Genomic DNA, 111,081 nt, shown 5'->3' on the forward strand with positions numbered 1-111,081 from the left:
CCCCCGAGGGGGCCGCAGGCCGCCTTGGGGCGGCCCGGCGCCGGCCTGGGCCGGCCCCCACGCTCCCTCACTGCGTGTGGTCGCTGCCCCCCGAGGGGGGCCGCAGGCCGCCTCGGGGCGGCCCGGCGCCGGCCTGGCCAGCCCCGGTCTTCCACCGGCGCGCAGCGCCAAGTCCTTGATTCAAAAGAGATTTCGCGCGTGTTCCCACGCAGCGGAATAGTCTGCGGCCCGGCGCTGCGGCGGGATCCAATGGCACATCTTTTCCGAAGTGCCGCCCCGCCAACCCCTCTCATCCCTCCAGGAGTCTTCATGCTGTTTCACCCGCGCCTCAAATCCATTGCCACGGTCGCTGTGGCAGTGATGCTCGCGCTGCCCRCTTCCCACGCACAAGACAGGATCAAGCTGAAAGCCGTCGGCCAGCCGCTGGCCACCGGGCTGATCCAGAAGAACAAGGAGCAGCCGTTCTTCGAGAACTTCGCAAGCAGGACCGGACTGCCGATCGACGTCGACTACAAGCCCATCGACACGCTGGGCATCAAGGACACCGAGCAGCTGCGCGTGATGAAGGCGGGGCTGTTCGACATCGTGTCGCTGCGCGTGTCGCAGAACTCCCGCGACGAGCCCACCATCCTGGGGCTCGACCTGGTGGGCGCGGCGCCGGACTACGCCACGGGCCGCAAGGTGGCCAAGGCCTACTTCGATACCGCGGATGCGCGCCTGCAGGCGCAGTTCGGCGTCAAGCTGCTCGGGGTCTGGCCTTTCGGTCCGCAGATCCTCTTCTGCAAGAAGCCGGTTGCCAAGCTGGCCGACATCAAGGGCATGAAGGTGCGCGTGTACGACCAGAACCTGGCCAAGTTCATCGAGATGGTGGGCGGCACGCCGGTGCCGGTGTCGTTCGCCGATACGCACCAGTCGCTGTCGCTCGGCGTGGTCGATTGCGCGATCACCGGACCGAGCTCGGCCAACTCGGCAGGTTGGCCGGAAGTGACGACGCATCAGATGGCGATCGGCTTCCAGATGGCGCTCAACGGCTACGGCATGACCTTGAAGTCATGGAACGCGCTGGCGCCCGACCAGCAGGCGAAGCTCAAGAAGGCCTTCGACGCCCTGACCGACGACGTCTGGAAGTACTCCGAAGAGCTTTTCCAGGACGCCCTGAACTGCAATGCGGGCAAGGACCCGTGCACCACCGGCAAGAAGTTCAACCTCGTCAACGTGCCGGTCACGCCGGCTGACATCGAGCTGGTGCGCAGCGCCGTGACCAAGGTGTCGTTGCCGGTGTGGGCCGAGGTGTGCGACAAGTCCAACCCCACCTGCTCGAAGACCTGGCAGGCGACGGTGGCACCGGTGCTGGGGCTGAAATGAACAGCCGCGCCATGACGAGCGACCGGCGGCCCATCGCAGCGCCCACCGGGAAGGTGGCGCCCGCCGGGCATGTCGACTTCAAGGCGCGCATGGAGACGGTGCTGGCCACCGCCTTCGGCGCGATCTTCCTGGGCCTGGCGGTGATCGTCACCATCGAGACCCTTTCGCGAAAGTTGTTCAACGTTTCGCTGCAAGGGGCCGACGAGCTGGGCGGCTATGCGCTGGCCGTGGGTTCGACGATCGCCTTCAGCCTGGCCCTGCTGGGGCGCAACCACATCCGCGTCGACGTCTTCCACGAGAAGTTCCCGTCGCGCGTGCAGGCGCTGCTGAACTGGATCTCGATCGTCTCGCTGGCTGCCTTCGCCCTGTTCATCGCCTGGGTGGCGTTCAAGGTGATCCAGGACACGATGGCCTACCGCAGCACCGCGCAGACGCCCTGGGCGACGCCGCTCATCATCCCGCAGGGCGTCTGGTACGCCGGGCTGGTGATCTTCGCGCTGGTGGCCTGCGCCCTGGCATGGCGTGCGACGCTGCTGCTGCTGCGCGGCGACATCGCCACGCTCAACAGCGACTTCCATCCGAAAAGCGCGAAGGAAGAGCTGAAGGAGGAACTCGACGACCTCAAGGTGCGCCAGGCGGCCGAAGGAGCGGCAGCATGAACATCGCACTGGTCGGACTCGCGTTCTTCTCGATGCTCGCCCTGATGCTGGCGGGCATGCCGATCGCCGTCTCGATGGCGGCGGTCGGGATCATCGGCGGCATCGCCGCCTATGGCGTCCCCTTCATGGACTCGATCGCACCGGTGGTGTGGGGCGTGCAGAACGAAGCCCTGCTGACCTCCGTGCCGCTGTTCGTGCTGCTCGGCGAACTGCTGCTGCGCTCCGGTATCGCGGACCGCATGTACATCGCGTTGTCGGCCTGGCTCGGCCGCCTGCCGGGCGGGCTGCTGCACACCAACATCGGCAGTTGCGCGCTGTTCGCGGCAACCTCCGGCTCGTCGGTCGCCACCGCTGCCACGGTCGGGACGGTGGCATTGCCCTCGCTGCAGAAGCGCGGCTACCCGATGCGCGCCTCGCTCGGCAGCCTGGCGGCCGGCGGAACGCTCGGCATCCTGATTCCGCCGAGCGTGAACATGATCGTCTACGGGTCGCTCACCAACAACTCGATCGGCAAGCTGTTCATCGCCGGCATCATCCCGGGCCTTCTGCTCACGCTGTGCTTCATGCTCTGGATCGCCGTCTCGAGCCTGGCCAGCGGCAAGGCGATGCGCGAGCCGAAGGTGCCGCTCGACGAACGGCTGCGCGTGCTCGTGCACCTGATCCCGCCGATGGTGGTGTTCGGCATCGTGATGGGCAGCCTGTACTTCGGGATTGCCACCGCGGCGGAGAGCGCCGCGCTGGGCGTGATGGCGGCGCTCGGCTTCGTCTGGCAGTCGGGCAAGCTGAACCGGGAGCTGCTGCGCAACTGCTGTGTCTCGACGGCGCGCGTGAGCGGCATGATCCTGCTGATCGTCGCGGCGGCCTTCATCCTGAACCTGACGGTGAGTCTCACCGGCGTCGCCGAGGCGATGACGAAGTGGGTCGCGGGACTGGGCCTGTCGGCCACCGGCCTGATCCTCGCGCTGATCGTCTTCTACCTGATCCTCGGCATGTTCATGGACGTGCTGTCGATGCAGGTCGCGACGATCCCGATCACCTACCCGATCGCGACCGCGATCGGCGTCGACCCGATCTGGTTCGGCATCTTCATCGTGCTGATGTGCGAGCTGGGACTGATCACGCCGCCAGTGGGCATGAACCTGTTCGTCGTCCACGGCATCCGCCCGGACAAGGGCGGCATCGAGGACGCGATCTACGGGGCCTTGCCCTATGCGCTGATCATGATCCTGTTCACGCTGCTGCTGATGGCCGTGCCGCAGCTGGTGACCTGGCTGCCGGCGCACATGTGAGGCCACGATGAACAGTCCGCTCTGGCAACTCACGGCGACGCAGCTCGTGGCCGGCTTTCGCGATGCGTCGTTCACGCCGACCCAGGCGCTTCGGGCCTGCATGGCGCGCAGCGCCGAAGTCAACCCGCGGCTGAATGCGCTCATCACGCTCGACGGCGAAGGTGCGGCGCATGCCGCCGAGCAAAGCAGCGCGCGCTGGCGCCAAGGCCGGGCGCTCGGCGCGCTCGACGGAGTGCCCGTCACCATCAAGGACAACCTGCAGGTGCGGGGCCTGCCGACCCACTGGGGCAGTCGTGCCCTCGGCGGACTCACCGCCGAGCAGGACGAGCTTCCGGTCGCCAGGCTGCGCGAAGGCGGCGCGGTGATCTTCGGCAAGACCAACGTGCCCGAGTTCACGATGCAGGGCTACACCGACAACCCGGTGTTCGGCCCCACGGGCAATCCGTGGAACCCGGCGCTCACGCCGGGCGGCTCATCGGGTGGGGCGGTGGCGCTGGTGGCCGCCGGCGGATGTCCGATCGCCCTGGGCACCGACGGCGGTGGCTCGATCCGAAGGCCCGCCTCGCACACCAACCTGGTCGGCTTCAAGCCTTCCCGGGGGCGGGTGCCGCGCGGCGGCGGATTGCCGCCGATCTTTCTCGACTTCGAGGTGGCGGGGCCGATTGCGCGCAGCGTGGCCGACGTCGAGGCGATGATGCGGGTGATCGGCCGCGGCGCGATGGAGGAGGGCCGTTCGCCGGGTGCGCGCATTCTCTTCATACCGCGCTTCGGCGATCACCCCGTCGATCCGCAGATCGCGGCGTTGACCGCGGCGGCGGCTCGGCGGCTCGCCGCGCTGGGCCACGCGCTCACGACGGCGCAGGACTTCGATATGGTCGAGGCGGTCAATGAACGCTGGCCGCTGCTGGCCCAGGTGGGCCTGGCATGGCTCGTTGCGCACCCGCAGGCGCTCTCTGGCCGGCCCTTCGATGCTTCGCTGTTCGGCCCGGTGATGCAGGCGAATGCCGAAGCCGGCCGCAAGGCCGCCGCTTCCGATCTGTTCGACCTGCTGTTCGAAGCGGAGCGGCTGCGCAATGCGCTGTCGCGCCTGTTCGACCGATACGACTTCCTGTTGACGCCGGCGGCGGCTGCGCTGCCGTGGCCGGCGAATCAAACGCATCCGTCGCGCATCGACGGGCGCGAGGTCGGGCCGCGCGGGCATGCGGTGTTCGCGGGCTTCGCGAATGCAGTCGGCCTGCCGGCCATTGCGCTGCCCTGCGGCTTCGCGGACGGCATGCCGGTCGGCATGCAGCTGGTGGCCCGCGAAGGCGCGGACGACGCGCTGCTCGCGCTGGCCCGCTCGATCGAGGAAGCCCATCCATGGCAGCGCTTCCCCGTGCTTTGACGGCGTCGGCAGGCGTGCCGGCCGAGTTCACGCCGGTCGCGGCGGCGCAGGCACTGTGCCTTGCGCGGCGCGATGGCCGGCGTGTGCCGTCGACGCTGCTGAAATCGCGAGATCGCGACGAGGCCTATGCGATCCAGGATGCGACGCTGGCGGCGATCGGCCCGATCGGGGGATGGAAGGTCGGCGCCAGCGGCCCCGGCCAGGAGCCGGTCTGCGCGCCGCTGCCGGCCGAGGGGCTGCTGCCCAACGGGGCGCTGCTCCAGGGCTCGGCGTGGCGTCTGCGCGGTGCCGCAGCCGAGGTCGCCTTCCGGTTGGGCTCCGACCTGCCGCCGCGCGCCAGGCCCTACACGCGCGACGAGGTCGCGCAGGCGATCGCTTCGGTGCTGCCCGCGATCGAGGTGGCGGAAACCCGCCTGGCCGATTGGCTCGATGCGGACCCCGCGGCGCTGCTCGCCGATCTGCAGTGCCATGGCGGACTCGTGCTCGGCGAGCCCGAGGCTTTCGAGCCCGCGTGGTTCGACCTGGGGCGGACCGAGGTCGTGATGCGCTTCGACGAACAGGTCGTCGCGCACACGGTCGGCGAGCACGCCCACCCCGACGTCGGCGGGCTGCTCGTGTGGCTTGCCAACCATTGCATGGCGCGCGGCGCGGGTCTCAAGGCCGGCCAGGTGGTGACGACCGGCTCGTGTACCGGCATGCTGTTCGCATCGCAAGGTACCGCCGTGCATATGGAAGTGGCCGACCTGGCGCCGCTGAGCGCCTTCTTCTGAGCTTTCCGAAACCGAACAGGAAATCGATATGTCCCTTTCAACGATCGATGCAGTCGCCGAAGCGTTGATTCGTGCGCGCCGCGACAACGGCTTGCGTCTTGCCGCCCCGCTGGCCGATGCGCTGGGCAACGCTGGCGACGCCTATGCGGTACAGCAGCGGGTGGCCGCCGAGTGCGGCTGGTTCGCGAACTCGCAGCCGCAGTACTGGAAGGCGGGCGGGCCGTCGCGCGACGCGCTGCTGACCTGCGCGCCGCTGCCGCCGGGCGGTGTCTGGACCAGCCCGGCGCGCGCCGCTCACTGGCCGTTCCACCTGCGCGGCATCGAGGCTGAAGTGGCCTTGCGGCTCGGACGCGAGGTCGATGAATCGCTCGCATCGACGCTCGATGTCGACAGTGCGCGTGCCCTGGTCGATGCGATGGCGGTCTCGATCGAGATCGTCGATTCGCGTTGGCAGGAAGGCATGGATGCGCCGGCGCTGTGCAAGCTGGCCGACCTGCAATCGCACGGTGCGCTGGTGCTGGGCGACTGGGTTCCGTTCGCCGGGCGGGACTGGAGCGCGCAGACCTGCGAGGTGCACATCGGCATGCAGGCGCCGGTCGAACGCCGCGGCACCCACTCGCTCGGCGACCCTGCGCAGGTGTTGCCGGCGTGGCTGCGTCACGCCACGCGCCATGGCGAGCGCGTCGCGGCCGGCACGGTGGTGACCACCGGCACGTGGGCGGGCGTTCTGACTGCGGCCGAGGGCGACCTCGTCAGCGTTGAATTTCCGGGCATCGGCCGTGCGTCGGTGCAGTTGTAGACCCTTGAACAAGACAAAGGACAGAGACAGACATGATCGCACTCGACAACCATCCCAGCGGCCGGCACTTCCTGCAGATTCCGGGCCCGAGCCCCGTGCCCGACCGCATTCTTCGGGCGATCAGCCTGCCGACCATCGACCATCGCGGGCCCGAGTTCGCAACCCTCGGCAAGAAGGTGATCGGCGGGCTGCAGCAGGTGTTCCAGACGCGGCATCCGGTGGTCGTCTACCCGGCGTCGGGCACCGGCGCGTGGGAGGCCGCGCTGGTCAACGTGATGAGTCCCGGCGACAGCGTGCTGATGTTCGAGACCGGCCACTTCGCGTCGCTGTGGCAGAAGATGGCGCAAAGGCTGGGCCTGGAGCCCGAGTTCCTGGCCTTGCCGGGCATCGACGAGACCGGCCTGCCGCGGAGCTGGCGCCATGGCGTGCAGGCCGACCTGATCGAGGAGCGCCTGCGCAAGGACAGCGCGCATCGCATCAAGGCCGTGTGCGTCGTGCACAACGAGACCTCCACGGGCGTCACCTCCGACATCGCCGCCGTGCGCCGCGCGATCGACGCGGCGGGCCATCCGGCGCTGCTGATGGTCGACACCATCTCCGGCCTGGCCAGTGCCGACTACCGCCACGACGCGTGGGGTGTCGACGTCACCATCAGCGGCTCGCAAAAGGGGCTGATGCTGCCGCCGGGCATCAGCTTCAACGCGCTGTCGCCCAAGGCGATCGAGGTCGGCAGGACGGCGCGCCTGCCCAAGGCCTTCTGGGCCTGGGACGAGATCGTCGAGATGAACAAGGGCGGCTACTGGCCCTACACGCCCAGCACGAACCTGCTCTACGGACTCAGCGAAGCGCTCGACATGCTGCTCGAGCAAGGCCTGCCGGCGGTGTTCGAGCGCCACCAGCGCTGGGGCGAGGGCGTTCGCACCGCGGTGCGGGCCTGGGGGCTGCCGACGCAATGCGCGGACGAGCGGGTTCATTCGCCGGTGCTGACCGGCGTCATCACACCGCAAGGGGTCGATGCCGATGCGCTGCGCAAGCTGATCCACGAGCGCTTCGATCTCTCGCTCGGCGCCGGGCTGGGCAAGCTGAAGGGCCGCATGTTCCGCATCGGGCACCTGGGCGACTGCAACGACCTGACGCTGATGGCCGCCCTGACGGGGGTCGAGATGGGCCTGAAGCTGGCAGGGGTGCCGCTGGCCGGCAGTGGCGTGCTGGCCGCCATGGCGTACTTTGCGGAAACGCCTGCCGCGAAGGCGGGGTGAGTCCGGTGGGGCAGGCGGACTTCCTAGGTGTTTTCACTAACGTCGACAGTAATTGTCAACATCGTTGTTGACATGAAATTCGACAAAATCTAAAGTCCGCCCACAGCCTCGGTGGTGCATTGGTCAGACCCGCCCCGACTCGCGGCTGCAAGCTCGCCAGCATGCCGGGTGCGTCCCTGCAGGCTGGCACCCCGCCACGCAAGGAGACAAACCGATGCAACCCACCATGACGGCCGGCGCGACAGCGATCGCCGCAGCGCCCGACACCGCCCTCCAGCCCTCGAAGGTTCGCTGGAAGATCTTCCTGATGATGTTGTTCCTCATCTCGATCAACTACATCGATCGGGCGTCGCTGTCCGTGGCCATGCCGCTGATCGCCAAGGAGTTCGACATCGGACCGGCCGTGCAGGGCCTGCTGCTCAGTTCATTCTTCTGGACCTATGCGCTGATGCAGATTCCGGGCGGCATGCTGGCCGACCGTTTCGGTCCGCGCGTCGTCATCGCCGGCGCGACGCTCGGCTGGGGCTTCTTCCAGGCCATCGCCGCCTTCTGCACCGGCTGGGTCCCCCTGCTGCTGACCCGCCTGGGCCTGGGGGCCGCGGAGGCGCCGATCTATCCGGCGGGCGGCAAGCTCAACGGCATCTGGATGACGCAGAACGAGCGCGGCCGGGGCGCGACCCTGCTCGACGGCGGCGCGCCACTGGGCGCCGCACTGGGCGCGATCCTGATCTCGGGCCTCATCGCAGTGCTCGGCTCGTGGCGCCTGTCCTTCGTGATCGCAGGTATCGGCACCGTCGTCGCCGGCCTGTTCGCCTGGAGCTACATCCGCAACCATCCGCGCGAGCATCGCGGCGTCAACGAGGCGGAAGCCCGGTACATCGAGGCCAGCCATGCCCAGGACGCCGCCAGCGAGCCGCAAGGCGCCAGCGGCCGCCTGCTCGACTTCCTGCGCTTCCGTTCGGTCTGGGGCATGTTCTTCGGCTGGATGTGTTTCAACGCGCTCTTCTACGGCCTGCTCACGTGGATGCCGAACTACCTGTCCAAGGTCCATGGCTTCGACATCAAGCAGATGGGCGGCGCCGTGTTCATCATGTTCTTCTCGGGCTTCGTCGGCGAGATGTTCGGCGGCTGGCTGGCCGACAAGTGGAAGGCCGCGGGCGCCTCGACCAGCAAGGTGCTGCGCACGCTGTTCGGCATCTCTTCGGTGATCGCCACCGTTGCGATCTACATGGTGTCGCAGATCACGAGCCCGGTCCTGGTCGTCATCCTGCTGTCGATCACGCTGTTCTTCCTGCGCTGGTGCGGCCTGTTCTGGTGCGTGCCGTCGATCCTCGGTCGCCGGGCGCACGTCGGCTTCCTGGGCGGCACGATGAACCTGGGCGGCAACGTCGCGGGCATCGGCGTGCCGATCGTGGTCGGTCTGATCGTGCAGGCGACCGGCTCCTACTTCATGGCGCTGATGCTCTTCGCCGCGGCGGGTGCAGGCTTGTTCGTCTGCTCCACGCTGTTGATCGACTACAGCAAGAAGCTGCCCGTCTAGTTCACTTTCCAGGCCCGCGAAATGTCCCAGCAAAAACGCATCGGCGTCTTGACGCCTTCCTCCAACACGGCGCTCGAGCCGCTGACCAGCGCCATGGTCGCCGGCCTGCCGGGCGTCTCGGCGCACTTCTCGCGATTCCGGGTCACCGAGATCTCGATGGGCGAGAAGTCGCAGGGCCAGTTCGACGAGCGCGCGATCCTGGACGCGGCCGGCCTGCTCGCCGATGCGAAGGTCGACGTGATCTGCTGGAGCGGCACCTCGGCGAGCTGGCTCGGCTTCGAGCGCGACCGCGCACTGTGCGCACGCATCGCCGAGGCGACGGGCATTCCCGCCACCACCTCGGTGCTGGCGCTCAATGACCTGCTGGCTGCGCAGGGCGCACGCACGCTGGGCCTGGTGTCGCCCTACGTCGAGGACGTTCAACGGCGCATCGTCGCCAACTACGCGGCACTCGACATCGAGTGCATCGCCGAACGGCACCTTGACCTGACGGTGAATTTCTCCTTCGCCGAAGTCGCGCCCGATACCTTGCGCAGGATGATTCGCGAGGTGGCGCAGGCGAAGCCCGACGCCATCACCCTGATGTGCACCAACCTGCACGGTGCGCCGCTGGTCGAGGAGCTGGAGCGCGAGCTGGGTATCCCGATCTACGACTCGGTGGCGACCGTGGTCTGGAAGGCGCTGAAGATCACCGGCGTCGACACGCGCGGCGTCAAGGGCTGGGGAGGCCTGTTCTCATGAGCGCCAAGGGTCTCGATCTCGTGGTGCGCAATGCGCGCGTGGCCACGGCCAGCGACACCTTCGACGCCGACATCGGCATCGTCGACGGCCGCATCGTGCAACTCGGCATGGGCCTGCCTGCCGGCGGCCGCGAGATCGATGCGGCCGGCGCCTTCGTCACGCCGGGCGGCGTCGATGCGCACTGCCATCTCGACCAGCCCATGCAGGCACCGGTGCGGATGGCCGACGATTTCGACACCGGCACGCGCGCCGCCGCATGCGGCGGAACGACCACCGTGATCCCGTTCGCCGCGCAGGAAAAAGGCCAGTCGCTGCGCGCCGCGGTGCGCGACTACCACGAGCGCGCCGAAGGCCGCGCGCACGTCGACCACGCCTTTCACCTGATCGTCAGCGATCCGACCGAAGAGGTGCTGAAGCACGAGTTGCCGCAGCTGATCGCCGAGGGCTACACCTCGTTCAAGATCTACATGACCTACGACGATCTCAAGCTCGACGACGGCCAGATCCTGGACGTGCTCGAAGTGGCGCGGCGCCACGACGCGATGGCGATGATCCACGCCGAGAACGCCGACTGCATCGAATGGCTGACCCGGCGCCTGGAGGCCAGTGGCCGCACGGCGCCGCGCTTCCACGCGCATTCGCGGCCGATGCTGGTCGAGCGCGAGGCGACGCATCGCGCCATCGCGCTGTCGGAACTCGTCGACGTCCCGATCATGATCGTCCACGTGTCGGGCAAGGAAGCCGTCGAGCAGATCCGCTGGGCGCGCGCGCACGGGCTGCACGTGTTCGCGGAGACTTGTCCGCAGTACCTGTTCCTGACCGCCGAGGACCTCGGCATCGACGACAGCTATGGCGGCGCACGCTGCGTGTGCAGCCCGCCGCCGCGCAACAAGGACAACCAGCAAGTCATCTGGAACGGCCTGGCCGACGGCTTGTTCACGATCTTCTCGTCCGACCACGCGCCGTTCCGCTACGACGCGCCGGAAGGCAAGAAGCCGGGCGGCCAGGAGGTCGGGTTCCGCCACATTCCCAACGGCATCCCGGGCATCGAGACACGGCTGCCGCTGCTGTTCTCGCACGGCGTGCTCGACGGCCGCATCACCATCAACCGCTTCGTCGAGCTGACGTCGACCAACCCTGCCAAGGCCTACGGCCTGCATCCGCGCAAGGGCACCATCGCGATCGGTGCCGACGCCGACCTCGTGGTCTGGGGCGCGACGCCGCGCGAAATACGCAATGCCGATCTTCACCACGCGGTGGACTACACCCCCTACGAGGGCATCGAGGTGAAGGCATGGCCGGCGCTGACGATCGCGCGCGGCGAGGTGGTGTGGGACGGCCACACCTTCCATCCGCGCGCCGGCCGCGGCCAGTTCCTGAAGCGCGGCAGGCCGAGCCTGCTGCCGGCCGCGCGACCCGTCCCCTGACACCACGCAGTCACCGAGGCCTGCCATGAACCTGCTGCTGATCAACCCCAACACCTCCCAGAGCGTTTCCGACCTGATCGAGGCAGAGGCGCGCCGCGCCGCTGCGCCGGACACCCGCATCCGCGTACTCACCGCGCCCTTCGGCGTCGCCTACATCGAGACCCGCTTCGAATCGCTGATCGGCGCCTATGCCACCGCCACGCTGGCGGCCGAGCACTGCGACCAGCACGACGCCATCGTCGTCGCCGCCTTCGGCGACCCGGGCATCGACGGGCTGCGCGAAGTGCTCGACATTCCGGTGGTCGGGCTGACCGAGGCGGCGTTGATGAGTGCCTGCCTGCTCGGCAAGCGCTTCTCGATCGTGGCGATCTCGCACCGGATCACCGCGTGGTATCGCGAATGCGTTCGTGCCAACGGCCTGAGCGATCGGCTGGCCAGCATCCGCAACCTGGACAACCCGTTGAAGGATATCGGGCGCGTCCAGGAAGACCACAGCGCGCGCCTGGAAGCGCTGTGCCTGTCGGCCGTGCAGGACGACGGTGCGGACGTGATCATCATTGCCGGCGCACCGCTGGCGGGCCTGGCGCGGGCCATCCGGGACCGGATCCCCGTGCCCGTGGTCGATGGCGTGTCGAGTGCCGTGTGCCATGCGCAGACGCTGGTGTCGCTGGGGACGTTGCCCGCGCGCCAGGGCAGCTTCGCGCCGCCGCCGATCAAGCCGAACCATGGATTGCCCGAGGGCATCGCACGGCTGCTCGCGCGAGACCGCACACAGAGATGAACATTCGCCGACATGACGGCTTCCTGATGTCCGAGCTCCGTCGTTAAGATCGCAAGGCATGCCAAAGAAACAGATTTCTCCCAAGGAAGCGAGCGGGCCGGGCCGCGAGCAGAGCGTCGAGGCCATCGCCGAGAAGATCTCCACGGCGATCCTCGAACATCGGCTGGCGCCGGGCACCAAGCTCGGTGAAGACCGGCTGGCCACCATCTTCGGCACCAGCCGCGCCAAGGTGCGCGAGGTGCTGGCCCGCCTGGCCCACGAGCAGATCGTCGAACTGGTGCCGCAGCGCGGTGCGCATGTCGCCAAGCCGTCCATCGAGCAGGCGCGGGATGTCTTCGAGGCGCGCCGCCTGATCGAGCCCGGCGTGCTGCGCCGGCTTGTCGGCGTGATGGACGACTTCAAGATGCAGCGCCTGCGCCGGCATCTCGAACTCGAGGCCGACGCGCGTCAGCGCAACGATGCGCGGGCCGTGGTGCGCTTGTCCGGCGAATTCCACCTGCTGCTGGCCGAACTTGCGGGCAACTCGGCGCTGGCGCGCACCATGCGCGAGCTGTCGACCCTGACCTGCCTGATCATCTCGCTGTACGACGCGCCCACCGCCACCAGCTGCCGCGCCGACGAGCATGAGGAGATCGTCGAGGCCATCAAGCGCAACGACGCCCGGCGGGCCGAGACGCTCATGCTTCACCACCTCGATCACATCCAGGAAAGCCTCAAGCTCGACGCCGGCAGCGACGAGGCCGACCTCGAGAGCATTCTGGGATAGGGGGCGGCCTGGGCGGCCGCTTTCGGGCCGTCGCCGCCGTGTTCAGCCCGGCCGGCTCTCAACCGGACTGCCGAAGCACAAGACGCGGCTCGGCCAGAAAGGTTTGACGCGCGCGGTCGGGTGTCTGAATGCGATCCAGGAGGATCGCCGCCGCGTGCTCGCCCAACTCGCCGGGACGAATGTCGATCGTGCTGAGCGGAGGGTTGGAATGCGCCGCATCCTGGACATTGTCAAAACCCATCAAGCCGAAATCCTCGCCGGCGTGCATACCCTTCTCACCGAGTGCAGACATGGCGCCAAAGGCAACCACGTCGTTGTAGCAGATGGCTGCGGTCGGTCGCGGCTTCTTGTCCAGCAGGGTGTTCATGGATTCATACCCGCCTTGCCGCGTCGGATGCGCCGGGACCAGCAGTTCCTCGTCGAACGCAAGCTTGCGTTCGGCCAGCGCCGCCCTGAATCCCTTCAGCCGCTGTTCGAGCACAACGCCGGTGCGACCTCCGAGGAATCCGATACGGGTGTGCCCCGAATCGAGGAGGTGCCTGGTGGCCGCGTAGATGCCTCTTTCATTGTCGGCACCCGCGAAATCGTAGGCGCCGGGACCCAAGGTGCGGACCATCACGACCATCGGCATGCCCCACGACGCCACTTCTTTCGTCAAGCTGCGCGGCGTTCCGTAGGCCGGGCACAGCACAAGGCCGGCAGCCCCTTGCTCCCTCATCGTGCGCAAGACCTGGTTCTGCCGGACCACGTCCTCGCTGGTGTGGGCCATCAACACGATGTATCCCGCCTCGACCAGCTTTCGCTCGACACCGATCAGGATCTCGGCGAAGAAGGGATTGGTGAGGTCGTTGACGATCACGCCGATCGTCTTGGAGGCGCCGCCACGCAATTCGCCGGCTCGGCTGTTGTACACATAGCCGAGCTTGCGCGCTGCTTCGCGAACCCGTCCAGCCGTCTCGGCCGGAATGAGGGGGCTGTGTTTGAGGACCAGTGATACGGTTGACTTGGAAACGTTTGCCTCTGCCGCGACATCGAGGATCGTGACCGAACGGGGCATGGATGGTTTGCGCATGGTTGATTGACTGTTTCCCCGACTCTACGACGAGACCTTGCCGCCCGCCGCCCGCCGCAGCCGGGCTCTTCCAAGGCATGGGTGTTTTCCCTAGAACCCGTTGACGCTGCTATTGGAACGATCCAATAATCCATTCAACCGTTCCAATGAAGCAATCGGAGGCGTCTATCGTGAGGGGTATCTCAATTTCAGTGACATCGCTGGCCGTGACCTCCAGCCGGTCGAGGCGCTCGCCGTGACATACAACTTCGAGTTCGCCACTGTCGTGGCTGCATGGCCGCTGCTTCTGAAGGGGACCTGGATGACGATCCAGCTGTCGCTGATCGCCACCGTCCTGGGGCTGGTCGTGGCCATCGTCTGCGCCTGGGCCAAGACCTCCGGACCGACCCCGGTTCGCATCGTGGTCAATGTCTACATCGAGCTGATCCGCAACACGCCCTTTCTGGTTCAACTCTTCTTTTTCTTCTTCGCGCTTCCGGCGATCGGGTTGCGCTGGTCGCCGCATACGGCGGCGCTGACCGCGATGGTCGTGAACCTGGGCGCCTATGCGACCGAGATCATCCGCGCCGGCATCGAGTCGATTCCCAAGGGACAAATCGAAGCAGGGCTCGCCCTCAATCTGAAGCCGCATCAGATATTCCGGCTCGTCGTGCTGAAGCCCGCCTTGCGTGCCATTTTTCCGGCGCTGTCGAGCCAGTTCATCCTGCTGATGCTCACTTCGAGTGTGGTCTCCGTGATTTCCGCCGACGACCTCACGTCGGTCGCCGCGAACCTGCAGTCGCAGACATTTCGAAGTTTCGAGATCTACATCGTCGTGACGGCGATCTATCTGACGCTCGCACTGGCGTTCTCGATGATGTTCCGGATGATCCAGCGCCACTCGCTGTCCTATCCCGATCGACGCTGAACGGGGAAATCGACATGCGTACATTTGGTGGTGGTGATGTCTTGTTCATCCTGCAGGCAGCGCAGTGGACGGTGCTGCTCTCGCTGATTGCCTTCGTGGGTGGCGCCATCGGCGGCCTGATCGTTGCGCTGGCAAGGACTTCCGGCAATGCCACGCTGCAACTCGCCGCCACCGCGTTCACGCAGGTGTTCCAGGGGACACCGCTGCTGATGCAATTGTTCCTGGTGTTCTTCGGCGCTCCGATACTTGGCCTCGAGGTCAGCCCTTGGTTTGCGGCCGGCGTCGCCCTTGTCCTGAACACGAGCGCCTTCCTCGGCGAGATCTGGCGCGGCTGTATCCAGGCCATTCCCAGAGGCCAATGGGAAGCCGCCGAGGCACTCGGCCTGCACTATGTCGCGCGCATGCGTCTGGTGGTGCTGCCGCAGGCATGGAAGATCGCGCTGCCGCCTACGGTCGGCTATCTCGTCCAGGTCCTCAAGGGGACTTCTCTCGCCGCGATCATCGGCTTCGCCGAAATCACGCGCGCCGGACAAATCATCAACAACGCCACCTTCCAGCCGCTGATCGTCTTCAGCATGGTGGGGGCGGTCTATTTCGCCTTGTGCTGGCCGCTCTCGTTGCTGGCAGGACGAATGGAGCAGCGCCTGAAACGCGCAGCCGCTCGGTAGTCCCACGTCAATCCGCTTTCATCGAACCACAGACCAGGAGACATCATGTTCCATTCCCATGCACGCCGCCGCTTCATGACCTTCGCCACCGCCGCACTGTGCGGGGGTCTGCTGGGTTCCCTCGCCATGAATGCGACTGCGCAGACCGTGGATGAAATCAAGAAGAAGGGGACGGTGACGATCGGCATCCTGGTTGATTTCCCTCCTTACGGCACCGTGGACAGTTCGAATCAGCCGGACGGATACGACGCCGACGTGGCCAAGCTGCTGGCGAAGGACTGGGGCGTCAAGCTCAATCTCGTCCCGGTAACCGGACCGAACCGGATTCCGTTCCTGCTGACCAACAAGGTCGATCTGCTCATCGCGTCGTTCTCGCCGACGCCCGAGCGCGCCAAGCAGGTTCAGTTCTCCCGGCCGCATAGCGCTGCGACGATCGTGCTGTATGGCCAGAAGAAACTCTCGATCAAGACGCCGGCCGACCTGAAGGGTGTGCGCGTGGCCGTTGCACGAGCGAGCACGCAAGACACGGCGCTGACCGCTGTCGCGCCCGAAGGCACCGAGATCCGTCGCTTCGATGACGATGCGTCGGCGATGCAGGCGCTGCTCTCGGGGCAAGTCGATGCGCTGGGCTGCGCGACGACCATCGCGCAGCAAGTCGCCAAGCGGGTCGGGGACGTCTACGAGACCAAGCTGGTGCTGCGGCAACAGTACATGGCGCCGGCGATGCGCCTGGGGCAGCCCGACCTGCTCCATGGCGTCGATGCCTTCGTGGGCAAGTATGTGGACAACGGCGAACTGAACAAGCTCTACAAGAAATGGCTGCAGACGGACTTGCCRACGCTGYCGACCACGCCGATGCCGGCGGCAAACTGAAGCGGCCGGAACCCACGATCGAATGGCAACCCCATGAGCACCGAACCCATCATCCGGATCGAGAAGGCCAACAAGTGGTTTGGGCAGTTCCAGGTCCTGACCGAAGTCGACCTGGAGGTCCGCGCGGGCGAGCGGATCGTCGTTTGCGGGCCCTCGGGGTCGGGCAAGTCCACACTCATTCGCTGCATCAATCACCTGGAAAAGATCGAGGAGGGCCGCATCGTGGTGGACGGCATCGAACTCACCGGACATCGGCGGAGGAATGTGGATGCGGTTCGCCGTGAAGTTGGCATGGTGTTCCAGCAGTTCAACCTGTTCCCCCATCTGACCGTGCTGCAGAACTGCACGCTGTCACCGATGCATTCGCGCGGCGTTTCGCGCGACGAGGCCGAGGCGACGGCAATGAAGTACCTGGAACGGGTGCGGATTCCCGATCAGGCGCACAAGCATCCAAGCCAGCTTTCCGGGGGGCAACAACAGCGCGTGGCGATCGCGCGGGCGCTGTGCATGAATCCGAAGATCATGCTGTTCGACGAGCCGACCTCCGCGCTGGATCCGGAGATGGTGAAGGAAGTGCTCGACACGATGATCGGCCTGGCGGACGACGGCATGACGATGATTTGTGTGACCCACGAAATGGGCTTCGCGCGTCAAGTCGCAGACCGGGTCATCTTCATGGCCGAAGGCCGCGTGCTGGAAGAGGCACCCCCACAGGCCTTCTTCGGCCGCCCTGAGCACCCGAAGCTGAAGGCCTTTCTCGGACAGATTCTCAGTTCGGCCGAGCAGCAGCCGGCACTGCACTGACGGCGCCTCCGTCGTCAACTCCCCAACCCCTGGAGAAATCATGAAAATCCGACTTCCGCAATCCGATGGCGCTCTGATGAACTACACGGTCATCGGCGAGCCCGTTGCACCACAGGGCACCGCGCCGGCATTCAACCGCACTGTCTATGCTGCCGCCCACGTCGTCGTCGATCCGATCGCCACGGTGGATCCATGGGACGCGTCGCCGCGCGTCGACTGGGACACCACGCTTGCGTTTCGAGAGCACTTGTACCGCTTGGGCTTCAAGGTCGCTGAAGCAATGGACACGGCCCAGCGCGGCATGGGGGTCGATTGGCCTGTCGCTCGCGAACTGATTCAGCGCAGTTTGCGTCATGCCCGCACGATCCCTGGGGCCGACCTGGCGTGCGGGGTGGGCACCGACCAACTCGCCATCGGCGCCGAGATCACGCTCGCCGACGTCGAGGCGGCCTACAGGGAGCAACTGTCGGTGGTCGAAGCCGAGGGCGGGCGCGCCATCCTCATGTGCAGCCGTGCGCTGGCCCGCTGCGCCAAGGGGCCGGAGGACTACCTGTCGCTTTATGGGCGCCTTCTGCGCGACACGTCGCAGCCCGTCATCCTCCACTGGCTCGGCGAGATGTTCGACCCGGCGCTGCGCGGCTATTGGGGCAGCGCAGATCTGGCCAGCGCGCTGGACACGGTGGCGGCGTTGATTCGTGACAACGCGAAACATGTCGAGGGCATCAAGGTCTCGTTGCTGGACGCAAAGTGGGAGCTCGAGCTTCGTCGCCGGCTGCCCGAAGGCGTGAAGATGTATACCGGCGACGACTTCAATTACGCCGAATTGATCGCGGGCGATGCCTCCGGCCATTCGCATGGGCTGCTCGGAATCTTCGATCCCATTGCGCCGGTCGCGGCCGTTGCGCTCGGTGAACTCGGCAAGGGCAAACCCGAACGTTTCCGTGCCCTCCTTGATCCCACCGTGGCGCTGTCGCGCGAGATCTTCCGCGCGCCAACGCGACACTACAAGGCGGGCGTCGTGTTCCTGGCCTGGCTCAACGGCCATCAGCAGCACTTCTCGATGGCCGGTGGTGCGCAATCCGCGCGCGGTGCCGTGCACTTTGCCAAGGTCTTCGAGTTGGCCGACCAGAGCGGCGTGCTGGCCGACCCCGAGTTGGCCTGCCAGCGCATGAAGTCCTACCTTGAGGTCGCATGTGGCGTGAACTGACGCGGCGCCGTCGGGCCCCAGGCGCCTAGCCGGACTGCCTCAGCACCAATTGGGGTCGCGCCAGGAATGTCTGGCGGGCCCGACCCGGGACCCGGATGCGCTCGAGGAGGATCTCCGCAGCGTGAGCGCCCAGTTCCGCGGGGCGGACGTCGACCGTACTCAGGGGAGGATTCGAGTGCGCCGCGTCCTGGACGTTGTCGAATCCCATCAGGGCGAAGTCGACGCCGGCCCGCATGCCTCGTTCGCCCAGTGCCGAGAGCGCCCCGAAGGCGACGACGTCGTTGTAGCAAATCGCTGCGGTCGGCCGCGGCGTCCTGTCGAGCAAGGCATTCATCGTCTCGTAGCCGCCTTGCCGGGTGGGCTTCGTCGCCACGAGCCAGTTGTCGTTGAACAGGACATCGCGCTCGGCCAATGCCGCCCGGAAGCCCCTCAGTCGCTGCTCGAGCACCACGCCCGTCAGGCCGCCGAGGAACCCGATGCGTCGGTGCCCCGCATCCAGCAGGTGCCTGGTGGCCGCGTAGACGCCCCGCTCGTTGTCGGCGCCGGCGAAATCGTATCGACCGGGACCCAGCGTGCGAATCATGACAACCAGGGGAATCGACCAGGACTGCACTTCCTTGGGGAATGTGCGAGGGGTCCCGTAGGCCGGGCACAGCACCAGGCCGGCGGCCCCTTGTTCGCGCATCGTGCGCATGACCTGTGTCTGCCGATCCAGGTCTTCGTTGGTGTGCGCCATCAGCACGACATGGCCGGCCTCGACCAGCGTGCGCTCGACGGCGACGAGGATCTCCGCGAAGAAGGGGTTGGCGAGATCGTTGACGACGACGCCGATGGTCCTGGACGAGCGGCCGCGCAGTTCTCCGGCGCGTCGGTTGTAGACATAGCCAAGCTGGCGCGCCGCTGCCCGGACACGCTCGGCCGTCTCGACGGGAATCAGCGGGCTCGCCTTGAGAACCAACGAAACGGTCGATTTGGAGACCTTCGCGACTGCCGCGACGTCGAGGATCGTGATCGCCCTGGATGACTCTGATCTGTCCATGATTTAGGTGTTTTCCCTAGCTCGGCACGCAATGGCTTGATCTTTTACTGGAACGTTCCAATAATTCATTCAACCGTTCCAATGAATGTACCGCAATGGAGACAAAAGTGGACAACAAGACGCAGACTGGCTGGGGCTTGATCGGTGCCAGCACCATCGCCGCCGAGCACATGATCGATGCGATTCGCGCGCAGCCCGGGCATGAGGTCGTCGCCGTGATGAGCAGCAGCGCCGAGCGTGCGAGGACATTCGCGACCCGGCACGGAATTGCGGGCGCCCACGATGCCGTGGCGTCATTGCTTGCGGATCCGGCCGTGCAAGTCGTGTATGTCAGCACGACCAACGAACTGCATGCCGAGCAGGTCATTGCGGCTGCCGCGGCGGGCAAGCATGTGCTGTGCGAGAAGCCGCTTGCGCTGAAGCTCGACGATGCGCTGCGAATGGTCCGGGCCTGCGCCGCGGCGGGCGTGGTCATGGCGACCAACCATCACCTGAGAAACGCGGCCACTCACCGCAAGCTGCGGGAGCTGGTCCAGGGAGGCGCCATTGGCCGACCGCTGTTCGCGCGGGTCTTCCATGCGGTCTACCTGCCCGTGCACCTGCAGGGATGGCGCATCGAAAAACCGTCCGCAGGCGGTGGGGTCATCCTCGACATCGCGGTGCATGACGCAGACACCTTGAGATTCATCCTCGACGCCGAACCGACCGAAGCCGTCGGCATGTCGCAATCCGCCGCCCTGGCGCGCGAAGGCCTCGAAGACGGCGCGATGGCTGTTCTGCGTTTCGACAACGGCGTGCTGGCGCAACTGCACGATGCCTTCACCACGCCCTTTGCCGGAACAGGCATCGAGATCCACGGCGACAAGGGCTCCGTCTTCGGGCGCAACGTGATGACGCAGCGCGCGGTGGGCGAAGTGCTGCTGCGCGACGCGCAAGGCGAGCGCGCCATCGAAGTCCGGCACGAAAACCTGTACGCCCGCGGGGTCGCTCGCTTCTGCGACGCGCTCCGTGGCGAGGGAGCGCCGGCCGCCACCGCCGTCGACGGGCTTCGTTCCCTTGCCACCGCCCTGGCGATCGCCGAGGCCTGCCACACCGGGGGGACGGTTCGCGTCGCCACCACTCAAGTCTAGGAGTTCCCATGAAGAAAGTGATCACCGCCGAACAGGCGGCCGCCCTGATTCGCACCGGAGACGTGGTCAGCATCAGTTCGTCGAGCGGCCTCGGCTGCCCCGACAAGGTATTGGCGGCGCTCGGCGCACGGTTCGACAAGGAAGGTCAACCGCGCGATCTGACAACGTTGAATCCGATCGCCGCCGGCGACATGTACGGCATCAAGGGCATCGACCACATCGCCAAGCCGGGGCTGCTGTCCCGCGTGCTGGCGGGGTCCTACCCCAGCGGTCCGTCCTCGTTGCCGATGCCGGCCATCTGGCGCATGGTGGTCGACAACCAGATCGAGGCCTACAACATCCCGAGCGGCATCCTTTACGACATGCACCGCGACGCCGCAGCCAGGCGCCCCGGCGTGCTGACCAAGGTCGGGCTCGGAACCTTCGTCGATCCGGATCAGCAAGGCTGCGCGATGAACGCAGCGGCGGCGGCACATCCTGTTGTCCGCAAGGAGAGCTTCGACGGTCAGGAGTGGCTCTACTTTCCCGCCATTGCGCCGCAGGTTGCCATCATCCGTGCCACCACCGCCGACGAGCATGGCAACCTGAGCTACGAGCACGAGGGGGCCCTGCTGGGGGGCCTGGACCAGGCGCTCGCTGCGCGGAACAATGGCGGCATCGTGATCGCCCAGGTCAAGCGCGTCGTGAAGGAGGGCAGCCTGCGCCCGCACGATGTGCACGTGCCGCGCAACCTGGTGGACTACATCGTGGTCGACCCGGACCAGTGGCAGACCACCCAGACGCCCTACGATCCGGCCATCAGTGGCGAGATCGCCCAGCCGCTCGCGACCTTCGAGCCGCAGGCCTGGGGGGCCGAGAAGGTGATTTCGCGCCGCGCGGCCATGGAGCTGGCGCACGGCCACGCAGTGAATCTCGGCTTCGGCATCTCCGCCAATGTGCCGCGTGTCCTTCTCGAAGAAGGGCTGCACGGCGAGGTGACCTGGGCGATCGAGCAGGGCGCGATCGGCGGCATGCCTCTGCTCGGCTTCGCCTTCGGATGCGCATCGAACGCCGACGCGATCATGGCCTCGCCGAACCAGTTCACCTATTTCCAGGGCGGTGGCTTCGACGTGACCTTGCTGTCGTTCCTCCAGGTCGATCGCAATGGGAGCGTGAATGTCTCCAAGCTGGGATCGAAGCCCTACCTGACCGCCGGTTGCGGCGGCTTGGTCGACATCACCTCCCACGCCAGGCGCATCGTGTTTTCTGGCTTCTTCACAGCCGGTGCCAAGCTCGAGGTGGGCGACGGCAAGCTGACGATCCTCCAGGAGGGCAAGACGCGGAAGTTCGTGGAGTCTGCCGAGCACATCACCTACAGCGGCGTGATCGGCCGCCAACGCGGACAACGCGTGACCTACGTGACGGAGCGCTGCGTGATCGACCTGGAGGATGACGCCCTGGTGGTGCGGGAGATCGCGCCCGGCATCGACCTCCAGCGCGACGTGCTGGACCAGGCAGACATCCCGTTGCGCGTCGCCGACGACCTTCGACGGATGGACGCCGCTCTGTTTCGCGATGCGCCCTTCGGTCTGAAGCTCAAGGCAGAGGAGCTGCGTCGTGGCTGATTCCCTGGTCCTTCTCGAGCGCGAGGGGTCCGTGGCGACGGTCACGTTGAACCGGCCGGCGAAACTGAATTCATTGACGCCTTCGATGCTCGACGCGCTCGAGAGCGCGGCGCGGGAGCTCGATGCCGATGCTGGCGTGCGGGTCGTGATCCTCGTGGGCGGAGGCGAGAAGGCGTTCTGCGTGGGTGCCGACATCAACGAGTGGGCGGCACTCCAGCCTTTGGACATGTGGCGCCGATGGGTGCGTCGCGGCCATCAGGTCTTCGACCAGTGGGCGCGCTTGCGCCAGCCCGTCATCTGCGCGATCAACGGACACGCGTTTGGCGGCGGCCTCGAGCTCGCCATCACGGCTGACATTCGCATCGCTGCGGCGCAGGCGCAGTTCGCGCTGCCCGAGGCGTCGATCGCCACCTGCCCTGGCTGGTCGGGTACGCAGCGACTGGTGCAGTTGGTGGGCGCCAGCCGCGCCAAGTACCTGGCGCTGAGCGGGATCCGGCAGTCGTCCGCCGACGCCTTGGCTGCAGGGCTCGTTCACGAGGTGCTGCCGGTGGCCGAGCTCAGGCGCCGCGCGAGCGCACTGGCACGTGAGATGGCGGCCAAGGCGCCTGTTTCGCTGCAGCTGACAAAGCAACTGATCAACGCCGCCGCCGGCGAAGACGCTGCCGCCACGCTGGAGGCCATGGCCGGCGCGCTGGCCGCATCCACCGAGGACGCCGCAGAGGGCATCCGCAGCTTCAAAGAAAAACGCTCACCCAGCTACCTGGGCCGCTGATCTTCCATCCACCGGAAACACCCATGCGTACTTCCACAGTCTCCCCCCAAGCCGATGCGCTGAGCCGCGCGCCATTCCAGGGCAAACTCCTCATCGACGGTGCCTGGGTCGATGCCGCAGATGGCGCCACGCTGGAGCGCAACTCGCCCGCCCATGACACGCTGGTGGCTGTCTACGCGCAGGCTGGCGTCGTCGATGCCGAACGGGCCATCGGCGCCGCACGCAAGGCGTTCGACCAAGGTCCGTGGCCGCACATGAAGGGCGCCGAGCGCGCCCGCGTGCTGCGCGCCGTGGCCGACGGCATCCTTGCTCGCAAGCACGACCTGGCGCTGATGGAAACGCTCGAGAACGGCAAGCCGATTGCCCAGTCGCTCGCCGAGATCGAAGGCGCAGCCGACCTCTGGCACTACGCGGCGACACTGGCGCGCAACCTGCACGGCGACAGCTACAACACGCTCGGCGAGAAGACGCTCGGCATCGTACTGCGCGAACCGATCGGCGTGGTCAGCGTCATCACGCCCTGGAACTTCCCGTTTCTGATCGTCAGCCAGAAGCTGCCGTTTGCCCTGGCGGCCGGCTGCACGGCCGTCGTGAAGCCGGCCGAGGTGACCTCCGGCACGACCGTGATGCTCGGCGAGATCCTGCAGGCCGCCGGCCTGCCGGACGGGGTCGTGAACATCCTGGTCGGCCGTGGCAGCGTGGTGGGCGAGGTGCTGGTGACCCATCCGGATGTCGACATGCTGTCTTTCACCGGGTCCACCGCCATCGGCAAGCAGGCCGTTGCGAAGTCCGCCCAGACCTTGAAGAAGGTCTCGATGGAGCTGGGCGGCAAGAACCCGCAGATCATCTTTCCAGACTGCGATTGGGACGCAGCCGTCGACGCGGCCGTGTTCGGCATCTACTTCAACGCCGGCCAGTGCTGCAACAGCGGAAGCCGCATCCTGGTGCACGAAGCGATTGCCGAGCGTTTCACGGCTGCGGTGGTCGAGCGCTCCAAGCGCGTCAAAGTGGGTGACCCGCTGACACCCGGCATGCAGGTCGGCGCGATCACGACAGACAAGCAGCTCGAGACGATCCTGTCGCACGTCGAGGGCGCTCGCCGCGGCGGCGCCACCATTGCCCTCGGTGGCGCACGGATGGACATGACCGGCATGTACGTGGAACCGACTGTCGTGACCGGCGTCACCCGCGACATGGCCATCGCCAAGGAGGAAGTCTTCGGCCCGGTGCTGGCGGTCCTGAGCTTCAAGAACCTGGACCAGGCCGTCGAGTTGGCCAACAGCACGCTCTATGGCCTGTCGGCTGCCGTCTGGAGCCAGGACTTCAGCACCTGCCTCAGTGCGGCGCGCCGCATCAAGGCCGGCACGGTCTGGGTCAACACCTTCCTCGAGGGCCACGCCGAGCTGCCCTTCGGCGGCTACCGCGAGAGCGGAATCGGCCGCGAACTCGGCCGCTTTGCGACCGAGGATTACACCGAAACCAAGACCCTGCACATGCATCTCGGTGAACGCACCGACTGGTACCTGTCCCGTTAATCACCACAAAGGAGACTTCCATGAAAAAGCAGCTCATCAGCATTGCGATCGTTGCAGCCGCGGCAATGCCGGCATTCGCCCAGAAGGAAAGCGTCGAGGTCCTCCATTGGTGGACCTCCGGCGGCGAAGCCTCGGCGCTCAACGTGCTCAAGACCAACCTCGAGAAGCAAGGCGTCACCTGGAACGACATGCCTGTCGCTGGCGGAGGCGGCGAAGCGGCCATGACTGCCGTGCGGGCACGCGTCACGGCCGGCAACCCGCCCACCGCTGTGCAGTTGCTCGGTTTCGACGTCCAGGATTGGGCGAAGCAGGGCGTGCTCGCCGACCTGAACGACCTGGCGGCCAAAGGCAATTGGGACAAGATCGTCCCGCCGCAACTGCAGAAGTTCGCCAAGTACAACGGCAAGTGGATCGCCGTCCCGGTCAACCTCCACACGACCAACTGGATCTGGGCCAACAAGGAGGTTCTTGCAAAGGCGGGCGTGACCACCGAACCCAAGGATTTCGACGAATTCATCGCCAGCGCCGAGAAGGTGCAGAAGGCCGGCTTCATTGCGATCGCTCACGGCGGCCAGCCGTGGCAGGACGCGACCGTCTTCGACAGCGTCGTCTTGTCGACGGGCGGTGTCGACTACTACAGGAAGGCGTTCATCGACCTGGATCCGAAGGCGCTGAACTCGCCGACCACGCTGAAGGTGTTCCAGCGCATGACGCAGATCCGCAAGCTGGTCGACAAGGACTTCTCGGGACGCGACTGGAACGTCGCTTCGGGCCTGGTCATCAGCGGCAAGGCCGGCTTCCAGATCATGGGTGACTGGGCCAAGGGCGAGTTCGTCAACGCCAAGAAGGTGCCAGGCAAGGACTTCGCGTGCTACCGCTTCCCGGGGACTCAGGGCTCCGCGTCGTTCAACACCGACAACTTCGCGATGTTCAAGTTGAGCGATCCGGCAAAGACCGCGGCACAGATGAAGATGGCCGCGGACGTCATGGACCCCTCGTTCCAGTCGTCGTTCAATGTCATCAAGGGCGCGGCGCCGGCGCGCAACGATGTGTCGGACGCCGCGTTCGACGAGTGCGGCAAGAAGGCGATCAAGGACGCGGCCGAAGCCAGCAAGAACAACACGCTGGTCGGCTCCATCGCGCACGGCCATGCGGTTCCGGCTTCGATGAAGAGTTCCTTCTACGATGTCATCACGCGTCATTTCAACGGCCAGATCGACGACAAGAAGGCCGTCGCGGAACTGCTGTCGGCCGCCAGGAACTGAGCGATCCGATCAACCCTTGACCTTCGGGTGATCTCCATCACCCGGCTATCGGAGCACTGCCATGAAAGCCGGTTACCTGCCGAAGTTGTTGTTCAGCCCCAGCGCGTTTCTCGTGCTGGTGTGCGTGTACGGCTACATCATGTTCACGATGTACCTGTCCTTCACCACGTCGACGATGATGCCGTCGTTCGAATGGGCGGGCACGGCCAACTACACGCGATTGCTCGGACTGGAGAACTGGCAGGTCTCCCTCGTCAACCTGGCGACCTTCGCGAGTCTCTACATCGTGATCGCCATGGCCTTGGGTCTCGGGCTGGCGATCCTGATCGACCAGAAGATCCGCTCCGAAAGCGTCTTCCGGTCCATCTTCCTCTACCCGATGGCACTGTCGTTCATCGTCACCGGTACGGCCTGGAAGTGGTTGCTGGACCCGGGCGTCGGGTTGGAGCGCTCGATCCATCTGCTGGGCTGGGAAAGCTTCTCCTTCACCTGGATCAAGGACAGCGAGATGGCGATCTACTGCGTGGTGATCGCCGCCGTGTGGCAGACCAGCGGATTCGTGATGGCGATGTTCCTCGCGGGACTGCGCGGCGTGGACACCGAGCAGGTCAACGCGGCCAAGGTGGACGGCGCGAAGACCTGGCAGATCTACCTGCGAATCATCCTGCCGCAGCTGGGCCCGGTGTTCGTCTCGGCCTTCGTGATCCTCGCGCACATGGCCATCAAGTCCTATGACCTGGTCATCGCCTTGACCAACGGCGGCCCGGGCCGCTCGACGTGGCTCCCGTCGGTGTTCATGTATCAGTACACGTTCACCCGCAACGAGATGGCCGTCGGTGCCGCGAGTTCGGTGCTGATGCTGGTGGCCATCGGTGCAGTGGTGCTTCCCTACCTCTTGAGCGAAATGCGGAAGGTCAAAAATGGCTAATGCAGCTACCCATGCCGCCGTGCATGTACACGGGGCCAGCGGGGTCCAGCCCAGGCTGGACATCGCGCGCATCGTCCTCTACGTCGTGCTGTTCCTGTGCGCCGTGGTCTTCCTGATGCCTGTCTATGTGATGGCGGTGAACTCGTTCAAGCCGCTCGACGAGATCCGAACCGGCAACATGATGTCCTTGCCTGTAGCCTGGACGATCGCGCCCTGGCTGAGCGCCTGGAGCACGGCGCAGATCGGGGTGCAACCGACCGGTCTGCGGCCCTTCTTCATCAATTCGTTTCTGCTCGTCATTCCCGCGGTGGTGCTGTCCACGCTGATCGGTGCCCTGAACGGCTACATCCTCACGCAGTTCAAGTTCCGCGGCGCGAACCTGATGTTTGCCGCCATGCTTTTCTCGGTCTTCATTCCGTTCCAGATCGTGCTGATCCCGATGGCGAAGACGCTCGGCTTCCTGGGGCTCGCGGGGACGGTCAAGGGCCTGATCTTCGTGAACACCGTGTACGGCATCGGCTTCACGACCCTTTTCTTCCGCAACTACTACGCGGCATTCCCGTCCGAGCTGATCCGCTCGGCCCGCATGGACGGTGCCGGCTTCTTTGGGGTGATGGGTCGGATCCTTCTGCCCAACAGCACGCCGATCATTGTGGTGACCGTGATCTGGCAGTTCACCAACATCTGGAACGAGTTCCTGTTCGGTGCGTCGTTCAGCGACTTCAGCTCTTATCCGCTCACGGTGGCATTGAACAACCTGGTGAACAGCAGCACCGGGGTCAAGGAATACAACGTTCACTTCGCCGGCGCGTTCATCGCGGCGATTCCCACGCTGGTGGTGTACCTCGTGTCCGGCAAGTACTTCGTCCGCGGCTTGATGGCCGGCTCGGTCAAGGGCTGAACGCCCACCCTCTTCAGGAGACATCCATGGCATCCCTCGATCTCGTCAACGTGCAGAAGAGCTTCGGCCCCGTCAAGATCCTGCACGACATCTCCATCGGCTTGCTCGACGGCGAGTTCCTCGTGCTCGTCGGCCCCTCCGGCTGCGGCAAGAGCACGCTGATGAACATCATCGCGGGGCTCGAAGAACCGACGAGCGGATCATTGAGCCTCCAGGGCCGCGACATCACGAATGTCGCGCCGGCGGAGCGAAACATCTCGATGGTGTTCCAGTCGTACGCGCTGTACCCGAACATGACCGTTGCGAAGAATATCGAGTTTCCGCTGGAGATGCGGAAGGTAGAGAAATCGGCGCGGGCCGAGCGTGTCAAGTCGGTTTCGAAGCTTCTTCAGATCGAGCATCTGCTCGATCGCAAACCACGCCAGCTCTCGGGCGGCCAGCGACAGCGCGTCGCCATCGGGCGCGCGCTCGCCCGGGAGCCGCAGTTGTACCTTTTCGACGAACCACTCTCGAATCTCGATGCGCAGCTTCGCGTGGACATGCGCACCGAGATCAAGAAACTGCATCAGCGACTGAAGGCGACGATCGTCTACGTGACCCACGACCAGATCGAGGCAATGACGCTGGCGACGAGGATCGCCGTGATGAAAGGCGGTGTGCTGCAGCAGCTCGGCACGCCGTACGAGGTCTACAACCGCCCGGCCAATACCTTCGTCGCCAGCTTCATGGGCTCTCCGCGCATGAATCTCGTCAAGGCGCGCATGGCCGTTGCGGACGGTGCCTCGAGCCTGATGATCCAGTCGGGCCAAAGTCCGCGTGTGAACATTCCGCTGCCGCCGCCCGTGAACTTGGCCGCGCTGCAGGCTTACGCTGGCCAGGAAGTCATCGCCGGGATTCGCGCCGAAGCCGTGAGCCTCGCGCGGGACGGCATGGTCGCCGGGCCGTTGCAGTGCTTTGTCGATGCCAGGGTGGAAGTCATCGAGCCGACCGGCGCGGATACGCTGGTGGTCCTGAACCTGGGGGGCAGCGAGTTCACCGTGCGCCTGGAGCCCGATGCACCGTTGAAGCCGGAGCAGAACGCGCGCTTCCTCATCGATCTGTCGAAGCTGGTGTGCTTCGACGCCAAGACCGAGATGCTGATTGCGTGACGGCCATGACAGCGCGCGATTACGACGTGGTGATCATCGGCTCCGGGGTCGGCGGCGGGGCCGTTGCCCGGCAATTGGCCGGCACCCGCGCGCGCGTCCTGATCCTGGAGCGTGGCCCTGTGCTGCCGCGCGAACCCGAGAACTGGAGCGCCGAGTCGGTGTTCGTCGACCTGCGCTACCGCAGCACGGAAACGTGGACGAGCGGCGCGCGTCGTTTCAGGCCGGGGCAATACTATTTCGTCGGCGGCCATACCAAGTTTTACGGCACCGCCATGTTCCGCTTCCGGGAGCGCGACTTTCTTGCGCACGATCTCGAAGATGGAGCCACACCAGCGTGGCCCATTGGCTATGAGGAGCTGGAGGCCTGGTATGGCCAGGCCGAGAATCTGTTCGGAGTGCGTGGACAGGCGGGAATCGACCCGACCGAGGCGCCACGCAGCGCGCCGTACGCGCATGCGCCCATTCCGCACGAGCCGATCCTGGCCGACATCGAGCGACGATTGAAGGCGCAGGGCCTGCATCCGTTCCCGATGCCGGCAGCAGTGGACTTGGGCCCCGGCGGTCGATGCCAGCGCTGCGGCACTTGCGATGCGTTCCCCTGCCGGATCGATGCCAAGGGGGATGCCGAGATGTGCCTGGTGCGCCCGGCGCTGTTGCAGCCGAACGTCGAGTTGCGCAGCGAGACGATGGTCGAGCGATTGATCACGGATCAGACCGGCCGGCGCATCGTGGCGGCGGAGATCCAGGAGCGGGGCCTGAGGTCGCGCATTCGTGCCGGCCTGTTCGTGCTCAGTGCGGGCGCAGTCAACTCCGCGGCCCTGTTGCAACGGTCTGCCAACGATCGCCATCCTCGCGGGCTGGCGAACTCCAGCGACGTGGTGGGTCGGCATTTCATGAACCACAACTGCACCGGCTTGATGGCCCTTCATCCGACCCGGCGCAACGACACCCGGTTTCCGAAGACGCTGTCGCTGAACGACTACTACTTCGGCGACGCCGACGAAGGTGGGAGCGGGCCGCCGCTCGGGAACCTGCAGCTGCTCGGCAAGTTGAGCGAGCCCATCCTGCGCGGGGCCATGCCCGCCTGGACGCCGCGCGCCGTGCGCCGGTGGTTGGCCTCGCACAGCGTCGATTGGTACGTGATGTCCGAAGATCTCCCGCACCGTGACAGCGCGGTGCGTGTCAACGCGGACGGCAGCGTCGACCTGCGCTGGCATCGGACCAACATGGGCGCGCATCGCAAGTGGGTGCGCAAGGCCGCCGGAATCATCCGGCGCACCGGCTATCCGATCGTGTTGACCAAGCCCTTCACGATGGACACGCCTTCGCACCAGTGCGGCACCGTGCGCTTCGGCCATGACCCGGCGACCTCGGCGCTCGATCCCTGGTGCAAGGCCTGGGATCACGACAACCTGTATGTGGTCGACGCGAGCTTCTTCCCCTCGTCGGCCGCGGTCAATCCGGCCCTGACCATCGCGGCCCAGGCGCTGCGGGTCGGCCACCATCTGCGTACGGAGGTTTTGCAATGAACACCCCAAGGCCTCTGGCCGTTGTGACCGGCGCCCGACGCGGCATTGGCGCGGGCATTGCGATCGAACTCGCCTCTCGCGGCTTCGACATCGCCCTGACGGACATCGATGCGAGCGGTGCCGAGCCCACGCTGGCCGGAATCGTCGAGCAAGGCGGGGAGGCCCGGATGTTCGAGTCGGACCTCGGCCGTGTCGAGGATCACGCGAGCGTGATAGCTCGCATCGTCGACTGGCGCGGCCCCATCTCTTGCCTCGTCAACAACGCCGGGATCCCCGCACCGAGCCGTGGCGACCTTCTGGACGTGACGACCGCGTCGTTCGACCGGGTGCTCGACGTCAACCTGCGCGGCACCTTCTTCTTCACGCAGGCCGTCGCACGCCACATGGTGGATACGCCGTCGCCGGGACCCCGCGCGATCGTCACCGTCTCTTCGGTCAGTGTCGAGATGGCCTCGGTCGAACGCGGCGAGTATTGCCTGTCGAAATCCGGCCTCGGCATGCTGACAAAGCTGTTCGCGCTGCGGCTGGCGCCCCTGGGCATCGGTGTCTTCGAGGTCCGCCCCGGCGTGATCCGAACGCCAATGACCGAGGGCGTGGCCGGCGCCTATGACCAACGGATCGCGGAGGGTCTCGTTCCCATGGGACGCTGGGGGTATCCAGAGGATGTGGCGCGCGCCGTGTCGGCGTTGGCCGGCGGACGGCTGGGCTTTTCAACCGGCAGCGTCGTGCATGTCGACGGCGCCCTTTCGATTCCAAGACTATGAGCACCGAGAGCTACGACTACATCATCACCGGCGGCGGTTCCGCGGGGTGCGTCTTGGCGAGCCGGCTGAGCGCCGACCCCTCCATCAGGGTGCTGCTGCTCGAGGCCGGCGGCTCCGACCGGCATCCTTTCTTCCATATGCCTGCCGGCTTTGCGAAGATGACCCGTGGCATCGGATCCTGGGGCTGGCACACCGTGCCTCAGAAGCACCTGAAGGACCGTGTGCTGCGCTTCACTCAGGCGAAGGTGATCGGCGGCGGTTCATCGATCAATGCGCAGCTGTATACGCGTGGCGCTGCGGCGGATTACGACGAGTGGGTGAGCGAGGAGGGCGCCAGAGGCTGGTCCTATCGCGACGTCCTGCCCTACTTCAAGCGGTCCGAGAACAACCAGCGATTCGCGAACGAATTCCACGCCTACGGCGGGCCTCTGGGCGTCTCCAACCCCATCAGCCCGTTGCCGATTTGCGAGGCCTTCTTTCAGGCAGGGCAGGAGCTCGGCATCCCCTTCAACCCCGACTTCAATGGTGCCAGGCAGGACGGGCTCGGCTACTACCAGCTCACGCAACTGAACGCGCGCCGTTCGTCGACATCGACGGGATTCCTCGACAAGCAGGTTCGGGCACGATCGAACCTCCGCGTGATGATGAACACGCGCGCGCTGCGCATCGTCACCGAGCGCGGTCGCGCCATTGGCGTCGAGATCGTGAGCGCCGACAACGCGAGGCCGCGCCTGATTCGGGCCGACCGGGAAGTCGTCGTTTCGTCCGGCGCCATCGGCTCTCCGAAGCTCCTGATGCAATCGGGGATCGGACCCGCCGACCACCTGCGTGCGGTCGGCGTGCCGGTGGTGCATGACCTGCCGGGTGTGGGGGGCAACCTGCAGGATCATCTGGACCTGTTCGTCATCGCGGAGTGCACCGGCGATCACACCTATGACAAGTTCAACAAGCCCCAGCATGCCGCGTTGGCGGGCCTGCAGTACTTGCTGCTCAAGACGGGGCCGGTCGCGTCGAGTCTCTTCGAGACCGGAGGCTTCTGGTACGTCGATCCGAACGGCAACGCGCGATCGCCCGACATCCAGTTTCACCTGGGCCTGGGGTCGGGTATCGAGGCGGGAATGGCGAAACTGCAGAATGCCGGAGTCACGCTCAATACGGCATACCTCCGGCCGCGTTCTCGCGGCACGGTGCGGCTCGCGAGCCAGGATCCCGCGGCTGCGCCGCTTCTGGATCCGAACTATTGGTCGGATCCCCACGACCGGGAGATGTCGATCAAGGGGCTGCGGCTGGCGCGCGAGATCCTGTCGCAGGCGGCAATGCACCGCTACGTTCAAACCGAGATCCTTCCAGGCACGCGCCTCTCGAGCGACCAGGACCTCTTCGACTATGCGTGTGCCAATGCGAAGACGGATCATCACCCCGTCGGTACCTGCCGGATAGGGCCCGAGAGCGACCCGGCAAGCGTCGTGTCCCCCGACTTGCGCGTGATAGGCATGCAAGGGCTGCGGGTCGTCGATGCTTCCGTCATGCCACGTGTTCCTTCGTGCAATACGAACGCGCCGACCATCATGGTCGCCGAGAAAGCCGTCGACCATATCCTCGGGCGCATTTCCTAGCGACATCCACTTCAACGAACGGCGCAGGATCGGGGGTGTCAGCAGTCCTGGTCGAGCAGTCAGCAAGGCGTATCGAATGAATATCGATCAAGATCTGGAGCGCATGGCTCAACAGGAACGGCGCCTTTGTCTCACCCACTTCGACAACGCCGTGGCTTGGGAACTGGGGACAAGGCTCCGGGCCCGTTGCGAAGCGGTCGGCGTGAACCTGACCATCGAGATTCGCCACGCGGGCGAGACGGTCTTTTTCTTTGCGATGCCGGGCACCCAGCCAGAGAACGCCGATTGGGCTCGACGCAAGCGCAACACGGTCGAGTTGCTCCAAAGAAGTTCTTACGCGGTCGGAAGATCACTCGAGAAGGAAGGTTTCTCGCTCGAGCAAGACAGTCGACTGCCGGTGCGCGACTATGCCGTTCACGGCGGCGGATTCCCAATTCGAGTGATCCATGGCAATTGCGTGGGTGCCGTCGCGGTTTCCGGCGCGCCGCAACGCCGGGACCATGCCATCGTTGTCGAGGTATTGGCCGAGATGTGCGGCGTTCCGCTCGGGGATGTCGCGCTCGATTGAAGAATATCCGCCCCGCGCCCGGGCAAGCGCTACTCGACCGCCTTGGCCATGTCCTCGACGACCTTCTTGGCGTCGCCGAAGACCATCAGGGTCTTGTCCATGTAGAAGAGTTCGTTGTCCAGGCCGGCGTAGCCCGCGGCCATGCTGCGCTTGTTCACGATCACGGTCTTGGCCTTGTAGGCCTCCAGGATCGGCATGCCGTAGATCGGCGTGCCCTTCTGCAGCGCCGCCGGGTTCACCACGTCGTTGGCCCCCAGGATGATCGCCACGTCGGCCTGGCCGAACTCGCCGTTGATGTCCTCCATCTCGAACACCTGGTCGTAGGGCACCTCGGCCTCGGCCAAGAGCACGTTCATGTGGCCCGGCATGCGCCCGGCCACCGGGTGGATCGCGTACTTGACCGTCACGCCGTGCTCGGTGAGCTTGGCGGCRAGCTCCTTCACCGCGTGCTGGGCCCGGGCCACCGCCAGGCCGTAGCCCGGCACGATGATCACGGTCTCGGCATTGGAGAGCACGAAGGCCGCGTCGTCGGCGCTGCCGCTCTTGACCGGGCGCTGCTCCTTGGCGCCGGTGGCCGCACTGGCCGCCTCGCCGCCGAAGCCGCCCAGGATCACGTTGAAGAACGAGCGGTTCATCGCCTTGCACATGATGTAGCTCAGGATCGCRCCCGAGCTGCCCACCAGCGAACCGGCCACGATCAGCATCGCGTTGTTCAGGCTGAAGCCGATGCCCGCGGCCGCCCAGCCCGAGTAGCTGTTGAGCATCGAGACCACCACCGGCATGTCGGCGCCGCCGATCGGGATGATGATCARGACGCCCATCACGAAGGCCAGCACCACCATCGCGAGGAAGGCGGCCCAGCTCTCGGTGGCCATGTACAGCAGGCCGAGCGCGATGGTCAGCAGGCCCAGSACSAGGTTSAGCATGTGCTGGCCCTTGAACTGCACCGGCGCGCCCTGGAACAGGCGGAACTTGTACTTGCCCGAGAGCTTGCCGAAGGCGATCACCGAGCCGCTGAAGGTGATCGCGCCGATGGCCGCGCCCAGGAAGAGTTCCAGCCGGTTGCCCGCTGGAATCGCATAGCGCAGGAAGCCGTCGATGATGGCGGCCCCCTCGGGCGTGTTGACGCCGACGGCAGCGGCCACCGGCGGCGGCGTGATGCCGAAGGCCCAGGGCTCGACCACCGCAGCGACCGCGATGAACACGGCCGCCAGGCCGATCATGCTGTGGAAGAAGGCCACCAGYTCGGGCATCTGCGTCATCTCGACGGTCTTGGCGCGGTAGGCGCCGTAGCCGCCGCCGACCACCACGCCCAGCAGCACCCAGGCCATGCCGATCGCCTTGCCGCCCGAGAGCTGGACGATCAGCGCCGCGGTGGTCAGCATGGCGATCGCCATGCCGACCATGCCGAAGATGTTGCCGCGGATSGAGGTGGTGGGGTGACTCAGGCCTTTCAGGGCCTGGATGAAGCAGACCGAGGCGATCAGGTACAGCAGCGTGACGACATTCATGCTCATGCTGCATTCCCCTTGTCACCGGCAGGCGCGGCCTTYTTGTCCTTCTTCTTGAACATCTCGAGCATGCGCCGGGTGACCAGGAAGCCGCCGAAGACGTTGACCGCGGCCAGCGCCACGGCCAGCACGCCCATGGTCTTGCCGAGACCCGTCTCGGTCAGCGCGGCCGCGAGCATGGCGCCCACGATCACGATCGCCGAGATCGCGTTGGTGACCGCCATCAGCGGCGTGTGCAGCGCCGGCGTGACGGTCCACACCACGTGGTAGCCGACGTAGATCGCCAGCACGAAGATGATCAGGTTGATGACGGTGTGGGATACGGGGTCCATGGCTTCTCCTCGGCGATTCGCGGGTTCTTAGTTCTTGGTGACCTGGCCGTCCTGCGCCATGCGGCAGGCCGCGACGATGTCGTCCTCGAGGTCGATCTTGAGCGTGCCCTCCTTGGCCACGATCAGCTTGAGGAAGTCGAGCACGTTGCGCGCATAGAGCGAGGACGCATCGGCCGCCACCAGCGCCGCCAGGTTGGTCTCGCCRACGATCGTCACGCCGTGCTTGACCACCGTCTTGTCGGCTTCGGACAGCGGGCAGTTGCCGCCCTTCATCTCYCCGTTCRMATCSGGSCCCTTGCCGGCGGCGATGTCSACGATCACCGARCCCGGCTTCATCGACTTGACCATSTCCTCGGTGATCAGCGTGGGCGCCGCGCGCCCCGGGATCAGCGCGGTGCTGATCACGACRTCGGCCAGCGCCACGCGCTTGGCGACCTCGACCTGCTGGCGCGCCAGCCAGCTCGCGGGCATCGGCCTGGCGTAGCCGCCGACGCCGACCGCGGCTTCGCGCTCCTCGTCGGTGTCGTAGGACACCTCGATGAACTTGCCGCCCAGCGACTCGATCTGCTCCTTGACCGAAGGTCGCACRTCSGAGGCCTCGATCACCGCGCCCAGGCGCTTGGCGGTGGCGATGGCCTGCAGGCCGGCCACGCCGACGCCCAGGATCACCACCCGGGCCGCCTTCACGGTGCCGGCGGCGGTCATCAGCATCGGGAAGAAGCGCTGGTAGCGGTCGGCGGCGATCATCACRGCCTTGTAGCCGGCGATGTTGGCCTGCGAGCTCAGCACGTCCATGCTCTGGGCGCGGGTGGTGCGCGGGGCGGCCTCGAGCGCGAAGGCGGTCAGGCCGGCCGCGGCCAGGCGCTGCAGGCCGGCGGCGTCGAAGGGGTTGAGCATGCCGATGAGCACCGCGCCGGGCTTCATCAGCGCGCACTCGCGATCGTCGGGGCTGCGCACCTTGAGCACGATATCGCAGCCGAAGGCGCCCGCGGCATCGGCGATCTCGGCACCGGCGGCCTGGTAGGCCGCGTCGGTGACGCTGGCGGCCACGCCCGCGCCCGATTGCACCCGCACCACATGGCCTTGGGCCACCAGCTTCTTCGCGGTTTCCGGGGTCACGGCGACCCGGGTCTCGCCTGGCAATGTTTCAGCCGGCACGCCTATCAGCATGGACTTCTCCTCAGGGCATCGTTGGAATTCGCGCGAGCTTACCCGAAGACGCAAGCCGGAAGTTGTCCCCCAGGTGCCGACGCCATCACTGCCCTTCGAGCATCCGGTTTGCCCGCCTTGCTATCAAATCAATAGCATGCCGATTCGGGGTAGCTGGGTACACTGTCACCCTGATGAGCGGCGCAAAGACGCCGGCATCGACACGAAGAGACACAGGGGGATGGAATGCGTATAGCGGCGCTCGATGACGAGGCGCATCAGCTCGAGCTGATCCGCCACACCGTGGAGGTCATTGGCCACGAGTGCCATGGCTATGGCGACGGCAAATCGCTGCTGCGCGACCTGCACCACGAAACCTACGATCTGCTGATCCTCGATTGGGGATTGCCCGACATCGAAGGCCCGCGCGTGGTTCGATGGATCCGTGAGGACCTGGGCAACGCGCTTCCCGTTCTTTTCGTCACCCACCGGAGCGAGGAGAAGGACCTGGTCGAAGGGCTGGCCGCCGGCGCAGACGACTTCATGACCAAGCCGATCCGGGTGTCCGAACTGCAGGCCCGCGTCCGCGCGCTGCTGCGCCGCGCCTACCCCGCGCACCACGGCGGCGAGATCAGCTTCCGCAACTACCGCTTCTATCCCTCGACACGCACCTTGCGGATCGCCGGCAAACTGGTCGAACTCAGCCGGCGCGAGTACGAACTGGCCCTGTTCCTGTTCCAGAACCTGGGCCGCCTGCTGTCGCGCGAGCACCTGCGCGAAGCGGTCTGGGGCATCGGCGTCGAAGCGCCGTCGCGCTCGCTCGATACGCACATCTCGCGGCTTCGGCAAAAGCTCGACCTGCAGCCTTCGAACGGCTTCCTGCTGTCCGCCATCTACGGCCTCGGCTACCGTCTGGAACCGATCGAAGGCGACACGCTCTCACCGCTGCACCCGGACACGGGGCGATGAGCGCCGCCCGGCCGCCCGAAGGCGCTCGCACCGCAGTGCGAAGCACGGAGCTTGGCTTGTGAGCGCGGCAGGCGATGCGCTGCCGGCCCTCGGGGCCCGACTCGCCGATGGGCCCGATGCCGTGCTGGTCCTCGATGCCCTCGGCCGGGTGCTGACAGCCAACCCGGCTGCACGGCGCCATTGGCACGACGCGAGCGACCCGCTTCCCGGCCGCCGGATCGACCAGCTGCTGCGCGGGCTGTGCTGGCACGGCCATGCCGCACCCTGGCTGCCCAGCAGCGCACCGGCCGACGCCCTCGAGCCCCTGGCCGGCGAGGGCGAGGACATGGCCGGCCGCAACCTGCTACTGCGCGGCTGGCCGCAGTTCGAGGCCGACCGGCACAGCGGCTGGCTGCTGCTGCTGATCGACATCACGCCGATGCGGCGGGCGCAGCGGCAGCGCGACGACGCGCTGCGCTTCATGTCGCACGATGCGCGCACGGCCTGTGCCTCGATCCTTGGCATGGTGGACCTGGCGCGCGCGCGGCCCGCGGCGGTCGACAACGACGCGCTGCTGGCGGGCATCGAACGCGAGGCGCAGGCCGGCCTCGACCGCACCGACGCCTTCCTGGCGCTGGCACGCGCGCAGCGGCAGCCCTTGCGCCTCGAAGCGCTCGACCTGGGGCTGCTGCTGCAGCAGGCGGTCGACATGGCATGGTCGCGGGCCCGCCAGCGACAGGCCCGCATTCGGCTCCCGAGCACGCTGGCGGCAGCGCCCTGCCTGGCCGACAGAGGCCTGCTGGCGCGCGCGCTGCAGGCTTTGCTCGAGCACGCGCTCGATCGCTGTTCGCCGAGCTCGGACTTGCACTGCGGCATCACGGCGGAAGGCGATCGATGGTGCGTCTTCGTGCAAGACCCGAGCCCCGGGCCGGTGGCCGAGCTACATTGCCGGCTGGCCCGCACCGTGGCACAGCGCCACGGCGGATCGATCGAGGTCGAGCGGCCGGCCGGCGGCGGCTGCAGCGTCAGGCTGCTGCTCCCGAGGGCGGCCGCGGCACCGGAATCGCACGAGGATGCGTGAGGACGCAATGCGTGCAGCGCCGGGCCGCCCCAAGCAAGCGCGCACCGCAGTGCGAAGCACGAAGGTACTCTCATGACCATGGAAACGCGCTGGAAACCCAATGTCACGGTGGCGGCCGTGATCGAGCGCCAAGGCCGCTATCTGCTGGTCGAGGAAGAGACTCCGGACGGCCTGCGCCTGAACACGCCGGCCGGCCACCTCGACCCCGGCGAATCGCCCGCCGAGGGCTGCGTGCGCGAGACCCTGGAAGAAACCGCCCACCACTTCACGCCCACCGCCCTGGTCGGCATCTACCTGGCGCGCAGCCGGTGGCCCGAGGACATCACCTACCTGCGCTTCGCGTTCGCCGGCACGCTGGGTGCCTTCGAGCCGGCGCGGGCGCTCGACCAGGGCATCGTGCGCACGCTGTGGTTGACGGTCGAAGAGATCCGCGCCAGCACGGCGCGGCATCGCAGCCCGCTGCTGCTGCAGGGCGTGGAAGACCACCTGGCCGGGAAGCGCTATCCGCTGGAGCTGGTGCGGGTCGATCCGTCGCTCAAGCGCTGACGCTGGCGATCACGCCGCCGCCGAGGCAGACCTCGCCGTCGTACAGCACGGCCGACTGCCCGGGCGTCACCGCCCACTGGGGCTCGTCGAAATCGAGGCGGAAGGCGCCGTTGGCCCCCTCGCCCAGCCGGCAGGCCGCATCCGCCTGGCGGTAGCGCGACTTGGCGGCCAGCGGACCGGCGGCCGGGGCATCGCCCGCCACCCAGCTCGCATCGTCGGCCTCGAGCGTCGGCGACAGCAGCCACGGATGGTCGTGGCCCTGCACCACCCACAGCGTGTTGCTGGCGACGTCCTTGCGCGCCACGAACCACGGCGCATGGTCGCCGGCGCCGCGCTGCGCGCCCTTGGCCTTGATGCCGCCGATGCCGAGCCCCTGGCGCTGGCCCAGCGTGTAGAAGCTCAGGCCCTGGTGCTCGCCGATCTTGCGGCCGCGCTCGTCGCGGATCGGGCCCGGCTCCTTCGAGATGTAGCGGTTGAGGAACTCGCGGAAGGGCCGCTCGCCGATGAAGCAGATGCCGGTGGAGTCCTTCTTCTTCGCGTTCGGCAGGCCGATCTCGTCGGCGATGCGCCGCACCTCGGTCTTGTGCAGCTCGCCGACCGGAAACAGCGTCTTCGACAACTGCTGCTGGTTGAGCCGATGCAGGAAGTAGCTCTGGTCCTTGGCCGGGTCCAGGCCCTTGAGCAGCTCGTAGCGCCATCCCACGTCGCGGGCGCCATCGCACGCGGTCGCGTGCGATTCATGTGGATGCCGGCTCGGCATTGCGTCCGGGGCCGCCGGGATACGGCGGACCCGGGCGTAATGGCCGGTGGCGATCTTCTCGGCGCCGAGCCGCATCGCGTGATCGAGGAAGGCCTTGAACTTGATCTCGGCGTTGCACAGCACGTCCGGGTTGGGCGTGCGGCCGGCCTGGTACTCGCGCAGGAACTCGGCGAACACGCGGTCCTTGTAGTCGGCCGCGAAGTTGACATGCTCGATCTCGATGCCCAGCACGTCGGCCACGCTGGCGGCGTCGACGAAATCGATGTTCGACGAGCAGTATTCGCTGTCGTCGTCGTCTTCCCAGTTCTTCATGAAGATGCCGACCACCTCGTGGCCCCGCTGCTTCAGCAGGTGCGCCGTGACCGCGGAGTCGACTCCGCCGCTCAGGCCCACCACGATGCGCTGCTTTTTCATAAGGCTGGGATTGTCCCAGGACCGGCAAGCCGGTGCCCGGGGACGGGAATCAGCGGGGCGAAGGCCGGTCGCGGAGTTCGGCCAGGATCTCGTAGGAGCGCAGCCGCGCCTCGTGATCGAAGACCTGCGAGGTGATCATCAGTTCGTCGGCACCGGTGCGCTCGACGAAGGCCTCGATGCCGGCGCGCACCGTGTCGCGCGAGCCCACGGCGGAACACGACAACACCGATTCGAGCAGGGCGTTCTCGGCCGGCCCGACCTTCTGCCGGTAGCCCGCGACCGGCGGCGGCAAACGGCCGGGCCGGCCGCTGCGCAGGTTCACGAAGGCCTGCTGCCAGGAGGTGGCGCGGAACGCGGCTTCCTCGTCGGTCTCGGCCGCGAAGACGTTGAAGCCCAGCATCACATAGGGCTTGGCCAGCTGCGCCGAAGGCTTGAAGGTCTCGCGGTAGATGCGGATCGCCTGCATCAGCTGCTGCGGCGCGAAGTGCGAGGCGAACGCATAGGGCAGGCCCAGGTGGGCCGCGAGCTGGGCCCCGAAGGTGCTGGAGCCGAGGATCCACACCGGCACCTCGAGCCCCTTGCCGGGCACCGCGAGCACCGGCTGGCGCGGCTCCTTCGACATGAAGTCCATCAGCTCGACCACGTCCTGCGGGAACTGGTCGGCGTCGGATTGGAGGTCGCGCCGCAGCGCCTGCGCGGTGCGCTGGTCGGAGCCCGGCGCGCGGCCCAGGCCGAGGTCGATGCGGCCCGGGTACAAGGACTCCAGGGTGCCGAACTGCTCGGCGATCACCAATGGCGAGTGGTTCGGCAGCATCACGCCGCCGGCGCCGATGCGGATGGTCGAGGTACCGGCGCCGATGTGGGCCAGCAGCACGGCGGTGGCCGCGCTTGCGATGCCCGGCATGCCGTGGTGCTCGGCCAGCCAGTAGCGCCGGTAGCCCAGCTTCTCGCCGTGCCGCGCCAGCGACAGCGAATTGCGGAAGGACTGCGCGGGGTCGCTGCCTTCGGTGACGGGGGAGAGATCGAGGATGGAAAACGCAATCATGCCGCTATCTTGGCCCGGATCGGGCGCGTTCAAGCCGCGAAGGGCTATTGGCCCGACTCCGGATAGGCTTGCGGCCATGAGATGGCATCTTTTCGCTTCCCGCATGCTTGCTTTGGCCCTGGCGCTGGCCTTGGGCGCCTGCGGCTCGCTGCCGACGAATGTCGAGCGCCCCGTGTCGACGAGCCTGCCCGCCGCGCCCGAGCAGAGCCCGCTGGCGCGGCTGGCCGCGAGCGAGCTGCCGGCCGGCGCCCAGTCGGGCTTCCGGCTGCTGCCGCTGGGCGCCTACGGGCTCGATGCCCGGCTGGCACTGATCGGCCGCGCCACGCGCACGCTCGACCTGCAGGTCTACATCATGGAGAACGACGAGTCCGGCCGGGCGGTGTTCGCGGCGTTGCGGGATGCGGCCCTGCGCGGCGTGCGCGTGCGGCTCCTGCTCGACGATTTCAACAGCGCCGGGGCCGAGCCCCTGCTGCAGGCGCTGGTCGGCGTGCCGAATTTCGAGATCCGGCTGTTCAACCCGTTCTGCTGCGCCCGCCAGAGCCTGGCCAGCCGCATCGCCAGCTCGCTCGGCGATCTGACGCGGCTCGACCACCGGATGCACAACAAGCTGATGATCGCCGATGGCGCACTGGCGATCGTCGGCGGCCGCAACATCGCCGACGCGTACTTCGGCCGCAATGCAGTGGCGAACTTCATCGACCTCGACGCCGTCGCCGCCGGGCGCGTGGTGCCGCAGCTGGGCGTGCTCTTCGATCGCTACTGGAACAGCGAGGAGTCCTTTCCGGCCGAGGCGCTGGTCCGCCCGCCGGCCGCGGGACCCGAGCGCTCGGCCACGCTGGCCCGGCTGCTGCCCCCGGAGGCGAGCCGGATCGACCTCGCGCTGCCGCCCGCCGACCTGCTGGGCCGCGAGCCGGTCGGCAAGGAACTGGCGGCCAATCGCCTGAGCCTGCTGTCCGGCCTCGCCTATGCCGTCGCGGACCTGCCGTCCAAGCGGCTGCAGATCGGGGACGAGCTCGAGGCCAACAGCCTGATGACCGGCGCGGTCAGCCAGATGCTCGGCACCCGCAGCGAACTGGTGGTGAGCTCGCCCTACCTGGTGCCGGGCACGCGCGGCATGGCGGTGCTGCACAGCCTGCAGCGCAAGGGCGTCGACATGACGCTGGTGACCAATTCGCTGTCGGCCAACGACTCGGCCCTGGTCTACATCGGCTATGCGCGCTATCGGCTGCCGATCTTGCGCGCCAGCGTCAAGCTGTACGAGGTCAGTGCCCAGCCCTCGGCGAGCGCGAGCCGCCCCTTCTTCAGCGGCTCGTCACGCGGACGCCTGCATGCCAAGCTGGTGGTGATCGACCAGCAGGTGGTGCTGCTCGGGTCGCTGAATCTCGACCCGCGCTCGGCCCGCCGCAACACCGAGCTCGGGGTCGCCATCGACAGCCCGGCGCTCGCCAGGGAGGCGCTGCGCCTGCTCGAGGCCATGAAGAGCGAGGCCTACGGCGTGCGGCTCGAGTCGGAAGGCAACGCGCTGTCCTGGGTGTCGTCCGGCGAGGACGACGCGCAGGTCGTCGACACCGAGCCGGGGGTTTCGCCATGGAACGCGCTGCAGCGGATGCTGCTGCAGCCGCTGGTGCCCGAGGACCTGCTGTAGGGACTGGCCCCGTCAGGCCTCGAGAGGCTGGCTCAGGCCAGGGCCTTGGCCTTGAGGCGCTCGAACTCTTCCTGCGTGATGGTGCCGGCGTCGAGCAGCGCCTTGGCGTCCGCGATGTGCTCGGCCGGCGATTTGCCCGCCACTTCGCGGATGTAGGCGTCGGTGTCGGACTTGGCGCGCTGCAGGCTGGCGCGCTGGCGCTCCGCCATGCCGCGGCCGCGGGTAATGATGTAGATGATGGCCGTCAGGCCCGGGATGATCACGAGCCCGATGATCCACAGCACCTTGGACCCGCCGCCCAGCTCCGAATCACGGAACAGGTCGCCGATGATCTGGAACAGGATGAGCAGATAGACGATGAGGACGAAGGTCGACAGCAGGAGTTGGATCAGGTCCCAAAAATTGCTCATACAGGTCTTTCTAGCTTGTTGAAAAAACGAGGAATGGGGCTCGGCGCTCAGGGCCGGCGCGTCGCGCCGTGCGCCATCGAGCGCAGCAGGCTCAACACGAAACCGCCGGTGAACATGCCCAGCACGTAGATCAGCAGCACCAGCACCGAGATCGGCAGCGTGATGCTCATCGAGAACAGCGAGACGGTCGCCGACTCCAGGTTCTGGACCTTGAACAGCACGACGATGCCGGCCAGGATCACGATCAGCGCGATGTAGACGTAGCGATGCATGAGGCTCTCTCCTTTCGTGAAATGACTGCGTGACGATGGCTCATCCGGCGGGCCCTCGCTGGCGGCTTCGGCCCGCGGCGACGTCGCACCAGCGCCGGCAGTGGCAGCAACAGCGAAAGTGCAAGAAGCCATCGGCATGAAAAGCGGGTCGGCATGGGGGTCCTCGTCTAGACCGTGATGACACCGGAAACCAGGGCCCACAGGGCCATCAGCGCAGCGAGCACGTGCACGCCCCAGAGGATCACCGACGCGGAGACGATCGCTACAGCGGTCGAGCCATCGCCGAAGACCGGGAAGAACTGCCCCAGCGTGGCCTTGATCAGCACCAGGCAGGCCACGTCGGCCAGGCAGCAGCCGATCCAGTAGCCCACCGCGGAGGCGAAGCCCAGGTAGTTGCCGAAGCCGGCCTTGGCATAGGCGTAGATGCCGGTGTCGAGGTCGGGCCGGCGCCGCGACAGGGTCTGGAACACCAGCGCGAGCATCAGCATCCCGGTGCCTGCGATGGCCCAGGCGACCAGCGCGCCGAGGCCGCCGGTCGAGCGGCCGAAGGCCGAGGGCAGCGCGAAGATGCCCGAGCCGATCATGGATCCGACCACCAGCGCAATGAGGGCGCCGCGGGAGAGCTTCTGGTCTTGCGATGTGGTCATGCAGGATCAGCGAAAGAGGGCCAAGGCGTCCGTGCACCCCCCGGAATTCTTGTTCTCATGTGTCCTTGTCGACGGTTCTCGCGCATCGGCCGTGTCCATGGAGCGCCTGGTGCGGACGAGCATCAGTGGCTCGCGATTCTTTGTCAAGGGCGACTTCTAGCGCCGCGCGCGGCACTGGTTTTTCGGATTTGGTGGCCGCATGATCGTTCGCTCGCGGGTCTCGCCACAGGGCGAGGACCGCCCTTGCAAGGTTCATCCGACGAAAGGACTGCCATGACATCGATCCACGGTTGCTGTGCTGCCGACGATGGCGAAACTTCGACAAGCCGCAGCGGGCGGCGCGCCTGGCTGAAGTTCGGGGCGGGAACCGGCGCCGCCGTGCTGATGGCCGGCATCGGCCTTCGCACGGAAGACGCCGAAGCGGCATCGCTGAGCCAGGCCCGGCGCGATGCGATGACCCCCGACGCGGTCATCGAGATGATGAAGAAGGGGAACCAGCGCTTTCGCGCCGGCAAGCTGCAGACGCACGACTACCTGGCGCAGAAACGCGCCAGCGCCTCGGGCCAATATCCGGCCGCGGTGATCCTGAGCTGCATCGACTCGCGCGCGCCGGCCGAGATCCTGCTCGACATGGGCATTGGCGACACCTTCAATGCGCGCATCGCCGGCAACATCGCCAACAAGGACCTGATGGGCAGCCTGGAGTTCGCGTGCGCGGCCGCCGGCGCCAAGGTGGTGCTGGTGATGGGGCACACCGCCTGCGGCGCGGTCAAGGGCGCCATCGACAACGTGCAGCTCGGCAACCTGACCGGACTGCTCGACACCATCAAGCCGGCCATCGCCGCGACCACCTATGCGGGCGAGCGATCCAGCAAGAACCCGGCCTTCGTCGATGCCGTGGCGCGGGCCAACGTGCAATTGACGATCGATACGCTGCGCAGCGGCAGTCCGATCCTCGCCGATCTCGAGAAGAAGGGGCAGATCAAGATCGTCGGGTCGATGTACGACCTGTCGAACGGGGTCGTGACCTTCCTGGGCTAGCGCGCCTAGCGCGCCTGGCAGCGGCCGCGGGCGCTCGCTCCGCGTCCGAAATGTCAAAGCACGTCGAGTTCGCAACTCGACGCGCGCTCTTGTCCTGCGTGCTCATCTCCCGCGCCGTCCCCGGCGGCCCCGCCGACCACCCTTTCCGACGATTCTCGGCAGCCACGGGTGAACCCTGCGGCCCACCTTCTTGCGCAATCTCAAAATTGAGACTAGTATCTAAATACGCACTGAAGCACAGTGTTTCGCGATGGCCTCAAGCCATCGATCCCGTTAGCCATCACGGCGCAGGACCGCGCCGGACAGGAGAGATCGACGTGGAAGCAACAGCGACCCCCGCGGCAGGCGCCGCACGGAACATCGAGCACGAGGACAAGGTCACCGGCTACGGCTGGAAGGCCCTGGCCGGCTCGGCCATCGGCTACGCCATGGACGGCTTCGACCTGCTGATCCTCGGCTTCATGCTGCCGGCGATCTCTGCGGAGCTTCATCTGACCCCGGGCCAGGCAGGCTCCCTGGTCACCTGGACGCTGATCGGCGCGGTGGCCGGCGGCATCCTCTTCGGCTCGCTCAGCGATCACTACGGACGCATTCGCGTACTGACCTGGACCATCGTCCTGTTCGCGCTCTTCACCGGCCTGTGCGCCTTTGCCCAAGGCTATTGGGACCTGCTCGCCTATCGAACCATCGCCGGCATCGGCCTCGGCGGCGAATTCGGCATTGGCATGGCGCTGGCAGCGGAAGCCTGGCCCGCCAGGCATCGGGCGCGCGTCTCTTCCTATGTCGCGCTCGGCTGGCAGACCGGGGTCCTGGGCGCCGCCCTGCTGACGCCGCTGCTGCTGCCGACGATCGGCTGGCGAGGGATGTTCCTCGTCGGCGTTCTCCCCGCCATCGTGGCCTGGGTGATCCGCAACCGGCTGCACGAACCCGAAGTGTTCGTCCGCAAGGCCAAGACCAGGGGCTCGAAGTCGAAGGCCTTCAAGCTGCTCGTCAAGGACGCCCGCACGACCCGCACCAGTCTCGGCATCGTGATCCTGTGCGCGGTCCAGAACTTCGGCTACTACGGGATTATGATCTGGATGCCCAGCTTCCTCGCGAACAAGTTCGGCTTCAACCTGACGAAGTCCGCGATGTGGACGTCGGTGACCATCCTCGGGATGATGGCCGGCATCTTCGTCTTCGGCCAGTTGGCCGATCGCATCGGCCGCAAGCCGAGCTTCCTGCTGTTCCAGGCCGGCGCCGTCGTGATGGTGCTGCTCTACGCCCAGTTGTCGGACCCGGTCTCGATGTTGTGGGCCGGCGCACTGCTCGGCATGTTCGTGAACGGCATGCTCGGCGGCTATGGCGCCCTGATGTCGGAGGCCTACCCGACCGAGGCTCGTGCCACGGCGCAGAACGTCCTGTTCAACATCGGCCGCGGGATCGGCGGCTTCGGACCCGTGGTGGTCGGCGCACTGGCCGCCGCCTACTCCTTCCAGGTCGCCATTGCGCTCCTGGCCGCGATCTACGTCCTGGACATGCTCGCCACGGTGTTCCTGATTCCCGAGCTCAGGGGCAAGGAGCTCGAGTAATGACACACGCAGCAGCGACCGCACAAGCGATCTCTTTCGAATCGGAGAACGTCATGAGCGCCACATCATGTTTCCAGCGCAACGCCGCGAGCGTGGCCTCGCATCGATGCGAGGTCGCCGAGCACCGGTGGGTCAACGACCGCTACAGGTACCTGCGGCTCAGCGCCCGGGCGGACCTTGCGGGAAGCACCAGGCCCGGGCAGTTCTACCAGCTCAAATGCCCGTCGACCGATGCGCTGCACCCCTTCCTGCTGCGCCCGATGAGCGTCTACGGTGTCGGCCCCGAGGCCGGCACCATCGAGTTCCTCTACAACGTGACCGGCGTCGGGACCCGCGCCCTCTGCGCGCTCGAGGCCGGTGACCGCATGGACATCGTGGGTCCGCTCGGCAACACCTTCGTCCTCGATCCCGGAATCCAGCGAATTCTCGTGGTCGCTCGAGGTGTCGGCCTGGCCACCATGGCGCCCCTGCTCCAGCACGCCGCCCAGTCCGGCATCGAAATCACGGCGATCATGTCCGCAAGGGCTCCCAAGGACCTCATGCGCAACGAGTTCCTTCGCGGCGTCGAAGCCGACGTGCACTGCGTCTACGACAGCGACGGCAGTTCTTCGGTCGAAGGTGTGGAAGCCCTGGTGCGCCGGCTGCTGAACGCGCAGGACCATGACGTCGTCTACACCTGCGGCTCGCACCGCATCCTGATGCTGCTTCAGCAGCTGCTGCGGGACTATCCCCGGACCCGCGGCGAGGTCGCCATGGAGCAACGCATGGCATGCGGCATGGGCGTCTGTCTTTCCTGCGTGCGCCTGTTCGACAAGGACGGCGACAAGCAATTCCTTCGCGTCTGCCGCGAAGGCCCCGTGTTTCCAATCTGCGACGTCGTCGGGGAGGTGGAATTTGGCTGATCTGAACGTCAGGGTCGGAGAACTGGAGCTGCGCAACCCGGTGATGCCCGCCTCGGGGTGCTTCGCCATCGAATACAGCGAGGCCCTGGATTTCAACAAGCTGGGTGCCCTCGTGATCAAGAGCGTGTCGCCGAAAAGCCGGGCCGGCAACCCGACGCCGAGGGTGACCGAAGCCTGCAGCGGGATGCTGAATTCGATCGGCATTCCCAGCAAGGGCCTGGACCACTACCGCCGCGAGGTGCTGCCGCCCTACACCTGCTTCGACACGCCGGTGGTGGTATCGATCTCGGCCGACACGGTGGGCGAATTCGCCGATGCGGTGGCGCAGATGTCGCTGCCCGAAGTGGCGGTGATCGAGGCCAACATCTCGTGCCCCAATCTCGAGGCCGACGGCATGGCCTTCGCCATGACGCCGGAGACCACGTACCAGGTGCTGAGCGCGATCCGCAGGCGCACCGCGCATGCGCTCTGGGCCAAGCTCACACCCAACGCCTCGCACATCGCCGCCGTCGCGAAGGCCGCGGAAGAAGCCGGCGCCGATGCGCTCGTCATGGGGAACACCGTTCTGGGCATGTCGATCGACGTGCGCACCCGCAAGCCCAAACTGGGCAATGTCATGGGCGGCCTGTCGGGGCCGGCGATCAAGCCGATCGCGCTGCGCATGGTGCACCAGTGCTATCGCAGCGTCCGGATTCCGATCATCGGCTGCGGCGGCATCTGCAGCGCAGACGATGCGGTGGAGTACATGCTCGCCGGCGCCAGCGCCGTGCAGGTCGGCACGGCGTCCTTCCTCGACCCGGGCGCGATGCAGAAGATCATCGACGGACTGGCTGCCTACTGCCGGGAGATGGGGGTCGCGCACATCCGCGATCTCACGGGCCAGGTCAAGCTCGACCGCCAACTGTCGGATCGCTGGCTGCGGTTTGCGCAACAGTCGGGCTGAAGCCATGGACCTGTGCGCACTCAGGCCACTGGCCGAGAAGCTCTTCGCCGATGTTCGCGCGCTTTCGTTCGACGGCGTCGGCGTCACCCGCGAGAGCTATGGCCGCGGCGAAACGGCGGCGGCCGACTACCTGCGGCAGTTCGCCCTGGCCGAAGGCCTGGGCGTGGCGGCCGACAAGGCCGCCAACCTCGTGTTCCGGCTGGCGGAAACACCGCCCGATGCGCCGGTCGCATGGACGGGTTCCCACATCGATTCCGTGCCGCAGGGAGGGAACTTCGATGGGTTGGCGGGCGTGGTCGCCGGATTGCTGTGCCTGCTTGCGCAAAAGCAAGAGGCCCATCGGCCCAGGCTGCCGCTCGAAGTGATTGCCTTCCGTGGCGAGGAAAGCGCCTGGTTCGGCAAGGCCTACATGGGCTCCGGCGCCCTGTTCGGCAAGGTGAGCGAAGCCGACCTCGAATTGAGGCAGCGCAGCACCGGCGAAACGATGGCCGAATGCATGCGCAAGGCAGGCGCCGATGTCGAGGCGATCCGGGCTCAGCAGATCCTCTTCGACAAGGCGCGAGTCAAGGCCTACATCGAACTGCACATCGAGCAAGGGCCGGTGATGATCGCCCGCCAGCTGCCGCTCGCGGTTGTCTCCGGCATCCGGGGCAATGTCCGGCACAACCACATCGTCTGCCATGGCGATGCGCAGCATTCAGGCGTGGTGCCGCGTTGGCTGCGACATGATGCGATGTTCGCGGTGGCCGACCTCATCATGCGCATCGACGCGCACTGGCGGGTCCTGCTGGAGCGCGGTACGGATCTGGTCGTGACGGCCGGCATCGTCAACACCGATCCGGCCGAACACTCCATCTCCCGCATCCCGGGCCGGGTGAGCTTCAGTCTCGAGGCGCGCAGCAAGAGCAACGACACCCTCGAGGCGTTCTACCAGTTGATGCGCGCCGAATGTGCGGCGATCGGCCGCGAGCGCGGCGTGGGCTTCGAATTCGACCGCCGGCTTCTCAGCGATCCCGCCACGATGGACGACCGGATCTGCGGCCTGCTGTCGAAGGCTTGCGCGGACCAGAACGCAGCGTTCGAAGTGATTCCCAGTGGTGCAGGGCACGACGCGTCGCTGTTCGCCAATGCGGGCATTCCGAGCGGCATGCTGTTCGTGCGCAATCAGAACGGTTCCCACAACCCCCGCGAAGCGATGGAGATCGACGATTTCATGCTCGGCGTCCAGGCCATGAACCATGCATTCAACCAGTTGAGCTGAGCTTGCGCACATGATCCAGAGCATCACATTGCGACGCCCCGACGACTGGCACCTTCACCTGCGCGATGGCGAAGTGCTCAAGACCGTGCTGAGGCACACGAGCGCGCAGTTCGCGCGCGCCATCGTGATGCCCAACCTGAAGCCCCCGGTCACGACGACCGCCATGGCGCGTGCCTACCGCGAACGCATCCTCGCCGCCTTGGACCCCGGCGTTCGGTTCACGCCGTTGATGACGGCCTATCTTTGCGACGACACTCCGGCCGACGAACTGCGGCGCGACTTCGACGAAGGCGTCTTCACCGCGGCCAAGCTGTACCCGGCGGGCGCCACCACGCACGCCGAGTTCGGCGTCACGTCCACGGCCAAGGTGGTCAAGGCCCTGGAAGCCATGCAGGCGATCGGAATGCCTGTGCTCGTTCATGGCGAAAGCACCGACCCCGAGGTGGATGTGTTCGATCGCGAAGCGGTCTTCATCGACACGACGCTGCGGCCCTTGCTGAGGGACTTCCCTGCCCTGCCGCCCAACGAAGGCACCGTCACCCTGCAGAGGTCCGGCTTCCAGGTGCCGGCGGACATCGCCCTGCCCGGTAGGGGGGGCACGATCCACCCCTTCCTGGGCGCAGCAGGCTTGCCATGGACGATCGTGCGACACCGCGCAGCATAGGACACCTCGCATGCTGTTCGATTCACTGGTTTCGCCTATAGTCTCTTTTTCGATCCAAAATGTGGAAAACGAGATGAAAGCCGCGAGCCAGACATTCAAATCATCGATCGACTACGTGGCCCTGGGCAACCGCCTGCGCGCTTACCGGATTGGCGCCTCGCTGCTCGCGGAAGACGTGGCCGAGCGGCTCGGCGTCTCGCGCGCGGTGATCTATCGCCTCGAAAAGGGCGAGATCGTCAAGATCGAAACCCTGGAGCGGCTCGCGCATCTGCTCAACACCTCCGTCGCCTCGCTGCTGGGCGTGGAGGTCGAGTACTACCCGACGGCATTGGGGCTCTTCGAACGCATGCGCCAACTCGAAGAATCATCCGATCGCATCCTGGCGCATTTCGAGCCCATCTCGCTGCTCCTGACATCCGACGCGTACCTGCCGCTGCTGCGTGAAATGCTGGCAGAGGCGTCGCCCAAAGGCGCGGGAAAAGGCCCGAGTTCGGCCGACATCGACAAGATGCTCGAGATCATGCAGGAGCGACGCGCATTCTTCCAGCGCCGGCGACCCCACATCGTCAGCCTCATTGGCCTGCGTGAACTGGAGCGGTTCGTGGACACGGGTCTGGTCGGACGCGTCGATCTTCCCGAGACGCTTCGGGCCGCTCGGCGACTGGCGGCACGCCGCGAGGTCGAGCGGATTGCCAGCCTCATGGAAAGCGAGCCGATCGACGTCCAGATCGGCCTGATCGATGACGCCATGCCCGCATCGACGTTCCAGGTGTTCTCGGGACGTGAAAGCACCGTTCTGGCCGTCAGCCCCTTCCGGCTCGGCGAGCTTCCCAACGTCAGGAACGGCATTGCCACCGTGACCGCATCGCCGGAAGCCGTGCGGATGTACGAAACCATGATCGGCAGGCTCTGGAAGGCTGCCTACAAGGGCAAGTCGGGCGCCCAGCATCTGCGCAAGCTGCTCGAACGAATTCACTAGATCTCATTGGAGCGATGTTGACCCCCCGAATTCCAAACAAGCTGGCCCGAAGCGTCGCCGGGAAACTGATCGACGCCGGGTGTGTCAGCGTCCGCACCGACGAGCCCTTCCGGCTCCCCTCCGGCTGGGCCAGCCCGGTCTACATGGACTGTCGCCGACTGATTTCCTTTCCTGCGTTTCGACGCGAATTGGTCGGCCACGCTGTCGAACTGCTGAAGGCTCGCGGCTGCCTCGAGGGCCTGGCCTCGGTGGTCGGCGCGGAGTCGAGCGGGATTGCCCTGGCGGCGTGGATCGCCGAGGCTTTGGACCTGCCGCTCGCGTACGTCCGCAAGCGGCCGGCAGGCAAGAGCCAGATCGAGGGCGTGATCCGTCCCGGCGACAAGGTGCTGCTGATCGACGACCTGATGGCGGCCGGACATTCGAAGACGGGGTTCTGCAGTGCGCTGGCCTCGGTCGGGGCGCAGGTGGCGGATGTCTTCGTGATCTTCGACTATGGGTGCTTTCCGACCGGGCCCTTGCTGGCGTCGTTCGGCATCGAGGTCCATGCCTTGGCCACCTGGCGCGACGTGCTGCGCGCCGCCGAAGAACGAGGAAATCTTGAATTGATCCGTGAGCTGCAGGAATTTCTCAACAATCCGCCGGCGTGGTCGCAAGCGCATGGCGGTCGGGGCGCAGATTCACGAGCTCAGAACGCGTTGAAGGAGAGCAAGCAATGAATTTCAAGGATATCGCCGAGCGTTTCGAGCGCGCAGAGTCGGGCACCGACGCCTTCAAGGTCTTCTACAAGGACGCCTTCGAGCTGATGAAGAGCGACCCCGAGAACGCAGCGCTGTATTTCGTCGTGGCCGTGGCCGGGCAATCGTACGTGCGAACCTACGAGGACCAGGGCGTGACGGCCGAATTCGCCGACGAGGCCAAGKCCACGCTCGCGGCCTTCAATGCCAAGCTGATCCGCGCCCTGGCGTCGGAGCCGGCCATTCGACTGCGCCTGCTGGGCGAGGTCGCGACCGACTACGAGTGGAACATCGCCAGCTACTAGCTGCCGATGGCCGCGACGGACCGGATTGCCGGCTCTCGCAAGGACGCGCGCGCACAGGCCAGGAACGGGTCGATCAGCGGACTGTCCCAATCGCTGCGCCAGCATGCCGCGATGTCCATCCTTGCATCGACGTCGCGCAAGGGCCTGAACACCACGCCGGGAGGCCGGCCGATCTGGGCGCAGGCGGGCAGGATCGCCACGCCCTTGCCTGCCAGGACAAGCGCCAAGGCCGAGACCATCGTCTCGACCCGTTGCGCGATCGGCATGCTGACATCGTGCCGCCGCAGCATCGACGCGACGACCGATTTGTCGACATCGCCCTCGGGCACGGGCAGCCCGATGCGCGCGAGACCCGACAGGCGCGCCAACGGAATGCTGGCCAGTCGCGCCAGCGGTGAATCGGTGCGCACCGCAAGCATCAACGGCTGGCTGCCGATGCGCTCGACCGCAATGCCCTCCTGCGCGATGGGAGGAATGCAGATCGCCACCGACACGTCCGAGTCGACGAGGGCCGAGACATTGTTGACGGCGTTCAGCTCCACATACTGGATCTCCACCTCCGGCAACCGGAGCCGCAGCTCGTTTTCCAGCCGCGGCAACACCAGGTAGGACAGCACGATCATCGTGCCGACGGTGAGCCGGCCCCGGCGGCCCGAGCCGACGGCGCGCGCCGCGTCGAAGCCTTCGTTGGCCAGAAGCAATGCCTCTTTCGCGCGGCGGAACAGCGCGTTGCCCGCATCGGTGATTTCCATGCCGTGCGCCGCCCTGCGAAACAGCGGCGTGCCCACCGCCGCCTCCAGGTTCTTGATGTGAACCGACAGCGGCGGCTGTGCCATGTTGAGCCGGCGCGCGGCCTTGCCGACGCTGCGCTCCTCGGCGACGGCCACGAAATAGCGAAGGGTTCGGAGGTCGGGTGTAGCCATACGCTGTGCATATGCCTTTTCAAGAAAACAGTATTGGACGCCATGTTGCGGGGCATCAATCATTTGCGCATGAAAGAATTTCCCGTCCTTCCCAGGTCCGAGATCTGCGAGATGCCTGCAACGACCCTGCGCATGCGGGTCGCGCAACGCGAGCTCTCGCCGGTGGAGATCGTGGAAGAGGTGCTGCGCCGCGCCGATGCGCTGCAGCCGCACCTGAACTGCTTCATCACGCTGTGCCATGAGCAGGCCCTGCAACAGGCCAGGGAAGCCGAACAGGCGCTGATGCGCGGCGAGGCCCCGGGCCTGCTGCATGGCCTGCCCTTCACGGTGAAGGACATCGTCGACACCGCCAACGTGCGGACCACCTACGGCTCCCTGCTGCACCGCGACCACGTGCCCACGAAGGACGCGTTGGCCGTGGCGCGCATGCGCGAGGCCGGCGCCATCCTCATCGGCAAGACCACCTCGTCCGAATTCGGCGCCAAGTGCATGACCGATGCGCCGCTGTTCGGAAGCACCCGCAACGCGTGGAGCGCGTCGCGCACGAGCGGCGGCTCCAGCGGCGGTGCGGCATCGTCCATGGCGGCGGGCATCGCGCCGCTTGCCATTGCGACCGACGGTGGCGGCTCGACGCGAATTCCCGCCGCGTGCAACGGCGTGGTCGGCCTGAAGCAGAGCCTGGGCGTGGTGCCCCACAGCCAGGTGCAGGATGCGTTCGGCAACTACACCTACGTGACGCCCACCACGCGCAACGTGGCCGACACGGCACTGATGCTGCAGGCCATGACCGGCGCGCATGGGTCGGACCCCTGGTCGCTGGGTGTGCCGGCCCAGCGCTACTTCGACGACCTGCAAGCCGGCGGCGACCTCCGCGGCAAGCGCATCCTCTTCCGCGCCGCGCCCGCAGGGCGGCCGATCGCCGCGGACGTTGCATCCGCCTTCGCGGCCGCTCTCGCAACCCTGGCGTCGATGGGTGCCGAGCTGCAGCCGATGTCCGGCGAAGGCTTCGACGTCGAGCCCGTGTGGCGCGTGATCAACCACACCAGCTGGCGCGGCCGCTTCGCCCCCTTGGCCGCGGCGCACGGCGACCAGATGAGCCCGTCGCTGCTGCAGCAGCTGGCGCTGGCCGAGCATGTGGACGGCGTTGCATTCCAGCAAGCCATGTTCGCGCGGACCGTGTTGTTTCGCGACATCCAGGCGCGGCTGGAGACGCACGACTTCATCTTCACGCCCACCCTTTCGCGCACGGCCCTGCCGATCGACCAGGACCTGTTCGGCAGCATCGAGATCGACGGCAGGGAATATGCCGAAGTGCGCGCGAACTGGTTCCCCTGGACCATGCCGTTCAACCTCACCGGCCACCCCGCCATCAGCCTGCCCTGCGGCGCGGACCGCGACGGCCTGCCCATCGGCATGCAGCTCGTCGGCCGCTTCCGCGAAGACGCGCAACTGCTGCAGGCCGCCGCTTCATTCGAAGCCGCGCACCGGCCGGCGAACCCGCTGCCCGTCGTGGCCTTCTGAGTTCGTCGCCTTCTTCTCTTTCAATTCTTTCAACTCCCAGGGAGCCTCCATGACCTCGTTCCTGAAGACACTCGTGCTCGGCGCGTCGATCGCGCTGGCCGGCGCCGCCGCGCACGCCGACAACGCGCCGATCCGCCTCGTCATCGGTTTTCCGGCGGGCGGCGCGCTCGACAACCTGGCGCGTTCAATGGCCGAAGAACTGCGCGGCTCGCTCAAGGAGCCCGTTCTGGTGGAGAACCGCCCCGGTGCATCCACGCGCATCGCCATCGAGGCCGTGAAGACCGCGCGGCCCGACGGCCGCACCATCCTCATCGGCGCGACGCCGCCCTTCGTGCTGTTTCCGATGACCTATGCGCGGCTGAACTACGACGTCGACAAGGACTTCATTGCCGTCGCGCACCTGGCCAGCGTGCCCAGCGTCGTCTCCGCCGGCGCGGACCAGCCGTACAAGACGATTCCCGAATACGTGGCGTGGATCAGGAAGAACCCCGCTCGAGGCAGCGTGGGCATGACCAACCTCGGCGGCGGCCTGCACTTCAGCGTGCTGCAACTGTCGAAGGCCATCGGCGTGCCGCTCACGGCCGTCACCTACCGAGGCGGCGCGCCGCTGGCGACGGACATCATCGGCGACCACGTGCCGATCGGCACCGACGCACTGGCCAGTCAGCTGGAGCTGCACCGCTCGGGCAAGCTGCGCATCCTGGGCGTCGCAGGGACGAAGCGGCTGAGTTGGCTGCCCGATGTTCCGACCCTCAAGGAGGCCGGCTACGACGCCTTCGACCGCGCCAACGCGTCCTATGCCGCCTTCGTGCCGGCGGGCACGCCGAAGGACGTTGTCGCGAAGCTGGAGACAGCCTTCCTGGCCGCGGCGCGCAGCCCGCAAGTGCGCGGCCAGCTCGACCGCGTGGGGCTCGATGCGACCGGGCTGCCCGGCGCCGAAGTGACGCGCATCATGAATGAAGACCGCGAGTATTGGCGCCCCATCGTCAAGGCTTCGGGCTTCAAGAGCGAAGATTGAAGCGGTGACGGGGGACGAAGAAAGGGCCGGATGGGCGGTGCTCGTTGTCGCCAGCCTGGGTGCGGCGCTGTGCTTCCTGAACCTCAGCGCGCTCAATGTGGCGCTGCCCGCGGTTGCGCGCAGCTTGCAGGCTTCGCCATCGCAGGCGAGCTGGATCCTGCTGTCCTACATGCTGGTCAGTACCGTCTGCATCCTGAGCTTCGGAAGGCTGGCCGATCTGTGGGGGCGGCGGCAACTCTTCCTCGCGGGCTTGGGCCTCTTCGTGATCGCATGCGCGGCCTGTGCGGTCGCGACCAGCGTCGGCGCGATGCTGGTCTTTCGCGTCTGCCAGGCCGTGGGTGCGGCCGGCATCATGGCCAACTCGAGCGCATTGGTCGGCGATGCGTTCGGCCGCCACAGGGTGGGCCTCGCGCTCGGCGTGCTCGCCATGGTGGCCGCCCTGGCGCAGGTCGCGGGGCCGCTGGCCGGCGGCTTCGTCGTGTCGTGGTGGGGCTGGCGCGTTCTCTTCATGCTGAACGTCCCGATCGGGCTTTGCGTGCTCGCTGGCTCGTGGCTGCTGCTGCCGAAGAGCGCGGCGGCCAAGGCCGAGTGTTTCGACCTGGCCGGCGCCGTGCTGTCGCTCGCCGGGATCGGCGGCGTGACCTATGCGCTCACGATGGCGGGGACACGCGGCTGGACCAGCACCCCCGTGTGGGCCTTCATGCTCGCCGGTCTTTGCGCCATCCTCGTGTTCGCCGGCGTGCAACAGCGCGTGGCGAGCCCCTTGGTCGACCCGGCGCTGTTCAGGGATCCGAGGCGTCGCATCGCCTACGCAGGCATCCTGCTGCTGTCGATGTCGCAGGCCGCGCCCCTGCTGCTCGTGGCGCTGTATCTCCAGGCCTGCGCGGGCCTGGCACCCTCGGAGGCAGGCCTGCGCATCGCGCCGGTCGCGCTGGGAATGTTGATGGCCGCTCCGGCGGCCGGCAGCCTGATGCGGCGCGTCGCGCCCGACGTCATCTGTGTCGGAGGCATGCTGCTCGCCGGCGGCGCGCTGGCGCTGTTGGCGGCCGTGCTGCAACCGGCCATCGGTGCCGGGCAACTGGCCCTCTGCCTGTGGATGCTGGGCCTGGGCATCGGGAGCTTCGTGACACCGAACAACGCGTCGATTCTCCAGAGCGTGGTGCCCCAACGCCGGGGTATTGCGAACGGCGTCCGCTCGACGCTGCAGAACACCGGGATCATGGCGGGAACGGCGCTCACTTTGAGCGTGGCGCTGGCCAATCTGCCCTACAGCTCGCAGCGCATGATTCTTGGAAATGGCGGTTCAGGCCTCTCGGGCTTCGATGTCGCCGCATTCACTCAGGGTGCAAGAGCTGCTTTCGCAATGCTCGCTTCCCTTTGCTTTGTGGGTGCGGCCCTGATTGCGAAGAACTGCCGCACGCCCGAGGTGGGACAACCCGTCTGAGGCGGGCGGCTTTCGAACGGGTCAGAACGGAATGTCGTCGTCCATGTCGTCGAAGCCCGACGACGACTTGGCCGGTGCCTGGCGCGGAGCCGGTGCCGGCGCGCGGGGCGCCGCGGCGGGCGGACGCGAATAGCCACCGCCGCCACCACCACCCTGCGAGTAGCCGCCGTCGTCGTCCCCGCCCGACGGACCGCCCTGGCCCTGGCGGCTGCCGAGCATCTGCATCTGGTCGACGCGGATGTCGGTGGCGTATTTCTCGACGCCGTCCTTGTCGTTGTACTTGCGGGTGCGGATCTGGCCTTCGACGTAGATCTGCGAGCCCTTGCGCAGGTACTGCGCGGCGATTTCGGCCAGCCGGCCGTTGAACACCAGGCGATGCCACTCGGTGGCCTCGCGCATCTCGCCGCTCTGCTTGTCCTTCCACTTGTCGGTGGTGGCCAGGGTCACGTTGCAGACCTGGTCGCCGCTGGGAAAGGTGCGGGTTTCGGGATCGCGTCCCAGATTGCCGACGAGGATGACTTTGTTGACCGATGCCATATGCACTGCCCCTGATGAATGGATGAAGGAGAAGGAAAACCGGAGATTGTGCCGCATGAGCGAGGCCGGAGGCCCGCCCCGGAACCATCCGCACCGGAAACGGGAGGAAACCGCCCCCAGGCTCGGAAACTGCCCAGGACTTATCATGTCCGGTTGTCCAAAATCGACTGCCCCGTGAAATTCCCCCCCGAAGACGTCTACCTCGGCGCCGTGCTGGCGCAGCAGCGCATCAGCATCCGCGGCGCACGCACGCACAACCTCAAGAACGTCGATCTGGACATCCCGCGGAACAAGCTGGTGGTGATCACCGGCCTGTCGGGCTCGGGCAAGTCGAGCCTGGCCTTCGACACGCTCTATGCCGAGGGCCAGCGCCGCTACGTCGAGAGCCTGTCGGCCTATGCGCGGCAGTTCCTGCAGCTGATGGACAAGCCGGACGTCGACATGATCGAGGGCCTGTCGCCGGCGATCAGCATCGAACAGAAGGCGACCAGCCACAACCCGCGCTCCACCGTGGGCACGGTGACCGAGATCCACGACTACCTGCGCCTGCTGTACGCCCGCGCCGGCACGCCCTACTGCCCCGAACACCACCTGCCGCTGCAGGCGCAGACCGTGTCGCAGATGGTGGATGCCGTACTGGCGATTCCGGACGAGCCGCGCCTGATGATCCTGGCGCCGGTGGCGCGCGAGAAGAAGGGCGAGTTCCTGGAGCTGTTCGCCGAGATGCAGGCCCAGGGCTACATCCGCTTCCGGGTCGACGGCCAGACCTATGAGTACAACGACCTGCCCAAGCTCAAGAAGACCGAGAAGCACGACATCGACGTCGTGATCGACCGCCTGCGCGCGCGCCCCGACATGCAGCAGCGCCTGGCCGAGAGCTTCGAGGCCGCGCTGCGGCTGGCCGACGGCCGCGCGATCGCGCTCGAGATGGAGGCGCCCGCGGCCGAAGGCAGCGCGCCCGCCGCGCTGCAGGAACACCTGTTCAACGCCAAGTTCGCCTGCCCGATCTGCCACTACTCGCTGGCCGAGCTCGAGCCGCGGCTGTTCTCGTTCAATTCGCCCGTCGGCGCCTGCCCGAGCTGCGATGGCCTCGGGCACCGCGAGTTCTTCGATCCGGCGCGGGTGGTCGCCTTCCCGTCGCTGAGCCTCGCGAGCGGCGCCGTCAAGGGCTGGGACCGGCGCAACGGCTACTACTTCAGCATGCTGGAGAGCGTGGCCAAGCACTACAAGTTCGACGTCGACAAGCCCTTCGAGGAACTGCCCGCCTCGGTCCAGCAGACCGTGCTGCACGGCTCGGCGCAGGAAGAGATCAAGTTCAGCTACGTGATGGACAGCGGCCAGCAGGCCGGCAAGAAGCTGGTGCGCAAGCACCCCTTCGAAGGAATCATCCCGAACATGGCGCGGCGCTACCGCGAGACCGACTCGACGATGGTGCGCGAGGACCTCTCGCGCTTTCGCAACATGCAGCCCTGCCCCGACTGCGAAGGCTCGCGCCTGCGGCCCGAGGCGCGCAACGTGTTCCTGGTCGACGAATCCGGGCCCGAGCCGAAGCGCATGGCGATCTACGAGGTCAGCCGCGCCACGCTGCGCGACAGCCTGGCCTACTTCCAGCAGCTGCAGCTGCGCGGCGCCAAGGCCGAGATCGCCGACAAGGTGGTGCGCGAGATCGGCCTCAGGCTCAAGTTCCTCAACGACGTCGGCCTCAACTACCTGAGCCTGGACCGCAGCGCCGAGACGCTGTCGGGCGGCGAGGCGCAGCGCATCCGGCTGGCCTCGCAGATCGGCTCCGGCCTGACGGGCGTGATGTACGTGCTCGACGAGCCCAGCATCGGCCTGCACCAGCGCGACAACGACCGCCTGATCGGCACGCTGCGCCACCTGCGCGACATCGGCAACAGCGTGATCGTGGTCGAGCACGACGAGGACATGATCCACGCGGCCGACCACGTGATCGACATGGGGCCGGGCGCCGGCGTCCACGGCGGCCGAGTGATGGCGCAGGGCAGCTACGCCGACGTCGCGGCCCACCCGGACTCGCTGACCGGCCAGTACCTGTCAGGCGCCAGGAAGATCGCCGTGCCCCAGCGCCGTACGCCGTGGCTGCCGGTGGTGGCGACCGCGGCCTTCCACGGAGGCAAGAAGCCCCCGCGCTTTCCGCCCAGCCCGGCGGCCGAGCGGCGCGCCGCGCGCGAGGCCGCGCACCTGGCCTCGCAGAGCGACCTGCAGGAAATCCGCGTCATCGGCGCCACCGGCAACAACCTCCAGGAAGTGAGCGTGGCCTTCCCGGTCGGCCTGCTGACCTGCGTGACCGGCGTCTCGGGCTCGGGCAAATCGACGCTGGTCAACGACACGCTCTACAGCGCGGTCGCGCGCACGCTCTACCGCGCCCATGAAGAGCCGGCCGCGCACGTGGGCGTAGAGGGCATCGAATATTTCGACAAGGTGATCAACGTCGACCAGTCGCCGATCGGCCGCACACCGCGCAGCAACCCGGCCACCTACACGGGTCTCTTCACGCCGATCCGCGAGCTGATGGCCGAGACCAACACCGCGCGCGAGCGCGGCTACGGACCGGGCCGCTTCAGCTTCAACGTCGCGGGCGGCCGCTGCGAGGCCTGCCAGGGCGACGGCGTGGTCAAGGTCGAGATGCACTTCCTGCCCGACGTCTACGTGCCCTGCGAGGTCTGCCACGGCCAGCGCTACAACCGCGAGACGCTCGAGGTGCTCTACAAGGGCCGCAACATCGCGCAGATCCTCGACATGACGGTCGAGACCGCGCACGACTTCCTGAAGGCGGTGCCGACCATCGAGCGCAAGCTGCGCACCCTGCTCGACGTCGGCCTCTCCTACATCAAGCTGGGCCAGTCGGCGACCACACTGTCGGGCGGTGAAGCGCAAAGAGTCAAGCTCGCGCTCGAGCTCAGCAAGCGCGACACCGGCCGCACGCTCTACATCCTCGACGAGCCGACCACCGGGCTGCACTTCGCCGACATCGAACTGCTGCTCAAGGTGCTGCACCAGCTGCGCGATGCCGGCAACACGATCGTGGTGATCGAGCACAACCTCGACGTCATCAAGACCGCCGACTGGGTGATCGACATGGGCCCCGAGGGGGGCGCCGGCGGCGGCACCGTGGTGGGCGTGGGCACGCCGGAGAACATCGCCGCCAACGAGGCCAGCCACACCGGGCGCTACCTCAAGCGCTTGCTGGGCTGAGGCTCGCGCCCAAGCAGCGCCGCGCCGGGTCGGCGACGCGTGCGGCGCCGGCGCCATGACCTGCAAGGTCATCGACGCCGCGCAGGCGCCGCGCGACATTGGAGGCCAGCCGGAACCAGGGTGGTGCCGGCAGCCACCAGGCCGACCCTCCAAGGCCAACGAAAGCGCATCATGACCGGCTTCGACATTCTCCCCCTCGCAGTGGCCCTCCTCATCGGCATCGCCGCCGTGGGTTCGTGCATCGGCATCGGCATCGTGGGTGCGAAGCTGCTGGAGGGCACGGCGCGGCAACCCGAGCTCAAGGACACGCTGCAGACGCTGTTCTTCCTGATCGCCGGCGTCACCGACAGCGCCTTCATCATCGCCACCGGCATCGGCCTCTGGTTCGCGACCGCCAACCCGTTCAGGTAGCGGCTGCGGCGCAGTCAGCGCTGTCCGATGCGGGCGTCCCCGAACAAGGCCTTCAGCTCGCGCGGCTGCGAGCGCCAGTACTGCGGCGGGGCCTCGACCTGGGCCCCGAGCTCGGCGGCGGCGCGCCAGGGCCAGTGGGGCTCGAACAGGATCGCGCGGGCCAGCGCCACCAGATCGGACTGGCCGGCCGCGACGATCGCTTCGGCCTGTTGCGGCTCGGTGACCAGTCCGACCGCGACGGTCGGCATGCCGACGGCGCGCTTGATCTGCTCGGCCAGCGGCACCTGGTAGCCGGGGCCGACCGGGATCTTCTGCTGCGGCGAGACGCCGCCCGACGAGACATGGATGAAGCTGCAGCCGCGCTGCTCGAGCCCCCGGGCGAAGGCGATGCTCTGGTCGACGTCCCAGCCGCCCTCGACCCAGTCGGTGGCCGAGATGCGGACCCCGACCGGCATGCGCTGCGGCACGGCGGCGCGCACGGCCTCGAAGACCTCGAGCGGAAAGCGCATGCGCTGGTCGAGGGAGCCGCCGAAATCGTCCTCGCGGCGATTCGCGATCGGCGACAGGAACTGGTGCAGCAGGTAGCCGTGCGCCGCGTGCAGCTCGATGGCATCGAGCCCGAGCGCATCGGCGCGCTGCGCCGCCCGCACGAAAGCCGCCTTGACGCGCGCCAGGCCGTCGGCATCGAGCGCCATGGGCGGGGGCTCGCCGGGCGCGTGCGGCAGGGCCGAAGGCGCGACCGTCTGCCAGGCGCCCTGCGCCGGCGCCAGGCACTGGCCGCCGTCCCACGGCACATGGCTGGACGCCTTGCGCCCCGCGTGGCCGAGCTGGATCGCGACCGGGATGCGCGAATGCCGCCGGATGGCCGCCAGCACCCGCGCCAGCGCCGCCTGGTTGTCGTCGCTGTAGAGGCCGAGGTCGCCGAGCGTGATGCGCCCGAGGGCCTCGACCGCGGTCGCCTCGATGATCAGCAGCCCGGCGCCCGACAGCGCGAGCTGCCCCAGATGGATCAGGTGCCAGTCGAGCGCATTGCCGTCCGCGGCCGAGTACTGGCACATCGGCGCGATCACGATGCGGTTGCGCAGCGCCAGCGGGCCGAGCGCGAAGGGCGAGAACAGAGAACTCATGCGCTTTCAGGGCGCCGCACCCGCAGCATGCCCTCCTGGGCGGTCGAAGCGACCAGCCGGCCGTCGCGCGCGAAGATGCTGCCACGGCACAAGCCGCGGGCGCCGCTCGCGCTCGGCGAATCGAGGCTGTAGAGCAGCCAGTCGTCGAGCCGGAAGTCGCGATGGAACCACATCGCATGGTCGAGGCTGGCGGGACGCACCTGGCCGCTCATGAAGCTCAGGCCGTGAGGCCGCATCGCGGCGCCGAGCAGGCCGTGGTCGGAGGCATAGGCCAGCAGCGCGCGATGCACGTTGGGGTCGTCGGGCAGCGCGGCGATGGCGCGCATCCAGAGCGTGCTCTCGGCCGGCCTCGCCTCGGGCGCCAGCAGGTCGTCGGGGTCGACCCGGCGGTACTCCAGGCCGTGCGGCGCCAGGCCCTTGACGCGCCAGCGCGCGGGCAGGCGCTCGCCCATCGCGAGCCGCTGGTCGAGTTCGCTCGCCAGGCCCTGCGGGCCGGCCGCGGCGGGCATCGGCAGCTGGTGCTCGATGCCGTCGTCGACGGTCTGGAACGAGGCCGACATCTCGAAGATGATGCGCTCGCCCTGGCGCGCCACCACATGGCGGGTGGTGAAGCTGCGGCCGTCGCGCACGCGGTCGACCGCATACTCGATCGGCGCATGCTCGCCGGGCAGCAGGAAGTAGGCGTGCATCGAATGGGCCGGCCGGTCGGCTTCGACCGTGCGGCTGGCGGCCATCAGGGCCTGGCCGAGCACCTGGCCGCCGAAGACGGCGGGGGTGCCGATGTCCTCGCTCTGGGCCAGGAAGCGGTCGTTGCCCAGGGGTTCGAGGCGCATCAGCTCGACCAGGTCGGCGACGACGCGGGCGGCGGTGGAAGGATCAATCATCGGGGAGGCCGGAAAATGGGAGCCTGCCACGATAGCAAAGACCCGGCCGCCGCGCTGTCCCGCGACTGTCAGCCGATGTTCAGCGGTCCAGGTCGGCGCCGTCGGCCGCCAGCTTGCGCTGCAGCGCCGGCACCTCGACCTCGGCGAAGCGGCCGGCGCCCAATGCCGCCGCGGCCGTGCCCGCGGCCTGCCCCATCACGAAGCAGCCGCCGCTGGCGCGCGCGGCCGACTGGCCCTCGTGGGTCATCGAGGCGCAGCGGCCGGCCACCAGCAGGTTGTCGACCGCGCGCGGCACCAGCATGCGCCAGGGCAGCTGGTTGAAGGTGCGCCGCTGGTCGCGCGGAAAGGCCCACTCGATCCGGCCGGCCGCGTGCATCTCCATCGGCCAGGCGTTGATGCCGATGCTGTCGTCGAAGCGCGCCGACGACAGGATGTCTTCGCCGGACAGGGCGTACAGCCCCTCGATGCGCCGGGTCTCGCGGATCCCGACCTGGGGCGCGATCTCGACGATGGCCGACTGCTCGAAGCCCGGCACCTCGGCCTTGAGAAAACGGAAGAACTCGCCGATCTGGCGCCGACCCTCGACCTCGCCGTCGCTGAGCTGGCGGGCATCGACGCCGTTCATCGCGCCGCCTTCGGCATTGCGGATCTGCGTCACGTTGGCGCGCCATTCGCGCGGGTCGATCTGCGGGCGCAGGATGGCGCCCTCGCGCGGAAAGCGGTAGGCGTTCGGGTCGCGTTCGCGCGCCTGCTGCATCAGGTCGTTGATGGCCTYGAATTCGCCGACCGCCGCCAGCGCGCGCGCCGCCTCGACATGGCCGACGCGGAACATGGTCGAGGGAAACAGACCGCTGCCCTGGCCATCGCCGACCGCGAAGGGCACGCCGGCGAAGGCCGCGACATCGGCATCGCCGCTGCCGTCGACGAAGGCATTGGCGCGGATCGCCTGGCGGCCCGACTTGGTCTCGACCACCAGCGCCGCGATCCGATCGCCCTCCATCACGACGGCCGCGGCCAGCGCATGGAACAAGAGGTGCACGCCGGCGTCCAGCAGCAGCTGGTCGGCCGCGCACTTGTAGATCGAGGTGTCGTAGGAGCGCACGCGGATGCGGCCCTGCAGGCCATCCTGCGGCTGGTTGAGGCCGCCCAGGGCATCGATGCGCGCCAGCAGTTCGTCGGCCACGCCATGCACCAGCTGCGTCATCTGGCCGTCGCGCTTGCCGTAGAGGCCGGCGAAATTGGTCACGCCGCCGGCGGTGCCCATGCCGCCGAGGAAGCCGTAGCGCTCCACCAGCAGCGTGCGGGCGCCGTGGCGCGCCGCGCTCACCGCGGCCGCGATGCCGGCCGGCCCGCCGCCGACCACCACGACGTCGTAGTCGCCGAAGACCGGCAGGTCGCGCGCAGGTTCGCGAAGGACGTCGTTCATTTTGCTGGGGGGTTACTGAAGCTTGATTCCGTTGGTGGAAATGATCTTGGTCATGATCGCGGCTTCTTCCTTCACCCGCGTGCGCATGCCGTCGGGCGAGGTGCCGACCGCCTGCCAGCCCTGCTCGAACAGCTTCTGGCGCACCTCGGCCGACTTCATGATGATCGCCAGCTCCTTCGTGATGCGGTCCTGCGCCGTCTTCGACAGGTTGGCCGGGCCGACCAGCGCGGTCCATACCTCGAGGTTGAAATCGCGCACGCCGGCATCCGACAGCGCCGGCACATCGGGCGCCAGCGTGCTGCGGCCGCTGGTCAAGCCGACCGCCTTGACCTTGCCGGCCTTGACCTGGGGCAGCGCCACGCCGGGCGGGATCAGCGCCATCTGGATCTGGTTGCCAATCAGGTCGGTCATGACCTGCGGATTGCCCTGGTAGGGCACGTGCTCGGCCTTCAGGCCCGGCACCCGGCTCTTGAGCAGTTCCATGCCCAGGTGGCCGACCGAGCCGACACCGACCGATCCGTAGCTCCACTTGTCGCCGCCCTTGCGCGCGGCGTCGAAGAAGGCGGCGCCGGTGGGCAGGCTGCTCTGGCTCACCAGCACCAGCGGCGCAGTGGCGATCAGCGACAGGTAAGTGAAGTCCTTGCCCGGGTCGTAGGGCAGCTTCGGGTACAGCATCTTCGACGAGGTCAGGTTGCCGTTGATGACGATGCCCAGCGTGTGGTCGTCGGTCGCCTTGGCCACCTGGTCGGCCGCGATGTTGCCCGAGGCGCCCGGCTTGTTGTCGACCACCACCGGCTGGCCGAGGGCCTTGGCCAATGGCTCGGCGATGGTGCGCGCCGCGATGTCGGGGGTCGAGCCGCCCGGGAAACCGACGATCAGCCGGATCGGCTTGGTCGGCCAGGCCGCGCCCTGCGCCGAGGCGGCGAACGGCAGGGCTCCGGCGGCGAAACCGCAGGCGGCAGCGATCAGGAGGGCTCTCTTGGAGGGATGCATGGAAACTCGGTTGGGGGAAATTGGGAAACGAAGGATAGCCCCCTCTTGTAGCCAGACGTCATCAGACCTCATTCGAGGCTGATGTTCCCGCGCTTCACGAGCTCGCCGTAGATCCTCGACTTCGCCTCGGCGTTGCGCTCGATCTCTTCCGGCGACCAGGCCAGCGGCTCGAAGGCGAAGGTGTCGAAGCGGGCCCGGATCTCGGGGTCGGCGATGACCTTGGCGACGTCCACATTGATCTTCATGCGGATCGCCGCCGGCACGCCCTTCGGCGTCAGCAGCGAAACGAAGGAGTTGACGTCCAGCCCGGCCGGCCCGCCGGCCTCGGCCATGGTCGGCACGTCGGGCATCTGCGGGATGCGCTTCGGCGCCGCGATCGCGATGTAGCGCAGCTTGCCGGCCTTGTAGATGCCCTGGCTCGACGGCAGGCTGGCGAAGCTCCAGGCCACCTCGCCCGAGCCGACGTTGGCGAACAGCTGCGAGACCTCGCGGTAGGGCACGTGCTGCATGTGGGTGCCGGTCAGCGCCTCGAGTTGCTGGGCGCCCAGGTGGCCGGGGCTGCCGACGCCCCACGAGCCATAGCTGACCTGGCCGGGCTTGTCCTTGGCGGCGGCGACCAGGTCGCTCATGGTCTTCCACTTGGAGTCGGTCGGCACGGCGACGAAGAAGGGGGTGCGGAACAGCGAGGCCACCGGGTCGAAATGCTGCAGCGTCACGAAATTGCGCGACTTGTAGAGGTGCGGCAGCGCGGCGATGTGCTCGCTGTCGAGCTGCAGCAGCGTGTAGCCGTCGGGCGCGGCGCGGCGCGCCTGCTCGATCGCGATGAAGCCGCCGCCGCCGGGCTTGTTGTCGACCAGCACGCGCTGGTTCCAGAGCCGGCCGAGCTTGTCCGAGATCAGCCGCAGCACCGCGTCGGGGCCGCTGCCGGCCGCGAAGGGCGTGACGATGGTCACGGGCTTGCTCGGGAAGTCCGCGGCCGGCGCCTGGGCCGCCGCGGTGGTGGAAAGCAGGGCCGTGGCGCTGGCGGCGAGCAGCGAGAGGAGGGACTTCATGCGGCTTGTCTCTGGTTGGGAATGAAAGGTCGGGATTTGTATCAGGTTGCTGCGGCGCGCGCGTCGTCCAGGCAGTGCGCCGGGTTCCAGCCATAGAGCCACTCGACCGCATCGTAGAAGCGCTCGGGCGTGCGGCCGACCCAGAGGCTGTTGCGCACCAGGCGCTCGACGCCGCTGGCGTGGTAGAGGCGGCCCATCTCGCGCACCGACAGCACCACGCGCGCGGTGCGCGCGACCCGGGCCGCGGCATAGAGCCGGAAGGCAGCGGCCAGGTCGAAGTCGCAGGCCTCGACCGCGGCGCCGAGCGTCACCGCATCCTCGAGCGCCATGCAGGCGCCCTGCGCCAGGTACTGCATCATCGGATGGGCGGCGTCGCCGAGCAGCGTGGCCCGGCCCTCGCTCCAGGTCGCGACCGGCTCGCGGTCGGCGGTGCTCCAGCGGCGCCAGGAGGTGGGCCGGTCGAGCAGTTGCCGCGGGCGCGCATGCACGCCCTCGAAATAGGACATCACCTCTTCCTTGCTGCCTTCGCCGACGCCCCACGCCTCGCGTTCTCGGCTGTGGAAGGTGACGACCAGGTTGTATTGCTCGCCCTGGCGCAGCGGGTAGTGGACCAGGTGGCAGTTGGGACCGGCCCAGACCACGGGCGCGTTCCAGCGCAGGTCCTCCGGCATGTCGGCCGCCGGCACCACGGCGCGGTAGACCACGTGGCCCGAGACCCGCGGCGCGTCGCCGATGAGCCGGGCGCGCACCACCGACTTGACGCCGTCGCAGCCGACGATGCCGTCGGCGCTGAAGCGCCGGCCGTCGCGCGTCACGGCGGTCACGCCGCGCTCGCCCAGCTCCAGCGCCTCGACCTGCGCCGAGGTGTGGAAGCGGATCAGCGGCTGCTGCTTCACGGCGTCGTGGATGGCGCCGTGCAGGTCGGCCCGATGGCTGACCGCGTACGGGTTGCCGAAGCGCGCCCGGAAGGCCTCGCCGACCGGCACCGAGGCGACCTCGCGGCAATCGACCGCGTCCATCATCACCAGCCGGTCGGTGAAGACCGAGCCGCCCCGCACCGCCTCGCCGACGCCGAGCGCATCGAGCGCCGCGAAGGCGTTGGGCCCCAGCTGCAGGCCGGCGCCGATCTCGCCGATGGTGGCGCTCTGCTCCAGCAGGTCGACGCCGATGCCCAGCCGCGCCAGCGCCAGCGCCGTGGCCAGGCCGCCGATGCCGCCGCCGACCAGCAGCACGGAGGGTTTGCTTCCGGATGTCAGGCTCATGAGGGTCCCCTTCGAGAAAAGTCAGTCGACGCGCACCGAGATCGGCTCCAGGCCGTCGATGCGCACGTTCAGGGTCTGCCCGCGCTGCACCGCGCCGACGCCCTCGGGCGTGCCGGTGAAGATCAGGTCGCCGGGCTGCAGCGCGAACAAGGTCGACAGATTGGCGATGACCTCGCTGACCGACCAGATCAGGTTGCGGATGTCGCTCTTCTGGCGCACTTCGCCGTCGACCTCGAGCGTGATCGCCCCGGCCGTCATCTCGCCCATTGCGGCGCGCGGGCGCAGCACGCCCACCGGGGCCGAGAAGTCGAAGGCCTTGCCGATCTCCCACGGCCGGCCCTGCTCGCGCATCTTCATCTGCAGGTCGCGGCGCGTCATGTCGAGGCCGGCCGCGTAGCCGTAGATGTGGCGCACCGCGTCCTCGACCGCGATGTCGCGGCCACCCTCGCCGATCGCCACCACCAGCTCGGCCTCGTAGTGGTAGTTGACGGTCTGGGCCGGATAGGGAATGGCCACGGCACGGCCGGCGGGCACCGGCACCACCGAGGCGTCGTCGTTCGGCTTGCAGAAGAAGAAGGGCGGCTCGCGGTCGGGGTCGAAGCCCATCTCGCGCGCATGCGCCGCGTAGTTGCGGCCGACGCAGTAGACGCGGCGCACCGGGAACAGCTCGGCGGTGCCGGCGACGGGAAGCCCGACGATGGCCGGGGGAGGAAGGACGAAGGACATGGAGGCTCCTGCCGCGCGCTGCGGCCATGGGGATCGAGAAACGGCTGCGCGCGGCAGCCGGAGGAAATCAGGCGTTGTCGAGGAAGGCTTCGCGCAGCACGCCCATCGCCTGCTGCACCGGCCGGTCGGAGAAGCTGAACAGCACCACTTCGTCGGAGGCTGCGAGGCGCAGCGGCGCCCAGGAGGGCACGACGAAGGTGTCGCGCGGCCCGAAGGCGAAGCGCTGGCCGCCGATCTCGGCGCTGCCATGGCCCTCGACCACGCTGTAGACCGCGCCGTCGGTGGCGCGGTGCGTCTTGCCGGCAAAGCCTGCGGGCAGCAGCTGCAGGTTCGTCGCGATGGTCGGCATCGGCGAGCCGCCGGTCAGCGGGTTGATGTAGCGCAGCTTGTGGCCCAGCCAGGCGTCGGGCGCCTCCTGCTTCTGCAGCTGTGCCAGGGCCTCGCGGCTGCGCGCATAGGGGTAGTTGAAGATCGGCGAGGTCGGCGCGGTGTGGTCGTGGCGCACCGGCACCATGTTGTGGCCGAAGCGGGCCAGGCTGTGGCCTTCGGGCCGCACCACCTGCTGCATGCGGGCGTCGTCGTTCTCGGCGAAGCCGGCGTCGAAGAAGCGGATCATCGGGATGTCGAGGCCGTCGAGCCAGACCACCGGCTCGCTCACGCCCGCGATGCCCTCGTTGCCGTGGTCGTGCCAGGCCCACGAGGGCGTGATGATGAAGTCGCCCGGGTACATCGTGGTTCGCTCGCCGGCGACCGTGGTGTAGGCCCCCTTGCCGTCGACGATGAAGCGCAGCGCCGACTGCACGTGGCGGTGCGAGGGCGCCACCTCGCCCGGCATGATCAGCTGCAGCCCGGCATAAAGCGACTGCGTGATCGACGAGCGGCCCGGGATCGCCGGGTTCTCGAGCACCAGCACGCGGCGCACGGCCTCCTCGGCGGTGATCAGCTCGGCCGATTCCATCAGCAGCGGCCGGATCTCGTCGTAGCGCCAGAGCGCCGGCACGCAGGGCGTCTGCGGCTCGCGCGGCACCAATGCGTGCAGCGACTCCCACAGCGGGGTCAGGTTCAGCGGGCGGATGCGCTCGTAGTAGGCGCGGCGTTCGTTCATGGGGCGTTGTCTCCTGGCGTCGGGCGCCGAGGCACGGATTGTTGGGCGCGACCACTATTTGTTCAAGACTTCTACTCAATACTTGGAATACTGTTTTTGGATAATGGTGGCTTTCCACCGACCCGAATCCCCATGTCCAAGCTCGACCTCGAATGGCTCTCGGTCTTCGACGAGGTCTACAAGACCGGCAGCGTCTCGAAGGCGGCCGACCGCCTGGGCATGGCGCAGGCGGCGGCCAGCACCATGCTCAACAAGCTGCGCGCGCATTTCGACGACCGGCTTTTCGTGCGCACCGCCCAGGGCATGCAGCCCACGCCCTACGCGCAGCGGCTCAGCGGCCATGTGCGCGAGGTGCTGGCCCAGCTCGACCAGGCGCGCGGCAGCCGCGCCGGCTTCGCGCCGTCCGAGGCGCGGCGCAGCTTCCGCATCTGCATGACCGACATCAGCGAAGTGGTGCTGCTGCCGGGCCTGCTCGACCACCTGCGGCGCGAGGCGCCGGGCGTGCACCTCGAGACCGAGATCATCTCGACCGACAGCGGCCGCCGGCTGGAGGATGGCGAGGTCGACCTGGCGGTCGGCTTCATGCCGCAGCTGGACGCCGGCTTCTACCAGCAGACGCTCTTCTTGCAGAACTTCGTCTGCCTGGCGGCGCAGAACCATCCGCGCATCGGCGCCCGGCTCACGCGCCGCCGCTTCGAGGCCGAGGCGCACGCCGTGATCTCCTCCTCGGGCACCGGCCACGCGATCGTCGACAAGACCATCGCCCGCCTCGGGCTGGAGCGCAACGTGGTGGTTCGGCTGTCCAGCTTCCTGAGCGTGGCGCGGATCGTGGCCCACACCGAGCTGATCGTGATCGTGCCGCGGATCCTCGGCGAGGTGCTGGCGACGCAGGAGCGGGTGAGGCTGCTGGAGCCGCCCTTCGCGCTGCCCTCGTACGCGGTCAAGCAGCACTGGCACGAGCGCTTCCACGCCGACGCCGGCAACATGTGGCTGCGGCGCACCGTGGCGCAGCTGTTCGCCCCACGAAACGCCGCGGCGCTCGCATAATCGGCGCGGGCGCCCCCTCGATCCACTCCTCGCCCAGGCCCCCTATGTCGTCTATCACCCTGCGCTTCCTGGCCGAACCCAGCACCGTCAACTTCGGCGGCAAGGTCCACGGCGGCACCGTCATGAAATGGATCGACGAAGCCGGCTACGCCTGCGCGACCAGCTGGTCCAAGCGCTACTGCGTCACGGTCTTCATCGGCAGCATCCGCTTCCATCGCCCGATCATGATCGGCGACCTGGTCGAGGTCGAGGCCCGCCTCGCCTACACCGGCAACAGCAGCATGAACATCTCGGTCGAGGTGCGCAGCGGCGACATGAAGGGCGGAGAGATGCACAAGACCACCGAGTGCCTGGTGGTCTTCGTCTCGGTCGATTCGCACGGCCGGACGCTGCCGGTCGACAGCTTCACGCCCGGCACGCCGGGCGAGATGGCGCTGGCCGAGCGGGCCCGGGCGCATCTCGAGGCGGCCCGGGCGGCGGCGGCCGCAAGCTAGCGCTCACCGAGCCGCAGGCTCCTGCGCGATGCGCCGCGCCAGCTCGATGTCCCGCCCGAGGAAGAAGCCGAGCACCGTGCGGATCGCGGCAATGGCGCCGAGCTTGCCGATGTCGTCCCAGTTGGGCGACACCGCGGTGGCGATCAGGTCGGCCGCCAGCATGAACTCAAGCCCCAGCAGCAACCAGCGCGAGAGCCCCTGCCAGACCTCGAGCGTGACGGCGGACACCGGCCGCCGCGCGAACAGGCCTGTGCCCAAGCCCCAGAGCGCCGCCACGGTGCCGAAGGCGAGCAGCAGCAAGGTGATGAACTGGAGCGTCTGCGACAGACGTTCGGCAAGGAGCTGAAGCGCTTGTTCCATGAGAGGGCCTTCGGTTTCGGCCCATGGTGCCTGCTGCGCGGCGCAGTTCGCAATTGCCCTTTGGTGAGGGGTCGGGCCGGATCAGCCCGCCGCGAGCACCGTCCCGCTGACCTCGCCCAGCCCGATCCGCACAGCACCCGGGCGCTCGCAATACCCGCGCAGGCTCAGCGTGTCGCCGTCCTCGAGGAAGGTGCGGCGCTCGCCGTTGGGCAGCGTGATCGGGTTTTTGCCGCCCAGCGTCAGTTCGAGCAGCGAGCCGGCTTCGTCGGGCTTCGGGCCCGACAGCGTGCCGGAGCCGAGCAGATCGCCGGGCTGCAGATTGCAGCCGTTCACCGTGTGGTGCGTGAGCAGCTGCGCCGCGGTCCAGTAGGCGGCCTCGGCGGTGTTGCCGCGCGTGAGCCGCACCGCGGGCTCGCCGGCTTCGCGCATCTTCGCGGTCTGGAGCCAGACCTCGAGCGTGATGTCGAGCGCGCCGCGCTCGCGGTTGGCCGGCGAGTCCAGGTAGGGCAGCGGCTGCGGATCGCCGGCGGGGCGCTCGAACTTCGCGCGGAACGGCGCCAGCGCCTCCATGGTGACGATCCACGGCGACAGCGTGGAGGCGAAGTTCTTCGCCAGGAACGGGCCGAGCGGCTGGTATTCCCAGGCCTGCAGGTCGCGCGCCGACCAGTCGTTGAGCAGCGTGACGCCGAACAGGTGCGACTCGGCGTCGGCGATCGCGATCGGCTCGCCGAGCGCGTTGCCCCGGCCGATGAGGAAACCGAGTTCCAGCTCGTAGTCCAGCCGCTTCGAGGGCCCGAAGCTGGGCGCCTCGGCCGGATCGGAGCCCGGCGCCTTCGTCTGCCCCTGCGGCCGCTTGAAGCGCTGGCCGCTGACCGCGATCGAGGAGGCCCGGCCGTGGTAGCCGATCGGCACCCACTTGTAGTTGGGCATCAGCGGCTGGTCGGGACGGAACAGCTTGCCGACCGTGGTCGCATGGTGGATGCCGGTGTAGAAGTCGGTGTAGTCGCCGATGCGGCAAGGCACCGCCAGTTCGACCGCCGACTGCGGGCTCAGGGCCTTGGCCCATGCGGCCTGCTTCGGGCTACCTTCGCGCAGGCCTTCGGAAAGCATGCGGCGCAGCGCCTGCCTCTCGGCCACGCCCTGGGCCATCAGCAGGTTCATGTCGTCCGTGTCGACCAGCCCAGCCGCCTTCAGGTCGAGCACCTGGTCGCCGATCGCGACGCCGATGCGGAAGGCCTCGCTGCTGCCGGCCGCACGGAAGCGGCCGAACGGCAGGTTCTGGATCGGGAAGTCGCAGCCGGCCGCGTTGGCCGAGGCGACCCAGCTGCGCAGCTTTGGATCGTGGGTGGCGTCGAGTGTGTGGGTCATGGCTTGAATTGGTCCTTGAGGCCGGCCCAGCAGTCGGCGTAGTTGTCGTCGAGCGCGGGACTTTGCAGCGCGTACCCGGTCGGGACGAACCGGAAGCGGCTCTCGAACATGAAGGCCAGCGTGTTGTCGAGCTTCTGCGGCGCCAGGTTCGCATGGCTCGCCTTGTCGAAGGCTTCCTCGTCGGGGCCGTGCGGCACCATGCAGTTGTGCAGGCTGGCGCCGCCCGGCTTGAAGCCGCCGGGCTTGGCGTCGTATTCGCCGTAGACCAGGCCCATGAATTCGCTCATGAGATTGCGGTGGTACCACGGCGGCCTGAAGGTGTCCTCCATCACCAGCCAGCGCGGCGGGAAGATCACGAAGTCGCAGTTGGCGGTGCCGGGCGTGTCCGAGGGCGAGGTCAGCACCGTGAAGATCGACGGATCGGGATGGTCGAAGCTGATCGAGCCGATGGTCATGAAGTGGGCGGTGTCGTACTTCACCGGCGCCAGGTTGCCGTGCCAGGCGACCACGTTGAAGGGCGAATGCCGGGTCGGCGCCGACCAGAAGCGGCCGCCCGACTTCTTGACCAGCTCGTAGGCCACGCTGGCGTCCTGGAAAGCCGCCACCGGGGCCTGGAAGTCGCGCGCGTTGGCCAGGCCGTTAGAGCCGATCGGGCCCAGCTCGGGCAACCGGAACTGGGCGCCGTAGTTCTCGCAGACATAGCCGCGCGAGGGCCCCGCGCCAGCCTCCGAATCCGGCAGCTCGACCTTGAACACCACGCCGCGCGGCAACAAGGCGATCTCGCCGGGCCTGACGTCGAGCACGCCCATCTCGGTGGTGATCACCAGGCGGCCCTGCTGCGGCACCACCAGCATCTCGCCGTCGGCATTGACGAAGGCGCGGCGCTCCATCGAGCGGCTCGCGAGGTAGACCAGGGCGCCGATGCCGGTCTGCGCCTCGGCGTCGCCGTTGGCCGCCAGCGTGTGCATGCCGTCGATGAAATCGACCTCGTCGCCGCCGAAGGGGATCGGCGCCCAGCGCAGGGGCTCGGGCGGCAGCGCGATCTCGCGGTCGGCGCCGGTCGTCCAGTGCGCCTGGGGATAGGCCTGGTAGCGGCCGGCCACCACCGAAGGCTGGCGACGGTACAGCCAGCTGCGCCGGTTCTGGTGCCGCGGCGCCGTGAAGGCGGTGCCCGAGATCAGCTCCGGGTAGAGGTCGAAGGGCGCGCGCTGCGGGCTGTTGCGGCCCTGCGGCAGGGCGCCGGCGACGGCTTCGGTGGCGTATTCGTTGCCGATGCCGGCCTGGTAGCGGCGCTCGGCCGTGGATGCGATCGTCATGATGGGTTCTCTTGAAGATTCAACGGGAAGGCGCGGCCGCCTCGAAGGCCTGGCGCAGCACGGCGGTCGAACCGACGTGGTTGGCCAGCACCAGCACCAGGCGGGCGTTGAAGGCGTGGCTCTCGTCGCTCGTGAGGCCCTGGTGGGCTTCGATCAACGCTTCGTAGAAGTCGTCGGGCGCGTCGAGGTTCGGGGTGGTGATCAGGTCCATGGGTTCTAGGCCTCCTTGGCTGGCTTCGCCAGCGCGCGGTCGCGCGCGGCGCGCACGGCTTCGGGCGTGGGCGCGCGCCAGCGCGCGCAGACATGCTGGTCGGGCCGCAGCAGGTAGACCGTGCCGGGGCGGGCGTCGTAGCGCCGGCCGGCGATCTCGCCCGCCTCGCCGGCCGCGAGGCGCACCACGTGCAGCGGCAGATCGGCCGCGGTCAGCGCATCGAGGCTGCGCCGGGCGGCCTCGCCATCGCCGAAGACCAGGGCCGTGAAGCGGGTGGCCGCCGCACTCGCAGGCGACAGCGCGCGCAGCAGCCAGCCGCGGCGCCCGTCGGCGTCGACGATCGGCGCGTCGATCGCCGGGGCGCCCGGCACCATCGGCCCTTCGAATGCATCCACGTCGGGCGTGTTGAGCCTCGAGTCGCGCAAGGTGCTCGGCACCGACAGCCGCCCGCTGTTGACCAGCGCCCGCGCGAAGGCGTGGCGCTTCGACAGCTCCAGCACCGCATCGCGGAACAGCCGGCTGACCTCGCTCTTCGGCGTGATGAAGTCGGTGGCGCGGGTCGAGTTGCAGATGTTCTCGTCGGCCGCGTACTCGCGCTCGCTGGCGTAGCTGTCGAGCAGGGCGTCGGGCGCCTCGCCCTTGTGCACCGCCGCCAGCTTCCAGGCCAGGTTGTCGGCATCCTGCACGCCGGAGTTGGCACCGCGCGCGCCGAAGGGCGACACGCCGTGCGCGGAGTCGCCCGCGAACAGCACGCGGCCGTGGCGGAAGTGCTCCATGCGCTGGCAGGCGAAGGTGTAGACGCTGGCCCAGCCGATGTCGAACTTGACGCCGTGGTGGCCGATGCTGTCGAGCATCGCCCGCACCCGCGGGATGATGTTCTCGTGCTTGCGTTCTTCCGCCGGATCGGCGTCCCAGCCGAGCTGGAAATCGACCCGCCACATGTTGTCGGCCTGCTTGTGCAGCAGCACGCTCTGCTTCGGATGGAAGGGCGGGTCGAACCAGAAACGGCGCTCGGTCGGCAGGTCGGCGTCCATGTTCACGTCGGCGATCAGGAAGCGGTCGCGGAACACGCGGCCCTTGGCCTCCTGGCCCAGCAGCTGCCGCAGGCTGGAGCGCGAGCCGTCGCAGGCGGCCACGTAACCGGCCGCCAGGCGGTACTCGCCCTCGGGCGTCTCGATGGTCAGCAGCGCCTGGTCGGCGTCCTGCGCGATGCCGACCACCTTGTTGTTCCAGCGCAGGTCGATCAGCGGCAGCTCGGCGGCGCGCTCCGCGAGGTAGCCCTCGACGTAGTACTGCTGCAGGTTGATGAAAGCCGGGCGCTCGTGGCCGGGCTCGGGCAGCAGGTCGAAGCTGTAGACCTGCTCGTCGCCGAAGAACACCCGTCCGACCTGCCACGACACGCCCTTGTCGACCATCCGGTCGGCACAGCCCAGGCGGTCGAAGATCTCGAGCGTGCGCTTGGCGAAGCAGATCGCGCGGGAGCCGCTCGACAGCGTGCAGTCGTTGTCGAGCAGCACCACCGGCACCTGCTGCTGCGCCAGGTCGATCGCCAGCGCCAGGCCCACGGGCCCGGCGCCGACCACCACCACCGGGTGGTGCGCCGGCGTCGCGGCATCCTGGTCGGGGTGCCGCCTGTAATCGAAGCGCAGCGACTGGTAGTCGACCGGCGCCCCGGCATGCGATGCGAGGCCTTGCATGGCTTCAGCCCTCGAGCGTTTTCCACATCTCGATGTCGCGCTCGGCGGTCCAGATGCGCGGATCGGTGTACTTCGTGACCTCGTCGTAGCAGCGCGTGACGTCGAAGGGCATGCAGTGGTCGAAGATCACCCAGTGGCCGTACTTGGGCTTCAGCGCAGCGAACGTGTCCTTGTAGACGGCGTTCAGGTCCTTGCCGGCTTCGACACCTTTCTGCACGTTGGCGTACACGTCCGAGATGAAGTCGCGCGTCTCGCTGAGGCCCTTGGCCACTTCGTCGGGCGTGGTGAGCGCGGCGCCGCGACCGGGCACCAGCGCCTTGGGCTTGAGCGCAGCGAGCTTCTCGAGCGTCTGGGGCCAGTCCTTGAAATACGCATCGCCGGCATAGGGCGTGGCGCCGAACTCGACCAGGTCGCCCGACAGCAAGGCCCCTTCGCCCGGGAGCCAGACGACCGTGTCGCCCTTGGTGTGGCCGCGGCCGAGCTGCAGCAACTGCACTTCGAGCTTGCCGAGCCACAAGCTCATCTTGCCGGTGAAGGTCATGGTCGGCCAGGTCATGCCGGGCGGCACGGTCTCGACGCCCGCGAACAGGCGGGGGAAGCGGCCGATCTCGCTGGCCTTGTCCTGCTCGCCGCGCTCGACGATGAGGTCGTAGGTGTCCTGGCTGGCGAGGATGTGGTCCGCACCGTAGGCGCTGGCCCCGAGCACGCGCACCGCGTGGTAGTGGGTCAGCACCACGTACTTGATCGGCTTGTCGGTGACCTCGCGGATGCGGCGGATCACGTCGGCCGCCATCGCCGGCGTGGCTTGCGTGTCTGCCACCAGCACGCAGTCGTCGCCGATGACGATCCCGGTGTTGGGGTCGCCTTCGGCCGTGTAGGCCCAGGCGTGCTCGGAAATCTGGCTGAAGGTGATCTTCTTTTCTTCCAGATCGGCCTGGCTGGCGAACTTCTTGGTCTCGGACATCGCGGGTCTCCTGATTTGTCTAAAGTGAACGAATTCGCATGGAACGAATGCGCGGAGTGTAATTCGAGGATCAGTTAATGTCTAATGCCTTCTGTATCAACGAATGACAAAACACCTATGGCGGCTGAGTCCGATCGCGCGCAGCGCGGCATCCAGAGCATCGAGGTGGGCGGCCAGCTGCTGCGCGCCCTGGTGCACCACGGCCGGCCGATGGCACTCAAGGACCTGGCGCGCGAGGCCGAGATGTCCGCCGCCAAGGCACACCCCTACATGGTCAGCTTCGGCCGCCTGGGGCTGATCGAGCAGGACCGCACCACCGGCCACTATCTGCTCGGACCGCTGGCCTTGCAACTGGGGTTGATCAGCCTGCAGCAGGCCAATCCGGTGCACATCGCGACGCCCCTGATCGCCGAGCTGGCACAGCAGATCGGCCACACGGTGGCGATCGCGGTCTGGGGCGACCGCGGCGCCACCATCGTGCGGATCGCCGAATCGCCGGCCCCGCTGCACGTCAACATGCGCCATGGCACGGTGTTCTCACTCACCAACACCGCGTCGGGGCGGCTCTTCGGCGCCTACCTCGACCCAGCGGTGGTCCAGGGCCTGCTCGAGCAGGAGCGCCAGCGCGAGCAAAAAGGCCCTGTGGTGCCGCCGCAGCGCGGCATGCCGCCCGTGCAACCGCTGCCGGGCTGGAAGGAGTTCGAGGCGCAACTGCACGAAGTGCGATCGCGCGGCCTGAGCCGGTCCGAAGGCGAGATCCTGCCCGGCGTGAGCGCGATGTCGGCGCCGGTCTTCGATCACACCGGCGCGATCGTGCTGGCGGTCACCGCGATCGGGCCGGCGGCCATCTTCGACACGCGCTGGGATGGCGAGACCGCCGTGGCGCTCAAGGCCTGCGCCGACCAGGTGTCGCAGCGGCTCGGGGCTAGCCTTTCAAGGCCTTGAGGCGCTCGATGCTCCCGGCCGGCCAGTGCTCGGACCGGCGGTAGTACTCGCTCACCGCCGGCGTGCCCGGCGGCAGCAGCACCCAGGGCTGCTTCGACATCGTGAAGATGTGGATGTCGGGCGGCAGCAGGTCGGGGTCGTCGAGCGTGCCGACGCGCACGAAGGCGATCGCCTCGCCGCCCCCCGCGCAATGGCTCCACAGCGCGATGCGGCAGCGGGTGCAGCGAACGATGGTCTGGCCCTGGCCGCTGGCCGAGGGCGTCCGCACCCGCTCGGCCTCGCCTTCGAGCAGCTGGACACGGTCGGTCTCGATCATCGCGTTGAGCGCGAAGGCCGAGCCGCTCTCGCGCTGGCACCAGCGGCAATGGCAGCAGTGCACGAACAGCGGCCGCGTGGCCATGCGATAGCGAAGCGCGCGGCAGGTACAGCCGCCCTCGATCGGAAAGGGATCCGGCCCGGCGGCCGCGGGCGCGTTCACCGCGAGCGCCCGTCGTAGTGCTGCACCGGCACCGCATCGAGGTCGATGCCCTCGAGGCAGCGGATGTTGACCGCCGCGGTCGGCTGGCCCTTGGGATCCGTCGCCTCGGCAAAGGGATGGATGCCGCAGGTCTTGCAGAAGCGGTGCCGGATCGCGTGCCTGTTGAAGAGGTAGGTGCCCAGGTTGTCGTCCTCGGGCGTCTGCAGCGTGAACCGCGTGCGCGGGACGAACCACAGCAGCGAGCCCTTGCGCTGGCACATCGAGCAGTTGCAGGCCAGCGCGCCCTGGATCTCGCCGTCGACGGTAAAGGCGATCCGGCCGCAATGGCAGCTTCCCTGGTAAATCATCGGGCAATCTCCGAAGCGTTGGCGCGACCGAGATTACACCTCGTCAGGCCATGAATCCAAGGTCCTTCGGGTACTCGATGCCGTTGACGTTGCCGCCGAAGTTCTTCAGGTTCGGCAGGATGCCCGGCAGGTCGGCGTCGGGCACGCCGAACCACTTGGCGAGCGTGGCGCCGTACTGGTCGACCGAGGTGGTCGGGATCAGCCGGCCCTGCCCCACGTGGCCCTCGTAGCCCGCGAGCTTGGCGTCGTTGTTGATGCTGACCACCTGCGGCGTGCCGTAGAACTTCTTGCCGTTGACCGCACCTCCGACGACGAAGTGGTGGCCGCCCCAGCCGTGGTCGGAGCCGTCGCCGTTGCTGGCCAGCGTGCGGCCGAAGTCGGAGGCCGTGAAGGCTGTCACCTTGTCGGCCATGCCCTGAGCGACCATCTGCCGATGGAAGGCCGCCAGGGCGTCGCTCAACTGCTGCATCAGGTTGGGCTGGTTGGCGATCAGGTTGTCGTGCAGGTCGAAGCCGCCCATCGAGACKAAGAACACCTGCCGCTTGGTGCCCAGCGCGGAACGGCCGCGGATGATCCGCGACACCATCTTGAGCTGGTTGGCCAGCCCGCTGTTGAGGCCGGCGAAGGTGTCGGTGGCGAAGGTGGCGGGCGCGATCGCCGCGGTGACCGTGGTCTCGGCCTCGACCGCGCGCTTCGTGACCTTGTTGTATTCGTTCTCCAGTGCGTGGCTGCGGGCCTCCTGGGCCAGCTGCGCCATCGCCGCCTTGACCGTGCTCGAGCCGAAGGTCGTGTTGTCCTTGATGCTCCGGATGCCGACCGCGCCGCCGGTGCTGACCTGGTATTGCAGCGCCTGGTCGCCCGACAGGAAGACCGCATTGCCGGCGACCGAGATGCAGGTGAACAGCGAGTTCGTGTTCTGCCGCTGGTCCAGCATCAGGTCGCCGATGTTGCCGCCCCAGCCGATCGTCGAGCCCTCGGGCGAGGACGACTGCCAGGTCGACTGCTGGTCGTTGTGCGAGAACAGCTTGGGCGGCTGCGGGTAGAGCTTCTTGTTGCTGTTGTTGTACTGGGCCCGCGTGAGCGGCACCACCAGCGGGCCGATGTTGAGCTGCACCGCCACCTTGCCTTCGTTGTTGAAGAGGCCGGCCAGCTGCGTCATCGACGGATGCAGCGCGTACTGGCGGCCGTCGGGCAGCGCCACGCCCGGCACCAGCAATGTGCCGGCGAGCGCATCCTTGGCGATGGCGACGCCGCCCGAGGCCTGCGGCACGCGGATCGTGCTGTAGGCGTTGTAGCTCGGGTCGTCGTAGGTGACGACGGTGTTCGCATAGTCGTTGCCGCCGAACAGGAAGACGCAGACCAGCGCCTTGTAGTCGTCGCCGGTCGCGGCCTGCGCCGCGGCCTCGCCCATCGCGGCCAGGTTGAGGGCGAAGGGCAGGGCGGTGCCGGCCATCGCAAGCTGGCCGGAGCGGCGCAGGAAGGCACGGCGCGTGTGCGCGGCGGGGTCGATCAGGTACATCGCGCGGTCCCTTACTTCTGGATCAGGTAGGAGGGCGAAGCCATCACCAGCAGCACCGCGGCATAGATGCGGTTGAGCTTGACGGCGTCGGTGCTCTTGTCGGTCACGACCGGATTGGCCAGGGCGCCGACGATCAGCGCCTGGGTGGCCGCGGGCAACTGGTTGCCGGTCAGCAGCAGGTTCAGCCGCTGAACCAGCGCCGTCGGGTCGAGCACCAGCGCCTGCTCGCTCGCATAGGCCGCATTGACGTCCTTGCCGGTGCTTTTCGGCAGCACGTTGTTCTGCATGAAGTTCAGGTAGCCGCCCACGCTGGTCTCGTTGACCAGCTGGAACTCGGGGGCCACCATCTTCGAGGCGGCCATCGCGGTCGATGGCGGCACGTAGCCGGGCCGGAAGAAATTGAACACCGAGGGCGAGCGCAGCGGGCTCTGGCCCAGCTGGTCGTTGGGCCGCGAGAGGTCGCCGATCTTCCAGTTGCCGCTGGTCGAGCCGGCGCCGAAGCTGCGCCCCCATTGCGTGAAGCGCAGCATCGGCTCGCGCAGGCGGCCGAAGTTCGGATCCGAGAGCCCGGCCGGGCTGCGCGCCTCGTTGTCGAGCAGCACCGCCGCGAAGACGCTCTTCATGTCGCCGCGCACGCCGGCGCCGTTGTCCGCGAACACCTCCGAGACGCGCTTCACGTAGGCCGGGCTCGGGTTGCTGGTCACCAGCCGCTGGATCAGCTGCTTGCCGATGAAGGGGCCCACGTTCGGGTGGTTGAACAGTGTGTCGAGCGCGATCTTCAGCGCCGCGCTGCCCTCGGTGCCGGCCGGCACCGTGGCGCCGAGGAACCTGGCTTCGAGCGTGGAATGCCGGGAGGCCGTGAGCGACATCGGGCGCGATGTCCAGGCGCTGCTCTCGAGGGTGTAGCTGGCGCCCGGCGGGGTGAATGCGCCCGGCGTGCCGCTCTTCTCGTCGGCGCGGATGTCGAGGTCGTAGCCGGTGAAGACGCGCGCCAGGTTGGTCACGTCGTCCAGGCTGTAGCTGTCGAGCGGCGCGCCGTCGCTGCCGGTCTTGACGGTGCCGTCGGCGTCGAGCTGGTAGAGCCCGATGGTCATCAGCTGCATGACCTCGCGCGCATAGTTCTCGTCCGGCTGGYGACCCTGGGCGTTCTCCTTCTGGTTGCCCTTGGTGTTGAGGTAGTAGCCCATCGCCGGATTCAGCGTCACGTCCTCCAGCAGCTTGCGGAAGTTGGTCGTGACGCCGGCCACCAGCATGTCCCAGTACTGGGCCATCATGAGCTCGGGCCAGTTGGAGCCGATGTCGTTGCGCGAGACCACGAAGATCTCGGTGAACACCAGCGCCATGCGCTTGCGCAAGCCGTCCGGCGCGGTCATGAGCTGGTTCCAGATCATGTCGTCGCTGTTGACGGTGTTGTAGGGCTTGCTCAGGATCCAGTCGCGGCCCGTCTGCTCGGCCGGCCGGTCGACCTGCTCGCCGAGCCAGGGCAGGTAGCCCTTGCCGCGCACCGCGGCGATGTCCGCTTCCGAAGCCGAGAACTGCGATTGCAGCAGGAAGCGCGCGGCTTCGTCGTCGGTCTTGGCCTGCGTGTAGGCGTAGGTCTGCGCGGTCGGCGTGCTGGCCAGCGCCGTCAGCGAGCCGGCCTGCACGGTGGTCGCACTCGACCCGCCGAGGCCGGCCGGGCTCGCACCTCCGCCACTGCTGCCGCCGCCCCCGCCGCAGGCCGCCAGTGCCGCCGACGCGGCCAGGGTCGCTGCCAACGGCAAGCGATCGAAAGACGCGCCGGCCGGGGAGGCTGCGACGATTTCCTGCGCGCACGATGTCTCGTCGGCCGCTTCGGCGCGACCGATCGCGATGTCTTCCACCATGGAACTCCACTCCTCGACGCGGACGCGCCATCCCTCTTCAGGCAATTGCCATGCCCGGCCTTTTCCTGGGCCCCGAGGAAATTAAGAGAAGCGTTTAGTACGACACTTGTGAACAAATGTGACTTTTTCCGTCACACCGACACCACGAGGCGCTTGCGGACTGACGCGGAATGTCGTTCAGGGCCTGGCGGCCTGGAGCGCGTCGCGGGTGCGGATGGCCTCGCGCCGGGCGGCCTCGGCGAAGTCCTCGCCGGCCGAGGCGTAGCAGATGGCACGCGACGAATTGACCACGATCGGCGCATCCGGGCGCCAGCCGGCGCGGACGGTGGCGACCGCATCGCCGCCCTGGGCGCCGACACCGGGGATCAGCAGCGGCACCGTGGGCGCCAAGGCGCGCACGCGTTCGATCTCGGCCGGGTAGGTGGCCCCGACCACCAGCCCGAGCTGGCCGTTGAGGTTCCAGGGCCCCTGGGCCAGCCTTGCCACATGCTCATACAGGAAGGGCTGGCCCTCGACATCCGCCAAGCGCTGGCCCTGCAGGTCGGCACCGCCCGGGTTGCTGGTCCGGCACAGCAGGAAGGCGCCCTTGTCCGGGTGGCGCAGATAGGGCTCGACGGAATCGAAGCCCATGAACGGCGACAGGGTGACGGCGTCGGCGCCGTAGCGCTCGAAGGCCTCGCGCGCGTACTGTTCGGCGGTGGAGCCGATGTCGCCGCGCTTGGCGTCGAGGATCACCGGCACCTGGGGGGCGTTGCGGCGCATGTGTTCCATGAGCTGCTCGAGCTGCCCTTCGGCCCGGTGGGCGGCGAAATAGGCGATCTGCGGCTTGAACGCGATCGCCAGATCGGCCGTGGCGTCGACGATGCGGGCGCAGAAATCGTAGATCCGGCCGGCGTCGCCCTTGAGCGAGGCGGGGAATTTGGTCGGCTCGGGGTCGAGGCCGACACACAGCAGCGAGCCGTTTTGGCGCTCGGCGGCGCGCAGCTTGTCCAGGAAGGTCATGGGCCGAATTTTAGGCGGCCGGCCCCACTTGTTCTGCGGCCAGGCAGAGGTCGGCCCAGGCGCGCGCCTTGTCGGCCGGATTGCGCAGCAGGTAGGCCGGGTGGTAGCTGGCGACCACAGGCACCGCCGGCAGGGCCGGCAGGTCCATCGGCAGCACGCGGCCGCGCAGCTTGCCGAGCGGCTCGCTGCTTTGCATCAGGCTCTGCGCCGCCAGCGGCCCCATGGCCAGCACCACGCGCGGCGCCAGCGCGGCGATGCTGCCGGCCAGTACCTCGCCGATCGGATGCGGACTGCCGGCCTGGCCCGAAGCCACGCCGCGGTGCGTGCGCATCAGGTGCACCGGCACCGCGCCGCCATGAAGCTGCAGCGCATTCAGCATGGCGTGGAGCAGCCTGCCGGCATCGCCTTCGAAAGGGTCGCCGTGCCGGCCATCGAGTTCCGGCGGCATGTCGGCCACGATCAGCCAGCCACCCTGCGACGCGGCCGGGTCGCCGCAGAGGCGCCGCGGTGCCTCGGCCAGCACGGCGGCGCCGTGCGTGGCCGCGGGGGAGGCCCGGTGCACGGCGGGCGCCGGCGCAGCGACGGCCGGTACCGCCCGCGGGGGCGCTACGGCGGGGAGCTCCGCTGCCGGCGCCGCGACGGCGGGCTCGAGCCGGTCGGCGGCGGCAGGGCCGGCTTCCGGAGCCGGCATCTCCACCGGTTCCGGCTGGCGCCACCAGAAGAGCTTGACGCCCATTTCGTCGAGCATGGCGCGCTGCCGCGCATCGAGCTTCATTGCATCGGTCGTCATGTCAGTGCTCCACCACGTGATCGCGTGACCCGCGACGCATGAAACCGGCGCAGCCAAATGCCAGGGATACCGCGGAACCGGCTTTGCCGGGCCGCCGGTATCGCCCCTCTTGAGGGACTGAGGTCCGCGGCTCCAAGCCTGCCTGCGCAGGCTTGTTGCTCCACCGCGCGGTGCGCGACCCACGACCCATGAAACCGGCGCAGTCCGATACCAGGGATACCGCGGAACCGGCTTTGCCGGGCCGCCGGTATCGCCCCCTGGAGGGGGAGGCGCCGCAGGCGCTTCGGGGGTGTTTCATTTCAGTGCCCGCCCGGCCGCCCGAAGGGCACTGAGCGCCCCCTCGGGGGGCAGCGATACGCGAAGCGATGAGCGTTGGGGGCATTTCATTTCAATCCTCCCCAGGCGCTGGGCGATTCGTTCAGGCGCAGGCTCATCACGACCGCATCCTCGCGGGCGCCGCCGTGCGCGGGGTAGTAGCCCTTGCGCATGCCCACGCGCCGGAAGCCGTTGCGTTCGTAGACCGCGAGGGCGCGCAGGTTGCTGGCCCGCACTTCGAGCCAGAGCCATTGCGCGTTCAGGCCGCGCGACCAGCCGGCCAGCGCCTCCAGCATCAGCGGCGCCCAGCCCTGGCCCTGGAAGGCCGGCGCCACCGTGATATTGAGCAGATGCACCTCGTCGACGCCCTTCATGGCGACGAAGTAGCCGATCAGCGTCTCGCCGGTGTCGCGTGAAGTCACCCGGTTCCAGAGGGCCCGCGCGCCACGCGGTGCTTCCGCGGCGGCATCGCCGTCCGGCGTCGGGGCCACCAGGCACTGGCAGTGGTAGCCGGCGGCCAGCGAGTCGGTGAAGTTGGCCGGCGTCCAGGGATGGGTGAAGGCACTCCGCTCGATGGCACAGACAGCGGGAATCCGCTCGATCGTGATCGGCTCGAGGCGCGCCTCGCGCGGCTGCCGCATCACGGCGCTCATAAGGCGACCTCCGTGCTTCGCACTGCGGCGCGAGCTTGCTTGGGGCGGCCCGGCGCTGCGCTCATGTCAGCCCCTTCAGGGCCGCGCGCTCCTCGGTGGTCTGCGCCACCTTGTCGCGGACGTAGAGCGGCCAGGCCTCGGCCGGCGCGACCGTGCGGCCGGCGGCCAGCAATGCCGGCGCCAAGCGCAGCATCGCGCTGGCGGTGGGCAGCACCTCGTGGCGCGCCGCCGCCCGTGGCAGCCGTTCGCCGTAGGCGGCGAAGGCATTGCCGACCAGCGCCCAGCCGTCGGGCACCACGACGCCCTCGGGCGCCAGCAGTTCGGCTTCGCTGGCGCTGATCGCGACGCCGAAGTCGTAGCCGGCCGCGTAGACCTGGTCCATGCGCGCATCGAGCACCGCCACCACGCGGGTGACGCCGAAACGGTCATGGGCTTCCTCGGCCACGGCGTGCAGGGTGTCGATCGGCAGCAGAGGCACGCCGGCGCCGAAGCCCAGGCCCTGCGCCACCGAGCAGGCGGTGCGCAGTCCGGTGAAGGAGCCGGGCCCGCGGCCGAAAGCGATGGCATCGAGTTCGGACAGCGACAGGCCGGCCGCCGCGAGCAAGCGCTGGATCAGCGGGATCAGGCTCGCCGAGGACTGCGCGCCGCCGGCACCGCTGTGCTCGAGCAGCAGGTCGCCGTGGCGCACCGCGATCGACAGCGCCTCGGTGCTGGTGTCGAAGGCCAGCAGTCTAGCCATCGATGCACCCTCCCGCCGCCCCCGCCACCGCCACGGCAGGGGCCGAGCGGCCGCCGGGAGCCCGGCTGCGCTGGACGCCGAACAGGATGCCTGCCGTGACCAGCAACAGCCCCGCGATCAGGTTCCAGTACAGCGGTTCGCCGAGAAAAATCACCGCGCCGAGCGCCGACAGCCCCGGCACCAGCGCCGTGATCATCGTGGACCGCACGGGGCCGAAGTACTGGATCATCCGCGTGAAGGCAATGCCCGAGATCACCACCGAGCCAACACCCTGGAACACCATCTGGAACAGGATCTCGCCGACGGGCGCGCTGCCCAGGCGGCTCGCGACCAGGCCGGCCGCGGCCAGCAACCCATAGGCGGGCACGAAGGCGACGAAGGCGAACACGGTGATTGCGATGGTGGCACGCACGGCCTCGAGCCCGTGCCGCCGCACCACGATGCTGTAGCAGGCCCAGCAGAAGGCTGCGCTCATGAAAAGCAGGTCGCCCTTCCAGACCCCGCCGCCTTCCAGCGCGTGCAGCAGGCTGGCACCGCCGACGAACAGGTCGCCGAGGACGATCAGCGCCAGTCCGAGCGCACGCAGCGGCGTGATGCGGTCGCGCAGCACCAGGGCCGCGAGCAGCGTGGTCCACAGCGGCAGGCTGCCCGGCATCAGCACCGAGGCATGGCTGGCCGGCGCGAAGAAGAAGCCGGTATAGGCCAGGAGGGCGTAGGCGAGGCCGCCGAAGACGCCCGCCAGCGCGGTCAGGCGCAGCGGCAACGGCGAAAGCCCGAAGAACGAATCCTGGGTCGACCCGGCGGCCCGCGCGCGCATCACCAGCCACCCGCCCCAGGGCAGCAGCACCAGGCTGGCGCCGCAGATGCGGGCGAAGGCGATGTCGAAAGGCGTCAGCGAGCGCCCCGCGGAGGCCCGCGCGATCACGATGAACGCGGTCCAGACCCCGACGGTGACGACGGCCGCGCCGATGCCGATGGTGCGGGCTGAGAAACGGGGAGCTACGGGCATCGGGCGATTATCCAGGGTGACCGGCCGGCGCGCTGCGTTCGCGCCGACAGCCGGAGCCGGCCCGGGATAATTCGTGCATGACCGTCGTCCTGCCCGCCGCGCGCCGCCTTTGCCACCGAATCCGCAGCTTCGCGTGGGTCATCGCACTGGCCGCCGCGGTGCCGGTGCGGGCCCAGGGCCTGCCGACCGAAGTCGACGCCGCGCTGGCCCGCGCCAAGGTGCCACGCGACGCCGTGACGATGCTGGTGGTCGATGCCGAAGGCGTGCGGCCGCCGCGGCTCGCCTGGCGGTCGCAGGTGCCGGTCAATCCGGCCTCGATCATGAAGCTGGTCACCACCTACGCGGCGCTCGACCTGCTGGGCCCGGGCTTCACCTGGAACACGCCCGTGTACGTGGACGGTCCGGTGCGCAACGGCGTGCTCGAGGGCAGCCTGTACATCAAGGGCCAGGGCGATCCCAAGCTGGTGCTCGAGCGGCTGTGGCTGCTGCTGCGCCGGGTGCAGGGGCTGGGCGTCCAGGGCATCGACGGCGACATCGTGCTGGACCGCAGCGCCTTCGAAGTGGCCGAGGCCGATCCGAACGCCTTCGATGGCGAAGGCCAGCGCCCCTACAACGCGGCGCCCGACGCGCTGCTGGTCAACTTCAAGTCGGTGGTGATGAACTTCGTGCCCCAGCGCGGCGCGCAGACCGCCCAGGTGAGCTACGAACCGCCGCTGGCCGGCGTTGCCATGCAGGCCACGGTGCCGCTCGCGGCCGGCGAGTGCGGCGACTGGCGCAGCAGCCTGGCCGGCGACTTCGCCGATCCGGCGCGGCTCGCATTTGCGGGCAGCTACCCGGCAGCCTGCGGCGAAAAGACCTGGGCGGTGGCCTATGCGGACCCGCGCGGCTACGCCGCCCGCGCGATCGGCGGCCTCTGGGCCGAAATGGGCGGCCGGCTCAAGGGCCAGGTGCGCGACGGCCGGGTCCCGGCCGAGCTGCGGCCGGCCTTCGAGGCGACGTCGCCGCCGCTGGCCGACGTGATCCGCGACATCAACAAGTACAGCAACAACGTGATGGCGCAGCAGCTCTTCCTGACGCTCGGGCTGCAGCAGAAGAAGCGCGGCACGCTCGAGGCCTCGCGCGCCACGCTGCGCCAGTGGTGGAACGACCGGGTCGGCACCGGCGAGGGCCAGCCGGTGATCGACAACGGTTCGGGCCTGTCGCGCGACGAGCGCATCAGCGCCGCGGCCCTGGCGAAGATGCTGCAGCTGGCCTGGCGCTCGCCCGTGATGCCGGAGCTGGTGTCCTCGCTGCCGGCCTCGGGCGTCGACGGCACGCTGCGCAAGCGCGCGCTGCGCTCCGGCGGCGCCGCGCACCTGAAGACCGGCAGCCTGCGCGATGCCGCCGGCGTGGCGGGCTATGTGCACGGCGCCAGCGGGCGGCGCTGGGTGGTCATCGCGATCGCCAACCACGCCAACGCGGTTGCGGCGCGCCCGGCCTTCGATGCCCTGGTCGACTGGGCGGCCCAGGAGAATTGAGCGGCGGGCCACGGAGCCCCTGTAGGCGGATACCGATTGCGCAGCAGGCTGGCACTGCCCAAAATCAGTCGCCCCCCCCGAATTCACCCCAGGAGACGCCTCCCATGAACAGACTCCCCGCCCTCGCCCTGACGGGCATTGCCCTGGTCCTTGACGGCTGCGGGGGCGGAAGCGATGGCTTCGTATTCAACGCGCCGGCCACCGTCGACACCGGACGCGGCTCAGTCGTGACGATGCCGCCCGAGCGGGTGCAGCGGATCTCATCCGCCGAGTTCTCCACCCTGCTGCAGGCGAACTCGGAGGGCAAGGCGCTGCTGGTCGTCGCCGGCAGTCCCCGATGCGGCGTCGATCTGCGCTACCTCGAGTACCGCACGATCGGCGGCCAGGGCGAGGCCACCAACGCGACCGCCGCGATCATGGTGCCCTCGGGCACCGATGCCGCCTGCAACGGCCCCCGCCCGGTGGTGCTGTACGCCCACGGCACCACGCCGGCGCGCGACTACAACATCGCCCGCTGGACCGATGCCGCCCAGCCTGCGGCGGGCGAGGGCCTGACGGTGGCCGCGATGTTCGCGGCCCAGGGCTTCATCGTGGTGGCGCCGAACTACGCCGGCTACGACAAGTCGACGCTGACCTACCATCCCTACCTCAACGGCGACCAGCAAGGAAAGGACATGGTCGACGCCCTGATCGCCGCCCGCAAGACCTTCTCCCTGATCAATGCCGACGACGCCGGCTCGCTGTTCGTCACGGGCTATTCGCAAGGCGGCTACGTGGCGATGGCAGCGCACCGCGAGCTGCAGGCCACCGGCAAGTCGGTCACGGCATCGGCGCCGCTGTCGGCGCCCGCCGCCATCAGCCTGCTGACCGACTACAGCTTCAGCGGCTGGCCGGCGCTCGGCTCCACGCTGTTCACGCCGCTGCTCTCGACCAGCTGGCAGAAGCAGTTCGGCTACGTCTACAGCGCCACCGGCGACATCTACGAAGCGCAGTACGCCACCGGCATCGACACCCTGCTGCCGAGCCTGACGCCGATCGACACGCTCTACGCGACGGGCAAGCTGCCGCCGCTGGCGCTCTATCCGACGAATGCGGTGCCGGGCCCGGTCGATCCGTCGCTGGCGGTCTTCTACGCCCCCAACAACCTGGTCCGGCAAAGCTACCTGACGCAAGCCGCCAATGACATCCAGGCCAATCCCTGCCCCGGCAACGCGCTGCCGGCGACCTCGGCCTCGCTGAACACCAGTTCCCCGCTGGGCTGCCAGCCGCTGCTCGGCTTCCGCAAGGCCGCGGTGGCGAACGACCTGCGCAACTGGCTGCCGTTGCGGCCGGTGCTGATGTGCGGCGGCGCCAACGACCCGACCATCAACTTCCTGAGCACCCGCGCCACCGCCGGCTACTTCCGCGCCCGCGGCATGCCGGCGTCGGCGCTGACGGTGGTCGACCTCGAGGAAGCCAACACCCTGGATGCCTACTCGGCGGCGCGCGCCGGCTTTGCCCAGGCCAAGGCCAGCACCGCGGCCAGCGGCGGCAGCACCCCGGCCGAGCAGCAGCAGGCCGTGGTCCAGGCCTACCATGGCACGCTGGTGCCGCCCTTCTGCCTGGCGGCAGCGCGCGGTTTCTTCACCGGCGTGCTGGCTGCGGGAGGCTGAGTTCTCTGATCAGTTGAGGACAGAGCAAAAACTGCTGCGCAGTTTCTTGGTCTGTCCCGCAAAGTCTCAGGAAGCCGCGGCGCGGGTGAGGCGGTCGCGCACGCCTTCCCACTCGGGGGTGGCCGGCGGCGTCTCGACCCAGATCAGCTTGACGCCCTCGGCGTCGAAGGCCCGCAGCACCGCGAAGAGCTGCTGTGCCGCCGCGGCCGCATCGTCCGGCATGCGCCGCTGCAGGATTCGCTGCGAGCGGCTGCGCAGCACGGTGCGCGACCAGACCGCGATGCTGGCGGCATTGGCGCCGAGCACATCGAGGCCGGTCTGCAGGGCCTTGGCGTCCATCAGGCGCAGCTTGGCGCTCGGCGCGTAGTGCGCCTCGAGCGTGCCGGAGGCCCGCGGGTCGGGCACGCCGAGCGTGACCTTGTCGCGCAGCGGCTCGCCGCCGGCTGCCTCGACCTGCGCCCGCGTGATCGCGCCGGGCCGCAGCAGCACCGGGGCCCCGCGGCTGCAGTCGACGATGGTCGATTCGATGCCGACCGCGCACGGCCCGCCGTCGATCACCAGCAGCGCGTCGCCGAACTCCTGCTGCACGTGCAGCGCGGTGGTCGGGCTCACGCGGCCGAAACGGTTGGCGCTCGGCCCGGCAACGCCCAGCACGCCCAGGTCGGCACAGGCAGCCAGCAGCGCCTGCGCCACCGGATGGGCCGGGCAGCGCAGGCCGATGGTGTCCTGGCCGCCCGCCGCCGCGGCAGCGACGCCGGGCTGGCGCTCGACGATCAAGGTCAGCGGGCCGGGCCAGAAGGCGCGCACCAGCTTCTCGGCGAAGGGCGGCAACGGCCGCGCGAAATGCGCCAGCGCCTCGGCGCCCTTCGCGCCCGCCGGCACGTGGACGATCAGCGGATGGTCGCTGGGCCGGCCCTTGGCGGCGAAGATGCCGGCGACGGCGGCGTCGCTGCCGGCGTCGGCCCCCAGCCCATAGACGGTCTCGGTCGGGAACGCGACCAGGCCACCGGCGCGCAGCACCTGCGCCGCCTCGGCGATGGCATCGGGCGCATTGCCGTCGCGAATCATCCCGCGGGCCCGGTTCATTCCGACAGCGGGATCGGCAGGCCCAGCAGCGCGGCCGCGAAGTCGGCCGTGCTGCGAACCGCGTCGATCGCGTCGCCGGTGATGTTGAGGTGCCCCATCTTGCGGCCGCGGCGCGCCTCGGTCTTGCCGTAGAGGTGCAGGTGGGTGCCGGGCAGGGCCAGCACGTCGGCCCAGCGCGGCTCCCGCGGCGCATCGCCGTCGACGAACCACAGGTCGCCCAGCAGGTTCAGCATGATCGCCACGCTGTGCTGGCGCGGCGGATTGAGCGGCAGGCCCGCCAGCGTGCGCACCTGGAGCTCGAACTGCGACACGTCGCTCGCGTTCAGCGTCCAGTGGCCGCTGTTGTGGGGGCGCGGCGCCATCTCGTTGACCACCAGTCGCCCATCGCCGAGGACGAAGAACTCGACGCACAGCACGCCGACGTAGGCCAGGCCCTCGGCGATCGAGCGGGCCGCGGCGACGGCGCGGCGTGCGGTCGACTCGGGCATGTTGTTCGGATGGACCTCGGTGACGGCGAGAATGCCGTCCCGGTGCAGGTTGCGCTGCACCGGGAAATTGACCATCTGCCCGTCCTCGCCGCGGGCGACGATCACCGAGCATTCGAAATCCAGCGGCAGCAGCTTCTCGAGCACGCAGGGCACGCCGCCGGCATCGTTCCAGGCCGCCTCCAGTTCGTCCCGGGTCGCCACCCGGCGCTGGCCCTTGCCATCGTAGCCCAGCCGCGCGGTCTTGAGGATGCCGGGCAGCAGGTCGGCCGGCACGGCCGCCAGGTGGTCGGCGGTCTCGATCACGGCGTAGGGGGCGCATTCGACGCCGCACCGCACGAAGTGGGCCTTCTCGCGGATTCGGTCCTGGGCGATCGCCACCGCGTCCGGGCCCGGCGCCACCGGCCGCGCCACGGCCAGGTGCTCGAGCGAGGGCGCCGGCACGTTCTCGAATTCGGTCGTCACGGCATCGGCCAGTCCGGCCAGTCGCGCCAGGCCGTCGACGTCGGTGTAGTCGGTGTGGATGTGGTGATGGCTCACGCGCCCGGCCGGACTGTCGGCGTCGGGGTCGAGCACCGCGGTGAAATAGCCCATCGCCTGCGCCGCGTGCACGAACATGCGGCCCAGCTGGCCGCCTCCGAGCACCCCCAGCGTGGCGCCCGGCAGCACGACGTTCATTCGGACACCTCCGCGCTGCGCGCTGCGGTGTTCGCCTTGGGAACGGCCCGGCGGCTCATTCGGACACCTCCGCGCTTGTGCGCTACGGTGTTCGCCTTGGGAACGGCCCGGCGGCTCATTCGGACACCTCCGCGCTTGTGCGCTACGGTGTTCGCCTTGGGAACGGCCCGGCGGCTCACAGCGCACCCCCGCCCTGCGGCGAGAACGGCGACACCGCGGGGTCGTCGCCCGGCGGCAGCGTCATGGCCTGCGCGGCCTCGGTCTGCGCCAGCCGGAAGGCATCGAGCCGGTCGCGCAGCGCCGGGTCGCCGACCGCCAGCATCGCCACCGCGAACAGCGCCGCATTGGCCGCGCCGGCGTTGCCGATCGCGAAAGTCGCCACCGGCACGCCCTTGGGCATCTGCACGATGCTGTAGAGCGAGTCGACGCCCTGCAGGTGCCGGCTCGCGACCGGCACGCCGAGCACCGGCACGGTCGTCTTGGCCGCCAGCATGCCCGGCAGGTGCGCGGCCCCGCCGGCGCCGGCGATGATCGCGGCCAGCCCGCGCGGCGCGGCGCTTTCGGCGTAGGCGAACAATTCGTCGGGCATCCGGTGGGCCGAGACCACGCGGGCTTCGTGGGCGATGCCGAATTGCTGGAGAATCTCGACCGCGTTGCGCATCGTCTCCCAGTCGGAGTTCGAGCCCATCACCACACCGACCTGAATTGCTTGCTTCATGGTTCCAATTTTACGTTTCACCCCCACCTTCCCGCGATGATCGACATCACCCTCGAAAATTTCCAGTCCGAGCTGATCGACGGCTCGATGACCACGCCGGTCCTGCTCGACATCTGGGCCGAATGGTGCGGGCCCTGCAAGCAGCTCGGGCCGGTGCTCGAAAAACTCGAAGTCGAGTACGCCGGCCGCTTCACGCTGGCCAAGCTCGATGCCGACAAGGTGCCGCAGATCTCCGAGCAGCTGAGCCAGATGTTCGGCGTCCGCAGCATCCCCTTCTGCGTGATGTTCAAGGGCGGGCAGCCGGTCGACGGCTTCGTCGGCGCGATCCCGGCCGACCAGATCCGCACCTTCCTCGACAAGCACGTGCCGCCAGGCGACGAGGATGCACCCCCGCTCGACGAAGAAGTCTCGGCCCAGCAGGCGCTGGCCGAGGGCGACACCGAGGGCGCGCTCGAGAAGCTGCAGCACGCGGTCGCCACCGACCCGGCCAACGACGACGCCCGTTTCGACTACGTCAAGCTGCTGCTGCAGGAGGGCCGCACCGACGACGCCAAGGTCGCGTTCGCCCCGGTGATCGCCAAGACGTCGCTGGTGCGCCGCTTCGATTCGCTGCAGCGCTGGATGGACGCGATCGACTTCGCGGCCCCGGCCACGGGGGCGGCGCCCGCGCTGGCCGACCTGGACAGCCGCATCGCCGCCAACAAGCGCGACTTCGAAGCCCGCTTCGGCCGCGCCCGCCTGCTCATGAGCGCCCAGCGCTGGACCGACGCGATGGACGAGCTGCTCGACATCCTGATGCGCGACAAGAGCTGGAGCGAGGACCTGGCGCGCAAGACCTACATCGCCATCCTCGACATCATCGAGCCGCCGAAGGTCAAGGTCGCCGATGGCCAGATTCCGCCCGATGACCCGACCGTGGCCAGCTACCGCCGGCGCCTCAGCAGCGTGGTGCTCAGCTGAGACCTCGCGGGACAGATCAAGAAACTGCGCAGCAGTTTTTGCTCTGTCCTCGACTGACTGGGAGGCGCCCCGCGATTGAGTGCGCGGGCCCGGTCGAATACGATGCAGCGAATATCAATTTGTTGCAGAAGGACAGACAGGCCATGCGCTCCCGCCCTGCCGCCATTCCCCTTGTCACGGCCGCCCTGCTGGCCGCCGCGCTGACCGCCGGCTGCGTCAGCGCCATCAGCCTCGACGAGCCGATCGAGGGTCCGGTCTGGCGCCTCGACCAGCTCGGCGGCGAGCCGGTGGCCAGCGGCGGCGACCCGCAACGCGATCCGCAGGTCCAGTTCGACCGCAGCAACGGGCGCGTCAGCGGCTCGGGCGGCTGCAACCGGCTGTCGGGCACCTTCGAGCGCAGCGGCAGCACGCTCAAGCTGAGCCAGCTGGCGTCGACGCGGATGGCCTGCACCGATCCGGCGCTCGGCACCAAGGAGCAGCAGTTCTTCGCCGCCCTGCAGGCCACCACCAACTACCGGCTGCAGAGCCCGACGCGGCTGGCCTTGCTGGATGCGGGGGGCCGCACCGTGGCGACGCTGAGCACCTCGCGCTGACCGGCTCCGCCTACCGCCTACCAGCGCGCAGGCAGTTCCCGCAGCAGCGCCAGCTGGCGCTGCGCGACCGACACGTAGCCGCCCTGCTCCAGGTCCTTCAGCAGCCGGCTGACCATTTCCCGCGAGCAGCCGATCTCGCTCGCGATGGCCTGGTGCGTCAGCCGCTCGGCGATTCGCCGCGTGCCATCGGTATTCGGCGCCGAGCGCTCCTCGAGCAGGCGCTTCAGGCGCGAGTAGACGTCGAGCAGGGCCATGCTGCGGGCGCTCTCGGTCGCCAGCCTGGCGCGGCGAATCAGCCGCACGATCAGCGCCAGCGCGAAGTCCGGATGCTCGGCGATGTGCTGCAGCAGGGTCTCGCGGGTCACCACGGCGCAGACGGTGGGCTCGACCGCCTCCACGCTGGCCGATCGCGGGCCGCCGTCGAGCGACATTTCGCCCACGTACTCGCCGGGCCCATGCAGGCCCAGCGTGATCTCACGCCCGCGGGCGTCGGACAGGAAGGCCCGCAGCCGCCCGGACAGCACGATGTAGACCGAGCCGCCCTGTTCGCCCTCCTCGATCAGCAGCGCCCGCGTGCGGTAGCGGCGCTGCACGCCGCGCTGCGCAAGCTGCAGAAGTGCGGGCTGGAGTGCGGGGGAATGGACACCGGATGCGGCAGGCATCCGTGGAATATACGGGCAGACCGCCTTGGGGCGGCCCGGCGGCGGTCTGGATCGCCCCCACGCTCCCCCACTGCGTGTGGGTCGCTGCCCCCCGAGGGGGCCGCAGACCGCCTTGGGGCGGCCCGGCGGCGGTCTGTCCGTCGGCCCCCGGTCAGTCGACCAGCCTCAGGGCGGACACGATCTGCGGCATGCGCGAGACGCGGTGCACCACCTCGCGGATGCTGCTGCTGCCGGTCTTCTGCCGCACGTTCTTGATGTGGGTGCGCACGGTCGACATCCGGATGCCCTCGAGGCAGGCAATTTCCTCGGCGCCATGGCCGGCGCAGAGCCGGGCCAGCACGTTTTGCTCGGCCCGCGTCAGGTGCCGGGCGCGAGCGAACATCTGCATGGTCAGCATCTCGCAGCCGGGCCGGCGGCTGCAGATCACCAGCACCGTGTCGACCGTTTCGCTGCCGTGCACCGCGGCCAGAGGGATGAAGGCCACCGACAGCGCATCGCTGCCGTCTTCGAGTTCCACGATGCTGCGGCAGTCGCGCTCGGCGTCCTTCAAGGCCTGGCGAATCTTCGCCTGGGAGGCCGGACTGCCGGCGCACAGCATGCCGTCGCCGCTGCGCAGCGCGCGCGCCGAACTCAGCTCGCGCCGGGCCGGGAAGTTGGCGTGCAGGATGCGGCCGGTCAGGTCCAGCAGCAGCAGGCCATGATCGATCTCATCGAGCACCCGGGCCAGCATCCCGGGCTGCAGGGCGTCGGGCGGAGCTGCAGTGACCTCGCGGCCGAAGCGCTCGACATAGGAAATCTGAAAGTCGACTGCGGTTTCCATGGTGCTCTCCTCATCTGGGGGGATGAAAAGAGTGTGGAAGACTGCGACCCTGTCGTGCGGTGACTATTGCCGCGGATTTTGTGATCTATTTACATTCCGTGGCCGGGCCGGCCCCGCTCAGCCGGTCAGGCGCTGCAGCGCCTCGCGGTACTTGGCCGCCGTCTTCTCGATCACCTCGGCCGGCAGCCGCGGCGCCGGCGGTGTCTTGTCCCAGGGCTTGCCGTTGATCTTCGTGGCCTCGAGCCAGTCGCGCACGAACTGCTTGTCGTAGCTCGGCGGGTTGGCGCCGGCGGCCAGCGCGGCCTCGTAGCCTTCGACCGGCCAGTAGCGAGAGCTGTCGGGCGTCAGCACCTCGTCCATCAGCACCAGCGTGCCGGCTTCGTCGAGGCCGAACTCGAACTTGGTGTCGGCGATGATCATTCCCTTGCCCAGCGCGATCTCGGCCGCGGTCTCGTAGATGGCGATGCTGGTCTCGCGGATCTGCTGCGCGAGTGTCGGGCCGACCACCTCGACCACCTTGTCGTAGCTGATGTTCTCGTCGTGCGCGCCCGCCGCGGCCTTGGCCGCGGGCGTGAAGATCGGTCGCGGCAGCTTGCTGGCGTTGGTCAGGCCCTCGGGCAGCGGCACGCCGCAGACCGCTTGGTTCTCCTGGTATTCCTTCCAGCCGCTGCCGGCCAGGTAGCCGCGCACCACGGCTTCGACCGGGATCGGCGTCAGGCGCTTGACCAGCATCGAACGGCCCTCGACCTGCGGCACCTCGTCCGGCGTCACCACGCTCTCGGGGGCGTCGCCGGTGAGGTGGTTGGGACACAGGTGGCCGAGCCGGTCGAACCACCAGAGCGCCATCTGCGTGAGGATCACGCCCTTGCCGGGAATCGGCTCGCCCATGATCACGTCGAAGGCCGAGAGGCGATCGCTCGCGACCATCAGGATCCGGTCGTTGCCGACCGCATAGTTGTCGCGCACCTTGCCGCGCGCCAGCAGCGGAAGGCTCTTGATGGAAGAGGTATGGACGGTGGTCATGGCGAATGGAAGGTGGGCGGTGCGGAGAACTTCGGAGATTGTGCGCGCGGCGCGTGCCGCGCGAAACAAACCGGCCAGCGCAGCGAGGCCCGTTCGGGAAACCCCGCGGAACCGGCTTTGCCGGGCCGCTGGGGTTGCCCCCGGAGAGGGGGGTGGGAGCGCGACACGAAGTGCGCGCGACCTGGGGGTGCGCCTAAATGACTTCTTGCGCGAGCTCGCCCTTGGCGTACTTGGCGGCGACCACCTGCAGGCTGTCGCCCTTGATCTTCGGGCCCTGGCCTTCGCAGCCGAACTCGAGGTAGCGCTGCTTGCAGATCAGCCGGGCCGCCTCGCGCGCCGGCTTGAGCCATTCGCGGGCGTCGAACTTCTCGGGGTTCTCGGCCAGGAACTTGCGCACCGCGCCGGTCATCGCGAGCCGGATGTCGGTGTCGATGTTGATCTTGCGCACGCCGTGCTTGATGGCTTCCTGGATCTCCTCGACCGGCACGCCGTAGGTTTCCTTCATGTTGCCGCCGTATTGGCGAATGATGGCCAGCAGTTCCTGCGGCACGCTCGAGGAGCCGTGCATCACCAGGTGGGTGTTGGGAATGCGGTGGTGGATTTCCTTGATGCGGTCGATCGCCAGGATGTCGCCGGTGGGCTTGCGCGTGAACTTGTAGGCGCCGTGGCTGGTGCCGATGGCGATCGCCAGGGCGTCGATCTGGGTCCGCTTGACGAAGTCGGCGGCCTGCTCGGGGTCGGTCAGCAGCTGCTCGCGGGTCATGGTGGCTTCGGTGCCGTGGCCGTCTTCCTTGTCGCCCTTCATGGTCTCCAGCGAGCCCAGGCAGCCGAGTTCGCCCTCGACCGTGACGCCGACCTTGTGCGCCATGTCGGCCACCTTGCGGGTGACGTCGACGTTGTAGTCGTAGCTGGCGATGGTCTTGCCGTCGGCCTCCAGCGAGCCGTCCATCATGACCGAGCTGAAGCCCAGGTCGATGGCGCCACGGCACACATCGGGGCTCTGGCCGTGGTCCTGGTGCATCACCAGCGGCACCGTGGGATAGGCTTCGATGGCGGCCTGGATCAGGTGCTTGATGAAGGCCTCGCCCGCGTACTTGCGGGCGCCGGCGCTGGCCTGCAGGATCACAGGCGCGCCGACTTCCTTGGCGGCCTCCATCACGGCCTGGACCTGTTCGAGATTGTTGACGTTGAATGCCGGGATGCCGTAGCCATTGGCGGCGGCATGGTCGAGCAGTTCGCGCATCGAGACGAGTGCCATGGGAATACCTCGCGGGAATCTAGGGATGGAAACGAAATAACTCCCGCGATTCTACCGAGGCCCCTTGTAGGACGGCTCCGATGGCCCCTGCAACCGCGGGGCGGCGCGCTAACTGACCCGGCAGATCTTGAGCATGTTGGTGCCACCGGGCGCGCCCATCGGCTCGCCGCAGGTGATCGCGTAGACGTCTCCGGTCTGGACGATGCCACGCTTCTTGAGGTGGGCCTCGGCCTGCTCGAGCGCGGTGTCGCGGTCGCTTTCGGAATCCATCAGCAGCGGCCGCACGTTGCGGTACAGCGCCATCTTCCGCTGAGTCGACAGGCGGGAGGTCAGCGCGTACATCGGAATGTGGGCCCGGTGGCGGCTCATCCACAGCGGGGTGGAGCCCGACTCGGTCAGCGCGACGATCGCCTTGGCGCCCAGGTGGTGCGCGGTGAACAGCGCCCCCATCGCGATCGACTGGTCGATCCGGGCGTAGTTCTTGCCGCTGAAATCGGCGTCGAGCTGCAGGTCCTCCGCGGCCTCGGCGGCCTCGCAGATCTTGCTCATCTCCTGCACGGTCTCGAGCGGGTAGCGGCCCGAGGCCGTTTCGGCCGAGAGCATGACGGCGTCGGTGCCGTCGAGCACCGCGTTGGCGACGTCGCTGACCTCGGCGCGGGTCGGCACCGGGTTGGTGATCATCGACTCCATCATCTGGGTCGCGGTGATGACCACCTTGTCCATCTCGCGCGCCATCCGGATCATCTTCTTCTGCAAGGCCGGCACCGCGGCGTTGCCGACCTCGACCGCCAGGTCGCCACGCGCCACCATGATGCCGTCGCTGGCCCGCAGGATCTCCTCGAGCTTGGGAATCGCCTCGGCGCGCTCGATCTTGGCGATCATCCCGGGCTTGTGGCCGAATTCGGCTGCCGCCACGTTGCACAGCTGGCGCGCCATTTCCATGTCGGTGGCGTTCTTCGGGAAGCTCACCGCCACGTAGTCGGCCTGGAAGCTCATCGCGGTCTTGATGTCCTCCATGTCCTTGGCGGTCAGCGCCGGCGCGGTCAGGCCGCCGCCCTGCTTGTTGATGCCCTTGTTGTTGGAGAGTTCGCCGCCCAGGCGCACCGTGGTGTGGACCGCATCGCCCTTGACGGCGTCGACCGTCAGCACGATCAGGCCGTCGTTCAGCAGCAGGCTGTCGCCGGGCTTGACGTCGCGCGGCAGGTCCTTGTAGTCGAGGCCCACGGCGGCGATATCGCCGGGCTCGGTGCGCGAGGCATCGAGCACGAACCTGGCGCCGGGCTCGAGCCAGATCTTGCCTTCGGCGAACTTGCCGACCCGGATCTTCGGACCCTGCAGGTCGGCCATGATCGCCACCTCGCGGCCGCTGCGGCGCGCCGCCTCGCGCACCATCGCGGCCCGGTTGATGTGGTCCTGCGCAGTGCCGTGGCTGAAATTGAGCCGCACCACGCTGACCTTGTAGTGGATCATCTGCTCGAGCAGCTCGAGCGTGTTCGAGGCCGGGCCGAGGGTGGCGACGATCTTGGTGGCGTGGCGGGGCAGGCGGGGCGTGCTCATCGTTGTCTCCTGAATGTATTCGATACTGTATACACTTTGCGGCGCCGCCGATAGGGGTTCAAGCGCCCGCTGCTCGCCTGCTCAGGATTTCGAAGGCCGGCAGCGTCTTGCCCTCGAGGATCTCGAGGAAGGCCCCGCCGCCGGTGGAGATGTAGCCGACCTTGTTCTCGATGCCGTACTTGGCGATCGCGGCCAGCGTGTCGCCGCCGCCGGCGATCGAGAAGGCCTTGCTGTCGGCAATGGCGTGGGCGATGGTCCGGGTGCCGTTGGCGAAGGCATCGAATTCGAATACGCCCACCGGGCCGTTCCAGACGATCGTGCCGGCTTCGCGCAGCTGCGCGGCCAGCAGTTCGGCGGTCTTCGGGCCGATGTCCAGGATCAGGTCGTCGTCGTCGACATCGCTGGCATCCTTGACGGTCGCCGCCGCATCGGCCGCGAAGGTCTTGGCCGTGACCACGTCGACCGGGATCGGCACCGCCGCGCCGCGCGCGCGCATGGCCTCGATCACCGCCTTGGCTTCATCGAGCAGGTCGGGCTCGGCCAGCGACTTGCCGATCGAAAGGCCGGCCGCCAGCATGAAGGTGTTGGCAATGCCGCCGCCGACGATCAGCTGGTCGACCTTCTCGGCCAGGCTCTTGAGGATGGTCAGCTTGGTGCTGACCTTGGAGCCGGCGACGATCGCCACCAGCGGGCGCTGCGGCTGGGCCAGCGCCTTGGTGATGGCGTCGATCTCGGCCGCCAGCAGCGGGCCTGCGCAAGCGACCTTGGCGAACTGGGCGATGCCGTAGGTGGTGGCCTCGGCGCGGTGCGCGGTGCCGAAGGCGTCGTTGACGTAGATGTCGGTCAGCGCGGCGAGCTTGCGCGCCAGCGCCTCGTCGTTCTTCTTCTCGCCCTTGTTGAGGCGGCAGTTCTCGAGCAGCACGATCTGGCCCGGCGCGACCTGCACGCCGTCGACCCAGTTCGACACCAGCGGGACTTCGCGGCCGAGCAGCTCGCCGAGGCGGGCCGCGACCGGCGCCAGCGAGTCCTCGGGCTTGAACTGGCCTTCGGTCGGCCGGCCCAGGTGCGAGGTCACCATCACCGCGGCGCCGGCGTCGAGCGCCGCGCGGATGCAGGGCACCGAAGCGCGGATGCGGGTGTCCTCGGTGATGCGGCCGCTGTCGTCCTGCGGCACGTTGAGGTCGGCTCGGATGAAGACGCGCTGGCCGGCGACTTTGCCTTGCGCACAGAGGTCGGTGAATCGAAGGACGTTCATGGGTGGCGATCAAAAAACGAAGAAGGGGCGCCGCGACGGGCAGCGCCATTGTAGGTTTCAGCCCGCGAGGCCCGGCTGCCGCACGAATTGCTGGAGCCGCTCGACGAAGCTCGCCGCCRCCGGCGACAGCGAGCGCTTGGCCGCCCCGTAGACGCAGACCTCGCGGTGGAAGTCGGGCTGGTCGAGCCGCACCATCTGCAGCCCGTGGGCCCGCACCAGCGAAGCCGAATAGGTCGGACACACGGTCAGCCCGAGCCCCGAGGCGACCATGCCGAGCGCGGTCGTCATGTACGAGACCTCCTGCGTGGTCGCGCGCAGCATGAGCTCGCGCGCATCGGCGGCCAGCTCGGGCAGCACGCGCTGGCGGAAGTCGCGCGTCGGCGCGATGAAGGTGTAGGGGCCGAGCTCGCTCCAGCGCACCTTGCGCCGGCGCGCGAGCGGATGGCCGGGCGGACAGATCAGCCAGTGGCGGTCGCGGAACAGCGTGCGGCGCTCGACCAGCGCGGCATCCACCGCCACGTCCTGGCCCACCGCCAGCTCGACTTCGCCCGACAGCAGGCCGTCGAGCAGGTGCTCGGGCAGCGTGTCGGCCAGCCGCACGTCGATGTCGGGATGCGCCTCGCGATAGGCGGCGATGACGCGCGGCATCAGCGTGCAGGCCATGAGCTGCGGCGCCGCCAGCCGCAACACGCCCTTCTTCTTGTCGCGCAGGTCGGTGACGCCGGCCACCGCACCCGCCAGGTCGGCCAGCAGGCGCTGAACCGAAGGCTGGAACTCGCGTCCGGCCTCCGACAGCAGCACGCGCCGCGTGTGCCGGTCGAACAGCTGCACGCCCATCTCGCGCTCGAGTTCGCGCACCAGCACGCTGAGCGCCGACTGGGTCAGGTGCAGGGTCGCGGCGGCGGCGGTGAAGCTGCCGGTTTCGGCCACCGCAGCGAAGGCGCGCAATTGGCGCAGGGTCAGATTCATGGTCATTTTTCATCAATCGATGAATTTATTTCGATTGAATCATAAGAAGAATGGCGGCCCAATCCGCTCCGAGCCTTTTGAGACCTTGCGGGACAGACCAAGAAACTGCGCAGCGGTTTTTGCTTTGTCCTCGACCTACTGAGACCTTGCGGGACAGACCAAGAAACTGCGCAGCAGTTTTTGCTTTGTCCTCGACCTACTGAGACCTTGCGGGACAGACCAAGAAACTGCGCAGCAGTTTTTGCTCTGTCCTCAACTGACTAGAGAGGAGACAGACCATGGCCCACCCGCCGCCCCCGCCCGTGCGCGGCCTGCACCACTTCGCCTGGCGCTGCCGCGACAGCGAAGAGACCCGCCGCTTCTATGAAGACCTGCTGGGCCTGCCGCTGGTGCACGTGATCAAGAGCGACCACGTGCCGAGCACCGGCGAGTACTGCCCCTACGTCCACATCTTCTTCCAGATGCGCGACGGCGCGTACATCGCCTTCTTCGACCTCGGCGACGACATCGCGGCGCTGCCGTCTCCCAACACGCCGGCCTGGGTCAACCACATCGCGCTGCGCGTCGATTCGGCGGCCGACCTGCTGGCGGCCAAGGCCAGGCTCGAGGCGGCCGGGGTCGAGGTGCTGGGCCCGACCGACCACCACATCATCGAATCGATCTACTTCTTCGATCCGAACGGCATCCGCGTCGAGCTGACGACGCCGACCGTGCCGCAGGCCGAGATGGACGCGCATGCGCTGCATGCGCGCGCCGACCTCGATGCCTGGACGCTGCGCAAGGCCGGGCTGCGCGCCGCCGCTGCCGGAAGGGCCTCCAATGCCTGAGCTGCAACTCGCCGTCATCGACGTCAAGCCCGGCGCCTCGCTCGAGAGCCAGTCGGGCCTGCAGATGCTGCGCCCGCGCGTCTACGGTGCGTACCAGGCGCCGGCCGGGCCGAAGCGGGTCGCGGCCATCGTGATGCATCCGACCAGCAACTTCATGGGCCACTACCTGATCGCACCGCTGGCCGCGCGCGGCATCTGCTGCATGGGCCTGAACTCGCGCTACATGGGCAACGACACGGTGCTGCTGATGGAACGCGCGATCCAGGACCTCGGCGCCGGCGTGCAGTTCCTGCGCGCCGCCGGCTACGAGAAGGTGGTGCTGGTCGGCAACTCGGGCGGCGCCGCGCTGGCCAGCTTCTACCAGGCGCAGGCCGAGCAGCTCACGGCGCACCACTTCCCGGATGGCGACCCGACGCACCTGCACCCGGACGACCTGCCGCCGGTCGACGGCATCGCGCTGTGCGCGGCGCACCAGGGCCGCTCGAAGCTCATGCGCGACTGGATCGACCCGTCGGTCACCGACGAGCACGACCCGCTGTCGGTCGATCCCGAGCTGGACATGTACGACGCGCGCCGCGAGATGCCCTACGGCGCCGAATTCCTCGCCCGCTTCAGCGCAGCGCAGAAGGCGCGGCTCGACCGCATCGAGAACTGGGCACTGGAGCGGCTGCGCCAACTGCGCAGCACCCCGGGCGCCCCGCGCGACCAGGCCTTCATCGTCTACCGCACGCATGCCGATCCGCGCTGCGTGGACCTCTCGATCGATGCCAACGACCGCGCGCCGGGCAGCGTCTGGGGCGATGCGCGGCAGGTGAACTACTCGGCCAATGCGATGGGGCGCACCACCTCGCTGACCGCCTTCCTGTCGCAATGGTCGTCGCGCTCCCAAGCCGACGGTCCGTCGAACCTGGCGCGCACGACAGTGCCCAAGCTGCTGCTGACCTACACCGGCGACCAGTCGACTTTCCCGAGCACGCGCGACGCCTGGCTGGCGGCGGGCGGCGCGCGCATCCGCAATGTCGACATCGTCGGCGGCAACCACTACCTCGCGGGCCAGCCGGAGCTGGTGCTGCGCGCGGCCGACGCGGTCGCCGAATGGGCCCACGCCCTGTGAACTCCCCGCACACTCCAATGGAAAGCACCAACTTCGCACCCGCGTACGAACTGCCGAGCTGGCCCTTCGTGCCGCCGCCCGAACTGGGCAACGACGCCGTCGTGCGCCATCCCATCGTGATCGTCGGCGCCGGCCCGGCCGGGCTGACGCTGGCCTGCGACCTCGCGCGCCGCGGCGTGCGCGCCGTGCTCCTCGACGAGGACGATACGGTCGGCGTGCGTGGCGCCTCGTCGCGCGGCATCTGCTACGCCCAGAAGAGCCTGGAGATCTTCGCGCGCCTCGGCATCTACGAGCGGATCGCGGAGAAAGGCATCACCTGGTCCTTCGGCCGCACCTTCTCGAACGAGAAGGAGGTCTACAACTTCAACCTGAAGACCGACAGCGTCTCGGTGCAGCCGCCCTTCATCAACCTCCAGCAGTTCTACGTCGAGTGGTTCCTGGTCGATCGCATCATCGAACTCGGCCTCACCGACCTGCGCTGGAAGAACCGCGCGACGCAGGTGACGCCGCTCGCCGACGGCGTTCGCGTCGACGTCGAGACGCCCGTCGGCAGCTACACCATCGAAGCCGACCACCTGATCGACGCCACCGGCGCCAACAGCCCGATCCGCACCCAGCTCGGCATCGACGCGCACCCGTCGCGCAGCACCGACCGCTGGTGCATCAGCGACGTCCGCTTCAAGAAGCCGCTGCCGACCGAGCGCTGGACCTGGGTCGACGCGCCCTTCAACGAAGGCCGCGCCGTGTGGCAGCACCTGATGGGCGACGGCGTCTGGCGCATCGACTACCAGATGCCCGAAGACTGCGACACGGCCCACATCAGCCAGCCCGAAGTGGCGGGCGCGCGACTGCGCGAGCAGCTCGGGCCGGGCGTGGAGTTCGAGTTCGTCTGGATCGGGCCCTACGGCTACCGCGACCACCTGCTCGACGACTTCCGGCACGGCCGCATCCTGTTCATCGGCGACTCGGCCCATGTCGTGAGCCCCTTCGGCGCGCGCGGCGGGAACAGCGGGATCCAGGACGCGGCCAACCTCGGCTGGAAGCTGGCATTGGTCGCGCAGGGCCGGGCCGGCGATGCGCTGCTCGACACCTACGACGCCGAGCGGCGGCCCGCCGCGGTGGAGAACCTGCGCGTCACCAGCCGCTCGGCACGCTTCCTCGCGCCGCGCACGCCGGCCGAGCACACGCTGCGGCGCGCGGTGGTGGCGCTCGCCTCGCGCCATGCCTTCGCCCGCGCGCTGGTCAACACGGGCCGCATGTCGGTGGCCAATGACTATCCGGCGGCGTCCCACCTGCCCGAAGGCGGGCGGACCGTGCAGAACCTGCCGCTGCACCACCTCGACGGAACACCGACCACGCTCATGGAACTGCTGGCCGACGGCACGCAATGCCTCGGCCTCTGGTTCGCGCCGGCGCGCGCTCAAGCCCGAGCGGCGGCCGACATCGCGGCATCGATTCCGCTGCGGCTCGTGGCCGTCGGCGGCGACAGCGGACTGCCTACGCTGCAGCCCGACGAGATACTGGCGCGCCATCTCGGCAATCCGGCGGCCGGCAGCCTGTTCATCGTGCGCCCGGATGCCTATCGCGCCGCGCTGCTGCGCAAGCCCACGCCTGCATCGATCTCGGCCGCGGTCCACACCGCACTGGCGCATCGCTGAAGAAGGACAGCACACCATGATCACCGAGCCCCACATCCCCGATCCCGACGGCTTCTACGCGGCCTGGGTCAGCGCGCACGAAGGGCTGACCGAATCCCAGAGCGCCGATTTCAACGCCCGCCTCGTGCTGCTGCTGGCCAACCAGTGCGGCGACCAGGCCGTGCTGCTGAACTGCATCGCCGCCGCGAGCGACAGCGGCGAGACTTCCCACCCCACGACACAAAGCGCCGCATGAACGCACCCGTCTCCTTCGCCTCCGCCTCCGACACCCGCGCGCAGAAGCCGCAGCTGCGCGAACTCGCGCCCCAGGTGTACGGCTACATCAGCGACTTCGATCCGAACTGCGGCTTCATCGTCGGCGACGCGCATGTGGTGCTGATCGACACCCGGCCCACGCCGCGCATGGCGCGCGACTTCCTGGCCGACATCCGCACGGTCACCGACAAGCCGATCAGGTTCATCGTTCTGACCCACTACCACGCGGTGCGCGTGATGGGCGCCAGCGCCTTCGACGAAGCGCAGGCCATCATCGCCAGCAAGGGCACGCTCGACTGGATGCGCGAACGCGGGCAGGCCGATTTCGACTCCGAGGTCGGACGCTTCCCGCGCCTGTTCGCCGGCGTCGAGGAGGTCCCCGGGCTGACGGTGCCGAGCATGAGCTTCGAGCGCGAGATGAGCCTGTGGCTCGGCGCGCGCGAAGTGCGGCTGATGTGCCTCGGGCGCGGCCACTCGGGCGGCGACACCGTGGCCTGGCTGCCCGACTGCGGCGTGCTGTTCTCGGGCGACGTGGTGGAGAACCGCTGCGGGGTCTATGCGGGCGACGCCTACATCCAGGACTGGGCGGGCACGCTCGACGCCGTCGCGGCGCTGCAGCCGCAGGTGCTGGTGCCGGGCCGCGGCGCGGTGGTCCGCGGTGGCGCGGACTGCACCGAGGCCATCGAACTCACCAAGGCCTTTCTCTCGACCCTGCTCGCCAGCGTGCGCGCGGGCATCGACGCCGGCGAGAGCCTGCGCGGCTGCTTCGCGCGCGCCGAGCAGGCGATGAAGCCGCGCTTCGGCGACTGGCCGGTGTTCCAGCACGTGCTGCCTTTCGACGTCTCGCGCGCCTATGACGAACTGCGTGGCATCGAGCACCCGGTGGTCTGGACGGCCGAGCGCGACCGCGTGCTGTGGCAGACCCTGCGCGGCTGATTGTCGAGATCCTTTCTTTTCCAACTCCGGAGACAATGACGATGAAACGATTCCTGCAACTGCTGGCCGCGGGCCTCACGCTCGCGTTCGGCGGCCCTGCACCGGCCCAGACCGCCTACCCGAGCCAGCCCGTGCGCTGGATCGTGCCCTACGTGGCCGGCGGCGGCACCGACAACCTGGCGCGCGCGCTGGCCGAGGCGATGCAGCCCTCGCTGGGGCAGCCCCTGATCATCGACAACCGTCCCGGCGCCTCGACCAACATCGGCGTCTCGGTGCTGATGCAATCCAAGCCGGACGGCTACACGATCATGCAGGCCGAGAATGCCGCGCTGCTGTTCAATGAATACATGTTCGCCAAGCTGCCGTACAAGCCGGCCAGCGACTTCAGCTACATCGGCGCCATCGGCCGCTTCCCGGTCGCGCTGGTGGTCCATCCGGACTTCCCGGCAAAGACCGTGGCCGAGTTCGTGAGCTACGTGAAGGCCCACCCCGACAARGTCAGCTACGCCTCGCCCGGCAACGGCTCGCCGCACCACATGGCGATGGAGCTGTTCAAGCAGAAGGCCGGCATCAGCGTCCAGCACGTGCCCTACAAGGGCGCCGCGCCCGCGATGACCGACGTCATGGGCGGCCAGGTGCCGACCATGATGCTGGACCTGGCCTCGGGTCTGCCGATCATCAAGTCGGGCAAGGTGCGGGTGCTGGCGATCGCGCTGCCGCAGCGCGCGGGCGCGCTGCCCGACGTGCCGACCTTCGCCGAACTCGGCTTCAAGGACGTCAACGCCTACGCCTTCCACGGCCTCATCGGGCCGGCCGGCATGCCGCCGGAAGCGGTGGGCCGCATCAACGGCGAGCTCAACAAGGCCATGCAGTCGCCGAAGGTGGTCAAGCTGTTCTCGGAGTTCGGCTTCGAGGCGCTGCCCGGGACCCCGCAGGATTTCTACAAGTTGTCGCGGGCGGAAAGCGAGCGCTGGGGACGGATCATCAAGACCGCCGGCGTGCAGCTGGACTAGCGCGCCGGCGCCGGCCCGCCTCGAGGAGAGCTGCTACCAGCCTAGCCCCAGATGCAGCGGCAGGTACACCACCATTCCCGCCAGCATCGTCCCCAGCACGCCGCGGCGCCAGAAGAAATAGACGGCGCCGGCGGCGGCGCCATAGAGCCGCGCGTCCTGCCAGGTCGAGACCAGATGGCCCTGCGTCATGACGATCTCGGGCGCGATGACCGCCGCCAGCGCGGCCGCCGGCGCATAGTGCAGCGCGCGGTGGGCCCACTCCGGCAGGCCCCAGGGCCGGTCGAGGATGAAGAAGAAGCAGCGCGTCAGCACCGTGACGCCGGCCAGGCCGAGGATCACCGCCAGGGTCCAGAAGTCGGTCCCCGCGAACAGCGCGCTCACTTCGGCCCCCACGCTCGGCACTGCGTGTCCTCGCTGCCCCCCGAGGGGGCGCGAGCTTGCTTGGGGCGGCCCGGCGCTGCGCTCACTTCGGCCCCCACGCTCGGCACTGCGTGTCCTCGCTGCCCCCCGAGGGGGCGCGAGCTTGCTTGGGGCGGCCCGGCGCTGCGCTCACTTGTCATCCTCCGCATCGACGTCGAGCCCGAACTGCTTCTCGAGCCAGAAGCAGGCCAGCACCGCCACGCCGATGGCGACCACGATGTTGAGCTTGAGCGGCAGCAAATAGGCCGCCACCGCGGTCGCCGAAGCGATCAGGACCGCCAGCAGCCGCAGCCGGGTGGTCGCCATCGAACACACGATCGCCACCAGGCTCAACACCCCGGCGAAGCCCAGGCCCCAGCTTTGCGGGATCATGTTGGCCAGCGCGATGCCGAGCAGGCTCATGCCCATCCAGGACGCCCAGGTCACGAAGTAGTTGCCCGTGAGATAGGCCTCCTGCGCCTGCTTTTCGGCCAGCGTGGCCGGCGGCTGCGCGTATTTCCGGGTGAAGAGGGCGTAGCTCATGTCGGCCGTGAGGTAGCCATGGGTGATGCGGCGCCAGCGCGGCATGTGCATCAGGTAGGGCCGCAGGTGCAGGCTGAAGACCACGAAGCGCAGGTTGACGCAGAAGCCCGTGGCCAGGATCACCCACGCCGGCGCGCCCGCGATCAGCAGCGGAATGGCCGCCAGCTGCGAGCTGCCGGCATACACCAGCAGCGTCATCGCCACCGACTCGAACACGCTCATGCCCGACTTGAGCATCGCCACGCCGGTCATCAGGCCCCAGGCGCCGATGCCGACCGCGGCCGAGGACATGTCGCGCACGCCCTGGCGGAACTCCGGCTGGCGCCGGATCGCAGACGACAGGAACATCAGGGGCGGCGCTTCATCGGCCGAACACCTGGCCCGGCTTGACGTCGAAACCGCGCAGGAAGTCGGCGACCGCCAGGCGCTTGCCGCCGGCGCGCTGCAATTCGGTGACCCGCAGGATGGAATCCTTCGCCGCCACCGCAATGCCAGAGGGCGTGACGGCCAGGATCGTCCCCGGCGCCTCGCCCGGCACGCCCGGCTGGGCGTCGGCGGCCCAGAGCTTGATCGTCTCGCCGTCGAGCACGCTGCTGGCGCCCGGGAACGGATCGAAGGCGCGCACCCGGCGCGCGATCGCGCCGGCATCCAGCGACCAGTCGACTTGGGCCTCGGCCTTCTCGACCTTGTGCGCGTAGGTCACGCCTTCGGTGGGCTGCGCCTCGGCCGTCAGGGGGCCGGCAGCGGCCTGCCGCAATGCATCGACGATCAACCGCCCGCCGATCTCGGCCAGCCGGTCGTGCAGCCGCGCAGTCGTGTCGTCGCCGATGGCGAGCGACTCGCGCAACAGCATGCCGCCGGTGTCGAGGCCGGCGTCCATCTGCATGATCGTGACGCCGGTCCGGGCGTCGCCGGCCTCGATGGCGCGATGGATCGGCGCCGCGCCGCGCCAGCGCGGCAACAGGCTGGCGTGGATGTTGAGGCATCCGAGCCGCGGCGCGTCCAGCACCCATTGCGGCAGGATCAGGCCGTAGGCCGCGACCACCATCACGTCGGCCTGCGCGGCGGCGATGGCCTCGCGCGCGGCAGCGGCGTCGTCCGGGTACTTGCCGTCGAGGCGCAGGCTGCGCGGCTGCGCCACCGGCCAGCCGCGGTTCACCGCGAGCTGCTTCACCGGCGAGGCCTGCAGCTTCATGCCCCGGCCGGCCGGGCGGTCGGGCTGGGTCAGCACCAGGACGATCTCGAACCCGGCCGCCGCGATCGCCTCCAGCGCGACGCGCGCGAACTCGGGCGTGCCCGCAAACGCGACTTTCATTGGTCGGTCATGAGCCGACGCACCTCGTCGGCCGTGTGATAGTGGTCGACCACGCCGTCCAGGTCGATGTAGATGTAGAGGATGCGCGGGTTGTTCAGCGACTGGTAGCGCCAGGCCCAGACCTCGCCGTCGAACGGGCGGACGGTCGAAACCTCGAACGGCCGGCCGTAGCTGCGCAGCACGTCGTCGACCCGCCAGACACCGGGCTGGATCGTGATGTCGAACATGCCGTCCTCGAGCTCCTGGCGAATGGAGACCACCCGGCCGCTGGCGTCGAGGTCGACGTTGTTGACCGTGACGCCCGCCGGCGCACGCGAATACTGGAGCCGCTCGCCGCCGCCGGGCATCGAATACGTGGCAGTCGGGCTACCGAGCTTCTGAAGCGTCTCGGCGCGGGTGCTGCCCAGCGGTAGCCGCGTCGGATCGAGCGCACAGCCGGACAGCCCCAGGACCAGCGCCATCGCCACGGGCCACAGGCGCCGCATGGTCAACGCCGTCCTTCGCGCTGTTCCGATTTCTGGTCTTCGCGCTGCTGCTTGAGCAGCTTGCTCTTGATCCGATTGCGCTTCAGCGGCGACAGGTACTCGACGAACACCTTGCCCAGCAAGTGGTCGAGTTCGTGCTGGATGCAGACCGCCAGCAGGCCCTCGGCCTCGATCGCCTGCGGTTCGCCCTCGGCATCGAGCGCGGTCACGCGCACGGAAGTGGAGCGCTCGACGCCGTCGTAGATGCCCGGCACCGAGAGGCAACCCTC

109 protein-coding genes and 1 pseudogene (1 of these 110 only partly in view) are annotated in these 111,081 nt (G+C 68.2%); 60 read left to right on the top strand and 50 right to left on the bottom strand.

Annotation, left to right across the window (positions count from 1 at the left end; translation table 11 throughout):
• Positions 1-309 precede the first annotated feature (309 nt).
• The 12 genes from AC1D2E_RS01165 (at position 310) to AC1D2E_RS01220 (ending at position 12,780) form a co-directional block, all read left to right on the top strand.
• Positions 310-1,365, top strand: a complete 1,056-nt coding sequence (locus AC1D2E_RS01165) for a TRAP transporter substrate-binding protein (protein ID WP_478195693.1) — start codon at positions 310-312, stop codon at positions 1,363-1,365.
• Positions 1,362-2,024, top strand: coding sequence for a TRAP transporter small permease subunit (locus AC1D2E_RS01170; protein WP_478195694.1), 663 nt, complete (start codon positions 1,362-1,364; stop codon positions 2,022-2,024). The genes AC1D2E_RS01165 and AC1D2E_RS01170 overlap by 4 nt, the downstream gene beginning before the upstream one ends.
• Positions 2,021-3,313 carry a TRAP transporter large permease gene (locus AC1D2E_RS01175; RefSeq protein ID WP_478195695.1) on the top strand — a complete coding sequence of 431 codons (1,293 nt, stop codon included), beginning with the start codon at positions 2,021-2,023 and terminating at the stop codon, positions 3,311-3,313. Before AC1D2E_RS01170 ends, AC1D2E_RS01175 begins: the two co-directional genes overlap by 4 nt.
• 7 nt (positions 3,314-3,320) lie before the next feature.
• Complete coding sequence (locus tag AC1D2E_RS01180) at positions 3,321-4,697, top strand: amidase (RefSeq protein WP_478195696.1); 1,377 nt, start codon at positions 3,321-3,323, stop codon at positions 4,695-4,697.
• A complete protein-coding gene (locus AC1D2E_RS01185) occupies positions 4,673-5,467 on the top strand; it encodes a 2-keto-4-pentenoate hydratase (RefSeq protein ID WP_478195697.1) in 795 nt (264 codons plus the stop codon). The genes AC1D2E_RS01180 and AC1D2E_RS01185 overlap by 25 nt, the downstream gene beginning before the upstream one ends.
• Before the next feature lie 28 nt (positions 5,468-5,495).
• Positions 5,496-6,266 (top strand): fumarylacetoacetate hydrolase family protein, encoded by a 771-nt coding sequence (locus AC1D2E_RS01190; RefSeq protein ID WP_478195698.1) that lies wholly within the window; start codon positions 5,496-5,498, stop codon positions 6,264-6,266.
• Between the two features lie 32 nt (positions 6,267-6,298).
• Complete coding sequence (locus AC1D2E_RS01195; RefSeq protein ID WP_478195699.1) at positions 6,299-7,525, top strand: pyridoxal-phosphate-dependent aminotransferase family protein; 1,227 nt, start codon at positions 6,299-6,301, stop codon at positions 7,523-7,525.
• A 226-nt stretch (positions 7,526-7,751) separates the two neighbouring features.
• Positions 7,752-9,065: an MFS transporter gene (locus AC1D2E_RS01200; protein WP_478195813.1), complete on the top strand. Its 1,314-nt coding sequence runs from the start codon at positions 7,752-7,754 to the stop codon at positions 9,063-9,065.
• Positions 9,066-9,086: 21 nt separating this feature from the next.
• The gene (locus AC1D2E_RS01205) at positions 9,087-9,806 is read left to right on the top strand and encodes a maleate cis-trans isomerase family protein (protein WP_478195700.1); all 720 of its coding nucleotides are present in this window, start codon (positions 9,087-9,089) and stop codon (positions 9,804-9,806) included.
• Positions 9,803-11,233 (top strand): dihydropyrimidinase, encoded by a 1,431-nt coding sequence (gene hydA, locus AC1D2E_RS01210; protein WP_478195701.1) that lies wholly within the window; start codon positions 9,803-9,805, stop codon positions 11,231-11,233. The genes AC1D2E_RS01205 and hydA overlap by 4 nt, the downstream gene beginning before the upstream one ends.
• A gap of 25 nt (positions 11,234-11,258) precedes the next feature.
• Entirely contained in the window at positions 11,259-12,014 is a 756-nt protein-coding gene (locus AC1D2E_RS01215; protein WP_478195702.1) for an aspartate/glutamate racemase family protein, read from the top strand.
• A gap of 58 nt (positions 12,015-12,072) precedes the next feature.
• Positions 12,073-12,780: a GntR family transcriptional regulator gene (locus AC1D2E_RS01220; protein ID WP_478195703.1), complete on the top strand. Its 708-nt coding sequence runs from the start codon at positions 12,073-12,075 to the stop codon at positions 12,778-12,780.
• Between the two features lie 58 nt (positions 12,781-12,838).
• Here the strand turns inward: AC1D2E_RS01220 and AC1D2E_RS01225 are convergent, their stop codons facing one another.
• Positions 12,839-13,852 (bottom strand): LacI family DNA-binding transcriptional regulator, encoded by a 1,014-nt coding sequence (locus AC1D2E_RS01225; protein WP_478195704.1) that lies wholly within the window; start codon positions 13,850-13,852, stop codon positions 12,839-12,841.
• Between the two features lie 235 nt (positions 13,853-14,087).
• On the opposite strand from AC1D2E_RS01225, the gene AC1D2E_RS01230 reads away from it, so the two are divergent.
• The 5 genes from AC1D2E_RS01230 to AC1D2E_RS01250 all read left to right on the top strand — a co-directional run bounded on the left by AC1D2E_RS01230 (position 14,088) and on the right by AC1D2E_RS01250 (position 18,311).
• Positions 14,088-14,759, top strand: coding sequence for an amino acid ABC transporter permease (locus tag AC1D2E_RS01230; protein WP_478107884.1), 672 nt, complete (start codon positions 14,088-14,090; stop codon positions 14,757-14,759).
• Between the two features lie 14 nt (positions 14,760-14,773).
• Positions 14,774-15,427, top strand: coding sequence for an amino acid ABC transporter permease (locus AC1D2E_RS01235; RefSeq protein WP_478195705.1), 654 nt, complete (start codon positions 14,774-14,776; stop codon positions 15,425-15,427).
• Between the two features lie 75 nt (positions 15,428-15,502).
• Positions 15,503-16,300 (top strand): transporter substrate-binding domain-containing protein, encoded by a 798-nt coding sequence (locus AC1D2E_RS01240; RefSeq protein ID WP_478195706.1) that lies wholly within the window; start codon positions 15,503-15,505, stop codon positions 16,298-16,300.
• Between the two features lie 33 nt (positions 16,301-16,333).
• A complete protein-coding gene (locus AC1D2E_RS01245; RefSeq protein ID WP_478195707.1) occupies positions 16,334-17,104 on the top strand; it encodes an amino acid ABC transporter ATP-binding protein in 771 nt (256 codons plus the stop codon).
• Between the two features lie 40 nt (positions 17,105-17,144).
• Complete coding sequence (locus tag AC1D2E_RS01250; RefSeq protein WP_478195708.1) at positions 17,145-18,311, top strand: dihydrodipicolinate synthase family protein; 1,167 nt, start codon at positions 17,145-17,147, stop codon at positions 18,309-18,311.
• A 25-nt stretch (positions 18,312-18,336) separates the two neighbouring features.
• Here AC1D2E_RS01250 and AC1D2E_RS01255 read toward each other — a convergent pair whose 3' ends face one another.
• The gene (locus AC1D2E_RS01255) at positions 18,337-19,353 is read right to left on the bottom strand and encodes a LacI family DNA-binding transcriptional regulator (protein WP_478195814.1); all 1,017 of its coding nucleotides are present in this window, start codon (positions 19,351-19,353) and stop codon (positions 18,337-18,339) included.
• Positions 19,354-19,457: 104 nt separating this feature from the next.
• Here AC1D2E_RS01255 and AC1D2E_RS01260 point away from each other — a divergent pair, with 104 nt between their 5' ends.
• The 12 genes from AC1D2E_RS01260 (at position 19,458) to AC1D2E_RS01315 (ending at position 33,110) form a co-directional block, all read left to right on the top strand.
• Positions 19,458-20,480 (top strand): Gfo/Idh/MocA family protein, encoded by a 1,023-nt coding sequence (locus AC1D2E_RS01260; protein WP_478195709.1) that lies wholly within the window; start codon positions 19,458-19,460, stop codon positions 20,478-20,480.
• 8 nt (positions 20,481-20,488) lie between these two features.
• Positions 20,489-22,084 carry an acyl CoA:acetate/3-ketoacid CoA transferase gene (locus AC1D2E_RS01265; protein ID WP_478195710.1) on the top strand — a complete coding sequence of 532 codons (1,596 nt, stop codon included), beginning with the start codon at positions 20,489-20,491 and terminating at the stop codon, positions 22,082-22,084.
• Positions 22,077-22,856 (top strand): enoyl-CoA hydratase/isomerase family protein, encoded by a 780-nt coding sequence (locus AC1D2E_RS01270; protein WP_478195711.1) that lies wholly within the window; start codon positions 22,077-22,079, stop codon positions 22,854-22,856. Before AC1D2E_RS01265 ends, AC1D2E_RS01270 begins: the two co-directional genes overlap by 8 nt.
• A gap of 23 nt (positions 22,857-22,879) precedes the next feature.
• Entirely contained in the window at positions 22,880-24,391 is a 1,512-nt protein-coding gene (locus tag AC1D2E_RS01275) for an aldehyde dehydrogenase family protein (RefSeq protein ID WP_478195712.1), read from the top strand.
• Between the two features lie 20 nt (positions 24,392-24,411).
• Positions 24,412-25,656, top strand: a complete 1,245-nt coding sequence (locus AC1D2E_RS01280) for an ABC transporter substrate-binding protein (protein WP_478195713.1) — start codon at positions 24,412-24,414, stop codon at positions 25,654-25,656.
• Between the two features lie 61 nt (positions 25,657-25,717).
• Complete coding sequence (locus AC1D2E_RS01285; protein WP_478177332.1) at positions 25,718-26,584, top strand: carbohydrate ABC transporter permease; 867 nt, start codon at positions 25,718-25,720, stop codon at positions 26,582-26,584.
• A complete protein-coding gene (locus AC1D2E_RS01290; protein ID WP_478177333.1) occupies positions 26,577-27,485 on the top strand; it encodes a carbohydrate ABC transporter permease in 909 nt (302 codons plus the stop codon). The genes AC1D2E_RS01285 and AC1D2E_RS01290 overlap by 8 nt, the downstream gene beginning before the upstream one ends.
• A 26-nt stretch (positions 27,486-27,511) precedes the next feature.
• Complete coding sequence (locus tag AC1D2E_RS01295; RefSeq protein WP_478195714.1) at positions 27,512-28,633, top strand: ABC transporter ATP-binding protein; 1,122 nt, start codon at positions 27,512-27,514, stop codon at positions 28,631-28,633.
• Between the two features lie 26 nt (positions 28,634-28,659).
• Positions 28,660-30,162 (top strand): GMC oxidoreductase, encoded by a 1,503-nt coding sequence (locus AC1D2E_RS01300; RefSeq protein ID WP_478195715.1) that lies wholly within the window; start codon positions 28,660-28,662, stop codon positions 30,160-30,162.
• Complete coding sequence (locus tag AC1D2E_RS01305; protein ID WP_478195716.1) at positions 30,159-30,926, top strand: 3-ketoacyl-ACP reductase; 768 nt, start codon at positions 30,159-30,161, stop codon at positions 30,924-30,926. The genes AC1D2E_RS01300 and AC1D2E_RS01305 overlap by 4 nt, the downstream gene beginning before the upstream one ends.
• The gene (locus tag AC1D2E_RS01310; protein ID WP_478195717.1) at positions 30,923-32,542 is read left to right on the top strand and encodes a GMC family oxidoreductase; all 1,620 of its coding nucleotides are present in this window, start codon (positions 30,923-30,925) and stop codon (positions 32,540-32,542) included. The genes AC1D2E_RS01305 and AC1D2E_RS01310 overlap by 4 nt, the downstream gene beginning before the upstream one ends.
• A 76-nt stretch (positions 32,543-32,618) precedes the next feature.
• Positions 32,619-33,110, top strand: coding sequence for a heme-degrading domain-containing protein (locus tag AC1D2E_RS01315; protein ID WP_478195718.1), 492 nt, complete (start codon positions 32,619-32,621; stop codon positions 33,108-33,110).
• A gap of 29 nt (positions 33,111-33,139) precedes the next feature.
• On the opposite strand, the gene AC1D2E_RS01320 is transcribed toward AC1D2E_RS01315, so the two are convergent.
• Genes AC1D2E_RS01320 through AC1D2E_RS01330 form a run of 3 tightly spaced genes read right to left on the bottom strand, consistent with a single transcriptional unit; the run spans position 33,140 to position 36,123 of the window.
• Positions 33,140-34,627 (bottom strand): NAD(P)(+) transhydrogenase (Re/Si-specific) subunit beta, encoded by a 1,488-nt coding sequence (locus AC1D2E_RS01320; RefSeq protein ID WP_478195719.1) that lies wholly within the window; start codon positions 34,625-34,627, stop codon positions 33,140-33,142.
• A complete protein-coding gene (locus AC1D2E_RS01325) occupies positions 34,624-34,953 on the bottom strand; it encodes an NAD(P) transhydrogenase subunit alpha part 2 (protein ID WP_301811134.1) in 330 nt (109 codons plus the stop codon). The genes AC1D2E_RS01320 and AC1D2E_RS01325 overlap by 4 nt, the downstream gene beginning before the upstream one ends.
• 27 nt (positions 34,954-34,980) lie before the next feature.
• Entirely contained in the window at positions 34,981-36,123 is a 1,143-nt protein-coding gene (locus AC1D2E_RS01330; RefSeq protein ID WP_478195720.1) for a Re/Si-specific NAD(P)(+) transhydrogenase subunit alpha, read from the bottom strand.
• Positions 36,124-36,348: 225 nt separating this feature from the next.
• Between AC1D2E_RS01330 and AC1D2E_RS01335 the strand changes: the two genes are divergently transcribed.
• The 3 genes from AC1D2E_RS01335 to AC1D2E_RS01345 all read left to right on the top strand — a co-directional run bounded on the left by AC1D2E_RS01335 (position 36,349) and on the right by AC1D2E_RS01345 (position 38,677).
• A complete protein-coding gene (locus AC1D2E_RS01335; protein WP_478195721.1) occupies positions 36,349-37,071 on the top strand; it encodes a response regulator transcription factor in 723 nt (240 codons plus the stop codon).
• Between the two features lie 58 nt (positions 37,072-37,129).
• On the top strand, positions 37,130-38,131 hold the full coding sequence (locus tag AC1D2E_RS01340; protein ID WP_478195722.1) for a hypothetical protein: 1,002 nt from the start codon (positions 37,130-37,132) through the stop codon (positions 38,129-38,131).
• A gap of 78 nt (positions 38,132-38,209) precedes the next feature.
• Positions 38,210-38,677, top strand: coding sequence for an NUDIX hydrolase (locus tag AC1D2E_RS01345; RefSeq protein ID WP_478195815.1), 468 nt, complete (start codon positions 38,210-38,212; stop codon positions 38,675-38,677).
• Here the strand turns inward: AC1D2E_RS01345 and mnmA are convergent.
• Together mnmA and AC1D2E_RS01355 are read right to left on the bottom strand one after the other, a co-directional pair.
• A complete protein-coding gene (gene mnmA, locus AC1D2E_RS01350; protein ID WP_478195723.1) occupies positions 38,667-39,851 on the bottom strand; it encodes a tRNA 2-thiouridine(34) synthase MnmA in 1,185 nt (394 codons plus the stop codon). The two genes, AC1D2E_RS01345 and mnmA, sit on opposite strands and share 11 nt — an antisense overlap.
• Positions 39,852-39,900: 49 nt before the next feature.
• Positions 39,901-40,896, bottom strand: a complete 996-nt coding sequence (locus AC1D2E_RS01355) for an LLM class flavin-dependent oxidoreductase (RefSeq protein ID WP_478173768.1) — start codon at positions 40,894-40,896, stop codon at positions 39,901-39,903.
• A gap of 103 nt (positions 40,897-40,999) precedes the next feature.
• On the opposite strand from AC1D2E_RS01355, the gene AC1D2E_RS01360 reads away from it, so the two are divergent.
• Entirely contained in the window at positions 41,000-42,541 is a 1,542-nt protein-coding gene (locus AC1D2E_RS01360; protein ID WP_478195724.1) for a phospholipase D-like domain-containing protein, read from the top strand.
• A 32-nt stretch (positions 42,542-42,573) separates the two neighbouring features.
• Here the strand turns inward: AC1D2E_RS01360 and AC1D2E_RS01365 are convergent, their stop codons facing one another.
• The 3 genes from AC1D2E_RS01365 to AC1D2E_RS01375 form a co-directional block, all read right to left on the bottom strand.
• Positions 42,574-42,951 carry an SHOCT domain-containing protein gene (locus AC1D2E_RS01365; protein WP_478173770.1) on the bottom strand — a complete coding sequence of 126 codons (378 nt, stop codon included), beginning with the start codon at positions 42,949-42,951 and terminating at the stop codon, positions 42,574-42,576.
• 47 nt (positions 42,952-42,998) lie between these two features.
• Positions 42,999-43,223 (bottom strand): LapA family protein, encoded by a 225-nt coding sequence (locus tag AC1D2E_RS01370; protein WP_478107630.1) that lies wholly within the window; start codon positions 43,221-43,223, stop codon positions 42,999-43,001.
• 167 nt (positions 43,224-43,390) lie between these two features.
• The gene (locus AC1D2E_RS01375) at positions 43,391-43,870 is read right to left on the bottom strand and encodes an amino acid permease (protein WP_478195725.1); all 480 of its coding nucleotides are present in this window, start codon (positions 43,868-43,870) and stop codon (positions 43,391-43,393) included.
• Between the two features lie 273 nt (positions 43,871-44,143).
• Between AC1D2E_RS01375 and AC1D2E_RS01380 the strand changes: the two genes are divergently transcribed.
• The 9 genes and pseudogenes from AC1D2E_RS01380 to AC1D2E_RS01420 all read left to right on the top strand — a co-directional run bounded on the left by AC1D2E_RS01380 (position 44,144) and on the right by AC1D2E_RS01420 (position 52,270).
• A complete protein-coding gene (locus AC1D2E_RS01380; protein ID WP_478195726.1) occupies positions 44,144-44,911 on the top strand; it encodes a carbonic anhydrase family protein in 768 nt (255 codons plus the stop codon).
• A 317-nt stretch (positions 44,912-45,228) separates the two neighbouring features.
• Positions 45,229-46,482 carry an MFS transporter gene (locus AC1D2E_RS01385; protein WP_478195727.1) on the top strand — a complete coding sequence of 418 codons (1,254 nt, stop codon included), beginning with the start codon at positions 45,229-45,231 and terminating at the stop codon, positions 46,480-46,482.
• Positions 46,483-46,535: 53 nt separating this feature from the next.
• Entirely contained in the window at positions 46,536-47,384 is an 849-nt protein-coding gene (locus AC1D2E_RS01390; protein WP_478195728.1) for a dihydroorotate dehydrogenase electron transfer subunit, read from the top strand.
• Positions 47,377-48,327: a dihydroorotate dehydrogenase gene (locus tag AC1D2E_RS01395; RefSeq protein WP_478195729.1), complete on the top strand. Its 951-nt coding sequence runs from the start codon at positions 47,377-47,379 to the stop codon at positions 48,325-48,327. Before AC1D2E_RS01390 ends, AC1D2E_RS01395 begins: the two co-directional genes overlap by 8 nt.
• A 4-nt stretch (positions 48,328-48,331) precedes the next feature.
• Positions 48,332-49,588 carry a hydantoinase/carbamoylase family amidase gene (locus AC1D2E_RS01400; protein WP_478195730.1) on the top strand — a complete coding sequence of 419 codons (1,257 nt, stop codon included), beginning with the start codon at positions 48,332-48,334 and terminating at the stop codon, positions 49,586-49,588.
• Positions 49,589-49,598: 10 nt separating this feature from the next.
• A pseudogene (locus AC1D2E_RS01405) lies at positions 49,599-50,105 on the top strand (amidohydrolase family protein); the annotation flags it as partial.
• Between the two features lie 220 nt (positions 50,106-50,325).
• Positions 50,326-51,231 carry a helix-turn-helix transcriptional regulator gene (locus AC1D2E_RS01410; RefSeq protein ID WP_478195816.1) on the top strand — a complete coding sequence of 302 codons (906 nt, stop codon included), beginning with the start codon at positions 50,326-50,328 and terminating at the stop codon, positions 51,229-51,231.
• A gap of 14 nt (positions 51,232-51,245) precedes the next feature.
• Positions 51,246-51,947 carry an orotate phosphoribosyltransferase gene (locus tag AC1D2E_RS01415; RefSeq protein ID WP_478195731.1) on the top strand — a complete coding sequence of 234 codons (702 nt, stop codon included), beginning with the start codon at positions 51,246-51,248 and terminating at the stop codon, positions 51,945-51,947.
• Positions 51,944-52,270, top strand: coding sequence for a hypothetical protein (locus AC1D2E_RS01420; protein ID WP_478195732.1), 327 nt, complete (start codon positions 51,944-51,946; stop codon positions 52,268-52,270). The genes AC1D2E_RS01415 and AC1D2E_RS01420 overlap by 4 nt, the downstream gene beginning before the upstream one ends.
• Here the strand turns inward: AC1D2E_RS01420 and AC1D2E_RS01425 are convergent.
• The gene (locus tag AC1D2E_RS01425) at positions 52,267-53,256 is read right to left on the bottom strand and encodes a LysR family transcriptional regulator (protein ID WP_478195733.1); all 990 of its coding nucleotides are present in this window, start codon (positions 53,254-53,256) and stop codon (positions 52,267-52,269) included. The two genes, AC1D2E_RS01420 and AC1D2E_RS01425, sit on opposite strands and share 4 nt — an antisense overlap.
• Here AC1D2E_RS01425 and AC1D2E_RS01430 point away from each other — a divergent pair.
• From AC1D2E_RS01430 to AC1D2E_RS01440, 3 genes are read left to right on the top strand one after another with little or no spacing between them, the layout of a single operon-like run.
• The gene (locus AC1D2E_RS01430; protein WP_478195817.1) at positions 53,236-54,714 is read left to right on the top strand and encodes an amidase; all 1,479 of its coding nucleotides are present in this window, start codon (positions 53,236-53,238) and stop codon (positions 54,712-54,714) included. The two genes, AC1D2E_RS01425 and AC1D2E_RS01430, sit on opposite strands and share 21 nt — an antisense overlap.
• 49 nt (positions 54,715-54,763) lie before the next feature.
• The gene (locus tag AC1D2E_RS01435; RefSeq protein ID WP_478195734.1) at positions 54,764-55,732 is read left to right on the top strand and encodes a tripartite tricarboxylate transporter substrate-binding protein; all 969 of its coding nucleotides are present in this window, start codon (positions 54,764-54,766) and stop codon (positions 55,730-55,732) included.
• Positions 55,733-55,769: 37 nt separating this feature from the next.
• Positions 55,770-57,176, top strand: coding sequence for an MFS transporter (locus AC1D2E_RS01440; protein ID WP_478195735.1), 1,407 nt, complete (start codon positions 55,770-55,772; stop codon positions 57,174-57,176).
• A gap of 21 nt (positions 57,177-57,197) precedes the next feature.
• On the opposite strand, the gene ssb is transcribed toward AC1D2E_RS01440, so the two are convergent.
• Entirely contained in the window at positions 57,198-57,713 is a 516-nt protein-coding gene (gene ssb / locus AC1D2E_RS01445) for a single-stranded DNA-binding protein (RefSeq protein WP_478195736.1), read from the bottom strand.
• 174 nt (positions 57,714-57,887) lie between these two features.
• Here ssb and uvrA point away from each other — a divergent pair, with 174 nt between their 5' ends.
• Both uvrA and atpE read left to right on the top strand, forming a co-directional pair.
• The gene (uvrA, locus tag AC1D2E_RS01450) at positions 57,888-60,929 is read left to right on the top strand and encodes an excinuclease ABC subunit UvrA (RefSeq protein WP_478195737.1); all 3,042 of its coding nucleotides are present in this window, start codon (positions 57,888-57,890) and stop codon (positions 60,927-60,929) included.
• 171 nt (positions 60,930-61,100) lie between these two features.
• The gene (gene atpE, locus AC1D2E_RS01455) at positions 61,101-61,340 is read left to right on the top strand and encodes a F0F1 ATP synthase subunit C (protein ID WP_478173793.1); all 240 of its coding nucleotides are present in this window, start codon (positions 61,101-61,103) and stop codon (positions 61,338-61,340) included.
• Between the two features lie 14 nt (positions 61,341-61,354).
• On the opposite strand, the gene AC1D2E_RS01460 is transcribed toward atpE, so the two are convergent.
• The 8 genes from AC1D2E_RS01460 to gtdA all read right to left on the bottom strand — a co-directional run bounded on the left by AC1D2E_RS01460 (position 61,355) and on the right by gtdA (position 69,915).
• Positions 61,355-62,467, bottom strand: coding sequence for an NADH:flavin oxidoreductase/NADH oxidase (locus AC1D2E_RS01460; protein WP_478195738.1), 1,113 nt, complete (start codon positions 62,465-62,467; stop codon positions 61,355-61,357).
• On the bottom strand, positions 62,464-63,351 hold the full coding sequence (locus AC1D2E_RS01465) for an acyl-CoA thioesterase (RefSeq protein WP_478195739.1): 888 nt from the start codon (positions 63,349-63,351) through the stop codon (positions 62,464-62,466). The genes AC1D2E_RS01460 and AC1D2E_RS01465 overlap by 4 nt, the downstream gene beginning before the upstream one ends.
• A 79-nt stretch (positions 63,352-63,430) precedes the next feature.
• Entirely contained in the window at positions 63,431-64,777 is a 1,347-nt protein-coding gene (locus AC1D2E_RS01470; protein ID WP_478195740.1) for an FAD-dependent oxidoreductase, read from the bottom strand.
• Between the two features lie 12 nt (positions 64,778-64,789).
• Positions 64,790-65,770: a Bug family tripartite tricarboxylate transporter substrate binding protein gene (locus AC1D2E_RS01475; protein WP_478195741.1), complete on the bottom strand. Its 981-nt coding sequence runs from the start codon at positions 65,768-65,770 to the stop codon at positions 64,790-64,792.
• Positions 65,771-65,838: 68 nt separating this feature from the next.
• Positions 65,839-66,822 carry a Bug family tripartite tricarboxylate transporter substrate binding protein gene (locus AC1D2E_RS01480; protein ID WP_478195742.1) on the bottom strand — a complete coding sequence of 328 codons (984 nt, stop codon included), beginning with the start codon at positions 66,820-66,822 and terminating at the stop codon, positions 65,839-65,841.
• 41 nt (positions 66,823-66,863) lie between these two features.
• Positions 66,864-68,084, bottom strand: a complete 1,221-nt coding sequence (locus AC1D2E_RS01485) for a 3-hydroxybenzoate 6-monooxygenase (protein WP_478195743.1) — start codon at positions 68,082-68,084, stop codon at positions 66,864-66,866.
• Between the two features lie 21 nt (positions 68,085-68,105).
• Positions 68,106-68,810, bottom strand: coding sequence for a fumarylacetoacetate hydrolase family protein (locus AC1D2E_RS01490; protein WP_478195744.1), 705 nt, complete (start codon positions 68,808-68,810; stop codon positions 68,106-68,108).
• Between the two features lie 67 nt (positions 68,811-68,877).
• Positions 68,878-69,915 (bottom strand): gentisate 1,2-dioxygenase, encoded by a 1,038-nt coding sequence (gene gtdA / locus AC1D2E_RS01495; protein ID WP_478195745.1) that lies wholly within the window; start codon positions 69,913-69,915, stop codon positions 68,878-68,880.
• 132 nt (positions 69,916-70,047) lie between these two features.
• Between gtdA and AC1D2E_RS01500 the strand changes: the two genes are divergently transcribed.
• Complete coding sequence (locus AC1D2E_RS01500; protein ID WP_478195746.1) at positions 70,048-70,962, top strand: LysR family transcriptional regulator; 915 nt, start codon at positions 70,048-70,050, stop codon at positions 70,960-70,962.
• A gap of 44 nt (positions 70,963-71,006) precedes the next feature.
• Positions 71,007-71,456: an acyl-CoA thioesterase gene (locus AC1D2E_RS01505; protein ID WP_478195747.1), complete on the top strand. Its 450-nt coding sequence runs from the start codon at positions 71,007-71,009 to the stop codon at positions 71,454-71,456.
• Between the two features lie 3 nt (positions 71,457-71,459).
• Here AC1D2E_RS01505 and AC1D2E_RS01510 read toward each other — a convergent pair whose 3' ends face one another.
• The 6 genes from AC1D2E_RS01510 to AC1D2E_RS01535 form a co-directional block, all read right to left on the bottom strand.
• Positions 71,460-71,816, bottom strand: coding sequence for a DUF1622 domain-containing protein (locus tag AC1D2E_RS01510; protein WP_478173804.1), 357 nt, complete (start codon positions 71,814-71,816; stop codon positions 71,460-71,462).
• 81 nt (positions 71,817-71,897) lie between these two features.
• Entirely contained in the window at positions 71,898-73,184 is a 1,287-nt protein-coding gene (fahA, locus tag AC1D2E_RS01515; protein WP_478195748.1) for a fumarylacetoacetase, read from the bottom strand.
• On the bottom strand, positions 73,181-74,500 hold the full coding sequence (gene hmgA / locus AC1D2E_RS01520) for a homogentisate 1,2-dioxygenase (RefSeq protein ID WP_478195749.1): 1,320 nt from the start codon (positions 74,498-74,500) through the stop codon (positions 73,181-73,183). Before hmgA ends, fahA begins: the two co-directional genes overlap by 4 nt.
• 19 nt (positions 74,501-74,519) lie before the next feature.
• Positions 74,520-74,711 carry a DUF2783 domain-containing protein gene (locus AC1D2E_RS01525; protein WP_478173807.1) on the bottom strand — a complete coding sequence of 64 codons (192 nt, stop codon included), beginning with the start codon at positions 74,709-74,711 and terminating at the stop codon, positions 74,520-74,522.
• A 5-nt stretch (positions 74,712-74,716) separates the two neighbouring features.
• Complete coding sequence (locus AC1D2E_RS01530) at positions 74,717-76,408, bottom strand: FAD-dependent oxidoreductase (RefSeq protein WP_478195750.1); 1,692 nt, start codon at positions 76,406-76,408, stop codon at positions 74,717-74,719.
• Between the two features lie 4 nt (positions 76,409-76,412).
• Complete coding sequence (locus AC1D2E_RS01535; RefSeq protein ID WP_478195751.1) at positions 76,413-77,372, bottom strand: MBL fold metallo-hydrolase; 960 nt, start codon at positions 77,370-77,372, stop codon at positions 76,413-76,415.
• A 117-nt stretch (positions 77,373-77,489) separates the two neighbouring features.
• On the opposite strand from AC1D2E_RS01535, the gene AC1D2E_RS01540 reads away from it, so the two are divergent.
• A complete protein-coding gene (locus tag AC1D2E_RS01540) occupies positions 77,490-78,317 on the top strand; it encodes an IclR family transcriptional regulator (protein ID WP_478195752.1) in 828 nt (275 codons plus the stop codon).
• Here AC1D2E_RS01540 and AC1D2E_RS01545 read toward each other — a convergent pair.
• From AC1D2E_RS01545 to AC1D2E_RS01585, 9 genes are all read right to left on the bottom strand, one after another.
• Positions 78,298-78,795, bottom strand: a complete 498-nt coding sequence (locus AC1D2E_RS01545; protein ID WP_478195753.1) for a GFA family protein — start codon at positions 78,793-78,795, stop codon at positions 78,298-78,300. The genes AC1D2E_RS01540 and AC1D2E_RS01545 overlap by 20 nt on opposite strands.
• Positions 78,792-79,142, bottom strand: coding sequence for a GFA family protein (locus tag AC1D2E_RS01550; protein WP_478195754.1), 351 nt, complete (start codon positions 79,140-79,142; stop codon positions 78,792-78,794). The genes AC1D2E_RS01545 and AC1D2E_RS01550 overlap by 4 nt, the downstream gene beginning before the upstream one ends.
• Before the next feature lie 43 nt (positions 79,143-79,185).
• A complete protein-coding gene (locus tag AC1D2E_RS01555) occupies positions 79,186-80,661 on the bottom strand; it encodes a DUF1501 domain-containing protein (RefSeq protein ID WP_478195755.1) in 1,476 nt (491 codons plus the stop codon).
• An 11-nt stretch (positions 80,662-80,672) separates the two neighbouring features.
• Positions 80,673-82,526 (bottom strand): DUF1800 domain-containing protein, encoded by a 1,854-nt coding sequence (locus AC1D2E_RS01560; protein WP_478195756.1) that lies wholly within the window; start codon positions 82,524-82,526, stop codon positions 80,673-80,675.
• A gap of 177 nt (positions 82,527-82,703) precedes the next feature.
• Positions 82,704-83,528 (bottom strand): orotidine-5'-phosphate decarboxylase, encoded by an 825-nt coding sequence (pyrF, locus tag AC1D2E_RS01565; protein WP_478195757.1) that lies wholly within the window; start codon positions 83,526-83,528, stop codon positions 82,704-82,706.
• 10 nt (positions 83,529-83,538) lie between these two features.
• A complete protein-coding gene (locus tag AC1D2E_RS01570; protein WP_478195758.1) occupies positions 83,539-84,318 on the bottom strand; it encodes a uracil-DNA glycosylase family protein in 780 nt (259 codons plus the stop codon).
• 383 nt (positions 84,319-84,701) lie between these two features.
• Complete coding sequence (locus tag AC1D2E_RS01575) at positions 84,702-85,286, bottom strand: GNAT family N-acetyltransferase (protein ID WP_478195759.1); 585 nt, start codon at positions 85,284-85,286, stop codon at positions 84,702-84,704.
• 61 nt (positions 85,287-85,347) lie between these two features.
• The gene (tsaB, locus tag AC1D2E_RS01580) at positions 85,348-86,025 is read right to left on the bottom strand and encodes a tRNA (adenosine(37)-N6)-threonylcarbamoyltransferase complex dimerization subunit type 1 TsaB (RefSeq protein ID WP_478195760.1); all 678 of its coding nucleotides are present in this window, start codon (positions 86,023-86,025) and stop codon (positions 85,348-85,350) included.
• On the bottom strand, positions 86,018-87,034 hold the full coding sequence (locus tag AC1D2E_RS01585) for a DMT family transporter (RefSeq protein WP_478195761.1): 1,017 nt from the start codon (positions 87,032-87,034) through the stop codon (positions 86,018-86,020). Before AC1D2E_RS01585 ends, tsaB begins: the two co-directional genes overlap by 8 nt.
• 77 nt (positions 87,035-87,111) lie before the next feature.
• Between AC1D2E_RS01585 and dacB the strand changes: the two genes are divergently transcribed.
• Both dacB and AC1D2E_RS01595 read left to right on the top strand, forming a co-directional pair.
• Entirely contained in the window at positions 87,112-88,551 is a 1,440-nt protein-coding gene (dacB, locus tag AC1D2E_RS01590; RefSeq protein ID WP_478195762.1) for a D-alanyl-D-alanine carboxypeptidase/D-alanyl-D-alanine endopeptidase, read from the top strand.
• Positions 88,552-88,655: 104 nt separating this feature from the next.
• Entirely contained in the window at positions 88,656-90,203 is a 1,548-nt protein-coding gene (locus tag AC1D2E_RS01595) for an alpha/beta hydrolase family protein (protein ID WP_478195763.1), read from the top strand.
• A gap of 66 nt (positions 90,204-90,269) precedes the next feature.
• Here AC1D2E_RS01595 and AC1D2E_RS01600 read toward each other — a convergent pair whose 3' ends face one another.
• The 3 genes from AC1D2E_RS01600 to purE form a co-directional block, all read right to left on the bottom strand.
• Positions 90,270-91,271: an L-threonylcarbamoyladenylate synthase gene (locus AC1D2E_RS01600; protein WP_478195818.1), complete on the bottom strand. Its 1,002-nt coding sequence runs from the start codon at positions 91,269-91,271 to the stop codon at positions 90,270-90,272.
• A 14-nt stretch (positions 91,272-91,285) separates the two neighbouring features.
• A complete protein-coding gene (locus tag AC1D2E_RS01605) occupies positions 91,286-92,452 on the bottom strand; it encodes a 5-(carboxyamino)imidazole ribonucleotide synthase (RefSeq protein WP_478195764.1) in 1,167 nt (388 codons plus the stop codon).
• 175 nt (positions 92,453-92,627) lie between these two features.
• Complete coding sequence (gene purE, locus AC1D2E_RS01610) at positions 92,628-93,170, bottom strand: 5-(carboxyamino)imidazole ribonucleotide mutase (protein ID WP_478195765.1); 543 nt, start codon at positions 93,168-93,170, stop codon at positions 92,628-92,630.
• Between the two features lie 36 nt (positions 93,171-93,206).
• Between purE and AC1D2E_RS01615 the strand changes: the two genes are divergently transcribed.
• The gene (locus tag AC1D2E_RS01615; RefSeq protein ID WP_478195766.1) at positions 93,207-94,130 is read left to right on the top strand and encodes a tetratricopeptide repeat protein; all 924 of its coding nucleotides are present in this window, start codon (positions 93,207-93,209) and stop codon (positions 94,128-94,130) included.
• A 143-nt stretch (positions 94,131-94,273) separates the two neighbouring features.
• On the top strand, positions 94,274-94,723 hold the full coding sequence (locus tag AC1D2E_RS01620; protein ID WP_478195767.1) for an META domain-containing protein: 450 nt from the start codon (positions 94,274-94,276) through the stop codon (positions 94,721-94,723).
• A 17-nt stretch (positions 94,724-94,740) separates the two neighbouring features.
• Here AC1D2E_RS01620 and AC1D2E_RS01625 read toward each other — a convergent pair whose 3' ends face one another.
• From AC1D2E_RS01625 to AC1D2E_RS01655, 7 genes are all read right to left on the bottom strand, one after another.
• Positions 94,741-95,385 (bottom strand): Crp/Fnr family transcriptional regulator, encoded by a 645-nt coding sequence (locus AC1D2E_RS01625; RefSeq protein ID WP_478195768.1) that lies wholly within the window; start codon positions 95,383-95,385, stop codon positions 94,741-94,743.
• A gap of 151 nt (positions 95,386-95,536) precedes the next feature.
• The gene (locus AC1D2E_RS01630; protein WP_478195769.1) at positions 95,537-96,205 is read right to left on the bottom strand and encodes a helix-turn-helix transcriptional regulator; all 669 of its coding nucleotides are present in this window, start codon (positions 96,203-96,205) and stop codon (positions 95,537-95,539) included.
• A gap of 117 nt (positions 96,206-96,322) precedes the next feature.
• A complete protein-coding gene (locus tag AC1D2E_RS01635; protein WP_478195770.1) occupies positions 96,323-97,228 on the bottom strand; it encodes a phosphoribosylaminoimidazolesuccinocarboxamide synthase in 906 nt (301 codons plus the stop codon).
• 193 nt (positions 97,229-97,421) lie between these two features.
• Positions 97,422-98,486 (bottom strand): class II fructose-bisphosphate aldolase, encoded by a 1,065-nt coding sequence (fba, locus tag AC1D2E_RS01640; RefSeq protein ID WP_478195771.1) that lies wholly within the window; start codon positions 98,484-98,486, stop codon positions 97,422-97,424.
• A gap of 108 nt (positions 98,487-98,594) precedes the next feature.
• The gene (pyk, locus tag AC1D2E_RS01645; RefSeq protein ID WP_478195772.1) at positions 98,595-100,043 is read right to left on the bottom strand and encodes a pyruvate kinase; all 1,449 of its coding nucleotides are present in this window, start codon (positions 100,041-100,043) and stop codon (positions 98,595-98,597) included.
• Between the two features lie 58 nt (positions 100,044-100,101).
• A complete protein-coding gene (locus AC1D2E_RS01650; protein WP_478173831.1) occupies positions 100,102-101,298 on the bottom strand; it encodes a phosphoglycerate kinase in 1,197 nt (398 codons plus the stop codon).
• Positions 101,299-101,355: 57 nt separating this feature from the next.
• On the bottom strand, positions 101,356-102,267 hold the full coding sequence (locus tag AC1D2E_RS01655) for a LysR family transcriptional regulator (RefSeq protein ID WP_478195773.1): 912 nt from the start codon (positions 102,265-102,267) through the stop codon (positions 101,356-101,358).
• Between the two features lie 278 nt (positions 102,268-102,545).
• On the opposite strand from AC1D2E_RS01655, the gene AC1D2E_RS01660 reads away from it, so the two are divergent.
• From AC1D2E_RS01660 to AC1D2E_RS01685, 6 genes are read left to right on the top strand one after another with little or no spacing between them, the layout of a single operon-like run.
• On the top strand, positions 102,546-103,094 hold the full coding sequence (locus AC1D2E_RS01660; RefSeq protein ID WP_478195774.1) for a VOC family protein: 549 nt from the start codon (positions 102,546-102,548) through the stop codon (positions 103,092-103,094).
• Positions 103,087-104,208, top strand: a complete 1,122-nt coding sequence (locus AC1D2E_RS01665) for an alpha/beta fold hydrolase (RefSeq protein ID WP_478195775.1) — start codon at positions 103,087-103,089, stop codon at positions 104,206-104,208. Before AC1D2E_RS01660 ends, AC1D2E_RS01665 begins: the two co-directional genes overlap by 8 nt.
• Before the next feature lie 17 nt (positions 104,209-104,225).
• Positions 104,226-105,866, top strand: a complete 1,641-nt coding sequence (locus AC1D2E_RS01670) for an FAD-dependent oxidoreductase (RefSeq protein ID WP_478195776.1) — start codon at positions 104,226-104,228, stop codon at positions 105,864-105,866.
• Positions 105,867-105,882: 16 nt separating this feature from the next.
• Positions 105,883-106,101 carry a DUF2783 domain-containing protein gene (locus AC1D2E_RS01675; protein WP_478195777.1) on the top strand — a complete coding sequence of 73 codons (219 nt, stop codon included), beginning with the start codon at positions 105,883-105,885 and terminating at the stop codon, positions 106,099-106,101.
• Complete coding sequence (locus AC1D2E_RS01680) at positions 106,098-107,057, top strand: MBL fold metallo-hydrolase (RefSeq protein ID WP_478195778.1); 960 nt, start codon at positions 106,098-106,100, stop codon at positions 107,055-107,057. Before AC1D2E_RS01675 ends, AC1D2E_RS01680 begins: the two co-directional genes overlap by 4 nt.
• A gap of 35 nt (positions 107,058-107,092) precedes the next feature.
• Entirely contained in the window at positions 107,093-108,070 is a 978-nt protein-coding gene (locus AC1D2E_RS01685; RefSeq protein ID WP_478173838.1) for a Bug family tripartite tricarboxylate transporter substrate binding protein, read from the top strand.
• Between the two features lie 33 nt (positions 108,071-108,103).
• Here the strand turns inward: AC1D2E_RS01685 and AC1D2E_RS01690 are convergent, their stop codons facing one another.
• The 5 genes from AC1D2E_RS01690 to def form a co-directional block, all read right to left on the bottom strand.
• On the bottom strand, positions 108,104-108,472 hold the full coding sequence (locus AC1D2E_RS01690; protein ID WP_478195779.1) for an AzlD domain-containing protein: 369 nt from the start codon (positions 108,470-108,472) through the stop codon (positions 108,104-108,106).
• Positions 108,473-108,619: 147 nt separating this feature from the next.
• Entirely contained in the window at positions 108,620-109,360 is a 741-nt protein-coding gene (locus AC1D2E_RS01695; protein WP_478195780.1) for an AzlC family ABC transporter permease, read from the bottom strand.
• Positions 109,361-109,373: 13 nt separating this feature from the next.
• Positions 109,374-110,327 (bottom strand): methionyl-tRNA formyltransferase, encoded by a 954-nt coding sequence (fmt, locus tag AC1D2E_RS01700; RefSeq protein ID WP_478195781.1) that lies wholly within the window; start codon positions 110,325-110,327, stop codon positions 109,374-109,376.
• The gene (locus AC1D2E_RS01705; protein WP_478195782.1) at positions 110,324-110,812 is read right to left on the bottom strand and encodes a hypothetical protein; all 489 of its coding nucleotides are present in this window, start codon (positions 110,810-110,812) and stop codon (positions 110,324-110,326) included. The genes fmt and AC1D2E_RS01705 overlap by 4 nt, the downstream gene beginning before the upstream one ends.
• 2 nt (positions 110,813-110,814) lie before the next feature.
• Positions 110,815-111,081, bottom strand: partial view of a peptide deformylase gene (def, locus tag AC1D2E_RS01710; RefSeq protein WP_478195783.1) — the end only. Its footprint extends 267 nt past the window's final position; the window shows 267 of its 534 coding nt (coding positions 268-534); its start codon lies off the right edge, out of view — the gene reads right to left on this strand; its stop codon occupies positions 110,815-110,817.

It is taken from the genome of Variovorax sp. P1_H2, assembly GCF_056405295.1.

What these genes read in the sequence shown, in the direction of transcription:
- AC1D2E_RS01215 (WP_478195702.1), top strand. Translation starts at nt 11,259, where the DNA reads ATGAACCTGCTGCTGATCAACCCCAACACCTCCCAGAGCGTTTCCGAC.
- AC1D2E_RS01435 (WP_478195734.1), top strand. Translation starts at nt 54,764, where the DNA reads ATGACCTCGTTCCTGAAGACACTCGTGCTCGGCGCGTCGATCGCGCTG.
- ssb (WP_478195736.1), bottom strand. Translation starts at nt 57,713, where the DNA reads ATGGCATCGGTCAACAAAGTCATCCTCGTCGGCAATCTGGGACGCGAT.
- AC1D2E_RS01550 (WP_478195754.1), bottom strand. Translation starts at nt 79,142, where the DNA reads ATGATTTACCAGGGAAGCTGCCATTGCGGCCGGATCGCCTTTACCGTC.
- AC1D2E_RS01375 (WP_478195725.1), bottom strand. Translation starts at nt 43,870, where the DNA reads ATGACCACATCGCAAGACCAGAAGCTCTCCCGCGGCGCCCTCATTGCG.
- AC1D2E_RS01570 (WP_478195758.1), bottom strand. Translation starts at nt 84,318, where the DNA reads ATGACGACCGATGCAATGAAGCTCGATGCGCGGCAGCGCGCCATGCTC.
- gtdA (WP_478195745.1), bottom strand. Translation starts at nt 69,915, where the DNA reads ATGAACGAACGCCGCGCCTACTACGAGCGCATCCGCCCGCTGAACCTG.
- purE (WP_478195765.1), bottom strand. Translation starts at nt 93,170, where the DNA reads ATGAAGCAAGCAATTCAGGTCGGTGTGGTGATGGGCTCGAACTCCGAC.
- AC1D2E_RS01480 (WP_478195742.1), bottom strand. Translation starts at nt 66,822, where the DNA reads ATGAAGTCCCTCCTCTCGCTGCTCGCCGCCAGCGCCACGGCCCTGCTT.
- AC1D2E_RS01625 (WP_478195768.1), bottom strand. Translation starts at nt 95,385, where the DNA reads ATGCCTGCCGCATCCGGTGTCCATTCCCCCGCACTCCAGCCCGCACTT.
- AC1D2E_RS01660 (WP_478195774.1), top strand. Translation starts at nt 102,546, where the DNA reads ATGGCCCACCCGCCGCCCCCGCCCGTGCGCGGCCTGCACCACTTCGCC.
- AC1D2E_RS01250 (WP_478195708.1), top strand. Translation starts at nt 17,145, where the DNA reads ATGAAAATCCGACTTCCGCAATCCGATGGCGCTCTGATGAACTACACG.
- AC1D2E_RS01530 (WP_478195750.1), bottom strand. Translation starts at nt 76,408, where the DNA reads ATGCAAGGCCTCGCATCGCATGCCGGGGCGCCGGTCGACTACCAGTCG.
- AC1D2E_RS01355 (WP_478173768.1), bottom strand. Translation starts at nt 40,896, where the DNA reads ATGATTGCGTTTTCCATCCTCGATCTCTCCCCCGTCACCGAAGGCAGC.
- AC1D2E_RS01390 (WP_478195728.1), top strand. Translation starts at nt 46,536, where the DNA reads ATGAGCGCCACATCATGTTTCCAGCGCAACGCCGCGAGCGTGGCCTCG.
- AC1D2E_RS01675 (WP_478195777.1), top strand. Translation starts at nt 105,883, where the DNA reads ATGATCACCGAGCCCCACATCCCCGATCCCGACGGCTTCTACGCGGCC.
- AC1D2E_RS01225 (WP_478195704.1), bottom strand. Translation starts at nt 13,852, where the DNA reads ATGCGCAAACCATCCATGCCCCGTTCGGTCACGATCCTCGATGTCGCG.
- AC1D2E_RS01370 (WP_478107630.1), bottom strand. Translation starts at nt 43,223, where the DNA reads ATGCATCGCTACGTCTACATCGCGCTGATCGTGATCCTGGCCGGCATC.
- AC1D2E_RS01305 (WP_478195716.1), top strand. Translation starts at nt 30,159, where the DNA reads ATGAACACCCCAAGGCCTCTGGCCGTTGTGACCGGCGCCCGACGCGGC.
- AC1D2E_RS01505 (WP_478195747.1), top strand. Translation starts at nt 71,007, where the DNA reads ATGTCGTCTATCACCCTGCGCTTCCTGGCCGAACCCAGCACCGTCAAC.
- AC1D2E_RS01680 (WP_478195778.1), top strand. Translation starts at nt 106,098, where the DNA reads ATGAACGCACCCGTCTCCTTCGCCTCCGCCTCCGACACCCGCGCGCAG.
- pyrF (WP_478195757.1), bottom strand. Translation starts at nt 83,528, where the DNA reads ATGACCTTCCTGGACAAGCTGCGCGCCGCCGAGCGCCAAAACGGCTCG.
- AC1D2E_RS01185 (WP_478195697.1), top strand. Translation starts at nt 4,673, where the DNA reads ATGGCAGCGCTTCCCCGTGCTTTGACGGCGTCGGCAGGCGTGCCGGCC.
- AC1D2E_RS01490 (WP_478195744.1), bottom strand. Translation starts at nt 68,810, where the DNA reads ATGTCCTTCGTCCTTCCTCCCCCGGCCATCGTCGGGCTTCCCGTCGCC.
- AC1D2E_RS01360 (WP_478195724.1), top strand. Translation starts at nt 41,000, where the DNA reads ATGCTTGCTTTGGCCCTGGCGCTGGCCTTGGGCGCCTGCGGCTCGCTG.
- AC1D2E_RS01630 (WP_478195769.1), bottom strand. Translation starts at nt 96,205, where the DNA reads ATGGAAACCGCAGTCGACTTTCAGATTTCCTATGTCGAGCGCTTCGGC.
- AC1D2E_RS01265 (WP_478195710.1), top strand. Translation starts at nt 20,489, where the DNA reads ATGAAGAAAGTGATCACCGCCGAACAGGCGGCCGCCCTGATTCGCACC.
- AC1D2E_RS01650 (WP_478173831.1), bottom strand. Translation starts at nt 101,298, where the DNA reads ATGAACGTCCTTCGATTCACCGACCTCTGTGCGCAAGGCAAAGTCGCC.
- AC1D2E_RS01665 (WP_478195775.1), top strand. Translation starts at nt 103,087, where the DNA reads ATGCCTGAGCTGCAACTCGCCGTCATCGACGTCAAGCCCGGCGCCTCG.
- AC1D2E_RS01190 (WP_478195698.1), top strand. Translation starts at nt 5,496, where the DNA reads ATGTCCCTTTCAACGATCGATGCAGTCGCCGAAGCGTTGATTCGTGCG.
- tsaB (WP_478195760.1), bottom strand. Translation starts at nt 86,025, where the DNA reads ATGGCTAGACTGCTGGCCTTCGACACCAGCACCGAGGCGCTGTCGATC.
- AC1D2E_RS01180 (WP_478195696.1), top strand. Translation starts at nt 3,321, where the DNA reads ATGAACAGTCCGCTCTGGCAACTCACGGCGACGCAGCTCGTGGCCGGC.
- AC1D2E_RS01695 (WP_478195780.1), bottom strand. Translation starts at nt 109,360, where the DNA reads ATGTTCCTGTCGTCTGCGATCCGGCGCCAGCCGGAGTTCCGCCAGGGC.
- AC1D2E_RS01175 (WP_478195695.1), top strand. Translation starts at nt 2,021, where the DNA reads ATGAACATCGCACTGGTCGGACTCGCGTTCTTCTCGATGCTCGCCCTG.
- fba (WP_478195771.1), bottom strand. Translation starts at nt 98,486, where the DNA reads ATGGCACTCGTCTCGATGCGCGAACTGCTCGACCATGCCGCCGCCAAT.
- AC1D2E_RS01525 (WP_478173807.1), bottom strand. Translation starts at nt 74,711, where the DNA reads ATGGACCTGATCACCACCCCGAACCTCGACGCGCCCGACGACTTCTAC.
- AC1D2E_RS01275 (WP_478195712.1), top strand. Translation starts at nt 22,880, where the DNA reads ATGCGTACTTCCACAGTCTCCCCCCAAGCCGATGCGCTGAGCCGCGCG.
- AC1D2E_RS01310 (WP_478195717.1), top strand. Translation starts at nt 30,923, where the DNA reads ATGAGCACCGAGAGCTACGACTACATCATCACCGGCGGCGGTTCCGCG.
- AC1D2E_RS01195 (WP_478195699.1), top strand. Translation starts at nt 6,299, where the DNA reads ATGATCGCACTCGACAACCATCCCAGCGGCCGGCACTTCCTGCAGATT.
- AC1D2E_RS01205 (WP_478195700.1), top strand. Translation starts at nt 9,087, where the DNA reads ATGTCCCAGCAAAAACGCATCGGCGTCTTGACGCCTTCCTCCAACACG.
- AC1D2E_RS01605 (WP_478195764.1), bottom strand. Translation starts at nt 92,452, where the DNA reads ATGAACGTCGTGCTGCCGGGCGCCACGCTGGGGGTGCTCGGAGGCGGC.
- AC1D2E_RS01220 (WP_478195703.1), top strand. Translation starts at nt 12,073, where the DNA reads ATGCCAAAGAAACAGATTTCTCCCAAGGAAGCGAGCGGGCCGGGCCGC.
- hydA (WP_478195701.1), top strand. Translation starts at nt 9,803, where the DNA reads ATGAGCGCCAAGGGTCTCGATCTCGTGGTGCGCAATGCGCGCGTGGCC.
- AC1D2E_RS01600 (WP_478195818.1), bottom strand. Translation starts at nt 91,271, where the DNA reads ATGATTCGCGACGGCAATGCGCCCGATGCCATCGCCGAGGCGGCGCAG.
- fmt (WP_478195781.1), bottom strand. Translation starts at nt 110,327, where the DNA reads ATGAAAGTCGCGTTTGCGGGCACGCCCGAGTTCGCGCGCGTCGCGCTG.
- AC1D2E_RS01500 (WP_478195746.1), top strand. Translation starts at nt 70,048, where the DNA reads ATGTCCAAGCTCGACCTCGAATGGCTCTCGGTCTTCGACGAGGTCTAC.
- AC1D2E_RS01620 (WP_478195767.1), top strand. Translation starts at nt 94,274, where the DNA reads ATGCGCTCCCGCCCTGCCGCCATTCCCCTTGTCACGGCCGCCCTGCTG.
- AC1D2E_RS01635 (WP_478195770.1), bottom strand. Translation starts at nt 97,228, where the DNA reads ATGACCACCGTCCATACCTCTTCCATCAAGAGCCTTCCGCTGCTGGCG.
- pyk (WP_478195772.1), bottom strand. Translation starts at nt 100,043, where the DNA reads ATGAGCACGCCCCGCCTGCCCCGCCACGCCACCAAGATCGTCGCCACC.
- AC1D2E_RS01540 (WP_478195752.1), top strand. Translation starts at nt 77,490, where the DNA reads ATGGCGGCTGAGTCCGATCGCGCGCAGCGCGGCATCCAGAGCATCGAG.
- AC1D2E_RS01670 (WP_478195776.1), top strand. Translation starts at nt 104,226, where the DNA reads ATGGAAAGCACCAACTTCGCACCCGCGTACGAACTGCCGAGCTGGCCC.
- hmgA (WP_478195749.1), bottom strand. Translation starts at nt 74,500, where the DNA reads ATGACGATCGCATCCACGGCCGAGCGCCGCTACCAGGCCGGCATCGGC.
- AC1D2E_RS01510 (WP_478173804.1), bottom strand. Translation starts at nt 71,816, where the DNA reads ATGGAACAAGCGCTTCAGCTCCTTGCCGAACGTCTGTCGCAGACGCTC.
- AC1D2E_RS01245 (WP_478195707.1), top strand. Translation starts at nt 16,334, where the DNA reads ATGAGCACCGAACCCATCATCCGGATCGAGAAGGCCAACAAGTGGTTT.
- AC1D2E_RS01575 (WP_478195759.1), bottom strand. Translation starts at nt 85,286, where the DNA reads ATGAGCGCCGTGATGCGGCAGCCGCGCGAGGCGCGCCTCGAGCCGATC.
- AC1D2E_RS01345 (WP_478195815.1), top strand. Translation starts at nt 38,210, where the DNA reads ATGGAAACGCGCTGGAAACCCAATGTCACGGTGGCGGCCGTGATCGAG.
- AC1D2E_RS01475 (WP_478195741.1), bottom strand. Translation starts at nt 65,770, where the DNA reads ATGCATCCCTCCAAGAGAGCCCTCCTGATCGCTGCCGCCTGCGGTTTC.
- AC1D2E_RS01705 (WP_478195782.1), bottom strand. Translation starts at nt 110,812, where the DNA reads ATGCGGCGCCTGTGGCCCGTGGCGATGGCGCTGGTCCTGGGGCTGTCC.
- fahA (WP_478195748.1), bottom strand. Translation starts at nt 73,184, where the DNA reads ATGACCCACACACTCGACGCCACCCACGATCCAAAGCTGCGCAGCTGG.
- AC1D2E_RS01400 (WP_478195730.1), top strand. Translation starts at nt 48,332, where the DNA reads ATGGACCTGTGCGCACTCAGGCCACTGGCCGAGAAGCTCTTCGCCGAT.
- dacB (WP_478195762.1), top strand. Translation starts at nt 87,112, where the DNA reads ATGACCGTCGTCCTGCCCGCCGCGCGCCGCCTTTGCCACCGAATCCGC.
- AC1D2E_RS01295 (WP_478195714.1), top strand. Translation starts at nt 27,512, where the DNA reads ATGGCATCCCTCGATCTCGTCAACGTGCAGAAGAGCTTCGGCCCCGTC.
- AC1D2E_RS01410 (WP_478195816.1), top strand. Translation starts at nt 50,326, where the DNA reads ATGAAAGCCGCGAGCCAGACATTCAAATCATCGATCGACTACGTGGCC.
- AC1D2E_RS01285 (WP_478177332.1), top strand. Translation starts at nt 25,718, where the DNA reads ATGAAAGCCGGTTACCTGCCGAAGTTGTTGTTCAGCCCCAGCGCGTTT.
- AC1D2E_RS01465 (WP_478195739.1), bottom strand. Translation starts at nt 63,351, where the DNA reads ATGATTGATCCTTCCACCGCCGCCCGCGTCGTCGCCGACCTGGTCGAG.
- AC1D2E_RS01425 (WP_478195733.1), bottom strand. Translation starts at nt 53,256, where the DNA reads ATGATTGATGCCCCGCAACATGGCGTCCAATACTGTTTTCTTGAAAAG.
- AC1D2E_RS01235 (WP_478195705.1), top strand. Translation starts at nt 14,774, where the DNA reads ATGCGTACATTTGGTGGTGGTGATGTCTTGTTCATCCTGCAGGCAGCG.
- AC1D2E_RS01595 (WP_478195763.1), top strand. Translation starts at nt 88,656, where the DNA reads ATGAACAGACTCCCCGCCCTCGCCCTGACGGGCATTGCCCTGGTCCTT.
- AC1D2E_RS01585 (WP_478195761.1), bottom strand. Translation starts at nt 87,034, where the DNA reads ATGCCCGTAGCTCCCCGTTTCTCAGCCCGCACCATCGGCATCGGCGCG.
- AC1D2E_RS01535 (WP_478195751.1), bottom strand. Translation starts at nt 77,372, where the DNA reads ATGTCCGAGACCAAGAAGTTCGCCAGCCAGGCCGATCTGGAAGAAAAG.
- AC1D2E_RS01485 (WP_478195743.1), bottom strand. Translation starts at nt 68,084, where the DNA reads ATGAGCCTGACATCCGGAAGCAAACCCTCCGTGCTGCTGGTCGGCGGC.
- AC1D2E_RS01315 (WP_478195718.1), top strand. Translation starts at nt 32,619, where the DNA reads ATGAATATCGATCAAGATCTGGAGCGCATGGCTCAACAGGAACGGCGC.
- AC1D2E_RS01335 (WP_478195721.1), top strand. Translation starts at nt 36,349, where the DNA reads ATGCGTATAGCGGCGCTCGATGACGAGGCGCATCAGCTCGAGCTGATC.
- AC1D2E_RS01365 (WP_478173770.1), bottom strand. Translation starts at nt 42,951, where the DNA reads ATGAGCAATTTTTGGGACCTGATCCAACTCCTGCTGTCGACCTTCGTC.
- mnmA (WP_478195723.1), bottom strand. Translation starts at nt 39,851, where the DNA reads ATGAAAAAGCAGCGCATCGTGGTGGGCCTGAGCGGCGGAGTCGACTCC.
- AC1D2E_RS01290 (WP_478177333.1), top strand. Translation starts at nt 26,577, where the DNA reads ATGGCTAATGCAGCTACCCATGCCGCCGTGCATGTACACGGGGCCAGC.
- AC1D2E_RS01200 (WP_478195813.1), top strand. Translation starts at nt 7,752, where the DNA reads ATGACGGCCGGCGCGACAGCGATCGCCGCAGCGCCCGACACCGCCCTC.
- AC1D2E_RS01415 (WP_478195731.1), top strand. Translation starts at nt 51,246, where the DNA reads ATGTTGACCCCCCGAATTCCAAACAAGCTGGCCCGAAGCGTCGCCGGG.
- atpE (WP_478173793.1), top strand. Translation starts at nt 61,101, where the DNA reads ATGACCGGCTTCGACATTCTCCCCCTCGCAGTGGCCCTCCTCATCGGC.
- AC1D2E_RS01280 (WP_478195713.1), top strand. Translation starts at nt 24,412, where the DNA reads ATGAAAAAGCAGCTCATCAGCATTGCGATCGTTGCAGCCGCGGCAATG.
- AC1D2E_RS01380 (WP_478195726.1), top strand. Translation starts at nt 44,144, where the DNA reads ATGACATCGATCCACGGTTGCTGTGCTGCCGACGATGGCGAAACTTCG.
- AC1D2E_RS01170 (WP_478195694.1), top strand. Translation starts at nt 1,362, where the DNA reads ATGAACAGCCGCGCCATGACGAGCGACCGGCGGCCCATCGCAGCGCCC.
- AC1D2E_RS01430 (WP_478195817.1), top strand. Translation starts at nt 53,236, where the DNA reads ATGTTGCGGGGCATCAATCATTTGCGCATGAAAGAATTTCCCGTCCTT.
- AC1D2E_RS01460 (WP_478195738.1), bottom strand. Translation starts at nt 62,467, where the DNA reads ATGAGTTCTCTGTTCTCGCCCTTCGCGCTCGGCCCGCTGGCGCTGCGC.
- AC1D2E_RS01615 (WP_478195766.1), top strand. Translation starts at nt 93,207, where the DNA reads ATGATCGACATCACCCTCGAAAATTTCCAGTCCGAGCTGATCGACGGC.